The sequence below is a fragment of the Alkalilimnicola ehrlichii MLHE-1 genome (assembly GCF_000014785.1).
Taxonomy (GTDB): domain Bacteria; phylum Pseudomonadota; class Gammaproteobacteria; order Nitrococcales; family Halorhodospiraceae; genus Alkalilimnicola; species Alkalilimnicola ehrlichii.
Genome location: NC_008340.1, coordinates 679,982 through 795,324, shown reverse-complemented (window position 1 = coordinate 795,324; position 115,343 = coordinate 679,982). Strand labels below are relative to the sequence as shown.

Sequence of the window (115,343 nt, the reverse complement as noted above, 5' to 3'; positions counted from 1 at the left end):
GGCACCACCCGGGCGTTGGGCATCATGCCGTGCAGCTCGCCGGTGGGCATCAGGTAGAGCTTGTCGCCGGCAAAGCCGACCACCTCGGCCTCCACATCCCGGTCCTGCTGGGTGCGCAGGGTGCAGCGGCTGCCCAGTGGCGCCTGGCAGCCCTCGGCCTCGAGGGTCAGGCCGACCATACGGCGCAACACGCCTTCCACCACCAACCGCGGGGCACGCACCCGCTGCCGGCGCCGACGCAGATGCTCGGCCCAGCGATTGCTGCGGGGCGGGGCCTTGGCCTCACTCATGGCGACCAGCCTCTGCGTTACGATCCGTGCCATCGCCGTCCTCGCCCTGAGCGTCACGGCCGTTGCCCAGCACCTGTTGCGCCAACTGGGCCAGACGATGCTCCAGGGTGGCGTCGATATGCGAGGTCTCCGTGCTGACCCGGCAGCCGCCACGGTTGATGGCCGGGTCCTCCACCAGCCGCCACGCCTGTTCGCCCCCGCCATCGGCGCTCAGGGCCTCGCGGATAAAGCGGGCGTCTTCCGGGTGCAGGTGCACCTCCACGTTGCGGGCGCCCACCGGCAGCAATCCCACGGCCTCGCGGATCAGGCGCACGATCTCACCGGGTTGGATGCGCAGCTCGCGGTAGATCACCTGCCGGGCCAGGTGCATGGCCAGCTCCGCCAGCGCCTGCTCCACCTCCTCGTCCATCTGCTCCAATGGCCGGTCCAGTTGGCGCACCAGCCCGTCCATCCGCTCCACCAGCCGGTGCGCGGCCTGCTCGCCGGCCTGGTAGCCCGCGGCGTGGCCCTCGCGCTGCCCGGCCTCCAGCCCCTCCCGGTGGCCCTCGGCGTAACCGGCCTCGCGGCCGGCCCGCTCGCCGGCCCGGTAGCCCTCGTCCCAGGCCTGCTGCTGCAGCGCCTCAATATCCGCCGCGGTGGGCATGCGCGCGGCCTCGCGGCGCTGCGGCTTGCGGAAGCCGGCGTAGTCCCGCTGCCCACCACTTGCACGCTGGCTTGCCTCCGGCCGTTCCGGGGCCTGGCCTCGCTCCGGCTTCGGCGCCGCCGCCCAGCGGGCGAAGGTCTCGCCGGCCGCCTCGGCGGGGATGATCCGTACCCGGCCGCGGCCGGCCTCAGCGCCCTCGCCCGCCGCGCCGGTCTTGTGCCGGGTCTTGTCGTTCATGCCGCCTGCTCCCGCCGTTCAGCCATCAGAGCATCTCCTCGCCGCCGCCACCGAGCACGATCTGGCCCTCGTCGGCCAGTCGCTTGGCCACCGCCAGGATCTCCTTCTGGGCGTTCTCCACATCGCTGATACGCGCCGGTCCCATGGTCTCCAGGTCGTCGGCCAGCATCTCCGCGGCGCGGCGCGAGAGGTTGCTCATGATCTTGTCCTTGAGCTGCTCGTCGGCGCCCTTGAGCGCCAACACCAGCTGCTCGGTGCTGATCTCGCGCAGGATGGTCTGGATCGCCCGGTCGTCCACCTCGAGCAGGTCCTCGAAGACAAACATGAGCTCCTGGATCTTTTCCGCCAGCTCGACATCGAAGTCGCGGATGTGATCGAGGATGGTGTTCTCGGTACTGGTGTCCAGGTTATTGAGAATGCTGGCGGCGGCGTGCAGCCCGCCGATACTGGAGGACTTCACCCGCTGTTGACCGGAGAACTGCCGCTCCATGATCTCGTCCAGCTCCTTCAGCGCCGCCGGTTGGATGCCGTCCAGGGTGGCCACGCGCATGAGCACATCGTGGCGCACCCGCTCGGACAGCGAATCGAGCACCTCCGCGGCCTGGTCCGACTCCAGGTAGGCCAGCACGATGGCGATGATCTGCGGATGCTCCAGGCGGATCATCTCGGCGATGGTGCGCGGATCCAGCCACTTGAGCTGATCCAGCCCCTGGGTGGAACCGCCCATCAGGATCCGGTCGATAATGCCGCCGGCCTTCTCTTCGCCCAGGGCCTTGTTCAGCACCGAGCGCACATAGTCGTTGGTGCCGATGCCCAGGGCGGTCTGCTCCTGGACCTTACCGACAAAGGAGGTCAGCACGGCGTCCACGTCGTCTCGGGAGACCTGCTCGAGGCCGCTCATACTCTGACCCAGACGCTGGACCTCGCGCGGGCCCAGATGCTTCATGATGTTGGCGGCCTCATCCTCCCCCAGGCTCATCATGAAGACCGCCGCGCGGTCGGTGCCCTTGAGCTTGCTATCGTTTGCCATCGTCTTCCGCCAGCCAGGACTTGATCACGTTCGCCGCCAGCTCCGGCTCGTCATTCACCAGCTTCTTGGCGGCCTCCAGTTTGGCCTCGTAGGGCTTGTGCTGAACGCCCGCCAGCAGTGCCTGTTCGTTGGCGTCCGGCCCGGCGAGCTGCGCCGCGCCCCCGCCACCGCCCTGCTGGGCCAGGCGTGCCTGCTCCTCCGAGGCAGGCGCGCGCAGCGCCTGGTCGCGCTGACGCTGCATGCCCTTGATCATCGGCCGCACCACGAACAGCAGCAGGGCGATGAAGGCCAATGCGGCAATGGCAAAGCGGATCAGCTCGCGGACCCACTCGCGCTCCAGCAGCGGCACCGGCGGCATCGCCTCCACCGGCTCCTCTTCCAAGAAGGCGGCGTTGACCACATTGACGCTGTCACCGCGCGCGGCATCGAAGCCCACGGCTTCCTGCACCAGGGCGTTGATACGGTCCATCTCCTCGTCCGACAACGGTTCGCGCACTGTGTTGCCCTCCTCGTCGGTGGTGATGCGCTCGTCCACCACCACCGCCACCGACACCCGCTGGATGCTGCCGATGGGGTCGCGGACCTGGCGCAGGGTGCGGCTGATCTCGTAGTTGCGGGTCTCGGAGGAGCTGATGTCCACCGGCGGCGGGTTCTCCGGCGCCTCCTCGCCGTCCAACTGCCCGGCCCCCGGGGGCTGGTTGGTGAGCGCGCCGGGCACGCCCATGGCCGCGTCGGCCCCCTGCTGGGTGCGGCGGCCCTGCAGGGCCTCGCTGCGGATCACCCGGCTGTCCGGGTCGTAGAGCTCCTCGGTGCGCTGCTGCTCGGAGAAGTCCAGGCTGGCGTTGACCTGGGCCCGGACCCGGTTGCGGCCAACGAGGGGCGCCAGCAGGTCCTCGATACGACGGACGTAGGTCTCTTCCACCTGGGTCTTGTACTGGAACTGACCGGCGGTGCTGGCCAGCCCGCGGCCCTCGTCGCGGGTGAGCAGGCGGCCGCGCTCATCCACCACGCTCACGTTCTCGTGGGCCAAATCCGGCACGCTGCTGGCCACCATGTGGACGATGGCGTCCACCTGCTCATCGTTCAGCCGCCGGCCCTGAGCCAGGTTGACCACCACCGAGGCCCTCGGCTGCCGGCGGTCGCGGACGAAGACCGACTCGCGGGGCAGGGCCAGGTGGACGCGGGCGGCGTCCACCTGGCGCAGGGTGCCGATGGAACGGGCCAGTTCGGTCTCCAGGGCGCGGTCGAACCGGGCCCCTTCCATGAACTCACTGGTGCCGAAGGCGGAGTCCTCCTGCAGCATCTCGAAACCAAAGCCGGTGCCCCGGGGCAGCCCCTCGGCGGCCAACTGCAGCCGGGCCGGGTGGACCTGATCCGAGGGCACCCGCACGGCTCCCGTACGCTCATCCAGGCGGTAGGGGATGCCCTGCTCCTCCAACTGCTCGATGACGGCGGCGGCGTCCTGATCGTCCAGCTCGCTGAACAGGGTGCGGTAGCTGGGCTCCTGCGCCCAGAGGTACAGCAACACCCCGGCGGCCACGGTGAACAGTAGCACCACCGCCAGCCCCAGGCGCATCACGTTCTGCCGGCCGCCGAAGAGGCCCTCCAATTGGTCCATGCCCGGAATGCGACCGGCGGTGCCCGCACCGGTGCGCCCCGCACTACCGCGCTCGGCGATGGCGCGGCCGCCGCCCTCACTCTCCGTCAATGCCTGGCTTGCCTCAGCCATTGCCTTCCCCGTTCCGTCAAAACGCCGTCAAGATCCCGCTACCGCGGTGCCTAGACCTGCATGTTGGAGACCTCCTGATAGGCCTCCAGCAGGCGGTTGCGGGTCTCCTTGAGGGCCTCGAAGGCCACCCGCGATTTCTGCGTCGCGACCATCACCTCGGTGAGGTTCACCTCCTCGCCCCGGGCGACCGCGTCGGTCATGGCGCTGGAGGTCTGCTGCAGTCCGTTCACGTTCTCCAGTGCCTCGCGCATCAGGCGGGTAAAGTCGGCACCGGGCGCCTCGCCGCGACCCGATACCGGTTCGTTCCCGGCCTGGGCCGCTACCTCGCGCAGTTGCTGCAGGGCCTGGTTGATCTGAAAGCTGTTGTCGACCTTCATGGTGTCGGCCTCCTGAGTGCCTGGCGGAAGCGCGGCTCACGCCTGGCCGTACGCATATTCCGCGCCCGCCTTCGAGGGCACGTGAAAGCCCTCCTTGCGCAACCGGGCCACCCGGTAACGCAGGGTGCGATCGGAGATGCCCAGCTGCTCCGCGGCCTGCTTACGGTTGCCACGGCAGGCCCGGAGGGTGTCCATGATCAGGCGGAACTCCCGCTCGCGCAGGTTATCGCCCAGGGTGGGGGAGGCCCCATCCTTCGGCCGGCCATCGCCGTTCCCCCTGTCCGCGGGTGCCGCCGGCTCATTGGCGCCCCCCTGCACCGGGGCGGCCTGGCGGGCGGGGGCGGCCGGCACCGGTTCGATCACCAGGTCGTCGGCGCTGATCCGGGCCTCGTCCGCCAGGATCATGGCGCGCTGGATGACGTTCTCCAGCTCGCGCACATTGCCGGGCCAGTCGTGACCCAGCAGGCGGCTGCGGGCGGCGTCGTCCAGCCGGGCACCCTCGGGGCCCAATCCGGCGTGTTTGGCGATGAAGGCCTCCGCCAGCGGCAACACATCGTCCAGGCGCTCACGCAGTGGCGGCAGGTGCAGCGGGAAGACGTGAAGCCGGTAGTAGAGGTCCTCGCGGAAGCGGCCGGCGGCCACCTGTTCACGCAGGTCGCGGTTGCTGCTGGCCAGCACCCGGACGTCCAGCGGGATGCTCTCGCTGCCGCAGAGGCGCTCGATCTCCCGCTCCTGCAGCACCCGCAGGAGCTTGGCCTGCAGCCCGGTATCAATCTCCGAGACCTCGTCCAACAGCAGCGTGCCCCCCTGGGCCTGCTCGAATTTACCGGCGTGGCTGCGGTGGGCGCCGGTGAAGGCCCCCTTCTCGAATCCGAACAGCACCGCCTCGATCATCTGTTCGGGGATGGCCGCGCAATTGACCGCCACAAAGGGCCCATCGGCGCGCCCGGAGTGCTCATGGATGTGCCGGGCCAGCATCTCCTTGCCGGTGCCCGACTCGCCGGTAATCAGCACGCTCACGTCCTTCTGGGCCACCCGTCGGGCCATGCGGTAGACCTCGCGGGAACGGGGGTCGCGGGCCACCAGGTCCTGCTCGCGCCCGACCAGCCGGCGCACCGTGTTGACCAGCTCCAGGGAGGAGCAGCCCTCGGCCAGGTACTCGGCGGCACCGGCACGCAGCGCCTGCTTGGCCTCCTCCACCGAAGGCCGGGGGGCCAGCAGCACCAGCGGCGGCGCCGAGGGCAACTGGGCGAGCTGCCGCCACTGGCAGGCCCCGGCACCCCCCTGCACGATCACCAGCGCCAGGCTGCGCCGCTCCAGCAGCCGCTGGGCGTGGGTGTAGTCGGAAACGCCGATGGGCTGGAACCCGGCCTCGCGCAGGAGCAGGCAGCGGCGCCGGCTGAACTCCTGGTCCGTGGTCACGATGAGCACACTGGGTTGCGACATGGTGTTACCTCGTTTTCCTTGCCCGGGTCGGGCCACCGATGACTGTGAGCGGCAAGGAAGCACGGGGCGTGCCAGGGTATGCAGCCTGCTGATTTAACTAGTTCTTTCTGGTAAGCGGAAATGACCTGTCAGACGGCAACATTGTGGCTCGACGAAAAACCGACGGCTTGCCGGCGGGACCGGCGGCCCGCCGTCGCTCAGCGGGCGATGTCGTACTTGCGCAGCTTCTCCACCAGGGTGGTGCGGCGCAGGCTGAGTAGCTTCGCGGCCCGGGCCACGACGCCGTCGGCGTGCTCCAGGGCGTCCTCGATCAGTCGCTGCTCCAACCGCGACAGGGCCGCCTTGAGGTCGACCCCGCCCTTATCCCAATCGACCCCGGTTACGGTATAGCCGGGCTCGGTGACAGGGGCCGTACCGAGCGCTGCTTCGTCGCCCGCCGGCCCGCCGTTGGCCGCTTCGGCGCTGAGGCCCGCCGGTGGTTCCGCCGCCTCGGCCGCACGCAGGAAGGCGGGGATGGCGGCCAAGTCGGGCGGGTCTTCCGTCGCTGGCCCGGCCGCCGGCGCCGCCTCCGCAACCAGCGATGCCTCCGCCGCGCAGGCAGCGGCCACCGCGGCCCCCGCCCCGTCGCGGCCGGCGGTCCCGTGGGCGGCGCTGGCCGCCGGTGTCGGTTTCCCGCCACCTGGGAGGTAAGCCGTTGCCGGGTCCACCGGCACCCCTGCCGCTTCCCGGATACGCACCGGCAAGTCGTCCACCTGCACTGCGTCGTAGGCGCAGAGAATGGCCAGGCGCTCCACCACGTTGGCCAGCTCACGCACGTTGCCGGGCCAGGCGTACTGGCTCAAGCAGGACAGGGCGGAGGCACTGAAGCGCACCGAACCCCGGCCCTCCTCCTCGATCCGGCGCACCAGTTCCTCGATCAGCACCGGGATATCCGAGGGGCGCGCCCGCAGCGGCGGCACCTCGATGGGAAAGACGTTCAGCCGGTAGAAGAGATCCTCGCGGAACTCGTTGTTGCGGATGCTCTCTTCGAGGTCGCGGTGGGTGGCGGCGATCACCCGCACGTCCGCCTCCTGGGTGCGGTTGCTGCCCACCCGCTCGAAGGTGCGCTCCTGGAGCACGCGCAGCAGTTTCACCTGCATGGGCATGCTCATGTCGCCGATCTCATCCAGAAAGATGGTGCCGCCCTTGGCCAGTTCGAAACGGCCCTGGCGGGCGCTGATGGCGCCGGTGAAGGCGCCCTTCTCATGGCCGAACAGCTCGGATTCCAGCAGATCGCCGGGGATGGCCCCGCAGTTGATGGGCACGAAGGGCTTGTCGGCGCGGCCGGAGCGGTAGTGAATATTCTGCGCCACCACCTCCTTGCCGGTGCCCGATTCACCCAGGATCAGCACGCTGGCCTCAGTGTCGGCCACCTGCTCGATCATGCGGCTGACCTGCTGCATGGGCCGGCTCTGGCCCACCAGGCGGGGGGCCCGGCCGCCGGGGCGATCGCGCCGCTCACGGCTGCGCGCGTTCTGGGCCAGGGCCTGCTTAAGCGCGGCGCTGAACTGGGCCTGGCGCAGGGGCAGTTGCAGGGTGCCGAGGACATTGGCCCCGGCGTCCAGGCCGCGCGCCTGACCCTGTTCGGAGATCAGGAAGACGGGCAGCTCCGGCAATTGCTGCCAGAGCACCTCCAGGGCCGCTTGACGGCGTTCGCGCTCACCCTCCGAGGGGATCAGCGCCAGGGCGTAGTGGCGGTTGGGCTCCAGCACCTCCGCCAATTCCCCGTCGGCAGGCCCCCGCACCACCTCATGTTCCAGAAACCGCACCGCCGCCTCCACGGCGTTCGCGCGTCGGCCGTCATCGTCCAGGATCAGCACCTGCACTACGCATCCCCCCAAGGAAAATCCCAGGCAACTAATGCGGGCAGTCTAGTGCTTTCGTATTATCGCCGTCAAAAATACGGCGGACGGTTTAACACTCGCGACAGGTCAGTCACCACGGAAGCGTTGGTAGGCGCGGTTGCCAGCCGCGCCCTTGCGGGCGTCGAGGAGGGTACGGCCCAGCTCCTCCAGCCGCCCTTCCAAAAGGGGGCGCAGTTGGTCGTCCATGTCGGTGATCCGACGCAGCCGGGTCACCAGGGCCTGTTGCAGATCGGGGGCGTGGACAGAGGAAGGATCGATGGCGCGGGCCAACTCACCGCGTCGGGTCTCGCTGGCGACGAGCTCATCCCACCGCTCCGAGCGGGCCAGCTCGAGGCGGCGCCGGGCCAGGTGCTCCAGCTCGATGGCCGCCTCCAGCATCGCCTCGTCGCGGGGCAGGGGCATGATCAGCGCCCGGAGCGTGCGGCGCGCTCCGCCGCCTCCTTGTCACGCAGCTCGGCGGGGATCGCCTGCCAGGCATCGCGGATCTCGTTGAGCAGCTTGGAGACCTCGTCGAGTATGGCCTCGTCGTTGCGGGCGTTGGCCGAGACCAGCCGTCGCTGCATGTAATCATACAGCTCGTCAAGGTTCTGCGCCAGCTCGCCGCCGGCCTTGCGGTCCAGCCCGCCGCGCAGCCCGTCGATAATGGCGATGGCCTTGCCGATAAGCTGGCTCTTGAGGGCGCGATCGCCCTGGTGCAGTGCTCCCTTGGCCTGGGCGAGCCGGTCGATGCCACCATCGAGCAGCATTTCGATGAGCCGGTGCGGATCGGCGTAAGCCGCCCCGCTGTAGGCCCCCACCTGCTGATACTGATCGATTCCGCTGTTCATGGCTGCGTAGCTCATTCCCGCTGCCCTCTGCTGATTGGGTGATTGTCACCCATTGTTAGCGACCATTCATCCCCGGACTTGATAGTGGTGTTTCGGCACCAGTGCCCCGCTCCCCCGGGACAGGGCCACATGCCCTCCCCAGTCACTGCGAGCACGCCCCCACACCCCACCGTCACTGCGAGGAGGCGAAGCCGACGCGGCAGTCTGCCGCCCTGGATCGCCACGGGCCTCCGGCCCTCGCGATGACGGGGGGTGCGCCCCCTGTCACTGCGAGGAGCGAAGCGACGTGGCAGTCTACCCCTCCGGATCGCCACGGGCCTCCGGCCCTCGCGATGACGGGGGGTGCGCCCCCTGTCACTGCGAGGAGCGAAGCGACGCGGCAGTCTACCCCTCCGGATCGCCACGGGCCTCCGGCCCTCGCGATGACGGGGGGTGCGCCCCCTGTCACTGCGAGGAGCGAAGCGACGTGGCAGTCTACCCCTCTGGATCGCCACGGGCCTTCGGCCCTCGCGATGACGGGGGGTGCGCCCCCTGTCACTGCGAGGAGCGAAGCGACGCGGCAGTCTACCGCCCTGGATCGCCACGGGCCTCCGGCCCTCGCGATGACGGGAAAAAAGCCTTCGGCCCTCGCGATCACGGGGATGGCTCCTGTGCCCGACGCGACTATTGCTGATTCAACAGGTTAAGCTGGTTATCCAGGAACTCGCTGGTCTGGTTCATCTGCGCGATCATCGAGTCCATGGCGGAAAACTGGCGGATCAGCCTCGCCTCCAGCTGATCCATCCGCCGGTCCAGGCGCTCCTGCTGTGGCGCCAGGGCGGCGAGCCGGTCCTGCAGTGACTCGGTGCGGCTGTTGATCACGCTGTCCCGGCCGGTGAACTCATCCACGGCGCCTTGCAGGCGCGCGGCCAGCCCGTTCTCCTCGTCCGTGAACAGACGGATGACATCCAGCCGGTTCTCGCTCAGCGCATCATCCAGCCGGGCGTCGTTGATCTCCAGGGTACCGTCCCGGCGGGTGGTGATGCCCAGGTCCGCGAGGGTCTGCACCGGCCCGCCCGCCCCCGGCAGCGGCTCGCTGATCATTTGGCGCAGGCGGGCCTGCACCGAGCGGAGGGTGGAGTCGCCCTTGAGCTCACCCGCCTCGCCGGACTCCGGGTCGAAGGCGTTCAACTCACCCAGGGTCCGCTGCAGGCTGTTGTAGGCCCCGACAAAGTCGCTCACCGCGGAGGCGGCCGACCCGGGCTCCTCCGCCACGTTGATCCGGGCGCTGTCCACCGCGCTGAGCGTGAGGGTGACGCCATCGATCACGCCGCTGATCTCATTGCCGGGCCGGGTGATTCGCAGTCCGTCCACGAACAGTTCGGCGTCCTGCGCAGCGCGCAACTGGGAAAAGTTGTCGCCGGCGCGCACACCATCCTCGTCCGGCTCGGCCAGGTTCTCAGCATCGAATGCCAGCCGCTCCAGCAGCGGGTCGCTGTCCGGGTCGTCGGGATCGACGGTGATCGCCGAGACGGCGTTCTGGTCGCCGGTCTCCCGGCTGGTGATCACCAGCCGCGGGCCCTCGCCGTCGTCCACCACCGAGGCACGCACGTTCTCGCTCTGGTTGTTGATGGCGGCGCGCACGTCCTGCAGGGTGTCAGCCCCTTCCTCCAGTTGAAAGGTCTCGGCGCTGCCGTCCTGGTACTCGATAGTGAAGCTGCCGGTGCCCAGCGAGGTGGTGCCCGCCGAGAAGTCCTCCACGTCCTCGAACAGGTCCGAATTGGTGGCGAGCCGCTGGGCCTGGGCCAGTTGAGTGACGTTGACGTCGTAGCTGCCGGGTGGGGCGTCGCGGCCGGCGGAGACGCTGACCGCCGACTCGTTGTTGCTGGTGGCCACCACGCTGCGGAAGTCGCTCTCAGCGGAGACGTTGCCTAGGGCACCGCCGAAGTCGGTGATGGCCTGCTGCAGCCGGCCCAGCCCGGAGATCTGGGCCTCCAGCCGCGACTCCTGGCGGTCCAGCCGGTTCTGACCGGGCTGGCGCTCGGCCGCCACCAGCTGGTCGACCAGATCGCGGATATCCAGACCCGACCCCACACCCAGGGAACTGATACTTGCCATTGGACCCACCTGCCCTGCTCGGTTGACCGTGCCGGCAGCCTGCGCTGCCCGACCCCGGGCGCAACATACAAAAACCGCGCCAGGCGCCTACGCCTGCTCGCGGACCAACAGCCCCTTGAGCTCTTCTAAATGCTCGGCGATGGCCAGGATCTCCTCCGGCGGGAACTGCCGGACGAGCTCCTCGCTCTGCGAGTCGAACACCTTGACCACCGTCCGACCCGTATCCTCGTCGATGCTGAACTCCAGATCGCGCTGGACCAGTTGCACGAACTCGTTGATGCGATCCACCGCCTCGCCCACCTCCTCGGCGGTCGGGTCGGTGCCCCGCCGCGGGTCCTCCGCCCGCGCCGGGTCGCGGGCCGGCTCGGAGGCCGGCGCCGACTCGGAGGCCGGTCGCGGCGCCGCAGCGCCATCGGTCGCCGGGCGCGCCCCGGCACCCGACACCGCCTCCCGGCCACGGGCGACCGCTGCGCGGATCCCGTCGAGGTTCGGCGTTGTCACAGTGCTGTTGCCATCCATCTCCTGCCTCCTGCCACCGCCGCGGGGCGCGGCAACACCATTGTCAGACCGATCAGTGACCCGACGTCGCGAGGACCCGGGCCCCACCGTCATTGCGGGGACCACCGCGCCAGACCGTCATCGCGAGCGCCGAACGATCTCCCCTGTCATTGCGAGGGCCGCCGACCTTCTCTCCGTCATCGCCTGGGCCGAAGGCCCGTGGCGATCCAGAGGGGTAGACTGCCGCGTCGCTTCGCTCCTCGCAGTGACAGGGGGCGCACCCCCCGTCATCGCGAGGGCCAAAGGCCCGTGGCGATCCAGAGCGGTAGACTGCCACGTCGGCTCCGCCTCCTCGCAGTGACTGGGGCGGCCCATCCCACCGTCATCGCGAGGAGCGAAGCGACGCGGCGATCCATAGGCCTTGGACTGCCACGTCGCTTCGCTCCTCGCAGTGACGGTGGGGGGCGTCGCAGTCCGCCTGACCGTTATAACGGCCCCTTTCCGGATAACTTTAGCCCCCGACGCCAGAAAACCGAACCGACACACACAATAAAGGCCCGAAGCGGCTTCACCGCCCCGGGCCGGAGATGCATGGGTTGATGGGCCCTGGTGCGTGTGCGGACTCAGGCCTGATCGCTGACCAGCAGCCCCCGGACCCGATCCAACTGCTCCGCCAGGGCCAGGATCTCGTCGGCGGGGAACTGGCGCACCAACTCCTCGCTGTTGGTGTCAAACACCCGCACCACGGTGCGACCGGTGTCGTCGTGCACGCTGAACTCCAGATCGCGCTGGACGACCTGCACGAAGTCGTTGATCCGATCCACCGCCTGGCCCACCTGCTCGGCGGCCTTTTCCGCCTGGCGGGCCGTTTCGGCCGCACCGTCGCCCATGCGGGCGGCGGAAACGGCCTCGGCCCCCGCGGGCGCGAGCGAGACCTTCCCCTGGCTCTCGCTGCCCCCCGAGGGCCGAAGCGGCTGCACATTCAGCGTAGACACCTTCATGCTGGCATCCATCTGATCCTCCTCCCCCGATGGCGGGGTCAGAGGCGACCGGGGGCCTTCCCGCCCCGGGTCGCCTCGTCACTCAGATCCCGAAGGGCCGGCTTACTGGAGCAGGGCCAGCACGTTGTTCGGGAGCTGGTTGGCCTGCGCCAGGACCGAGGTGCCAGCCTGCTGCAGGATCTGGCTGCGGGTCAGGGCCGCGGTCTCAGCGGCGAAGTCCGCGTCCAGGATCCGGCTGCGGGAGGCCTCCAGGTTCTCCGAGGTCACCGACAGGTTGGCGACCGTGGACTCGAAGCGGTTCTGGACCGCACCGAGGTCGGCCCGAAGGCTGTTTACCTGGGCGAGGACAAAGTCCATGGACCGGATGGCGTCGGAGGCATTATCACGGGTGGAGATATCTACGCTGGCCAGTGTTTTCTCCTCCCCGTCACCCAGGTTATCCAGACCCAGGTTTCCGACATCCGTACCCTGTACGTCGACCGACTCACCCAGCTGCCCAGTCAACTCAATGGCCCGGGCAAACCCTGCGATATCATCTTCGTTTGCACCGAGATCGGCCCCGTCGACAAAGGTGATCCCCTGCGAATCCGCGCCTTGGGTGAATTGGAGATCAGCCCCGTCCCCACTGAGAACCACTTGGGTGTCATCATCCGGATCGATCTGAGCACTGACCCCACTCACTCCGGCCTCATTGATTGCATCGGCCAGCCTGGTAGCGGCCTCGGTCTGGCTCGCCGTGCCGTCCACGGTGATATCAACCCCATTGAGCGAGAAGGCCAGCCCGGTATTACTGGCAGTGTGCCCACTGGCATCAATGGTGGCTTCGACCTCCAGCGCCCTATCGGCCTCGACGCCGGTATCACCAGAGACGGCGTTGATCGCAGCAACGATGTCATCCACATCCGCGAAACCGTCCTCGGCCTCGATGCCGGACAGATCCACCGCTTCACCGTTGATGGTCAGATCATCGGTGATGTTAAAGCTCGCGGTGGTGGCATTCGCGTTATCCACCAGTTCCGTGAAGTCAATGTCATCACCGGCAAAGAGCTGGGCACCCAGTTGGTCACTGCGGGCATCCACGCCATCCACCGAAATGGTTTGACCACGATTGGCACCCACTTGGAACAGGATCTCCTCCAGGCTGCCGTCCAACACGTTCTGATCGTTGAACTGGGTCGCCTGGGCGATACGCCCGGCCTCCGCAATCAGCTGCTGGACCTCGTTGTTCAACGCCTGGCGGTCCGACGCGGAGTTGGTGTCATTGGCTGCCTGGACGGCCAGCTCACGAATGCGCTGCCCGATGTTCCCGATCTCTTCCAAGGCCCCTTCGGCGGTCTGAGAGAGGGAGATGCCATCGTTGGCGTTCCGGACCGCTTGGTTGTTGCCGTTGATCTGAGCGGTGAATCGCTCGGAGATGGCGAGACCCGCGGCATCATCCTTGGCGCTGTTGATCCTCAGCCCGGACGAGAGCCGCTCCAGCGACACATTCAGTTGGTTCTGCGATGCGTTCAGATTCCGCTGCGCATTAAGAGAAGCGATGTTGGTGTTGATTACCTGTGCCATGGCTCACATCCTCGTTTCCGATGGGGCCATTGATGCCCCGACTGGGTTGCTGACCTGGGGGCGACGCTGGCCGCTATCCTCCCCGTTCGCCCTTTGTAGCGGCAAGCCACCGGAAACCTTTAGCCTTTGGGCGGAAAGAATCTTCCGCTCTCATAGGTTGTTGCTTTCCCAGAAAAAACACACACCAACAAGGAAGCCTGCGAGGCGCAGGAGGCAACGGCCGGACCACGCAGGTAAGACACCTCGGCTTCCCACCGGCAACTCCCTTCCGGCCATGCATCGCCGCCATGGCCGGATATGCAATCCAGCGCCACTTTCCTTTACAGTGCCCGAATACACACCAAGGGATTACTACAGGCTCAACCGGCATGCCCAAACATTCAGCTCCCATCCAGACGTACCGCGCCATCGCCCAAGCACTCAATGCCGGAGATATCCACGGGGCACGGATCCTCTGCGATAAGGCCCTTGAGCGCAACAGCAGCGACGGCTGCGTGCTCACCCTGCACGCCCGCCTCCTCTGGCAAGAGGGACGGCCCGAAGAGGCGCTCTCAGCGTCAAGGGAGGCATTGGATCAAGGGGGGGAAGGCGCAGCCGATGCGGCCGCGATTCACGCACAATTCCTCCTGGAACTCAACCACACCGACGACGCCCTCGGGTTCCTCCGCCGGGCGGCGGAGAAGGCCCCTGAGCACCGTCGCTTGCAAGCCCTCCTCGCGCAGGCCCTGGTCAAGGCCAACCGCCGCGAACAGGCGCGCGACATCCTTGTGGAGCTGATCAAGACGCAACCCGACGCCGATACCTTAAACAGCCTGGGGCACGTCCTGTTCGACCTTGGTGACGGTGAGGCCGGGTTTCAGCAGTTGCAGTTGGCCGGGGTGCTTGAGCCAGGAAATCATGTCCTCTGGTCTAACATACTGATGATGGCCCACTACCTGCCATCTCAAAGTGCCAGGGACCTACGCAAACTGCATGCGCGCTGGTACGCAAACTGCGCCGCCCATCTAGAGACAGAACGCCATTTCGAGCGGGATCGCGACCCGGAGCGCCCACTGCGCATCGGTTTCATTTCCAATGGGTTCCACTCGCATCCCGCCGGCTGGCTCAGCTTCGGTGCGATCAATACCCTTGCCCGGTATTTTGATCACACGCTGCATCTCTACTCCACTGCACCACCCCGACCCAAGGACTTCCTATCACACCGCTTCCAGAACATGACCGGCCACTGGTGCCAAATGGTCCATTGGTCGCAAGAGGCCATCCATGCGCAACTGTTGAAGGACCGACTCGACATCCTGGTGGACATGACCGGACACAGTGGGTATTCGGCACTGTCCGCCATAGCGAGAAGGGCCGCCCCGGTTCAAGTCAAATGGGTCGGCGGGCTCTTCAACACCTCAGCAGTGCCAACCATCGATTACCTGCTCACCGATTGGATGGAGACCCCGGAAGGGGTCGAAGAGTTTTATACCGAAAAGCTGATCCGGCTGCCAACGGGGTATGTCACCTATGCCCCACCCCCTTACCTGCCGGACATCGCCCCATTACCCGCAAAGGAGAATGGGTACATCACATTCGCGTGCATGAACAACCTGCATAAGGTCAACCGGGAAATCGCCGGCGTCTGGGCAGGGATCCTGAAAGCAGTTCCGGACAGCCGCCTGCTTATCAAGGACAAGAAGCTATCCGACCCCGGCGCCCGGAAGCAGCTTTGGCACATGCTGGTGGAGGCGGGGGTTCCGGACACAAGGCTGATCCTGGAGGAGGGAGCGCCCCACCGGTACCTGCTAGAGACCTATCATCGGGTGGACATCGCCCTTGACCCCTGGCCTTATTCCGGCGGGTTGACGACTATTGAGGGGTTATACATGGGGGTGCCGGTGATCACGTGCCCCGGACCAACTTTTGCGGGCCGTCATGCCGCCAGTCACCTTCACAACTCAGGCCTGGACCAGTTCATCGCCGCCGATTTCCACGACTACAAGCAGATCGCCGTTGAGACGGCGGGTGACATCGAAAAGCTGGAAGCACTGCGCGCGGGACTGCGGAAACAGTGCCAGAACTCTCCGCTGGGGAATCACGCCCAATTTGCCACCAACCTGGACCGGGCCTTCCGGACCATCTGGCGGCGGTGGTGCGCCGACGCCCAACCGGCACACCTGCATTTCTCCAAGCCGGCGCGCATCCCGTCCCATATCACGGCCCGAATGAAGGCCGAGTTGCAGGACCGGGATTCGCAACGAGCCGGGAACAGCAGAACGGCACCTCGCTTCAGGCTGGCTGGCTTGGAGGCTGCGGCAATACAGCAGCCCAATGACCGGGATGAAACAAACGGCGATGTCGCACCCACCTTGCCATCGGAAGCAGTCAAAGCCACGGTCACTGGTCCCGACAATCAGTCCCGTTCTTTATTGATCCCCAAGGGGGAAACCTTCCGCCTGAAAAACATCTTCGAAGAGGAGGAGTACGCGCTGCCAGCGGGTTTCCACATATCGCCTGAGATGGTGGTAGTGGATGTCGGTGCGAACATCGGCGCGTTCGCCTTGTACGCGGACCTTTGGTCACCACACTGCATCGTCCATTGTTTCGAGCCCAACCCCCAGGTCCTGCCGCTGCTCGAGCGCAATAAACAGGAAGCGCGGGGCACCATCCAGATCCATCCGTTCGCACTGTCCGACGAAGATGGCGAGCTGACCCTTTGGCAGCACCCCAGGAACACGGGGGAGACCTCACTGGCGAGACGCTCGGATGGCGCGACCCAAGTCCAAGTGCCCGTCCGAAACGCGCTGGATGCGCTGACCGCGGCGGGAGTGGATCATATCGATGTCCTGAAGATCGATACCGAAGGTTCAGAGGTCCCCGTTGTGCAGACACTCGTACCGTTTCTGCCGAAAGTATCGATCGTCATGCTCGAATACCACAGCGAGGCCGACCGACGAGCACTGGACCGTCTGCTCTCCGATTTTCAGCTTTATGACTGCACCGTAATGGGTGCCAGCGGCGTGGGAACCGTCAAATATTTCAACAACGCCCTGAAGCAGAGTAAAGTGTAACCACCGGCAACATCAGAAAAGGCCCGGGGAGGCGTATGCCACCCGGGCCAAGTACTGCCGCTTGAGGTTCGGTCTGGCGTTGGTTTACTGCAGCAGGTTGAGGACGTTGTTGGGTAGCTGGTTGGCCTGCGCCAGCACCGAGGTACCGGCCTGCTGCAGGATCTGGCCGCGGGTCAGTGCGGCGGTCTCGGCGGCGAAGTCGGCATCCATGATGCGGCTGCGCGAGGCGCTGAGGTTCTCCGAGGTGATGGTCAGGTTGGCGGTGGTGGCCTCGAAGCGGTTCTGTACCGCACCCAGGTCGGCGCGGATGCCGTTGATCTCCTGCAGGGCGATGTCCACCGTGCGGATGGCGTCCTGCGCCTCGCCGCGGGTGGCGACACTGACGGTGTCCGCGCTGAAGGTCTCGAAGCGATCGGCGCCACCGACCAGACCCAGGCGCTGAAGGAGATCCCCATCGCTGTCATCGGCAATCACCGGAGGGTCGGCCTCCAGGGGCACCCGTAGGTCGAAGCCACGCTCGAAGGTCAACTCGGTCCGGAGGTCGTCATTCTCATCGAAAAAGACGGTTTCCTCACCGAAATCCGTGGTGGTTGCCTCAAACAGGTCGGCATTGACATCCGTAACCCGGATCGACTCCTGATCCGCCTGGCTCTCAAGGACGAGTTCCCCGTCCACGTCCACCGCCGACACGCCGGTCAACGGCGTATAGGCATTGATCCGCTCCGCCAACGCCTGCGGATTGTCGATGCCCGCCCCGGCCTCCGAGAAGACATTGACCCCATTGATGGTCATCAGCTGCACCGGGTCGGGATCCGCGGTAAACGAGATCTCATCCTCACTTAGCCCCGTTTCCGCAACGATGGACCCACCGGAGGTCTGGAAGGCCTGCACCCCCGTCTCGGAGAAGTTGTCGTTGATTCGGCTGATCACATCGCTGATGTTCTCGGCACCATCCATATCGATGGTCACCCCGGCAATGGAGAGCTCTCCACCCTCGGACAAGGTGTTGGTGGCCACCGCACCGGAGTCTGCCACCTGCGCCCCCAGCGACTGGGCCCGGGCATCCACCCCGTCCACCGAGATGATCTGCCCCCGGTTGGCGCCCACCTGGAAGATCAGGTCGCTGAGCGAGCCGTCCAGGATGTTCTGGTTGTTGAACTGGGTGGAGGCGGCAATGCGGCTGATCTCGCGGATGGCCTGCTGCACCTCCTGGTCCAGGGCATCGCGATCGGAGGCGGAGTTGGTGTCATTGGACGCCTGCACCGCCAGCTCGCGGATCCGCTGCAGCAGGTTGGTGCTCTCGTCCAGTGCCCCCTCCGCGGTCTGGGCAAAGGAGATGCCGTCGTTGGCATTCCGCACGGCCTGGTCCAGGCCGTTGATCTGCGATGTAAAGCGGCTGCTGATGGCCAGCCCCGCCGCGTCGTCCTTGGCGCTGTTGATCCGCAGTCCCGAGCTCAGCCGCTCCAGGGCCACGCCCAACTGGCCCTGACTGGCGTTGAGATTGCGCTGGGCGTTCAGGGAAGCGATGTTGGTGTTGATGACCTGTGCCATGACGTTCACCCCTCAAGCATCGATTGCGGCTGTGCCGCTTGTTGTCAGTGACGGGCCCATGCCAGCCGGCCCGACCTCCGTGCACTCAGGCTAACGACCGGGCGCGGGAGTGCTTGATTGGGGGTGGTTTTTCGGCAGAAAGCGGCAAGCACGAACCGACCCGGCCGAAAAAACGGCAAGGCCCTGCCGCTCGAACGCGCCCAGCAGCGGTTCTTTGCGCCAGATCAGCGTCGTCACCCTGACACCTCTGGCATAATGAAACGTGAATTCTTATAACGCGTAAGCGGAGACGCTCACCCGATGAAAACACACTCCCTCTCCCTGGCACTCACCGGCAGCGGCGGTACGGGGGTCATGACCGCCGGGCAGATCCTGCTGGACGCGGCGGCGCAGGCCGGCTGGTACGGGTTGATGACCCGCTCCTTCGGCCCGCAGATCCGCGGCGGCGAGGCGGCGGCAATCCTGCGCCTGGCCCACCAGCCGGTGGGATGCCAGGACGACCAACTGGATCTCTTACTCGCCTTCGACTGGGGCAACATCGAGCGCTTTATCGCCGAACTGCCCCTGGGCGGCGACAGCGTGGTCATCGCCGACCCCTCCCAGGGCGACGTCCCGGAGGTGGTGGTGCGCACCGGCGCCAGCCAGTCCATGATCCCCATCAAGGAGGTCACCAAAGGCGTCAAGGGCGGCCGGGCGAACATGGTGGGCCTGGGCCTGGTGGCCGAACTGATCGGGCTACCCGAGGAGGCCCTGCTCCGCACCCTGCAGAAGGTGTTGGGCCGCAAGGGCGAGGAAGCGCTGGCAACGGCACAGGCTTGCCTGAGCGCCGGCCGGGCGCAGGCGGACACGGTGGGTGTGGACCTGCGCCTGGCGTCGAACGGCACAGCGCAGGGAGAGCGGTGGGCGCTGTCCGGCAACGAGGCCGCCGGCATGGGGGCGGTGCGCGGCGGGGTGCGCTTCAGCGCGGCCTACCCCATCACCCCCTCCACCGACGTCGTCGAGTGGCTGGCCCCGACCCTGCCCCGGGTGGGCGGCTGCCTGGTGCAGGCGGAGGACGAACTCTCCGCCATCAATATGTGTATCGGGGCCAGTTTCGGCGGCACTCCCGCGCTCACCGCCACCTCGGGCCCGGGGCTGTCGCTGATGGTGGAATCGCTGGGTCTCGCGGTGGCCTCGGAGACGCCGGTGGTGGTGGTCAACGTGATGCGGGGCGGCCCCTCCACCGGCATCCCGACCAAGTCCGAGCAGGCCGACCTGAACATCGCCCTCTACGGCCTGCATGGCGACGCCCCGCACCTGGTGGTCGCCGCCAACGGCATCGCCGACTGCCTGGCCGCCACCCAGTGGGCCGTACACCTGGCCGAGGCCCTGCAGAGCCCGGCCATCGTGCTCAGCGACCAGGCCCTGGGCCAGGCGCGCGCAGTCATCGACCGTCCGCAGCGGGTGGATTATCGGGCCCAGCGCAAGACGGCCGACCGGCCGGGCGAGGGCTACCTTCGCTACGCCATCACCGAGGATGGGGTCTCACCCATGGCCATTCCAGGCACCCCCTGCGGCGAGTACACCGCCGACGGGCTGGAGCACGCCGAGCGCGGCACCCCCTCCACCCAGGCCTCCCACCACCAGGCGCAGTTGGACAAGCGGCTGCGCAAGCTCACCGGCCACGACTACGGTGCCTATTGGGCCGACATCGAGGGCGACGGCGAGCTGGCGGTGATCACCTGGGGCTCCAGCACCAGCCCCGTCCGCGAGGCGCTGGAGCGGGCACAGGCCGAGGGCATTACGGCCCGGATGGTCTCCGTCCGGCTACTCTCACCGGCGCAGCCCGAGGCCCTGGCCGCGGCCCTGGACGGCGTCAGCCGGCTGCTGGTGGTGGAGCAGAGCCACGACGGCCAGTTCCACCGCTACCTGCGCGCCCACTACGACCTGCCCGGCACCGTCCGGGCCTTTCACCACCCCGGGCCGCTGCCCATCCGGCCGGGTGAGGTTCTGGAACAGCTGCGCCAACTGGCGCAACAGGAGGCGGCATGAGCACCTGTGCAGACCACGCGAGACCCTCGGTCCTCAAGGCCAAGGACTATAAATCGGACATCAAACCGGTCTGGTGCCCGGGCTGCGGCGACTTCGGCGTGCTTAACGCCATCACCAAGGCGCTGGCGGCCCTCGCCCTGCCCCGCGAGCAGGTGGCCTTCGTCTCCGGGATCGGCTGCTCATCGCGCATACCGGCCTACTCCAGCGTCTACGGCTTTCACGGCGTGCACGGCCGCGCGCTGCCGGTGGCCACGGGGCTGGCAGTCAGTCGCCCGGACCTGACGGTGCTGGCCGCCGGCGGTGACGGCGACGGCTTCTCTATCGGCGGCAACCACTTCCTGCACGCCTGCCGGCGCAACGTCAATATGACCTACCTGGTCATGGACAACGCCGTCTATGGCATGACCAAGGGGCAGGCCTCGCCCACCACCGAGCCCGACTGGACCGGCAGCCAGCTCACTCCGGAGGGCCCCGGGCTGGCCCAGTTCCAACCGCTGGAGATCGCCCTGTCGGCGGGTGCCCCCTATATCGCCCGCTGTTTCTCCGGCAATCCCAACGGCCTGGCGAAACTGATCAGCGAGGCGCTCCAGTTCCCCGGCTTCGCCTTCATCCAGGTGTTGAGCCCCTGCGTGACCTACCGGCCGGAGCAGAAGGATTACAAGAAGATTGTTCACCCCGACTTCGAAGCGACCGGCGACCGCCGCGAGGCCTTCCTGCAGCTGATGGACGATGACGGCTTCACCACCGGGGTACTCTACCGGGCCGACAGGCCGGCATTCCGGCCGGAACAGGCGAAGGCCGCCGACCTGGACACCATCGAACAGCAATTCAGGGTGGCATGATGGATACGGTACGCACCTTTCTGGCCCACGCCGTGGTACTGGAGAATGACGCAGCGGAACGCTACGACGAGCTGGCTGACGCCATGGAGACCCACAACAACCCGGAGGTGTGCGAGCTGTTCCGGCGCATGGCGGGCTACTCTCGGCTGCACCTGCAGGAGGCCACCGAGCACGCTGAGAAACACGCCGGCGGCCTGCCCGACCTCAAACCGTGGGAGTTCCAGTGGCCGGGCGAGGAAAGCCCCGAGTCGGGGGAGCTGGACCAGAGCCACTACCTGATGACCGTGCACCACGCCCTCAAGCTGGCGCTGGCCGCCGAGACCGGGGCCCGCGACTTCTACGGCCAAGTGGCCCGCAGCACCCGAAACGACGAGGTGCGGGCCCTGGCCGAGGAGTTCACGGCCGAGGAGGCGGAGCACGCCGAGCTCATCGAGGAGTGGCTCAAACGCTATCCGGCCCCGGAGGAGGGCTGGGATGAGGACCCGGACCCACCGGCACCGGCCGACTGAGCCCCGGCGGTCTGCCCCGCCAGCGGGGGCTCCGGGCCGTCATCCGGCCGGGCCGCGCCACGCTTGGGCGGCCCGGGGATGAAGGCGTTGGTGCGCGCCATGTAGTCGCGATAGCCCTCACGGGTGGCCTGCAGCCGCTCCTCCAGCAGGGGCACCCCGGAAAAGCGCAGCAGGAGCCAGGTCATGAGTACCGGCGAGACCACCGTCCACCAACCGCCGGCGGCCAGCGCCACCAGGAAGAGGCCCCACCAGACCAGGCATTCGCCAAAGTAGTTGGGGTGGCGGCTATAACGCCACAGGCCCTGGTCACACACCCCCACCCCGCCGGACTCGCTGCGGAACCGCGCCAGCTGCCAGTCCGCCACGGTCTCGTAGACCAGCCCCACCAGCCAGACCAGTACACCGAGCCAGAGCAGCACGCTGGTCAGCGGTGCCGGGTCGCGCAGGGCGACCACCAGCGGCAGCGCCACCACCCAGAGGATCGCCCCCTGCAGCAGAAAGACGTTGCGCAGGCTGAGCCAGCGGAAGGCCTCGCCATGGTAGTTCCGCATGGCGGCGTAACGGGGGTCCTCTCCGGTGCCCCAGTTGCGCCAGGTGACGTAGACCGTGTAGCGCACCGCCCACAGGACCGCCATCAGCAGCGGCAGCCAGGCGCCCGCCGGGGCCGCCGCCTCCAGGTACCAGAACAGCCCCAACAGCACAAAGCCCGCGCCCCAGAAGCGGTCCACCAGGCTGACATCGTCATGGGTAAGGGTGTCCAGCCAGATGGCGACCATCATCACCAGCACAAGGGGCAGGCCCGCCAGGGCAGCGCCCAGCGTGGTTTCAAACATGGCTAATCCTCGCTTGACTCGACAGACTGGAGCATCCCGCCCTGGGGCGCACTGTCTCCAGGTTATAACTTATGCCCTAGTGCTTCACAAACCGCCATCGCGAGGGCCGAAGCCATTCCCACCGTCATCGCGAGGGCCGAAGGCCCGTGGCGATCCAGAGCGGTAGACTGCCACGTCGCTACGCTCCTCGCAGTGACATTGGGGGCGCCACCCCCGTCATTGCGAGGAGCGCAGCGACGTGGCAATCCACACGCCGCCTGGACTGCCGCGTCCCCTTCGGGGACTCGCAGTGACGGTGGGGGCCCACCCCCGTCATTGCGAGGAGCGCAGCGACGTGGCAATCCATACGCCGCCCTGGACTGCCGCGCCCCTGCGGGGCTCCCAGTGACACGTAGCTCGCCACCCGATGGCGAATGACGCTTTGTCCAGCAGTACCCTAATTGAAGCCCAAGAGTTCCGTCGGCACCAGTATCCGGGCTAACATCCCCCCATGGTTACCACCGCATCCCAGGCCCCGCGCACGGTCTACACCGTCAGCCAGCTCAACCAGGAGGTCCGCAGCCTGCTGGAGACGACCCTGCCGCCGCTCTGGGTGGAGGGCGAGATCAGCAACCTGGCGCGGCCGCGCTCGGGCCATCTCTATTTCACCCTCAAAGACAGCGCCGCCCAGGTGCGCTGCGCCATGTTCCGCAACCGCAACCTGCTGCTGCGCTTCCAGCCCGGCGACGGTCAGCGGGTGCTGGTGAGGGCCCGCGCCGGGCTCTACCCCGCCCGCGGCGAGTTCCAGCTGGTGGTGGACCACATGGAGGAGGCCGGCGAGGGGGCCCTGCGGCGGGCCTTCGAGGCCCTGAAGGCCCGGCTGGAGCAGGAGGGGCTGTTCGATCCGGCCCACAAGCGGCCGCTTCCCGCCTTCCCCCGCCGGTTGGGGGTAATCACCTCGCCCACCGGGGCCGCCATCCGCGACGTGCTGACGGTGCTCCGGCGCCGCTTTCCGGCCCTGCCGGTGCTGATCTACCCGGTGCCGGTGCAGGGAGAGGGGGCCGGCGGACAGATCGCCGCCGCCATTGAAGAGGCCGACCGCCGTCGCGACGTGGACGTAGTGCTGGTCACCCGGGGCGGTGGCTCGCTGGAGGATCTATGGGCCTTCAACGAGGAGGTGGTGGCGCGGGCCATCCACGCCTGCGGCCTGCCGGTGGTCAGTGCCGTGGGGCACGAGGTGGATGTCACCATCTCCGACCTGGTGGCCGACCAGCGCGCACCCACGCCGTCGGCCGCCGCCGAACTCATCTCGCCGGACGGCCCGGCGCTGCTGCACCAAGTCCGGGGTCTGCGGGACCGACTGCTGCAGCTGACCACCCAGCACCACCGGCGGGCCAGTGATCGGCTGAACGGCCTCGCCCGCCGGCTGCAGGCCCGGCACCCGGGCCAGCTTCTGCGCGACCGCAGTCAGCGCCTGGACGAGCTGGACCAACGCCTGCGCCATGCTATGGCGCAGCGCCTTGCCCGGCACACGCAGGCCCTGGACCATTTGCGCGCCCGGTTACGCCAGGGTGATCCGCGGCTCACCATCCGCCGGCGCGAGGAACAGCGCCTGGCGTTGGAGCGACGGCTGCATGCGGCCGTACGCCAGCAGCTACAGGCCCGGGAGCAGCGGCTGTCCGGGCTCGGTCGTGCGTTGCATGCGGTCAGTCCGCTGGCCACCCTCTCCCGCGGCTACGCCATCGCCCGCCAGGGCGCTGACGGGCCGGTGCTGCGCGACAGCACCCAAGTGGCACCCGGTGATGCCGTCCGAGTCCGGTTACACCGGGGGCAGCTGGACTGCCGGGTGGAGCGGGTCCACGGCGAACCGGAGGGTGGCAAACAGTGACGGTGGCACCACGCCCGTCATAAGCTCCAGCCCCACCATCGATCGGATCCATCGGAACAATTCATTTAATCCCGCGCCAGAGATTCGCTAGTTTCGTTGTCCAAACCGTGTACAGGGCTGTAACCCCCGACGCTTCGGACATTGGAGGGCACCCATGGGCAACGAGCTGAACTACCACGAACTGATCGACCGGCTCAGCGACAACGACGGGCAGGACCTGGACGAGGTGGATGTCGGAGGGGCCGCGCCGCCCACCGATGCCCGGCGCGTTATCGAACGCATGTGGGAGGAGCAGCGCCTGCAACGCGAACTCCGGGCGCTCGATCTCGACGTCGATGACCTCGACGACGACTGAGCCGCCCGCGACCCGGCGGACGCCACTCAGCCCCGGGCCTACTACAGGGCCTTGGCGGCCTGCGCCCGGTTGCGGCCATTCGCCTTTGCTGCATAGAGCGCCTGGTCCACGCGCTTGAAGAGCGCGTCAGCGCCCTCGTCCGCGCCCGCCTGGGCGTACCCGAGGCTGATGGTGACCGGGTCCGGTATCGGGAAGCGGGCCTCGGCGACGTAGGCCCGCAGCACCTCCGCCAACTGGCCCGCCCCGGTCTCGTCAGTCCCGGGCAGCACCAGCAAGAACTCCTCCCCCCCCCAACGGCCGACGATATCCGTATCCCGCACCCGCTCAGTGACCAGGCCGGCCAGCTGCCTCAGCACCTGGTCGCCCGCATTATGGCCGTGGGTGTCGTTGACGCGCTTGAAGTGGTCCAGATCGAACAGCACCACGGACACGGGGTGGCCGGTGCGGGCTGCCAGGCGCAGTTCCCGCTCCAAAGCCCGCTGGGTGTGGCGGCGATTATACAGGCCCGTGAGGCCATCGTGGCTGGCCCGGTAGCGCAGCGCCTGCTCCCGGCGCTTGCGTTCGGTGATATCCTCCGCCACGGTGGAGTACCGCTCCACCCGACCGGTCTCATCGCGGTGGGCCACAATCAGTTGCTGGAGTGGGGTCTCGCCGCCATCGGCCCGGCGGAACGCCGTCTCCCCCATCCAATGGCCCTCACGCGCCGCGGTCGGCAGGCCCTCTTCAAGGATCCGCCGTACCGCCCAGGGCGGGTGCGCCAGACGCAAAACCTCGGCAAAGTTCACCGTCAGGTCCTTGCTTTCCGGTGACACCCCGGGCAGCCACTCCCGGAACAACGCGCGCCCGGCCCGGTTCAGATAGACCAGTCTGCCTTCAGCCTCTGCCATGGCGATAAACTGCGGCGAGGCCTCCAGAATCTCCACCAGCTGCCGGCGGTTACGTGCCAGCTCCCGCCGTTCGGTGATGTCATGGATGATGGAGTGAAGATACTCCCGTCCGCCCACATCGACCGCGCCGGAGTGCACCTCCACCTCGCGGATCTCGCCGCTGGCCAGGCGGTGGGGAAAGTAGAGCACCTTCTGTTCGCCGCGCTGCACCCGGGCCATGGCCTCGCGCACCGCCTCGGGCGACAGTTGGTTGATCTTCGAGACGGGCATCCCGCGCATTTCCGTCCGATGGAAGCCGTAGAACCGGGCGGCCGCCTCGTTGACATCCACCAGCACGCCCTCGCGGGGGTCCACCAGCCACTGGATGGCGTCGTGACGCTCGAAGATCTGCTGGTACAGCCCCAGGCGCTCATCCTCCACATCGAGCAGGTGGTCCAGAGTGCGCCCCAGCCGGGCCAGCTCATCCCACCCCTGCAGCGCGGTGCGGGCGCTCCGGTCGCCGCCCTCGCGGGCCTTGAGCGTACGCTCCAGTGACCAGACCGGCTGCAGCACGTACCGCTTCACCACCCAAGTTGAGACCAGGCCGTAGAGCAGCACTACGACCACCGCCCACCAGACCGGATACAGTGTATCGGTACTGAACAGCCCCGGTTCCCAGTCCCGCCGCATGCTGAGCAGCACCCAGGCCTCGCCCGAGGGTCGGTCCACCAGTCGGATGACCCCGGCGGGGATCTCGCGCAGCGCCAACAGCGGCCCGTCCCCCTGCAACAGCATGGGGCCGCCTTCGCGGCGCAGGCGCTGGTACTCCTCAGCGGAGAACCGTGTCTCGATCACATCGCTCCAGTCCTGGCCGAGCAGCCCGGGGTCGTGCGCGGCCAGCAGCCGGCCCTCCCCCGGCCGGCCGATCAGCACCTCCAGCACTTCCGGGTTCGCCCCCAGCGCCTCCACCACACGCTGCAACTGGTGGCTGGAGCTACTGTTGGCCAGCGCGATCCCCGCGGCGCGGAGCAAATGTGTCGCCATACTCTCCGATTTGCCACGCATCATTTCCTGGCTCTGCCAATAGGAGAGGGAACCGGCCAGAATGGCCAGCAGGAAGGCAACCAGCAGGATCGGCAGCAGGACGCGGCGGGCGAGTCGGGTTCTTAAAGCAGGCTTCACGTGGGTACCACCAGCCGTGGCGCGGCGGGCTGACGAGGACTGATCCGGAGTCACTATATGCTTAATTTGCGATGATTCTAAAGAGAAAAACCCTGACGTCAACCCTGGGTTTTACCCATCGACCCGATGGACATCCACCGACATCCCGGCGTTGCGCGGCCTCAAGGCCCGCACCGGGGGGCGCTGTCCGGCGAAAACTTGATTATTTTCATGGTCTACTAAACTGACCATCATGACTGTCCCCGCCAATGAATTCCTGCACCGAAGCAGCTTGGCTGAACTGCCCGCGTTCCCGGCCGTGGTGCTGTCGTTGCTGGAGGCCACCGCCCGGGGCGACGCCGGACCACGGGAGATCGAGACCATCATCGCCCGCGATAGCACCCTCGTCGCCCGGCTTCTCGGCGCCGCCAATGCCGCCGCCTATACCCGCAGCACGCCCACCGACAGCCTGCGCGAGGCCATCGCGCGGCTGGGGCTGAGCCGGATCAACACCCTGGCGGTCGCCACCGCCGTGCGCGGCTTTTTCCAGGCCCTGGACAGGGGCCAGCCGGTCTGGGTGGAGGCCCTGTGGCGCCACGGGCTGCTTTGCGCTCAGCTCGCCCGCGAACTGGCCCGGGCCCGGGCCAACAGTTGTCCGGAAACCGCCTACCTGGCCGGCCTGCTGCACGATGTGGGCAAACCAGTCATGGGTCTGGCCCGCCCGGAGGAATACCAACGACTGCTGGCGGACGCCGAGGCCTCCGACCGTGGCCTACAGGGGTTGGAACAGGCGCGCTGGGGCTGCGACCACAGCCAGGTGGGGGCGGAACTGCTCGCCGACTGGGGCTTCCCGGCCCTGCTCATTGATGCCGTGCGCTACCACCATCAGCCGGTACCGGCGCTGGAACACGCCCACCCGCTGGTCCGCTGCGTGGCGCTCGCGAACCTGCTCTGTCACCACCCGGAAGTGGACGTGACCGGTCGCCAGGCCGCCGCCCGGTTGCTGGACCTGGGCCGGGAGGACACCCAGACCCTGGTGACCGCGGCGCAGCACGAGCTGGCCAAGACCTGCACGGCGCTCGGCGAGGACGACGCGGCATCGGACCTGAAGGGGGCCCATGAGCGGGTGGTGCAACGGCTGGGGGACCAGGTCCGCACCGCGGCGCTGACCGGGGGGCTCGGGGCCGCGCTGGCCGAGGGCGACACCCTGGAGAGCCTCGCCATCTGTGTGGCCCTGCTGTTCGGGGTACGACACCTGCTGGTGCTGGAGGTGGACGAGACCGGCGAGCGGCTGAGCGCTACCGCCATGCCCGCCAACGACCCGGCCATCAGCGAACTCTCCCTGCCGCTGGAAACCGCGGCCAGCCCCATTGCCGCGTTACTGCTCGAGGACCGCATCGCCCCACTCAAGACCCCCGACCCCGGCGCCATCGACCAGCCGGTGGCGGACCGCCAGGTACTCGACCGGCTCCCTGGCGAAGCTGCCCTGGGGCTGCCCCTTTACAGTGAGGGCCGGCCGGTGGCGGCACTCATCCTGGGGCTGAGCCACGGGCAACTCCAGGCCCTGCAAGCGGAGGCCCCCCTGCTCCGCACCTTCGCCGCCCAGGCCGGCGCCCTGCTCGCCCGCCGCCAGCGGGAGGACCAGGCCGTACGGCAGGCGCGGGAGGAGGCCTCTGCGCAACAGCGGCGCCGCGAAGCGGAATTGGTCAAGGCAACCGCAAACCCGATTACCGTGATGCAGAATTACCTGAGCGTATTACAACAGCAGCTTGAGGCGGACCACCCCGGACAGAGCGGGGTCAGCGCCCTTCGCGACGAGGTCGAACGGATCCGCGAGCTGATCAGCGAACTGGAACCGACGGTCGACGGAAATCCGGCAAACCCCTGAACCCATCATGCCCGCCCGAACGGGTCGCGCCTGTCAGGACAGCTTACCGTGAAAGCCATGCCACCGACGCCACCCGAAGAGATGGACACCCTGCCATCGGCCTACGAACGCAGCGAGCGGATCCTGGCCGTGGACCGGCACCCGCGCCTGCTGGAGAGCCTGGACATGCTGGCCAACGCCCGCGGCATACCCCTGGACACGGCGGAGACCCCGGCGGAGGCCCGGACCCTGGTCCGGCAGCGGGAGTACGGGGTGGTATTGGTGGACATGCAGGCCGAGGACACCGCCAGCCTGGACCTGATGGAGTGGCTGCACAACCATCGCGCGGGCATGGACGTGATCGCCCTCACCGCCGACCCCACCTGCCGGGCCCCCATTGAGGCGTTGCGCCGGGGCGCCAGCGAGTTCATCCGCAAGCCCTTCGCCCCCGAGGCCATGCTGGCGACCCTGGAGAACACCCTGGAACGGCGCCGCCTGTCCCGCCAGAACGAGCAGATCCGCCACCGGCTCAAGCGCTCCGAGCGGCTCTACCGCTTCATTGTCGACAACTCCCCCGATTTCATCTACGTGCTGGACGCCGAGGGCCGGTTCACCTTCATCAACCGCAGCGCCGAGCGGTTGCTGGGGATGACCCCCGATACCCTGCTCGGCGAGCATTTTCAGTGCCTCATCGCCGACGAGGACCGCGCGGTGGCCGAGCGCCGCTTCAACGAGCGGCGCACCGGCCAACGCGCCACCCACAACCTGGAGCTGCAGCTCGCCCCGCCCGGCGCCGCCGGACAACCCACCCGCACGGTGGACCTCACCGCCATGGGCATCTACGCCGACGGTGATGCACCCCACCCCGGTCAGTTCCTGGGCACCTACGGTATCGCCCGCGACGTCACTGATCGGAAACACGCGGAGTCCATCGTCCACTACCAGGCCCACCACGACCTGCTCACCGGCCTGCCCAACCGCGCCCTGCTCAAGGACCGCCTGGCTCAGGCCCTGGCCCGGGCCCGCCGCGGGAACGAGGAAGTGGCGGTGCTCTTCCTGGATCTGGACCGGTTCAAGGTGGTGAACGACAGCCTGGGCCACTCGGTGGGTGACCAACTCCTGCAGCAGGTGGCCCAGCGCCTGCGTGCCTGTCTGCGCGAGGGCGATACCCTGGCACGGCTCGGTGGCGATGAGTTCACCCTGTTACTGCCTGCCATCCCGGACCGACCGGCCGTCGAGCGGGTGGCGCAGAAGTGTATCGATGCCCTGGAACAGCCCTTCATGGTGCACAACCACCGACTCTTCTTGGGGGTGAGTATCGGCATCGCCCTGTTCCCCGAGCATGGCGAGACCCTGGAGACCCTGATCAAGCACGCCGATGTGGCCATGTACCACGTGAAGGAGCACGGCAAGGGCCATTACACCTTCTTCGACCAGGCCATGGGCAGCCGCATCGACCACCATCTGAACATGGAGACCGGCCTGCGCCGGGCCCTGGAGCAGCACGAGTTCCGTGTGGCCTACCAGCCGCAGGTAGACGTGGTCAGCGGCCGGGTCACGGGGATGGAGGCGCTGATCCGCTGGCAACACCCTGAGACCGGCGAAGTGAGCCCGCGGGAATTCATCCCGGTGGCAGAACAGACCGGCCTGATCCTTCCGATCGGTGAGTGGCTGTTGCGCAGCGCCTGCGAGGAGCTGCTGCGTTGGCCGGATGGCAACGAGGGCCTGCGCCTGGCGGTCAATCTCTCGCCGTTACAGGTCCACCAACGGGACTTTGTCGACCGCGTACGGGCCATCTGCGACGAAACCGGATTCCCGCTCCGACGGCTCGACTTGGAGATCACCGAGAATCTGCTCATGCGGGACGTGGAGTCGGTGGTGGAAAAGCTGCGCACCCTGAGCCGGCTCGGCGTCACCATCACCATCGACGACTTCGGCACCGGCTACTCTTCCCTGGGCTACCTGCAGCGGCTGCCCATCCACGCCCTAAAGATCGACCAGTCCTTCGTCCACGCCATCCGCGAGAATGAAGAGAAAGGCACCCTGGTGGAGACCATCATCGCCATGGCCCATGGACTGGGGCTGAACGTGGTGGCCGAGGGCGTGGAGACAAAACGCCAGCTCGACTACCTGCGCCGCCTGCAGTGTGGTCGCATGCAGGGCTTTTACTTCAGCTATCCGCTGAGCGGCCACGAGGCGGTCGACCTGCTGGAAGGCTGGGCGCGCGAACACCTGGCCAGCCGCCACTGACCCGCCCGCACCGCCCTGAACCGAACCCTGAACCGAACGGGGCCCTGCCGCATCGCCACGGCAGGGCCCCGTCTCACGGCCAACCCCGGTATCGGGGCGGGCGGGCGATCACATGCGCTCGAAGATGGCCGTGATGCCCTGACCGCCACCGATGCACATGGTGACCAGGGCGTACTTGCCCTGGATGCGGTGCAGCTCGTGGATTGCCTTGACCGCCAGGATGGACCCGGTGGCCCCCACCGGGTGGCCCAGGGCGATGGCGCCGCCGTTGACGTTGGTCTTGGCCGGGTCCAGCCCCAGGCCCTTCATGACCGTCAGCGCCTGGGCCGCGAAGGCCTCGTTGGACTCCACCACGTCCATGTCCTCGATACTCAGTCCGGCCTTGTCCAGCGCCACCTTGGACGACGGGATCGGCCCCTCCCCCATGATGTCGTTGGGCACCCCGGCAATACCGTAGGCCACCATCCGCGCCACGGGCTTGTGACCGGCCTTCTCGGCCGCGGCACGGTCGGCCAGCACCAGGGCGGCAGCGGCATCGTTGATACCGGAGGCGTTGCCGGCGGTCACGGTGCCGCCCTCCTTCTTGAAGGCCGGGCGCATCTTGGCCAGATCCTCAACGGTGACACCAAAGCGCGGGTGCTCGTCGGTGTCAAAGACCTTCTCGCCCTTCCGGCTCTTGATGGTCACCGGCACGATCTGGTCCTTAAAGTAGCCGCCTTCGATGGCCGCCTGGGCACGGCGCTGGGACTCCGCGGCGAACTGGTCCTGCTCCTCGCGGGAGATGTTCCACTTCTCGGCCAGGTTCTCGGCGGTGATGCCCATGTGGCCGACGCCGAAGGGGTCGGTCAGGGTGGCCACCATCATGTCGACCATCTTGGCATCCCCCATGCGGGCGCCGAAACGGGCCGAGGGGGTGAGGTAACCGCCCTTGGACATCACCTCGGTGCCGGCACCGACACCGAAGTCGGCATCGCCCAGCAGGATGGACTGGGCGGTGGAGACGATGGCCTGCATGCCGGAGCCGCACAGCCGGTTGACGGTGACCGCCGTGGAGTTGTGCGGCAGCCCACCCTGCACCGCCGCCACCCGGGCCACATAGGGCGAGCGGCTCTCGGTGGGGATGCAGTTGCCCACGGTGGTGTAGTTGATCTGATTGGGGTCGACACCGGAGCGCGCCACCGCCTCTTTGATGATCAGGCCACCCAGGTCAGCGGGCTCGAACCCGGCCAAGGTGCCGCCAAAGGTACCGATGGCGGAACGTGCCGCACTAAGGACAACCACTTCTCTGTCAGACATACAACTCCTCCTGCTTGATTTGGCAGTCTTGCCAGTACCGCCCCCCGGACAGTGCCGGCGGCGCCAGTTCGAATACGTTATTCTCGGCCTCGGTTGCGAGCCTAACGCACCACAGTATAACCAAGCATCCCTGATTTACCCGGTCAGAAAAACCCCTGAAGACCTCAGGATGCTGCATTGCACAGTCGCGGGTGGTGCCATACCGGGGTGAGATCAGCCGGCAGGCGCGGCAACCGGCCCAGATCCACCCAGGGGTTGTCCGGGTGGTGGAAGTCGGAACCCTGCGAGGCCAGCAGGGCATAACGGCGGGCCCATTCCGCCAGACGGGCCACGTCGACCGGCCGCGGGCGGGTCCCACAGGCCACCTCCATGGCCTCACCCCCGGCATCGCGGAAGGCGGTGAGCACCCGGCGCATCCAGGCGCCGGTGAGCCCGTAGGCCAGCGGATGGGCTAGCACCGCCACCCCGCCCGCCTCGCGGATACAGGCCACCGCCCGCTCCATGCCGGGCCAGCGCACGCTCACCCCGGCTGGCCGGCCCTTGCGCAGCCATTTGTGGAAGGCCTCGTTGGGGGTATTCACATGGCCCTCGGCCACCAGCCAGCCGGCGTAGTGGCTGCGGGTGATGGTGGCCGCCCCGGCCCGTGCCGAGGCCCCTTCCCAGGCCCCGGGCATCCCGTGCCGGGCCAGCTTCCGACCGATGGTGAGGGCCCGTTCCCGGCGGATTGCGTCGATCTCCGCCAGCAGCGTCTGCAGCCCCGGGTGCTGGGCCGCCACGCCCAGGCCAACGATGTGGAAGTCGCGCCGGGCCCAGGTGGTGGAGATCTCCACCCCCGGAATCAGCCGAAGGCCCTGCTCTTCGGCTGCGGCCTGCGCCTCGGCCACACCGGCCGTGGTGTCGTGGTCGGTGAGCGCCAGGGTCGCCACCCCTTTGGCCCGGGCCCGGGTCACCAGTTCCGTCGGGGTCAGGCGGCCGTCGGAGGCGGTGGAGTGGCTGTGCAGGTCGATACAGGCGCTCATGTCCGGGGTCTCGTTTCGGTGCCGGGCAGCGTATCATGGAGGCCCCCATCAGCCGCAGCGGAACCCATGGAAACCGCCCTTGTCACCCTGCTGATCGTCGTTGCCGTCGGCCTCTACTGGTCAGACGCCCTGCGCGCCCGGGACCAGGCGGTGCGGGCCGCCCGCCGGGCGTGCCGTGGTCTGGACGTGCAATTGCTGGATGTCACCGTGTCGCTCGCCCGCATTCGTCCGGCCCGCGGCCCGTCGGGGCGGCTGACCTGGCGCCGGGAGTACCGCTTCGAATTCAGCGTCGACGGCGCTGACCGCCGCCCCGGCTATGTGCAACTACTGGGGCGACAGTGCCGGGGAGTGCAACTGGATATGCCGGAAGGCCGGACGGTGATGGGGCCGGACCAGCGGCCGCGCGCACCGGCGCAGCCCTCCGACGGCTGACCGCGGCTCAGGCCCGCTCGTCGGGGAACGCCCACACCGCGTCGATGCACTCCGCCCCCAGCGCCACCATCACCAACCGGTCCACCCCCAGGGCCACGCCGGCGCAGGGCGGCAGGCCCGCCTCCAGGGCGGCCAACAGCCGTTGATCCACCGGCAAGCGCTCGCCCCTGGCGTCGCGGGCCTGCTGCTCGGCGCGGAAGCGCCGGCGCTGCTCCGCCGGGTCGGCAAGCTCGTGGTAGCCGTTGGCGATCTCCATGCCCTCCATAAAGAGCTCGAAGCGCTCCGCCACCGGCGGGTCGCCCGGCCGCAGCCGGGCAAGCGCCGCCTGGCTGGCTGGGAAATCGGTGAGAAAACTCAAGCGCCCACGGCCCAGCCGGGGCGCCACCTCGCGCGAGAGGATGAGGTCCAGCCAGGCATCCCGGTCCTCCCCCAGGGCGGCGGTCAGCCCCTTATCGCCGCCCCGGGCCCGGAGCACGTCGAGGGGGGCCTGGAAGGGGTCCAGCCCGGCGAAGTGCTGGAAGGCGTCGCGGTAGGTCCAGTGCTCCACCGGCCGCTCCCCGGCCAGCTCGGCAGCCAGCTCGGCCACCTCCTGCATCAGGGCGTGGTGGTCCCAGCCCACGCGGTACCACTCCAGAAGGGTGAACTCCGGGTTGTGCAGGCGCCCCCGCTCGCTGCCGCGGAAGGCCCGGGTAAGCTGCCAGATATCGCCGCTGCCGGCGGCCAGGAGCCGCTTCATGGCATACTCCGGCGAGGTCTGCAGCCAGGCCGGGCAGCCGTCGGGCCGGCTCACCGCCAGGCTGTCCAGGTTGGGATCCATGGCCGGGGCGGTGGCCATCAGCGGGGTCTCCACCTCCAGCAGGCCACGCCGGTCGAAGAAGACGCGGATACGGCGGATCAAGGCCGCACGCCGGCGCAGCGCCGCCAGCCCCGCCGTGGGGCGCCAGTCAGTCACCGCTGCGGACGCCCTAACCCTTGACGCGGCCGACGTACTCGCCGCTGCGGGTGTCCACCTTAAGCAGCTCCCCCTCCTCAATGAACAGCGGCACACGCACCACCGCACCGGTCTCCAGGGTGGCCGGCTTGCCACCACCGCCGGAGGTATCACCGCGCACGCCCGGGTCGGTCTCCACCACCCGCAGCTCGACGAAGTTCGGCGGCTCCACCGTCAGGGGCTCGTCATTCCACAGGATCACGGTGCACATGGCCTGCTCCTTCAGCCACTTGGCCGCGTCACCCACGGCCGAGGCCGGTGCCGCCTTCTGCTCGAAGGTCTCCGGATCCATCATGTGGAAGAACTCGCCGTCGGAGTAGAGGAACTGCATCTCCGTCTCCAGGACATCCGCCGCCTCCACCGACTCACCGGACTTGAACGTGCGGTCGATGACCTTACCAGTTTTAAGGTTGCGCACCTTCACCCGGTTGAAGGCCTGGCCCTTGCCCGGCTTGACGAACTCATTCTCCACGATGGTGTAGGGATCACCATCGAGCATAATCTTGAGGCCACCCTTGAACTCGTTGGTACTGTACTGAGCCATTCGACACCTGCTGTCCGCTTGCGGTTACCGGGCGGGAAGGCAGCGGCTGGGCCCTCCCCGAGCCCCGATTCATGTAAAGTGACGCCGAATCCTAACGGAAATCCGCCTTGTTTAGAACACGGGCTGCCATGCCGAGACCTTCAGCGCAACCCTCGCCCCCTCCGGACTGGCGGCGCCAGTTGGCCCGAGCCGTGCGCGACCCCCGCGAGCTGTTGCAGCGACTGGACCTGCCGATGACCCTGCTGCCGGCGGCGGAATCCGCGGCCCGGCTGTTCCCGCTGCGGGTGCCGGAGCCGTGGCTGGCCCGCATCCGCCCCGGCGACCCGGACGACCCGCTGCTGCGCCAGGTCCTGCCGCTGGCGGCCGAGCACGAGACCCCGGCCGGTTTCACCGCGGACCCGGTGGGTGACGCCGCCGCCGAGGCCAACCCCGGCCTGCTGCACAAGTACCACGGGCGGGTGCTGCTGATCACCACCGGCGCCTGCGCCATCCATTGCCGGTACTGCTTCCGCCGGCACTTCCCCTACACCGAGTCGCAAGCCGGGCGCGACGACTGGCGCGCGACCCTGGCCTGGCTGGACGCCCATCCGGAGGTGGACGAGGTCATCCTCAGCGGTGGCGACCCGCTGACCCTCAGTGATCGGCGCCTGGCCACGCTCACCGAGGCCCTGGCGCAGCGGCCGCAGGTCCGGCGGCTACGGCTGCACACCCGTCTGCCCGTGGTGCTGCCGGACCGCATCACCCCGGGATTGATGGCGCTGCTGAAGGGGCCCTGGGAGGTGGTCTGGGTGATCCACAGCAACCACGCCCAGGAGCTGGACAGCACGGTCGCCGGCGCCCTGGCCCGGCTGCGGGAGGCCGGTCACTGGCTCCTCAACCAGACGGTGCTGCTGCGCCGGATCAACGACGACGCCGACACCCTGGCGGCGCTGAGCCGCCAGCTCTTCCAGCTCGGGGTGCTGCCCTACTACCTGCACCTGCTGGACCGGGTGCAGGGGGCGGCCCATTTCGAGGTGACGGAACTCCGGGCCCGCGCCCTGGCGGCCGAACTCGCCGCCCGTCTGCCCGGCTACCTGGTGCCCCGACTGGTGCGGGAGGAGGCCGGGGAACCCGCCAAGACCCCGGTCACCCCGCTGGCCGGGTCATCGTGTAACATCAACGACTCACGCCCATAAGGACGCCCCGGCATGAGACAGAACCCGCTGGTCCGGCTGTTGATCACCGAGGAATCGCCCAACGACGCCGAAATCTACGTCAGCGTGCTGCGCAACAGCGGCTACGCCGTGCGTGCCCGGCGCATCGACGGCATCGACAACCTGCGCGAGACCCTCCAGGAGAAACCGGCCGACCTGATGCTCTGCTCCCTGGCCCTGCGCCAGGTCCCCGTGGACACCGCGCGCCAGCTCATCCAACAGTTCGGTAAGGACATCCCCGTCATCGCCACCTGCGACGAACCGAGCCAGGAGCAGCGCCGCTACGCCATGCAGATGGGTGCCCAAGACCTGGTCAGCAAGAGCGACCTGGAGCACCTCAAGCTGGTCATCGAACGGGAGCTGCACCACCTGCAGGAACGCCGCCGCCTGCGCCGGCTGGAGTCCTCGGTGCGGGAGACGGAGCGCCGCTGCCGCGCCCTGCTGGACAGCTCGCGCGACCCGATTGCCTACGTCCATGAAGGCATGCACATCTACGCCAACCCGGCCTACCTGGAAAAGTTCGGCCACGACGACTTGGCGGACATTGAGGGCACGCCCATCCTCGACATGGTGGTGGAGGCCGACCAGGGCAAGTGCAAGGAGGCGCTGCGCCGCTTCAGCCGCGGCGACCTCACCCGCCACGAGGTCACCATCGGTCTTCTCACCGCCGATGGCCCGGAGGAGGTCACCATGGCGCTCACCCCCGCCATGGTAGAGGACGAGCCCTGCACCCAGGTGCTGCTGCAGGTCAGCGAGCTGGAGGCCGACCTGGAACAGCTCAACCGCCAGGACACCACCACCGGCCTCTACAACCGCAGTTACTTCCTGGACCACCTGGACAGCCTCATCGCCCGCAACCTCGACGCCGGCGGCCGCAACAGTCACGCCCTGCTTTACCTGCAGCTGGAAAAGCTCAGCCACATCCGCGAGCGCATGGGGCTGGCCGCGGTGGACCGGGTCCTGGCGCACGTGGCCCAACGAATCAGCGCACAGGTCGGCGAAGAGGACATCCCCTGCCGGCTGAGTGACGAGGAATTCGCCATCCTGCTGGAGCGGAGCAAGATCGACCACGCCATGGACTTGGCCGAGACCCTGCGCCAGGACATCGAGGAACAGGTGATCGAGGTGGACGGCAGCACCCTCGCCGTGACCTGTGCCATCGGCGTCGCCATGGTCGGTACCAACGCCGACAATGCCCAGGCCGCCATCGACATGGCCTATGCCGCCTCCGAGACCGCCCTGCGCGCCGGTGGCAACCAAGTCCAGCTTCACGCCTCCAGCCAGGAGGTGATGGAGACCCAGCAGCGCGAGGCACGGCTGCGGGAGCGGGTCCGGCACTGCCTGGAGCAGGACGAGTTCTACCTGGTCTTCCAACCGGTCATCGCCCTGACCGAGAGCCACCAATGGGATGAACTCTACGAGCTGCGCATCCGCATGCCGGATGAGCAGGGCCGGGAGATCGAGCCGCTGGAGTTCCTGCCCCACGCCGAACAGGCCGGGCTGCTCGGGGAAATCGACCGCTGGGTCACCCGGCGGGCCGTGGCCCTGGCGGCCGAGCGCCGGCGCCTGGGCAAGCGCGTCTGCCTGTTCGTCAAGCTCGACGGCGCCACACTCACCGACCCGGGCTTCCTCGACCTGCTGAGCGAAGAACTCGAACACCACCAGGCCGACCCGGCGACCCTGGTCTTCCAGCTCAACGAACCGGTGGTGGTCACCCAGCTCAATCAGGCCAAGGCCCTACAGCAGGGGCTCGACCGCCTGGGCTGCAAGCTCTCCCTGGACCACTTCGGCAGCGCCCTGAACCCCTTCCAACTGCTCAAGCACCTGCACTCCGACCTGGTGAAGCTGGACGACTCACTCACCGCCGACATCGAACAGACGGAGGAGAACCAGCGCCTGGTCCGTCAAATCATCGAAACCGCCCACCAGATGGGCCAACAGGTGGTGGCCGGCTACCTGGGCAGCCCGGCCGCACTGGCGCTGATGTGGGAATACGGCGCCGACTACGTGCAGGGCGACTTCCTGCAGGAACCGACCCGCGAGATGAGCTACGACTTCTCGGAGATGGTGTTCTGAAAAAGGGGCAGGACCATGCCACCTCGCCGAAAAGGTGGCACCGCCGCCCGTGCCGGGTGCAGGGGCACCGATTCAGGGGTGAGCCGCACTGCGGCGAACGACCGACCATGGATGGTCGGGCTGGACTTGCAAGCGAAGCAGGAAGCGCAGCTTGCAAGGGTTTACGGCGTCCCCTGAATCGCAGGGCCGACGCCCAGCTCAAGGGCCCCCAGATCGAAGCCATAGCCAGCCCCCTTTGCTGCCGAAAGGCAAGTCACTCTGGTAATCAGCGACCATGCTCCTGCAGCAGCGCCTGCAAGGCCTGCTCGTCCAACACCTCCACCCCCAGCGACTCCGCCTTGGCCAGCTTGCTCCCCGCCTTCTCCCCGGCCACCAGATAGTCCGTCTTCTTCGAGACACTGCCACTCACCCGCGCCCCCAACGCCTCCAGGGCCGCCTTCGCCTCATCCCGGGTCATCCCCGAGAGCGTCCCGGTCAGGACAAAGGTCCTGCCGGCCAGCGGCTGCTCGCCGCGCTCCGCCGGATCCACCTCCTCCCAGGTGACACCGGCCGCACGCAACGCCTGCACCACCTCACGGTTATGCGGCTCGGCAAAGAAATGGGCAATCGCCTGCGCCACCACCGGGCCCACGTCCGGGGTCTCCGCCAGCGCCGACTCATCGGCATTCATGATCGCCTCCAGCGACCCGAAGTGCTCCGCCAGCCGCCGCGCGGTCACCTCCCCCACGTGCTGGATCCCCAGCGCATACAGAAACCGCGGCAGCGTTGTCCGCCGCGCCTTATCCAGCGCCGCGACCAGGTTGTCGGCTGACTTGTCCCCCATCCGCTCCAGGCCGGCGAGCTGGCAGTGCTCCAGAGTGAACAGATCCGCCGGCGAGCGCACCATGCCCCGCTCCACCAACTGACTGACGACCTTCTCGCCCAGGCCGTCGATATCCAGGGCCTTGCGCGAGGCAAAATGCAGCAGGGCGCCCTCGCGCTGCGCCGGGCAATAGAGACCGCCCATGCAGCGGTGCACCGCCTCGTCATCCAGGCGCAACACCTCCGAGCCACAGACCGGGCACTCCGCCGGCATCGCCCAGGGCTCCGCCCCTTCGGGCCGCTTCTCGGTCACCACCGCCGTAATCTCCGGGATCACGTCGCCGGCCCGGCGCACCATCACCGTATCGCCCTTACGCACATCCTTACGCCGCACCTCATCCAGGTTGTGTAGCGTGGCGCGGCTCACCGTGACCCCGCCCACCCCCACCGGCTCCAGCTCCGCCACCGGGGTGATCGCCCCGGTGCGCCCCACCGACGGCAGGATCCGGCGCACCACCGTGGTCGCCTCCTGCGCCGGCAGTTTCCAGGCGATGGCCCAGCGCGGGGCGCGGGCGGTGAAGCCCAGCTCCTCGCGGGCATCCAGGTCATCCACCTTGTAGACCACCCCATCGATCTCGAAGGAGAGTTCGTCGCGATCCGCCAGCAGTCGCTGGTAATACTCGCGGCAGCCGTCAAGGCCGCGCACCCGCTCCACCCGCTCATTGACCCGAAAGCCCCACCCGGCCAGCTTGTCCAGCACCTCATGGTGGCTGGCGGCCAGGCGCCCGGCGGCGGCGACCCCGAAGGTGAAGAAGGTGAGTCGGCGGCGGGCGGTGATCCGCGGATCCAACTGACGCAGGCTGCCCGCGGCGGCATTACGCGGATTGGCGAAGGGGCGCTCGCCGTCCGCCAGGCGCTGTTCGTTCAGGCGTTCGAAATCGGCGCGGCGGATCACCACCTCGCCGCGCACCTCCATCACCGGTGGCCAGCCCTCGCCGCGCAGACGCAGGGGCACACTGCGGATGGTGCGGACGTTCTCGGTGATCGCCTCCCCCACCCGGCCGTCGCCGCGGGTACCGGCCCGCACCAACCGGCCGTCCTCATAGCGGATGCTCACCGACAGCCCGTCCAGCTTGGGCTCGGCCACATAGACCACGGGGTCGAGGCCCAGGGCCTGGCGTACCCGGCGGTCGAACTCCGCCAGGTCCGCCTCCTCGAAGGCGTTGTCCAGCGAGAGCATAGGCTCGGCATGCGTCACCTCGCCGAACCCCTCGGCGGGGCGCCCGGCCACCCGCTGGGAGGGGGAGTCCGGGGTGATCAGCTCGGGGTGCTCCGCCTCCAGGGCCTGGAGCTCGGCCATCAGGGCGTCATACTCGGCATCCGCGATCACCGGCGCATCCAGCACGTAATAGCGGTGGTCGTGCTCGCGGATCTCCCGGCGCAGGGCCTCGATGCGGGCCTGCGGGTCGGTTCCCGTTTGCGCCATCCCGCTCACCCCTGCTGCTTGCGGGCCGCCAGGTGCAGCCGGCGACGATACTCGCGCAGCTCCTCGCGGATGTGCTCCATGGCCTGACGGGAGAGGTCACACCGCCGGCCGTCGAGCAGCCGACCGCCGAGCTCATCAGCCACCCGACGGGCCACCCCCAGCATGTCGTCGAAGGCCGCCATGCCGTCCACCGGGCCCGGCAGTTGCAGGAAGAAGGCCGCCCCCGGGGTCTCATCCTCGGCGGCCCGGTCCAGATCGAACCAGCCCGGCTTGATCATGTTGGCGACACTGAAGACCCGCGCCGGGCCCCGTTCCGTGCGCACGTGGCGGTGGAAGATGCCGTGCTCACCGTACTCCAGACCCGCCCGCTGCAGCGCATCCACCAGCGCGTCGGCGACGAAGACATGGCCCTCGGGCGCCGCCACGTGGATGGCGACGATCTTGTCCTCCAGGTCCGCTGCCTCGATATCGACCTGCGGGCCGGCGGGCAATTCGACGACGGGCTCGTCCCGGCCGGCGGTACCGGGGCCGTTGGTGCCGAGGGCGGCCAGGTCGGGGCGGTCGCGCACCGGCGGCTCGGCGGGACGGGCCGGTTCCCGCCGAGCGCCGGTCTTGCCCCCGGTCGGCGGGGTGGCGGCAGCACCGCCCCGGTCGCGGCGGGGTTCAGACGGTTGTTCAGGCGCCGGCTCCGCACTCGGCTGCGGCCGGGCGCTGCCGGGCCCCTGCCCCGTTGGCTCCAGGTCCGGTTCGCCCGACTCATCGAGCTCGTCATCCAGACCCAGCTTGGGCTCCGGCTCGTCGTCCGGCCAGTCCAGGTCCGCGTCCAGGCCCGTCGGTTCGCGGCGCCGGGGACGGCCGGGGAAATCCGCGTCGTCCCCGTCCGAAGGGGCGTCGGCACCCGGGTGCCGACGCGGCTTCTTGACGATGACCTCGAAGTCGTCGGGACCGCCCACGGCGCTGTCCATAGCGTCGAAGGCCGAGTCGTAATCCTCATGCCGCCCGGTGCCCCGGGCACGCTTCTTGTCCTGCCAGCGTCCCCAGGCGTAGATGCCGGCGATGAGCAGCAGGCCGAGAATGATCAGTAGCCAGCGGAATGGGTCCATGGATGCATCCGAGCAATTGGTGGGCTTGGGATTCAGCGCCTTGCAGAGCGTTATTCGCTCACCACTTTATACGCTGCACCGCCGACTTTGAACCGGCAGCGGGTCCGGGATTATGCCATTTTCCCGGGCCGGACGGGGCGACAGCGGCTCAGGCCTCGGCCAGTTCCACCGCCTCGGCCACGTCCACCGCCACCAGGCGCGAGACGCCCGGTTCGTGCATGGTCACCCCCACCAGGTGGGAGACCGCCTCCATGGTGGTCTTGTTGTGGGTGATGACAATGAACTGCACCTGCTCGGACATCTCCCGCACCATCTCGCAGAAGCGGCCGACATTGGCCTCGTCCAACGGTGCGTCCACCTCATCGAGCATGCAGAAGGGCGCGGGATTGAGATTGAAGATGGCGAAGACCAGGGCCACGGCGGTGAGCGCCTTCTCGCCACCGGAGAGCAGGTGGATATTGGTGACCCGTTTTCCGGGCGGCTGGGCCATGACCGCCACGCCGGTGGCCAACAGGTCGTCGTCGGTGAGTTCCAGGTAGGCCCGGCCGCCACCAAACAGGCGGGGAAACAGCCGCTGCACCCCCTGATTGACCTGCTCGAAGGTATCGCGGAAGCGGGCCCGGGTCTCCCGGTCGATGCGGCGGATGGCGTTCTCCAGGGTCTCCAGCGCCTCAAACAGGTCGTCGTACTGGGCATCCAGGTACTGCTGGCGCTCCTCCAGGGCGGCGCATTCATCAATGGCGGCCAGGTTGACTGTACCCAGCCGGGCGATGCGCCGACCCAGTTGCTCCAGGCGCTTCTCCCAGTCGGTCACCTCGGCCCCTTCGGGCAGGCGGGAGGCCACCACCTCCAAGTGCTCGCCCAATTGCTCCAGTTCCGCCGCCTCGCGGCGTTGCAGCACCCGGTACTCCTGGGCGGTGATGCGCAGCCCCTCCAGCTCCTCGCGCAGGGTCTCCGTCTCCTGCACGGCGGTCTGGCGCCGCTCGCCCCAGTCACGCAGCTTCTGCTCCAGGTTGGCCACGTGGTTGCGGGCCTCGGCCAGCCCCTGCTCCAGCTGGTGGCGGCGCTGCAAGAGCTCGTCCCGCTCCGCTTCCAGGTCCTCGCCGGGGTCGGCGAGCCCCTCCAGGCCCTCGGCCAGCTCCTCCCGCCGGTCCAGCAGACGCCGGTGCTGGGCCTGCAGCCGGTCCAGGCCCTCGCGCAGGGCCTGGCGCGCGGTGCTGGCGCTCTCGAGCTTGAGGGAGATCTCGTGGCGGGCCTCACGGCACTGGCGCAGTTGCTCCCGGGCGTCGTCGACGGCACGCTCCAGGGCGTGGCGCTCATCCTCCAGGGCCGCACCGCGCTCGGCCTGGGCCTCGGCCCGGGCGGCGGCCTCGGCGAGTCGGGCCTGGGCGCCGTCCAGTTCCTCGACGACCGTTTCACGCTCCTCGCGAAGCTCGATCTGCTGTTCGTGCAGGGCCTCACGGCGCTCCCGGGCCGCCTCTAAGGCGTCGCGGCGGTGCTCGATGCGGGCCTGCAGGTCGGCCTGGCGGCGCTGCATCGGGGCACTGCGCTGCTGCAGCGCCTCGCGCTCCTCCTCCAGGCTGCGGACGGCCTGCCGCAAGCGGTCCTGCGCCTCCTCCCGTTCCACCAGCCGCGCCTCGCCCTCGGCCACCCGGTCGCGGAGCTGGTGGATCTCCCGCTCACGGGCGATCACCCCCCGCTCGGCGTCGTCGCCGGCTCGCAGGCGGAGCCAGTTGGCGCCCAGCCAGACACCGTCCGGGGTAATGAAGGATTCACCCGCGGCCAGTTCGCCACGGCGTGCCAGGGCGGTGGGCAGGTCATCGGCACAGCGGATCCCGGCCAACAGCGCGGCGGTGCGGCCGTCGTCCCGCACCTGGTCGGCGAGCCAGTCGCCGCCGCCAGCACCGCCTGAAGCGACCGCGCCGGCACTGACCAGGGTGAGATCGCCCTGCTCCGGCAACTCCCGGGCGGCGCCCTCCAGCTCCTCGGGGCGCACGCACACCGCCTGCAGCCCCTCGGCCAACACGGTCTCCACCGCGCGCTCCCAGCCGGGGGTGACAACCAGCTGCTGGGCCAGGCGCGGGCGCTGCTGCCATTCCCGGGCACTCAGCCAGTCCTCCAGCGGCCCCCCGTCCTCACCCAGCGCCGACTGCTGCAGGGTCTCCAGCGAGGCGAGGCGGGCGCGCTGCTGATGCAGCTCGCCGCGCAGCGCCTCCAGCTTGTCCGCCAGCTCGGTCGCCTGGGCCCGGTCGCTCTCCAGTCGCTCGGCCACATCGGCCTGGGCCTCGTCCATCCCGGCCAGTTCTTCGGCCAGCTCAGTCTCCTCCGCCTCCAGGTCGCCGATGGCCTGTTCCAGGGCATACAGGTCCTCGGCCTCGTACTCGACCTCCAACCGCTCCAGGCGACGCGCCAGTTCGTCGGCGCGGCGCTCCAGCCCCTCCACCCGCACCTTCTCCACCTGCTCGGCACGCTCGGCCTCGGCCCGCTCGCGCTGAAAGCCCTCGCGGGCCTCGCGCCAGGCCTCCAGCCGGTCGCGGGCGTCATCCAGCGCCTCCTGGGCGAAGGCCTCCGACTGGGCCTGCTCCTCCTGCTCCGGCTGCAGGGCCTCCAGGCGCTCCTCCAGCAGCGCCAGCTTCTCCCGGTCCTCCTCCAGACCGCGCTCCAGCGCCTGCACCTCCCCCTCGCTGTCACGCAGCTCCCGCAACTGCTTGTCGCGCAGTTCGCGGCGGTGGCTGATCTGCTGCTCGATGCGGGCGATCTCGCTGCCCACGCCGTAATAGTCGGCCTGAATGGCGTTCAGCCGGTCGCCGGCCTCGCCCTGGGTGGCGCGGATGGCCTCGATCTCCCGCTCGGCCTGACGCTGGGTGGCCAGGGCGAACTCGCGGGCATTGACCTTGGCGGCGATCACCGCCTCCTGTTCCTCGAGCTGCGCCTTGAGGCTGGCCTGGCGCAGGGTGATCAATTCGGCCCGGGTATCCCGCTCCGCCTGTTTCAGCTCCCGGTAGCGGCGGGCCACCTCGGCCTGGCGGCGCAGCTTCTCCAACTGGCGGCGCACCTCCTCGCGCACGTCCTCCAGCCGTTCCAGATTCTCGCGGGTATCGCGGATACGCCGCTCGGTCTCCCGCCGGCGCTCCTTGTAGATGGAGATGCCGGCGGCCTCCTCCAGATAGACGCGCAGCTCCTCGGGCCGGGCCTCGATCACCCGCGAGATCATGCCCTGCTCGATGATGGTGTAGCCGCGCGGCCCCAGCCCAGTGCCCAGAAAGACGTCGGTGATGTCCTTACGCCGGCAGCGGGTGCCGTTGAGGAAATACTGCGATTGCCCCTCGCGGTTGACCTGGCGGCGCACGGCGATCTCGCCGTACTGGGCGTACTGCCCGCCCAGGCGGCCATCGCTGTTGTCGAACACCAGCTCCACCGAGGCGTGGCTGACCGGTTTGCGGGCGGTCGATCCGTTGAAGATGACGTCGGCCATGGACTGGCCGCGCAGGTGGCGGGCGGAGCTCTCACCCATCACCCAGCGCACCGCGTCGATGATATTGGATTTGCCGCAGCCGTTAGGTCCCACCACCGCCACCAGGTCGCCGGGCATGGCCACCTGGGTCGGGTCGACGAAGGACTTGAAGCCGGAGAGCTTGATCTTCTTCAGTCGCATTTGGCGCTTTGGCCCATCGGGATCCGGGGCGTGTCGGGTGCCTGAGAGATGCAGCAGAGCCGGCGTCGGGCGGGCCGGGCCTGTACAAATCGGGTCATCCGGGGCGGCCTCACGGCCGCGGAGCCGGTACAATAGCGGCCCATTATAGTCCGCGATTGCCGTCTGAACAGGAGGCCCTTGCCCCCATGAGCACTCAGCCCAGCAAAGACCTGGAGACCTTTCCCAACCCCCGTCCGGAGCGGGATTTCGTGCTGCACATGCGTATCCCGGAGTTTACCTGCCTTTGTCCCAAGACCGGGCAACCGGACTTCGCCACTATCCACCTGGATTATGTGCCGGACGAGCGCTGCGTGGAGCTGAAGTCGCTCAAGCTTTACATGTGGTCGTTCCGCGACCAGGGCGCCTTCCACGAGGCCATCACCAACGAGATCCTCGATGACCTGGTGCGGGCCACCGAGCCCCGGTACATGAAGGTCACCGCCGAGTTTTACGTGCGGGGGGGGATCTATACCACGGTGGTGGCGGAGCACCGCAAACCGGGCTGGGCACCGGCGCCGAAGGTGGAGCTGGCCTAAGGCCCCCGCTGCCCCGCCCCGGGGGCCTCAGAGCATCTCGTCCACGGTGTGAGTGATGACCTCCACGGATTCCCGGGCGAGGTTCTTGTCCACCGCGTGGACGACCTTCCCCCGGGTCTCAGCATCCAGGGCCTTACGCAGCAATCCGAGGAACTTCGGGTCCGCCACAATAATCAATTCCTGAAACTTCCCCTGGTTACGCCCGACCTCCAGGGTCTCGGCCACCTGCCGGGCAAACGCCTGCGCCTCGCGCACCTTGGGATCGGTGGGCTCCTCCGCCTCGCTACGGCTGGAGGCGTAGGACTCGAACAGCCGGCCCGGCTTGTCACTGGCCAAGTCCTGGCGGTGCAGCCGCGACTCGGGGTGGGCCAGGGTCTCCACCTCCACCAGTGGGCTGAATTTCTTATCCCGGGCGAAGATCCGGGCATAGCTGGCGTCCGCCGCGACGACCCAATAACGGGACATAGTGTAACCTCCTGCTTGGCGGCCCCTTGGCCACAAGGCACCTGAGAATGTTCTTGGCCCTTTAACAGTAGACTTGGGGCCCGACGGCGCCCCTTTCAAGGTCCGTCCCCGTTGCAGTTTATGTCGGGCCTGGAAATCCGCTAGGGTAGCGCTGGCAACCCCGTAACCCCTGGCCGATGGACGCCGACGTGACCCAAGCCCCGGAACGCCTCTGCCGAACCCGCTTCGCGCCCAGCCCCACCGGGCCGCTGCACTTCGGCTCGCTGGTGGCGGCGCTGGGCAGCTATGTGCATGCCCACCGCAAGGGCGGCGAGTGGCATCTGCGTATCGACGACCTGGACCCACCGCGGGAACAGCCGGGTGCCGCCGATGCGATTCGCCGCAGCCTCGAGGCCCACGCCCTCTGTTGGGACGGGCCGGTGGTCTTCCAGTCCCGCCGCAGCAGCGCCTACGAGGCCGCGCTGGCCCGCTTGCGCGCCGCCGGCCAGGCCTACCCCTGCGGCTGCACGCGGCGCGAGATCATGGCCGTGGCCCGGCGCGGCCCCAATGGCCCCATCTACCCCGGCACCTGCGCCCGGGGGCTGCCGGCGGGCCGCACGCCGCGCGCCTGGCGGCTGCGCTGCGGGCACGCCCCGCTGCGCTTCGAGGACGCCTTGCAGGGCCCGATCCAGTGCGATCCGGCCGCGACCGTGGGCGATTTCATCATCCGCCGGGCCGACGGCCTCTGGGCCTACCACCTGGCCTGCGCCGTGGACGACGGTGAGTTTGGGTTCACCGACATCGTCCGCGGCGCCGACCTGCTCTGGTGCACCCCGCCGCAGATCCTGATCCAGCGGGCACTGGACCTGCCCACTCCGCGCTACCGACACCTGCCCATCGTGGTGAATGCCCAGGGCCAGAAACTCAGCAAACAGACCCACGCCCCGGCCCTGAACGATGCCGATGCCACCGGCAACCTGCTGCGGGCGGCGCGCTTTCTCGGCCAATCCCCTCCGGCGGCACTGCGCCACGCCCCCCCGCAGACAGTCCTGGACTGGGCGCTGGCGCACTGGGACGACACCCGCGTGCCCCAGGTCGGGTCCCCGACCCCGGCCAGCCCCCTCCCGTAGGGCCTCTCAAGGGCCGTATGGGCAAAAGCCACAGGGCCATGCTACCTTAGGTAACAAATGATCAGACGGGGTGGCCCAACCCCGCGGGAGGGAGGAGTCCATGCCAGGCACGTTTGACCCAGGGGCCCGGGGTAACAGCGTGATCCTCGGCCTGTTGGCCGTGTTTCTGTTGTGCACGCCCTTCGCCACCTGGTGGTTGAGTCAGGCCCCTCCCTGGTATCTCCCCTTCCTGGGCTGGGCGGCCATGCTGGTGCTCTGCTGGTTGGTGGTCAGAAGGCTGAGGCCACATGGACTTTAACCTCAGCACCCTCTTCTTCAGTGCCGCGGCCTACCTGCTGCTGCTGTTCGTCATCGCCCACGGCACCGAACGCCGTTGGCTGCCACGGGCGGTGGCCCAGCATCCGCTGTTCTACGTCCTGGCCCTGGGCGTCTACGCCACCACCTGGAGCTTCTACGGCAGTGTCGGGTTTGCCGAGCGTTACGGTATCGCCTACCTGCCCATCTACCTGGGCGCGACCATTGCCTTTCTGCTCACGCCGGTCCTGCTCATGCCGCTGCTGCGATTGACCCGCGACCAGCAGCTCACCTCGCTCTCGGACGTCTTTGCCTTCCGCTTCCACAGCCAGGCCGCCGGGGTGCTGGTGACGCTATTGATGCTCACCGGCATCCTGCCCTACATCGCCCTGCAGATCCGCGCCGTGGCCGAGTCCACCCAGTGGCTGGTGGGTGGCGAGACCTCGCCGCACGTGCTCGCCGTGGTGTTTTGCATGACCGTGGCGGTGTTCGCCATCATCTTCGGCGCCCGCCACGTCACCCCGCGGGAGAAACACACCGGTCTGGTGGTGGCCATTGCCTTCGAATCGGTGGTCAAGCTGGCCGCGCTGATGGTGATCGCCTGGGTGGCCATGAGCCTGGCCTTCGACGGACCCATCGGCCTGAACCGCTGGTTGGCGGACAATCCGGAGCGCCTGCAGGCCTTTTACCAGCCGGCCCTGGACGGCCCCTGGATCAGCCTGCTCTTTCTGGCCTTCTCGGCGGCGTTCCTATTGCCCCGCCAGTTCCACATGATCTTCACCGAGAACCTCAAACCACGCAGCCTGCTCAAGGCCAGCTGGGGCTTCCCCGCCTACCTGCTGGCCCTGGCCATCTGCATTCCCCCGATCCTCTGGGCCGGACAGGTGCTGCAACCGGGCACGGGGCCGGAATACTACGTGCTGGGGATGGCGGTGCTCAGCGAATCCCCCGTGCTGGTGATCGTGACCTACCTGGGGGGGATCTCGGCCGCCAGCGCGATGATCATCATCTCCACCCTCGCCCTGTCCTCGATGACCCTCAATCACTTGGTGCTGCCCCTGACCCGGGCCCGCCCACGCCAGGACCTGGACCTGTACGCCACCCTGCGCTGGACCCGGCGCGCACTGATCCTGTTGATGATCGCCGCCGGCTATTACTTCTTCCTGATGCTGGACCCGGGCGAGGGGCTGGTGGACTGGGGCCTGATCTCCTTCCTGGCCATGGCCCAGTTCATCCCCGGCATCGTCGGCGTGCTCTGGTGGACCCGGGCCAACGTCTGGGGCTTCATCGCCGGGCTTTTGGGTGGGGCGCTGGTCTGGCTCGACGCGCTCTTCCTGCCCGCGCTGGTGGGCACCGAGCCCTTTTTCCTGTTGGGCTTCCCCACCGCACCGGAGTCGGCCTCCGCCATTTACGGCCTGGCCACCTTCTGGTCGATCGCCTTCAATTCGCTGCTGTTCGCCGCGGTGTCTGTCCTGACCCCGCAAACCGGGCCGGAGCGCCAGGCCGCCGAGGCCTGTCGCGACCTGGGCCACCCCATGACCTTCGGCACCCTGGTGGCCGACTCACCGGCCCAATTCGTGGTGCAACTGGCGCCGGTGACCGGCGACGAGGCGGCGCGCGCCGAGGTGGGGAAGGCCCTGGAGGACCTGGGACTGGACTGGACGGAGAACCGGCCGGACCGGCTCAAGCACCTGCGCGACCAGATCGAGCGCAATCTCTCGGGCATGATGGGCCCGGTCCTGGCCCGTATGATCGTGGACGAGCGCCTGGAACTGGACCACTCCGCCCATCAGGCCCATACCCAGAGCATCCGCCAGATCGAGGAACGGCTGGAGTCCTCCAGCAGCCGCTTCCGCGGGCTGACCGCCGAGCTGGACCGCCTGCGCCGCTACCACCGCCAGATCCTTGAGGACCTGCCGCTGGGCGTGATCACGGTCACGGCAAACCAGCGGATCGTGCGCTGGAACAGTGCCATGCAGCAGCTCACCGGTATTTGTGCCCGGGATGCCCTGGGCAACCGGCTGGAGGATCTGGCCCACCCCTGGGGCCGGCTACTGGGACGGTTCATGGCGCTGGGCCAGGCCCACGCCCACGACCAGGCCCAGGTTCCCGGCGACGGCACCCGCTGGCTGAGCCTGCACCGCACCAGTATCGGGGAGCCGGACAAGGGCCGCACCAACGACAGTCTGCTGCTGGTGGAGGACGTCACCGAGTTGCGGGTGTTGGAGCGGGAGCTGGCTCACAGCGAGCGGCTGGCCTCCATCGGCCGGCTCGCCGCCGGCGTCGCCCACGAGATTGGCAACCCGGTCACCGGCGTGGCCTGCCTGGCGCAGAACCTGCGCGACGAGGATGACCCGGAGCTGATCCGCGAGAGCATGGAACAGATCCTGGAACAGACCCACCGGATCAGTAACATCGTGCACACCCTGGTCAGCTACGCCCATGCCGGCAGCACCGAGGAGTCGCCGCCGGAGCCGGTGCGGCTGCACGACGCGGCGGAGGAGGCCCGCCAGGTGATGGTCCTGAGCCGCCGGGGCAAGGAGATGGAGTTCGACAACCGGATCCCGCCGCACCTGGAGGTGGCCGGCGACAGCCAGCGGTTGGTCCAAGTGTTCGTCAATCTCTTCTCCAACGCCGCCGACGCCTGCGCCCAGCAGGGCCGGCTGGTGCTCACCGCCCGGGAGCGGGGCGACCGGATCATCGTGCGGGTGGCGGACAACGGGCCGGGCATCCCCGCGTCGGCCCTGAAGAAGGTGCTGGACCCGTTCTACACCACCAAACCGGCGGGACAGGGCACAGGGCTGGGCCTGCCGCTGGTGTACAACATCATCACCGATCACGGGGGCACCCTGGACATTGAATCGGACGTGGGCGGCACTACAGTGACGCTGGAACTGCCCGCCCTGGAGGGAGTGGCATAAACCATGGCACATCTGCTGATCATTGAGGATGAAGCGGTCATCCGCTCGGCCTTGCGACGCCTGCTCACGCGCAATGGCTACCGCGTGGCCGAGGCCGAGTCCCTGGAAGAGGCGCGCGAAGGCCACCGCTTTGCCGATTACGACCTGATCATCGCCGACCTGCGCCTGCCCGGCGAACCCGGCACCGGCGTCATCCCCCTGGCCAGTGAGGTGCCGGTGATCATCATGACCAGCTACGCCAGCGTCCGTTCAGCGGTGGAGGCCATGCGCGAGGGGGCGGTGGACTACATCGCCAAACCCTTCGACCACGATGAGCTGCTGCTCACCGTCGACAAGGTGCTCAAGGACCACCGGCTTCAGCGCCAGAATGCGGCCCTGAAGGCCGATATCCAGCGCGACTACCCGGTGAGCGGCATCATTGGCGAGTGCCAGGCGATGCAGGCCGTCTTCCAGCGCATCCACAAGGTGGCGCCCACCGACACCTCCGTGCTGATCCTGGGTGAATCGGGGACCGGTAAGGAACTGGTGGCCCGGGCCGTTCACGAGCACAGCCAGCGTAAGGATGGGCCGCTGATCGCGGTCAACTGCGCCGCCATCCCCGAGACCCTGATCGAGGCAGAGCTTTTCGGCCACGAGAAGGGGGCCTTTACCGGGGCGGTGGGCGCCCGCGCCGGTCTGGTGGAGTCGGCCGACGGCGGCACCCTGTTCCTGGATGAGATCGGCGAGCTGCCCCTTCAGGCCCAGGGCCGTCTGCTCCGGGTGCTGCAGGAGGGCGAGATCCGCCGGGTGGGGGCATCCCGCGAACGGCAGGTGGACGTGCGCCTGCTGGCCGCAACCCACCGTGACCTCCAGGCGCTGGTGGATGAGGGGAGTTTCCGCGAGGACCTCTACTTCCGCATCCATGTCATGGAGATCCGCCTGCCGCCGCTGCGCGAACGGGAGGGCGACATCCCCATCCTGGCCCGGGTGCTGCTGGAAAAGACCTGCCAGCGCCTCAACCGGCCGCAGCTGCAACTCGCTGAGGAGGCGATAGAGGCCATCAGCAACTACCATTGGCCGGGGAACGTCCGGGAGATGGAGAACACCATCGAGCGCGCCGTGATCCTGTGCGAGGGTGACACCATCACCGCCGACCAACTCACCCTGCCCCGCACCCGCCCACGGGACAGTGCGCCGACGGCCCGGCCGGGCAACGGAGGGGGCGGCGCACGCCCGGATCTGTCGCTGGAAGACTACTTCCGGGAGTATGTTCTGGCCAACCAGGACCATATGACGGAGACCGCCCTGGCCAAGGGGCTGGGTATCAGCCGCAAGGCGCTGTGGGAGAAGCGCCAGCGGCTGGGGATCCCACGGCCGAGAAAATAATGTTTTACAATGGTAGGGTTGGCGGACGGTTCACTAATGGCGATTTCGAAAGATGGCGTGGAAAGCGTTACCATAACGCTGCGTGCGGGCCGCAGCGCCCGCTTTAATCGACAGGGAGAGCCAAGCCCACGAGGGGCTGCGCGCTGCTCGACCCCCCGGAATAGCCCGGTTGGTCCATTGGCCCGGGGGCCCGGAAAATGGGTCAAACCCAAACAAGAAGGGGATATCCCCGGGGTTGCGCAGCGCGTGTTCAGAATCACCAAATCAGGCTGTATGCCGGTGTTTTTCGGCCCGCACCCGGGTCATAGGCGATAATTCAAAACTGGGAGGAGATCCAGTATGTCCGACACGAAGGTCTACCCCGTACCCGACTATATCCGCGAGAAGGCGCACATCACCAAGGACACCTATGAGGAGATGTATCGCCGGTCCCTGGATGACCCGGAGGGGTTTTGGGGCGAACAGGCTGAGAAATTCCTCGACTGGTTCAGCAAGTGGGACAAGGTCTACCACTCCGACCTGAAGAACGGCGAGATCCGCTTCTTCGAGGGCGGTAAGCTCAACGTCGCCCACAACTGCCTGGACCGCCACCTGGAGCAGCGGGGCGATCAGACCGCCATCATCTGGGAAGGTGACGACCCCAACAACTCCGAGCACATCACCTACAAGGACCTGCACGAGCGCGTCTGCCGCCTGGCTAACGCCATGAAGGCCCGCGGCGTCAAGAAGGGTGACCGCGTCTGCATCTATCTGCCGATGATCCCCGAGGCGGCCGTGGCCATGCTGGCCTGCGCCCGCATCGGCGCCATCCACTCCATCGTCTTCGGCGGCTTCTCCCCGGACGCCCTGAAGGACCGCATCCAGAACGCCGACTGCGAGACCGTCATCACCGCCGACGAGGGCGTCCGTGGTGGCCGCAACGTGGCCCTGAAGTCCAACGCCGACAAGGCCCTTGAGAGCTGCCCCGACGTCAAGAACGTCTTCGTGGTCAAGCGCACCGGGGGCGACATCGACTGGAAGGAAGGGCGTGACATCTGGTACCACGAGGCCGTGGCCGATGTCTCTGCCGACTGCCCCGCTGAGGAACTGGACGCCGAGGACCCGCTGTTCATCCTCTACACCTCCGGCTCCACCGGCAAGCCCAAGGGCGTGCAGCACTGCTCCGCCGGCTACCTGCTGGGCGCAGCCATGACCCACAAGTACGTCTTCGACTACCAGGAGGGCGAGGTCTACTGGTGCACCGCCGACGTGGGCTGGGTTACCGGTCACAGCTACATCGTCTATGGTCCGCTGGCCAACGGCGCCACCACCCTGATGTTCGAGGGTGTGCCCACCTACCCCAGCGCCGCCCGCTGCTGGGAAGTGGTCGACAAGCACAACGTCTCCATCTTCTACACCGCCCCGACCGCCATCCGCGCCCTGATGGGCCAGGGCAACGAGCACGTCACCAAGACCAGCCGCAAGAGCCTGCGCATCCTGGGCACGGTGGGTGAGCCCATCAACCCGGAGGCCTGGGAGTGGTACTACAACGTGGTGGGCGACGGCCGCTGCCCGATCGTGGACACCTGGTGGCAGACTGAGACCGGCTCCATCCTGATCGCCCCGCTGCCGGGCGCGACCGACCTGAAGCCGGGTTCCGCCACCCTGCCCTTCTTCGGCGTGGAGCCGGCCCTGGTGGACCCCGAAGGCAAGGAGCTGGAAGGTGCCGCCAGCGGCAACCTGGTGATCAAGCGGGCCTGGCCGAGCATGATGCGTACGGTCTATGGCGACCACAAGCGCTTCATGGAGACCTACCTGGCGGCCTACCCGGGGATGTACTTCACCGGTGACGGGGCCCGTCGGGACGAGGACGGTTACTATTGGATCACCGGCCGCGTCGATGACGTGATCAACGTCTCCGGCCACCGTATGGGCACCGCCGAGGTGGAGAGTGCCCTGGTGCTGCACGATGCCGTCGCCGAAGCCGCGGTGGTGGGCTACCCGCACGACATCAAGGGCCAGGGCATCTACGCCTACGTCACTCTAATGGCCGGTGTGGAGCCCAGCGATGAGCTGAAGAAGGAGTTGGTGAAGCTGGTCTCCAACGAGATCGGGCCCATCGCCAAGCCCGATGTCATCCAGTGGGCCCCGGGCCTGCCCAAGACCCGCTCCGGCAAGATCATGCGCCGCATCCTGCGCAAGGTCGCCGCCAACGAGCTGGACAGCCTGGGCGACACCAGCACCCTGGCCGATCCGACGGTCGTGGACAATCTGATCGAGGATCGTCCCAACAAGTAAGACGCGTACCGCGAAGGCTTACCGGCCAGCCGGCCGTCCCCCCTGGGGGCGGCCGGTTTTTTTGTTCCTGGGAGGGACGGACGAGCCGGGCCGCCGCCGATGGGGGCGGCCTGCCTGGAGTGACTACTGGCGCCAGGGCCGCTGGGCCTCGTCCACCGCCGGGCGGCGAAGTTCCCGCTGCGCCTCCGGCAACTGGAGCTGCTGGCGCAGATAGGCGGCCCGATCGGCAATGGTGGGCGGGGGCTCGCTCTGCAAGCGAATAAAACGGGTTAACCAGCCGGGGCCGTCGGCCAGGCCGGGGTCCATGACCAGGGCCCGCTCGTAATCGTGCAGTGCCTCCAAGTGGCGGCCCATCCGATCGTGCAGAATGCCCCGGTTGGCGTAGTTGCCAGCGAAGTCGGGCTCACCGCGGATGACCTCATTCATCGCGGCCAATGCCTCGTCATAGCGGCCCTGCTCCATCAGCGCCAGCGCCAGTCCCCGGCGGGCGCGGCGGTGCTTCGGTGCCTGCGCCAGTGCCTCGCGGTAGCGGCGCTCAGCGCGTTCGGGGTGGCCGTCGGAGAAGGCCCGATCACCGGCCAGGGTCGCATTGTCGCCGGGCCCCCGCTGGCTGAGCACACCGTCGTACACCGTCCAGCCCACCCAGAGTAGCGCCAACGTGATCGCCGCCCACTTGATAAACCGGTATTGCCGTTCATCCATGGCCCGGGTCCAACCTACGACGGGCGGTGGATGTCGAGACGAATGTCCCCGGGCTCATCCTCGGCCAGCACCTCCACCTCTTTGCGTGGCACGGTGCTCAGTTCCATGCGGTAGGCCAGGAAGTAGAGCAGCAGACACCCGGCGGCCCAGAAAAGGAGCTGCCAAACCCAGATGGAAGGGAGCCCGAAGAGGAAGGACTGGGGGTAGCCGAACAGGGTGTTGCCGATGACCGTGCCCGGTCCCACAGCGAAGAAGAACCAGCCAATGGTGAGGATCCAGGCCACCGGGATCAGATGGCGCTTGGCCACCGGCAGACCAGCATGCTCCTGCAGGAAGTGGTGATAGACCATCCGGTGTTCCAATTCACCGCGATCCTGGGTGATGGCGGAGACCAGGATCGCGGTGGTGATATTGAACAGAATGCCCCATCCCGCCGAGTGCAGCGTCCAGGGCCACCGGCCCCACCACTCCAGGCCGAGGGCGGCCAGCAACTGCACACCGATGTTCTCTGTCAGCGTGACCACCACCAGCCCAACGATCAGGCCGGCGACCACCCCCTGGCGAGTAAGCCAGGGCCAAAAGCACAAGCCGATCAGCGCCGGCCACATCTGGAAGCCGTAGGCCACAGCCAAGCCGCCCAGCAACACCAGGGCATCGGTGGCGACGGTGGCGGTGACCAAGGCGGCGGCGACAATCAGCAGCACGAACACCCGCCCCCAGAGTTTCTGGGTGGCATGATCCGCCTCCGGTATCAGGTACCGGCGCAGAATATCGCGGGTGATCATGCCCCCCGAGGTAGACATATAAGCAGCGCCGGTGGACTGCATGGCGGCCAGGGCACAGACCGCCAGCAGGCCTACCAGCCAGGGGGCCCCCACCTCCAGCAGGCTGATCATCTGGGGCACCAGCGCCGGGTCGCCGCCGCCGTGGGCCTCCAGGTCCACCCACCCGTGGTCGCCCGCCAGGTCCACCGTCTCGTCCGGCCCCGCGGCGGCGAGCGCCGCCAATCCGGACTCGATCCGGGCCTCCACCTCGTCGCGGGAGAGCGCCGGCTCAGCGGTGGCGATCAGTCCGCGCTGCAACACCACCCGATCACGGCTGTCGAACAGGTCAGGGTTGTCGGCGGTGAAGCCCAGGTTGGCACCCAGCAGATGGCCACCCATGCCCTGGATGGCGGTGAAGGTGAACAGGATGAGGCCGATACCCACCGCCGAGGCCCAGACCTGCTGCGGGGCAAAGGGGCGCGGGTTGGCGTTGGAGAAGGCCCACATGCTGAAGGCCGGACTGGACTGAATGCCCATCAGGGCGAACATGTAGGTCAGGATCATCAGCCCGGTCCAGGCGCCGCCGGTGGCCGAGGGCCCGTCACTGACGAACTGGATCACACCCGGCACGGCGACATAGCCGCTCAGTCCGGCGGGGGTAACGTACTCGCCGCTGGCCACGGACTGCTCCGCCAGCCGCGCGATGCCCTCCACGAACACCCCCCAGCTGCCCATGAAGTAGACCGCGACCCCACCCACGATGACGATGCCGGCCGCCAGCAATATCGCCTGCAGCGCATCCACGTAGGCCACTGCCCGCAGCCCCCCGGAGGCCACATAGAAGACGATGATGGCGGACAGCAACCACATGCCCACCTCCACCCCCAGCATGCCGTCGGTGAGCACGTTGAACAGAAAGCCCGAGGCCCGCAACTGCACCCCGAGATAGGGCACGGCGAAGATCAGCGCCACCAGCACGATGAGGATGCGCAGGGTATCGGAGCGGTAGTAGGTGGCAAACATCTCCCCCGGGGTGACGAAGCCCCAGCGCTTGCCGATCATCCACTGGCGCTTCAGGAACAGCAGCCCGGTGAACGGAATGGTGATGGCGTAGAAGGAGGCGTAGGCGTACTGCAGGCCATCCTGGTAGATCAGCCCCGGGTGGCCAATAAAGGTCCAGCCGGAGAAGGAGGTGGCGGTGGCGGCCAGGATAAACACCCACATGGAGACACTGCGGCCGGCCACGAAGTAGTCGGTGGCGGTCCGCGCCTCCATGGCGCCCCGCACCCCCCAGAACACGCAGTAGCCCCAGTAGATGGCCACAAAGATGAACAGCCATACCGCCTTGGCTTCCATTTACGGGTGCGCCCCCCGTTGGCGCTTTGCGGCTCGCGTTGCCTGCATGCTCCGGTCATCTTTGGGCGTGGGCATCCCGGCACCCGCGTTCCCGGCGCGCCCACCGGATGCCCCGTCGAGTGGGTACGAGAGGGAAGCGAGAATCGTGCCACCCTCCAGGGCCGGACGTCGGCCCCAGGATCAGTCAGTTACCCCCGGTCACCGGCACCGGACACCGGCCGACCACCCCTTCGGCGTTACCTGGGGTAGCACCCTGTGTACCCCCGTAACGGCGCACCCGGTCGCCCCTTTGGACAAAAACCGTTGATGATGCGATATTTTCAGAACGGCTCAAGGCAGAGGCCCGACCACGACCCATACTTGGCATCACCGGGGAGAACAGCATGGCCGAAGACGCCGGCGGGCAGGCACCGCCCGATATCACCGAGTTGGCCAAGAGCCGCCCCCTGCACCACATGGACCCGGCGGCGCTGAGTACCCTCATCCAGGATGCCGAGATCCGCCACGCCGAACCCGGCGACACCCTGTTCCGGCTGGGCGAAGCCGACCCCGGCGCGCTGTTCGTGCTGCTCGAGGGGGCCGCCGACCTGGTCTACCCCAACGGCGAGACCGCGCTGCGCGAGGCCATCTGCCTGCTGGGCATCTCCAGTTACCTGGACAATCAACCCTACAGCGCAACCGCCGTGGTCACCCGGCCCGCGCAGCTCGCCGTGGTCCCCTTTCAGCGCGTGCGGGCGCTGGAGGAGGCGCACCCCGGCCTGCACGATGCCCTCGAGCAGGTCATCACCCAGCGCATCCGCGCCCGCAGCTACGCCAATCAGGCCCCCACCGGTGCGCTGGCACGCCCGGTGCGGACGGCGATGAACAGCCCCCTGGCCACCTGCCGCAGCACCGACACCCTGATGTCGGTACACGGCGAGATGCAGGCCCGCTGCATCGGCTCGATGGGGGTCATGGCCCCGGACGGCAACCTGCTCGGATTGGTCACGGCGCCGGACCTGGCGCACGCGGTGCTGGGCACCGGCTACCCGCCGTCCGCACCGATCAGCAGCATCACCCGGCCGACCATCCCCATCAGCCCGGACACCCCCCTGTGGAAGGCCGAGGCCCTGCAGTCGGAACTGCGCCAGAAATACCTGGTGGTGATGGACGAGGGCAAACCCGCCGGCATGCTGTCACAGACCAACATCCTCCGCGCCCTGCTGATGCAGGAGAGCACCGCCCTGGAGCTGGCCTACAACGCCGGCAACCTGAAACAGCTCCAGCGCCTCTACCGCAACACCGGCAAAGTGGTGCGCGACGCCTTCGAAAGCCATCGCGACGCCAGCCAGGCAGCCTGGGTGATCAGCGAGTTCCACCTCGCCCTGCAAAGGCGCTGCATTGACCTGACCCTGGAGGAGATCCAGCGCGAGGGCCACGGCACGGCGCCACGCCCCTATGCGCTCATCATCATGGGCTCCGGGGGGCGCCGGGAGATGCTGTTCGAGCCCGACCAGGACAACGGCATCATCATCGATGACGAGCCGGGGCCACTGTCGGCGGCGGAGAAACAGTGGTTCGAGACCTTCTGCGACCGGGTGAATGTCAACCTGGGCGAGGTGGGCTACGCCATCTGCCCGGGCGAGATCATGGCGCGTAACCCCGCTTACCAGAAGACCCTTGAGGAATGGCAGACCAGCTTTACCCGTGCCGCCCAGTACCCCGGGAGCAAGGCGGCCCGTTGGAGCAACATCGTGCTCGACTTCGAGCTGCTCTACGGCGAGGACCGGCTGGTGGACAGCCTCTGGCGCCACGTCCTCGACACCCTGCCAACCCACCCGAGGGCGCTGCGGGCCCTGGCCATGGACGATGCCGAGGGTCGACCGCCGCTGGGGCTGTTCAACCGCCTGGTGACCCCGGATCGAGGCGCCAACCGCGGCAAGATCGACATCAAACGCCAGGGCCTGCGCATCATCGCCAACTGCGCCCGGGTCCATGCGGTAGCAGCCGGGATTCAGGAGACCAACACGTGCGGGCGGGTACACGCGCTGGTGCGGCAGGGCGTGCTCAGCGCTGATGCGGCCGAGTCGATCATCGCCGCCCACGAGGACCTGCTCGACCTGCTGCTCTCCCACCAACTGGCCCAGTGCGAGGCCGGGGAGCCACTGGACAAACTGGTGGCGCCGGACGATCTCCATCCCCTGGCGCGCCAGAGCCTCACCCTGGCCATGCGGGTCATCAAACGCTTCCAGGAGAACATGCACGCCCGGTTCGGGGCCTGACCCCGCCGGGATCACGGGCGATACCGCATTTTCATAACGAAAAAGCCGGGTACAATTAAGGATACAGGCCCATTGCCAGGGCCCCGCCGCCCCCACACGCCGATGCGGCGGCGCCATCCCAAACGGGCCGTGACCGGAGGAGCTTCACACATGCCGAAACGCATACTCATCGTCGACGATGAGGCCAACATCGTCCTGTCGCTGGAATTCCTGATGAAACAGGCGGGCTACGAGGTAGAGACCGCGACCGACGGTGACGAGGCGCTGGAGGCAATCGAGCGGGCGAAGCCCGATCTGGTCCTGCTGGACGTCATGATGCCGCGCAAGAACGGCTACGAGGTCTGCGAGACCATCCGGGCCAGCGATGACTGGAAGGACATTCTGGTCGTGATGTTGACGGCCAAAGGGCGCGACGTGGAGCGCGAGAAGGGGCTTTCCCTGGGCGCCGACGACTACATCACCAAGCCTTTTTCCACCCAGGAGGTCATCGACAAGGTGCGAGAGCTCCTGGGCGCGGACTGACCACGGGCCCGCGCCAGCGCCGTGTCCGCACCACACCGCCCGCCGCGTGCACTGGAGCCCCGCACCCGGTTTTGGCTCCTGTTGCTGGTGCCCGTTGGGGTGCTGGTCCTTACGCTGCTGGCGCTGGGCCGCTACCTGGTGCCGCAACTGCCCGACGAGCTCCAGCAGGGCCGTGCCATCCTGGCATTGGGCGGCTTTGGGCTCGGCTTCGGCGGCCTGCTGGCCCTGCTCTGGCTGGTGCTGGACCAGCGCCTGGCCACCGCCGCGGCGGCGGTCAGCCGGGGCGCCGCCATCATGCGCCACGGCAACCCCAGCCACCGGATCGAGCTGCCCGGCCCGCACCTTCTGGGCGAACTCCCCGAGCGGGTCGAGACCCTGGGACGGGCACTTTACGAGTGCCGGCAGGAGGTGGCCAAGGCCATCACCGGCGACCCGCGCGGCCTGGAGGCCCAGAAGGCGCGGCTGGAGATCGTCCTGCGCGGGCTGCGCCAGGGGGTGGTGGTCTGCGACGAGCAGGGTCGCATCATGCTCTACAATCCGGCCGCCCGCGCCATCCTCGGCGACCACCCGGCGCTGGGCCTGTGCCGGTCGCTTTACGGTATTCTCGCCCGGGCGCCGCTGGAGCACAGCCTCGAGCTGCTGCGCCACCAGCGCGACGAGGGCGAAGGCAAGGCCGAGCCCGACGAGGCGGTCACCGAGGCCAGCACGGAGTTCGTCTGCGCCACCCAGGATCAGGGCAGCCTGCTCCACTGCCAACTCGCTCTTCTGCCCGCCTCCAGCCTGTTACAGTCCGCCTTTGTGCTCACCTTCGACGACATCACCCGCGAGCTCCGGGGCATGGCCGAACGGGAGCAACGACTACGCCAGACCATGGAGGCCTTGCGGGCACCGCTGGCCAGCCTTCGGGCCGCCACCGACAGCCTGGACCGGCGGGCGGACATGACCCCGGAACAGCGCCAGGCCTTCGAGGCCTTAGTGGCCCGGGAGACCAGCGCCCTCGGGACACGCTTCGAGCAACTGGCCGCCGAGGCGCAGCGCTTCGTCTCCACCCCCTGGGTGATGGCCGATCTCTACACCGCTGACCTGCTCGGCAGTGTATTGCGCCGCAGCCAGCGCGCCCTGCCCCGGGTGGACGAGGTCGGGCTGCCGCTGTGGGTCCACGCGGAGGGCCATGCGATTGGGCTGGTACTGGAGGATCTGCTCGCCCGCCTGGCCGGGGAGCACGGGGTGGACCGGGTGACCGTGGAGGCCCTGATGGGCGATCAACGCGTCTATCTCGACCTCACCTGGCGCGGCAGGCCGGTCGCCAGCGAGACCCTGGATCGATGGCTGGACGCCCCCCTCCCGGACCTGGGGGGCGAGCTCTCCGCGCGGACCCTCCTGGAGCGGCACCACACGGTCGCCTGGAGCCAGCACAGCGAACGCGACCCGGGGTGCGCCTTTCTGCGCATCCCCCTACCGGCCTCGGAGCGCCAATGGCAATCGCCCAGCCACGCACCCGCCGTGCAGCACGAGTTTTACGACTTTTCCGTGGCGCAGCAACCGCCGCAGTTGGGCGAGTGGGCCGAGCGAGCGCTGGATCAGCTCAGTTGCGTGGTCTTCGATACCGAGACCACCGGCCTGTCGCCGGCGCGCGGCGACGAGATCATCGCCATCGGTGCCGTGCGTCTGGTCAACGGACGGGTGCTGCAGGACGAGTATTTCGAGCAACTGGTGAAACCGTGCCGGGCGATACCGGACAGCGCCACCCGCTTCCACGGCATCAGCAACGAGGATGTGGCACGGGCGCCGGAGATCGGACCGGTTCTGCGGGCCTTCTCGCGCTTCATCGGCGAGGAGAGCGTACTGGTGGCCCACAATGCCGCCTTCGATATGGGGTTTCTGCGCCGGGCACAGGCCCGGGCCGGGCTGGCGTTCCCCCAGCCGGTGCTCGATACGCTACTATTGTCGGTGTATTTGCACGACCATTCCCCCGACCACACGCTGGAGGGCGTGGCAGAGAGGCTGGGGGTCGAAGTCCAGAAGCGCCACAGCGCACTGGCCGACGCGCGGGTCACCGCCGATGTCTTCGCCCGAATGATTCCCCTTCTGCGTGAACGGGGTGTGGTCACTTTGGGCCAGGCAATCCAGGCCTCAGAGCAGGTGGTCACGGTCCGCAGAGAGCAGGCCCGATTCCGTTAGCCCGGGAGCCCACATGCAACGTACCGAGCGCATCGTCGCCCTGGCCCTGCTTGCGGCGCTGTTGTTCAACTACCCCCTGCTATCCCTGTTCGCCCGCGACGGCTGGGTGTTCGGCCTGCCCGTCCTCTATGTCTACCTCTTCCTCAGCTGGCTGCTGATCATCCTGCTGACCGGGCTGGTCTTATACCGCCGCCCACGCGCCGGTTCACGCCAGGACGGCCAGGGTGGTGGCCATGTCTGAGTGGCTGCTCGTTTTCACCTCCTTCGGCTATGTGGGGCTATTGTTCGCCATCGCCTACTCGGCGGACAAGCTGGGCGATACCGGGCGCTCGCTGGTCAACAACCCTTATGTCTACACCCTGTCCATCGCGGTCTACTGCACCGCCTGGACGTTCTATGGCAGTGTCGGTCGGGCCACCGAGGCCGGGGTGTCGTTCCTGACGATCTACCTCGGCCCCACTCTGATGGCGGTCCTCTGGTGGCTGATCCTCCGCCGGATCATCCGGATTAGTAAGCTCTACCGCATCACCTCCATCGCCGACTTCATCGCCTCGCGCTACGGGAAATCCATGGCGCTGGGCGGACTGGCCACCTTCATCGCGGTGGTGGGCATCACCCCCTATATCGCCCTGCAGCTCAAGGCGGTCTCCGACAGCTTCGTGGTCATGCTGAGCTTCCCGGAACCGGAGGTGGCGGCCACGCCGTTGCGCTTCTGGGACGACAAGGCCTTCTGGGTGGCCGGGCTGCTGGCGATCTTCGCCATCCTGTTCGGGACCCGGCACATCGACGCCACCGAGCGGCTGGAGGGCATGGTGGTTGCGGTGGCCTTCGAGTCGGTGATCAAGCTGCTGGCCTTCCTGGCGGCGGGCTTCTTCGTCACCTTCATGCTCTTCGACGGGCCGCGGGCGCTGTTCGAGCAGGCCGCCGAGGTGGACCAGATCCGCGACCTGATGCTGCTCTCCAGCCTGCCGGGTGGCTACGTGAACTGGCTCAGCCTCACCCTGCTCTCCATGCTGGCCATCATCTTCCTGCCCCGGCAATGGCAGGTCACGGTGGTGGAGAACGTCAACGAGGACCACCTGCGCACCGCCGCCTGGTTGTTCCCACTCTACCTGCTGGTCATAAACCTGTTCGTACTGCCCATCGCCTTCGCGGGCATGCTCTATTTCTCCGAGGGCACCGTCAATCCGGACAGCTTCGTGCTGGCACTGCCGCTGGCCGAGGGGTATAACTGGCTGGCCCTGTTTATCTACATCGGCGGTTTCTCGGCGGCCACCGGCATGGTCATCGTGGCCACTATCGCCCTGTCGATCATGGTCAGCAACGACTTGGTGGTACCGGCGCTCCTGCGCATGCGGGGTTTTCGCCTGTCCGCCGACGCCGATCTCTCGCGCTTCATCGTCAACCTGCGCCGCGGGATCATCTGCCTGATCCTGTTATTGGGTTATTTCTATTACCTGCTCATTGCGGATACCTACGCCCTGGTCTCCATCGGCCTGATCTCCTTCGTGGCCGTGGCCCAGTTCGCCCCACCGATCCTGATCGGGATCTTCTGGAAGGGTGCCAGCCGCAAGGGTGCCATGGCCGGGCTGATCGCCGGCTTCGTCATCTGGGCCTATACCCTGTTGCTGCCCTCCTTCGTTGACTCCGGGCTCATCCCCAGGGCCCTGCTGGAGCAGGGCCCCGCCGGGATTGCCTGGCTCAACCCCTACGGCCTGTTCGGCCTCACCGACCTGGACCCGATCACGCATACGGTGTTCTGGAGCCTGCTGGCCAACATCGGGCTGCTGGTGGGGGTCTCGTTGTTCGCCCGCCAGTCGGATATCGAACGGATCCAGGGCGCGCTGTTCGTCGATGTCTTCCTGCGCTCCGAGCGCGACACCCGCTTCTGGGAAGGCACCGCGACCGTGGGCGATCTGCAGGACCTGCTGGGCCGTTTCATCGGGCAGGAGCGGTCACGGGCCGCCTTTACCAGTTATGCCGAGGAACACGGCCTCCAGCTTCACGAGCGCGACCATGCCCGTCCGGAACTGGTGGGCTACGCCGAGCGCCTGCTCTCCGGCAGTATCGGCTCCGCCTCGGCGCGGGTGATGGTCTCGTCCATCATCAAGGGCGAGGCGCTCTCCTTCGAGGGGGTGATGGAGATCCTCGACGCCACCTCACGAGCCATCGAATACTCCCGTCGCCTGGAGCAGAAATCCCGCGAGTTGGAAATGGCCACCGACGAACTGCGCCGGGCCAATGAGCGGTTGAAGGAACTCGACCACCTCAAGGACGAATTCGTCTCCATGGTCAGCCATGAGCTGCGCACCCCGCTGACCTCGATCCGCGCCTTCGGCGAGATCCTGCTCAGCAATCCGGAGCTGGACGCGGAGCAGCGCAAGGAGTTCCTGCAGGTGGTGGTCAAGGAGAGCGAGCGGCTCACCCGGTTGATCAACCAGGTACTGGATCTCTCCAAGATCGAGAGCGGCGCCGCGGAGTGGCACCTGGAGACCCTGGACCTGAACCAGGTGGTTCAAGAGGCCGCTGACGCCACCCGGCAGATCTTCCACGACACCCGGGTGGACCTCCAGGTCAAGGCCCCCGAGCAGCCCACGATCATCACCGGCGACCACGACCGGCTCATTCAGCTGGTGATCAACCTGCTCTCCAATGCCGCCAAGTTCACCGACCCGGACAACGGGCGGGTGGAGGTGTCCGTGGTCCCGGTCTCCGCGCGCAAGCTGGAACTGCGGGTACAGGACAATGGCCCCGGCATCAGCGAGGCGGAGCAGCGCAAGATCTTCGACAAATTCCATCAGGTGAGCAGCCAGCAGGCGGGCAAGCCCAAGGGCAGCGGCCTGGGGTTGGCCATCTGTAAGCTCATCATGGACGCGCACTCCGGCGATATCCGCGTCGAAAGCGAGCCCGGTGCCGGTGCCACCTTTATCTGCGAGTTCCCCGTCGGCGATCGCCGCGCCGCCACCGGCGAGGACGAATCCCCCTGAACGGACGCCCCATGCCAGCCTTGCGCAAACCGGGCCACGGCCCCGCCCTGACCATCTGCCTGGCCTACGCGGCGCTCGGGCTGCTGTGGATTTTCGGCTCAGACCGCCTGTTGCTGGTGCTCATAGAGGACACCGAGCTGGTGGCCCGGCTGCAAACCGCCAAGGGCTGGTTCTACGTGCTGGTGACCGCCGGGCTGCTCTACCTAGTGATCCGCTTTACCATCAACACCACCCGGCTGGAAGAGCAGGCCCGGCGCCCTCGCGCCCCTGATTCCGACCTGCTCCCCGTTGCCGGCGACTACTGGGTGCCCGTGGGCATCCTGACCGGGCTCGCCGGCGGATTGGCGGCGCTCGGTTACCTCTTCTACCACCAGGTCTCCAGTACCCCCACGCCCCCGCCGGAAGCGGATATCCGGCACCTGGCGCGCTGGAGCTTCACCACCGGTCTGCTGCTGGTGGTCGCAGCGGGCACGGGCATCATCCTCTGGTGGCGGGGCCATGTGCACGGTCTGGAGGCCCGACGGCTACGCACCGAGTTGATGGCGCAGGCCGACCTCGCCGCGCGAGAGCGGGCCTACGAGACCCTGGCGGAAAACTCACCCGACATCATCGTCCGACTCGACCGCGACCTCCGGCATCTCTACGTCAACCGTGCCCTGGAGGCGTTCACCGGCATCCCGCGGGAGCACTACCTGGGCCGAACACACGAGGAGGTCGGCTTCCGCGGCAAACTGCTCGCGACCTGGGAGCGGCACCTGAACCAGGCGCTGGAAAGCGGCGAACCCGGGACCATGACCTTTTCCCATCCGGACCGCGAGGGCCGGGTCCGCCACTTCGAGGCGCTGATCGTCCCGGAGACCGATGACACCGGCAATATCGCCCATGTGCTCTGTATCAGCCACGACGTGACCGGCCACGTCCAGGCCCGCGAGGAGATCAGCCGACTGCGCGATCTCTACGCTGCCCTCAGCCAGGCCAATCAGGTCATCATCCGTATCGACGACCCCAAGGAATTGTTCCAGCGGACCTGCGAGGTGGTGGTCCGGTATGGCCGACTCGACATGGCCTGGATCGGGTTGGTGGATCAGGCCAGTGGCCGCGTCACCCCGGTGAGCCGGGCCGGTCGCGACATGGGTTATCTGGACGAGATCCGTATCAGTACCGATCCTGCGCGCCCGGAGAGCCGGGGCCCGGTAGGACGCGCCATCCGCCAGCGGCGGGCCAGCGTGTTCGACCGGTTCCTGGATCACCCGGACGCCGGCCCCTGGCAGGCCGCCGCGGCCCGCCGCGGGTTTCGCTCGGTCGCCGCCTTCCCCCTGTTCCAGAGCGACGACTGCATCGGCGCATTGGCCGTCTACTCCAGCGAGGAGCGCTTTTTTAGCGCGGATATCATCCAGCTCATGGCGGAGATGACCGGGGACCTCTCGTTCGCGCTGGACAACATAGAGCGGGAACAGGCCCGCAAGGCGGCCGAAGAGCAGATGCGCCTGGCCGAGGAGGTGTTCGAGCACAGCACCGAGGCCATCATCATCACCGATGCCAGACAGCGGATAATGCGGGTGAACCGGGCCTTCACTGAACGCACCGGCTATGTCCCCGACGAGGTGCTCGGCCGGCGCCCGCACATGCTCCGCTCCCCCCACCACACGCAACAGTTCTACCGCCGTATACTCGCCCGGCTCCGCCGCCACGGCTTTTGGGAAGGCGAGATCTGGAACCGGCGCAAGGGGGGCGAAAACGCGCCCCTTTGGCTCACCCTATCGGTGGTCCGGGACGAGGCAGGGCGGATCACCCACTATATCGCGGTAGGCCTTGACCTTACCGAGACCAAGGATCGCGAGGCGCACATCCGCTACCTGGCCCAGCACGATCCGGTCACCGGGCTGCCCAATCGCGGGTTGCTCGCCGACCGATTGGGACAGGCGTTGCGCCGCGCCCAGGACCAGCACTACCGGCTGGCCCTGCTGTCGCTGGACCTCGACCGTTTCAAGATCATCAACGAAACCCTTGGTCATGTGGCCGGTGACGAGGTGCTGCAAACGGTGGCGCAGCGCCTGCAAGACCACGTGAACGGGGCGGGCACGGTCTCCCGGATCGGCAGCGATCAGTTTCTGATCCTGCTGCCGGAGATCCACAAGCCCACCGAGGCGGCCCAAGCCGCCGAACGCCTGATGGCCTGCGTCGCCGAGCCACTGGACCTGAGCGGACAGGAGCTGACCCCCTCCAGCGTCGTGGGCATCGCACTCTACCCCGAAGACGGGGATAACCTCGAGACCCTGCACAGTCACGCGGATGCGGCCATGTCGATGGCCAAACAGGCCAGTGGCCATGAGGGCTACCGCTTTTTCAGCAGCGACATGACCAGCCGCGCCCGCGAGCGCCTGTCGCTGGAGAGCCGGCTGCGCCGCGCACTGGACCGGGGTGAATTCCGCCTACATTACCAGCCGCAGGTAAGCCTGGCCGACGGCACCCTCACCGGAATGGAGGCCCTGCTGCGTTGGCACGCCGGGGACGAGGGCGACATCTCACCGGCGCGCTTCATCCCCATCGCCGAGGAGACGGGGCTGATCGTCCCACTGGGCCGCTGGGTGCTCGGCGAGGCCTGCCGCCAGAACCGCGCCTGGCGGCAGGCCGGGCTTCCCGCCCTACCGGTCTCGGTGAATCTATCGGTGGTCCAGCTCCGTCGCAGCGACGTGGTCGCAGACGTGCGCCGGGCACTGGAGACCAGCGGCCTGCCTGGTGACGGGCTCCACTTGGAGGTCACCGAAAGCCTCTTTTTGAGTGAGGACGACCCGGCGGTGGTCACCGGTTTCCAGACCCTTCGGGAAATGGGCATCAGTCTGGCCATTGACGATTTCGGGACCGGTTATTCCAACCTCGGCTATCTCAAGCGATTGCCCATCGCCAAGCTGAAGATTGACCAATCCTTCGTCCGCGGCATAGGCGACAGCGGCCACGACACAGCGATCAACCAGGCCATCATCAGCATCGCCCGCAGCCTTGGCCTTGGGGTCATCGCCGAAGGGGTGGAGACCGCGGCCGAGTTACGGGTATTACAGGCGCTGGGCTGCGACGAAATCCAAGGCTTTTACTACAGCCGCCCGCTGGATGCGGAGCGCGCCGGCCAACTGATGGCGGCTCCACCCCCACTGCATCATGGGGCCTGAACCCTCGGCGCAGAGGAGGCCCGTGACGCCTGCCCGCGCCCTCCACCGGCACGGACGAGGCTGCTGAAAAGGCCCACGGGGTGTAGAATAGAGAGGCTTAGCGGGTTCCACCCCCCCGTGGCGCAACGCCACACATGAAACCTGCTTATAAACATTACAACCCGACATGGAGGCACCCGAATGGCGAGCCGTAAGATCACCGTTCTGCCCGGCGACGGCATAGGGCCGAGCATTGTAGAGGCCACCCAACGCGTCCTGGACCGACTCAATTGCGGGCTGGAGTACGAATACGCCGACGTGGGGCTGACCGCGCTGGAACAGGGCCGGGAGCTCATCCCACAGGAGGCCCTGGATGCCATTGAACGCAACGGCATTGTCCTGAAGGGCCCCATCACCACCCCGGTGGGCGAGGGCTTCACCTCGGTCAACGTCACCCTCCGCAAAGAATTCCAGCTCTTCGCCAACGTCCGCCCCGTCATCACCATCCCCGGCACCCGCGCCCGCTACGAGAACATCGACATCATCACCGTGCGCGAGAACACCGAGGGTATGTACTCGGGCATCGGCCAGACGCTAAGCGAGGACGGCAACACCGCCGAGGCACGCTCGGTGATCACCCGGGATGAATCCCTGCGCCTGGTGCGCTTCGCCTTTGACATGGCCCGGCGGCTGGGGCGCCAACAGGTCACGGTGGTCCATAAGGCCAACATCCTGAAGACCACCTCGGGGCTGTTTTTGAATTGTGCCCGCGAGGTGGCCGAGGACTATCCCGACATCGAGATGAACGAGATGATCGTGGACGCCTGCTGCATGAAGCTGGTCATGAACCCAGAGCAGTTCGACGTCATCGTCACCACCAACCTGTTCGGTGACATCATCTCCGACCTCTGCGCCGGGCTGGTGGGCGGCCTGGGCATGGCACCGGGGGCCAACATTGGTGAGGACAAGGCGCTGTTCGAGGCCGTGCACGGTAGTGCTCCGGACATCGCCGGCAAGAACATCGCCAACCCCACGGCCATGATGCTTGCGGCCGCGTTGATGCTTGATCATATGCAGCTGCACGAGCCAGCGAGCCGAATGCGCACCGCCATCCGCAACGCCATCTTTGCCGGCGACCGGGTCACCCCCGACCTGGGCGGCCACGGTACCACTACCGGCTTCACCGACGCGGTGATCGAACGCATCTGACCTTAAAGCCCGCCGGCCAACGCGCCGCTGCGCCGTGCGAATCAGCTTCGCGTAACGCAGCGGCGCGCCCGCGACCACGGGGCTTTTGCGTGGCTCCGCTGCTTTCCATTAAGCTTCCCGCCAGACCCGCTTACGGAGCCGACGATGACCGACCAGCCCTTCATCCCCATCTACAACCCACGCCCGCAGTATGACCAGCTTCGCGAGCAGCTCGAGGCGACCGCCCTGCGCGTGCTGGCCTCAGGCGGCTACGTACTGGGTCCGGAAGTGCAGGGGCTGGAAGCGGAGGTGACCGAGTTCCTCGGCGTCGAGCACGCCATCGGCTGCAACAGCGGCACCGATGCGCTGATCATCGCCCTGGCGGCGCTGGGCATCGGGCCGGGCGACGAGGTGATCACCTCGCCCTTCACCTTCTTTGCCAGCAGCGAGTCGGTGGACCTGGTGGGGGCCAAACCGGTCTTTGCCGAGATCGACCCCACCACCTTCAATATCACCGCCGAGACCATCGCGGCGGCGATCACCGAGCGCACCCGGGCCATCATCCCCGTGCATCTGTACGGTCAGGGGCCGGACATGGCGGCCATCAACGCCCTGGCAGAAAAACACGGGCTGAAGGTACTGGAAGATGTGGCCCAGGCCTTCGGCGCGCGCCAGGGGGAGCGGCGCTTGGGCAGCCTGGGCGACATTGCCGCCCACAGTTTCTACCCCACCAAGAACCTGGGTGCCGCCGGCGATGCGGGCATGATCACCACCAACGACGCGGCGCTGGCCGAGCGCTGCCGGCTGCTGCGGGTGCACGGCTCCAGCCGCCGCGATCACCACACCGCCATCGGCTACAACTCCCGGCTGGACGCCCTGCAGGCGGCCCTGTTGCGGGTCAAGCTGCCCCACCTGGACGACTGGAACGCCGGCCGTCAGGCCGCGGCCGCCCGTTACGACGACCTGCTGGCGCCCCTTCCGGAGGTAACGCCGCCGGTGGTCGCGCCCCACGGTGACCACGTCTTTCACCAGTACACCCTGCGGGTGCCTTCGGACCGGCGCGACGCCATCCGCCAGTACATGAACGATCAGGGGGTCGGCGCCAACAGTTACTACTCCGCGCCGCTGCACACCCAACCGGTTTACCGGGAGAAGGGCTACACCGTGAGTCTGCCCGAGGCCGAGCGCGCCGCGCGCGAGGTGATCAGCCTGCCCATGTGGCCGGCCATCGACCGGGCCACCCAGGTGCGGGTGGTGGAGGCGCTGAAAGAGGCTTTGAGCAAGGCCTAGGTGAAGGCAAACGAACAGCTCGGGTCCGGGCATGGCCGGCCCCGCTGCGCGGGCCCGAATCAGGGAAGAACAGCGGGGCTGCCATGGCGAGGGCCGCGGGTTTTCGGTCGTCATCGCGAGGGGGGCGCCCCACCCGTCATCGCGAGGGCCGAAGGCCCGCGGCGATCCAGGGCGGTAGACTGCCACGTCGGCTTCGCCTCCTCGCAGTGACGGGGGAGGCCCCCCCACCGTCATCGCGAGGGCCGAAGGCCCGTGGCGATCCAGGGCGGTGGACTGCCGCGTCACTTCGCTCCTCGCAGTGACGGGGGAGGCACCCCCACCGTCATCGCGAGGGCCGAAGGCCCGTGGCGATCCAGGGCGGTGGACTGCCACGTCGGCTTCGCCTCCTCGCAGTGACGGGGGAGGCACCCCCACCGTCATCGCGAGGGCCGAAGGCCCGTGGCGATCCAGAGCGGTAGACTGCCACGTCGGCTTCGCCTCCTCGCAGTGACGGGGGAGGCCCCCCCACCGTCATCGCGAGGGCCGAAGGCCCGTGGCGATCCAGGGCGGTGGACTGCCGCGTCACTTCGCTCCTCGCAGTGACGGGGGAGGCACCCCCACCGTCATCGCGAGGGCCGAAGGCCCGTGGCGATCCAGGGCGGTGGACTGCCACGTCGCTTCGCTCCTCGCAGTGACGGGGGAGGCACCCCCACCGTCATCGCGAGGGCCGAAGGCCCGTGGCGATCCAGGGCGGTGGACTGCCACGTCGGCTTCGCCTCCTCGCAGTGACGGTGGGGGTGGGGCCCCGCTCGCAGTAACGGGGGGTGGCCCTTGCCACGTGACAGTCGGAGTCGGGCCGGCTCAGGCAGGCTTGCGGGCCACCAGGCAGGCGACGTCGCGGAGGCCTTGGGTGGTATCGCCCTGGTCCCCCTCCTCGCGGTACAGCAGCGGCCGCAGGCCCGCGAAGAGGGTCAGCAGCTCCCCCTCGGCCAGGCGGAATGCCGGGTTGGACGGGCCGGCGTCGGAGACCCGCGCCCGGCTCCAAGTCTGGTAGAACAGCACCCCACCCGGGCGCAGGGCCCGGAACAAATCGGGCGCGGTGGGCCGGTGGAGGAAGTGGGCCACCACGATCACGTCAAAGGACACCGCCGGCGGCGGGTGCTGCTCCACGTCGCGCTCGCGGGGGGTGATAGCCAGCCCCTGGCGCCTGGCGCGCTCCATCAGCCGTTCCAGCGCCACCGGCGAGTAATCCCAGGCCTCGGTCTCCAGCCCGGCGCCAGCCAGCAGCATGGCGTTGCTGCCTAACCCGCAGGCCAGATCCAGCGCCCGCCCCCGGGGCGGCAGCAGGTGCAGGTTGTCCGCCAGCACGGCCGCGGCAGAGCCGGGCTCGGCCTGCCGGTAGCGCTGGTCCCAGCCCTGGCGGCGCCAAGAATCGCCCCCAGCCGGCGCTCTGTCGCTGACCATACACACACTCTCCTCGCGTGAGATCGCTGCCTACTGCTCGGCAATCTCCAGGATGGGGCGCACGATGTCGTTGCGGGTGATAATGCCCCGCAGTTCGTTGTCCTTAAGCACCACCACCCGCCGGAACTGCTGGCGCACCATAAGCTGGGCCACGTGCTTGCACTCCAGCTCGCCACTCACCGAGATCACCGGCTTGGTGCAGACGTCGTAGACGTTGATCAGGTCGATATCGCCCTCTTCCGCCACGATGGTGCGCAGGATCGTGGTGTAGGTGATAATGCCGTAGGCATCGTGCGGCCCCTGCTTCTCCACCACCAGGGATTTCACCCCGTGGTCCTTCATCCGCTTCATGGCCTCACGGATGGTGGCCAGCGGGGAGATAGTGACCACATCCTCTCTCATGATGTCTTTAACCAGCATGTCGGCTCCTGACGCTCTTGGCGGGTTTTAAAGCTCGTCCTTGATCTGCGATTCGAACTTCTGGACCTGCGCCGTATCGATGCCGGCGATATGCTCCAGCGGTATGGTAAACACCACCCCCTTGCTGTGCGAGTTCAGGTCCAAATCCTTGGTCAGTTGCTTGAGCACCTTCACCGACAGCTTCTTCTCCAGCACGAAGACCAGCACCGACTGACTGCCCTCATAGGTCAGCCCGAAGAAGGTCTTCTTCTCCTTGGTGCCGATACCCCGCCCGTCCAGGATGGTGACGCCACCCGCCCCGGCCTGCTTGGCCGAGTCGATGGCCTGCTCTTCCAGGTCCTCGGCCAGGATGGCCACTAGCACTGCGAACTTCATGTCTGCACTCCTCTCGCCTTGGCGATGCGCTCCACGGCGATGGCGTAGAGCATTACCGTGATGATGGGGAAGATCGACGCGAATGCAATCAGCCCGAAGCCGTCGATGATGACACTGCGCCCCTCGATGTGGGTGGCCAGCCCGATACCCAGGGCGGTGACCAGCGGCACGGTGACCTCGGAGGTGGTCACCCCGCCCAGATCGAAGGCCAGCGCCACGATGTACTTGGGCGACAACCAGGTGAGCAGAATCACCAGGGTATAACCGGCCATGATGTAGTAGTGGATGGAGTCGCCGGTGATGATCCGGTGCACCCCGATAGTGATACCAATGGCCACCCCGGCCGCCACCAGCAGCCGGATCACGTTGCCCTTGAGCTTGCCCTTGGCCGCCTCCTCCGCCTTGTCGCCGATGGCGATCAGCGCCGGCTCGGCCATGGTGGTGGCAAACCCGATGGTGAAGGCGAAGAGGTAGAGCCAGAAGAAGCCCTCCAGGGCGATGAGCTGCTCGGCCATGCGCTCGCCGATGGGGAACAGCCCCAGTTTCAGCCCCACCACGAAGGCGTACAGCCCGACGATGACCAGCACGAAGCCGGCGACGACCTTGTGCAGGTGGGCGATGCGCTTGCGGATGACCAGGTACTGGAAGATCAGGATGACCCCGATGATAGGCAACACGTCCCGCACCATCAGCCCCAGATCCGTGAGCATGCCCAGCAGCACGCTGCCGGCCACCGGATCGGCCACCCCCTCGGTCTCGGCCTCCATCTGCAGCCCATTGGCGGCCACATCGCCCGTCTCGCCGAAGGTGTAGACCATGATGCCGTAGAGCTGCACGGTGATCATGGGCACCATCACCGCCAGCGCCACCAGGCCAAAGCCGTGGGTGAGGGCGTTGCGCCCGCGCAGGGAGACCGCCAGCCCGATACCGAGGGCGGCGATCAGCGGCACCGTGACGATGTTGGTGGTCACCCCGCCGGAGTCGTAGGCCAGGCCCACGATCTCCTCGGGCGAGAAGAAGGTGACGGCAACCACGATGATATAGCCGATGATCATGTACCAGTGCAGGCTGTGCCCCAGGATGATGCGCACCACGCCCAGGGCCACCACCGCGCCCACGGAACCGGCCACCAGCAACCGCAGGGTGAAGGCATTCACCCGCCCCTCGCTGATCACCTCCGCCTGATCCGCCACCGCGATCAGGGCCGGTTCGGCGATCACCGCCGCGAACCCCAGGCAGAAGCCGAAGACCATCAGCAGGGGCAGCGAGCCCCGTTTGGCGAACTCGTTGGAGATGTTCTTGCCGATGGGAAAGATGCCCAGTTCCAGCCCCTGCAGGAACAGCGCCACACCCAGCACCACGATGCCCAGGCCCAGCACCATGGACATCATGCCCTCGGGCACTTCCTGCATCACCACGAACTGGAAGAAGGCCACCACCGCAATGATCGGCAGCAGGTTGCGGAAGGCGTGCTTGAGTATCCCGTAAAATTCCTTGAGCTGATTCACTGATTCGTTGTCTTCTTAGCTCGCGTGGGATGAGCGGAAAGGTCGACGGTCAATCGTCGGCCCGGGTGCCGGCAATGATCTCCCGGCGGATGGCCTCCACGTCGATCCCCCCGGTCTCGCTCACCGGCAGGACGAAGGCCAGGCCCTGGTCGGGCTTGATCAGGTCGAGTTCGCGGTTGAGGCGCTCGGAGATGAGTTCCGCGGCCGCGTCGGGCAGCACCCAAAGGAGGATCTTGGTAAGGCCCCGGTAGGTGAGGCCGAAGAAGGTGATGCGTTCGGGAAAACCGATACCGCGACCGGAGAGTATCGTGACCCCGCGGGCCCCCTCTTCCCTCGCGATCCGCACAGCCCGCTCTTCCAGTTCATCGGCGATGACCGCCACCAGGAGTTTCGCCGTCACAGCCCTCTCCTTCCGTCGTAATACCGGGGAGCATACCATGGAATTTCACTGGCCCGATCGAGCTTCGGGCCATGCCCCAAGACCCACGCTGAGGTCCACCAGCGAGGGCTTTCCAAGTAGGCTAGCAGCATGGACTGGATCTATCCGCTCATCCTGATCGGGGCCGGCCTGATCGCCCTCTCGGTGTTCACCTCGGTGATCGCCTTTCGCTTCGGCGCGCCCCTGCTGCTGGTTTTCCTCTGCATCGGCCTGATCGCCGGAGAGGACGGGCTGGGGTTCGTCTTCAACGATGCCGATCTGGCCTACCTCGTCGGCAGCCTGGCGCTGGCCGTCATCCTGTTCGATTCCGGCTTTGGCACACCGGTCCAGACCCTGCGCCGGGCCGCAGGGCCGGCGATTATCCTGGCCACCGTGGGCGTCCTGCTCACCACGTTGCTGGTGGGTGTGGCGGCTCACTTCCTGTTTGACCTGCCCTGGCCCTATGCCTTCCTGATGGGCGCCATCGTCAGTTCCACCGACGCGGCCGCCGTTTTCTTCCTGCTGCGCGCCGGCGGGGTGAAGATCTACAAGCGGGTCCGCTCGGTGCTGGAGGTGGAATCCGGCTCCAACGACCCCATGGCCATCTTCCTGACCCTGTTCTTCATCGAGTTAATCCTGGCCGGTGGCACCGAGATGCCGTGGGGCCTGCAGTTTCTGCTCGGCTTCGGCCAGCAGATGGGGCTGGGGCTGGTCATGGGCCTGGTGGCGGGCTTTCTGATCGTGGAGCTGGTCAACCGTATCCAGCTGGAGGAGGCGCTCTACCCCATCGCCGTGATGGCCATGGCGCTCTGCCTCTTTGCTGCCACCGGCTACCTGGGGGGCAGCGGCTTCCTGGCGGTTTACGTGGCCGGGATCGTCGCCGGCAATCGGGCCATCCGGGGTGCGGCCAAGCTGCGTCAGTACCAGGCCGGTATGACCTGGTTGGCGCAGATCATCATGTTCCTGGTGCTGGGGCTGATCGCGACCCCCTCGGAATTCATCCCGGTGGCCATGCCGGCCATCGCCCTGGGCCTGTTCCTGATGCTGATTGCCCGTCCGCTGGCCGTCTGGCTGTGCGTACTGCCCTTTCGGCTGGAACGGGAGGCCACCACCTTTCTCTCCTGGGTGGGGCTGCGCGGGGCCGTCTCCATCCTGCTCGGGATACTGCCCATCGTGGCGGGGGTGGAGAATGGCCAACTGTTCCTCAACGTGGCCTTCATCATGGTGCTCACCTCGCTGCTGATCCAGGGCTGGACCATCCGCCCCGCCGCCCGGCGCCTGAACCTGATCGTGCCCGAACAGCTCGGCCCGGTGGAACGGGTGGAACTGGCCCTGCCCGGCGCGCCGCGCCACGAGTTGGCGGTTTACCGGGTTACCGAGGACAGCCCGGTGGGGAAAGGCGAGCCGCTACCACGTTGGGCGCGGCCGTCACTGGTGGTGCGCAATGAGCAGACCATCCGCTACCAGGATGCCAGCCATCTGCAGCCCGGCGATTACGTCTACATCTTCATCCCACCCGATTACCTCGGCTTGCTGGACCGGGTGTTCGCCCGCCCGGTCCCGCCGAGCAAGGACGACCAGGCCTTCTTCGGCGAGTTGCGGATCAACCCGGACCAGCCCCTCTCCGCGTTGCAGGCGGCCTACGGCGTCGATTTGGGGGACCTACCGCCGGACGAATCCATTGCCGAGCACATGCGCCGGGCGTTACAGGGTCGTCCGGTAGTGGGTGACCGGGTACCGCTCGGACCGGTGGAACTCATCGTGAGGGCGGTGCGGGACAAGCGCGAAGTCACGGACGTGGGCCTGGCCCTCGGGCACCAGGCCGACCCTGAGCAGCCCGGACACAACCTGCCCCGCCTGCTACTGGACCTGCTGCGCCCGGGGCGCCGATCCTCCCGCCCCTGAGCACCGCGCCCGCTTGCCCGCGGCCGGCACCTCACCCAAGCCCGGGCGGTCAGCGCACCGGGGCCGCCTGCCGCTGGCCTTCACCGGTATCCACCCAGGGCAGCCGCCGCAGCACGGCCTTTTCCAGCTCCACGATCACGAAGACCGCCAGGCCAAAGGCGAGGATGCGGCCCCAGTCCGCCATCCCGATGGGCTCCAGCCCGAAGAGGGTGTTCATGACGGGCAGGTAGGTGAAGCTGAGCTGCAGCACCACCAACACGCCGATGGCCATCCACATGGCGCGGGACTTGAAGATCTCCCCGCCCACCAGCACCGGCTGGTAGATCAGCCGCAGGTTGAACAGGTAGAAGGCCTGCCCGGCCACCAGGGTGTTGATGGCCACGGTGCGGGCCAGCTCGTCGGAGACCCCCACCACCTCTTCCATGTAGACGAAATGGCCGAAGGTGCCGATCCAGAGCAGCACCGCTACAAAGGGGATGCGCCAGAGCAGGAAGCCGGAGAGCAGCGGCGTATCCGGCGCGCGCGGCGGCCGGCGCATCACCCCCGGCTCGCTGGGCTCGAAGGCCAGGGCCATGGCCAGGGTGACCGAGGTGACCATGTTCACCCAGAGCACCTGCACCGGCGTGAGTGGCAGGGCCAGCCCCATGAGGATGGCCATCATGATGGTCAGCGACTGCCCCGCGTTGGTGGGCAGCATGTGCAGAATGGCCTTGCGGATGTTGTCATAGACCGTGCGCCCCTCCTCCACCGCATGGGCAATGGAGGCGAAGTTATCGTCGGCCAGCACCATCTCCGAGGCCTCCTTGGCTGCCTCGGTGCCCTTGTGGCCCATGGCCACCCCCACATCGGCCCGCTTCAGCGCCGGGGCGTCGTTCACCCCATCGCCGGTCATGGCCACGATCCGCCCGCCGGCCTGCAGCGCCTCCACCAGCCGCAGCTTGTGCTCGGGGCTGGTGCGGGCGAAGACGTCGGTCACCGCCACCGCCCTGTGCAGCTCACGGTCGTCCATCGCGTCGATCTGGTGCCCGCTCAGCGCCCGACCGCCGCCCTGTCTGTTGATCCCCAGCATGTCGCCCACGGCGCGGGCGGTGATCAGATGGTCGCCGGTGATCATCTTCACCCGCACGCCGGCCCCGATGCACTCTTTCACCGCCCGGATGGCCTCGTCCCGGGGCGGGTCGATAATCCCCACCACGGCCATCAGGGTGAAATCGCCCTGCTCCACGTGCTCGTAATCCAGGGTGCGCTGCCCCGGCTTCCCGTCACGGGCGGCAATGGCCAGCAGCCGCTGGCCGCGGCCCGCCACCCCGTCCATGAGGCCCTTCCAACGGGACTCGTCCAGCGGTTCCGGGCCCTCCCTGCCCATTTGCCGCCGGCAGAGCGACAGCACCCGCTCCGGCGCCCCCTTGAGGTAGATCACCTCGTGCCCGTGGTGGTCGTGGTGCAGGGTCGCCATGTACTTGTGGTCGGACTCGAAGGGGATCACATCAATCCGCGGGTATCGCTCCTGCTGACGCTGCGGATCCATGCCCGCTTTGCGCGCCACGGTCAGCAACGCCCCCTCGGTGGGGTCGCCCTCCATCACCCAGTCGCCGTTCTTCTCGTAGAGCTGGGCGTCGTTGCAGAGCAGACCGGCGCGCAGGGTCTCCCAGAGGGCCGGGTTATCCTCCGGGTCGACGTCGCGATCATTAATGGAAAACCCACCGTGGGGGGCGTAACCCACCCCGTCCACCTCCACCTGCCGGTCGCAGAAGGCCAGCACCTGCACGGTCATCTCATTGCGGGTCAGGGTGCCGGTCTTGTCGGAACAGATCGCCGACACTGACCCCAGGGTCTCCACCGCCGGCAGCTTGCGGATGATGGCGTTGCGCCGGGCCATCTTCTGCACCCCGATGGCCAGGGCAATGGTCATGATCGCCGGCAGCCCTTCGGGGATGCTGGACACCGCCAGGCTGGCCGCGGCCAAGAACATCTCATCCAGCGGGTAGTCGCGCACCCAGTAGCCGAAGGCGAAGGTGGCCGCGGAGATGGCAATGATCACCGCCGCCAGCCAGCGGCCGAACTGCTCCACCTGCCGCACCAGCGGCGTCTGCAGGCTCTCCACCTCGCCCAGCATGGCGGAGATGCGGCCGATCTCGGTCCGCTCGCCGGTGGCCACCACCACCCCCACCCCGCGACCGAAGGTGACCAGGGTGCCGGAGTAGGCCATGCCGGCGCGGTCCCCGAGCGGGGCGTCCTTGGCCACCGGGTCCAGCCCCTTCTCCACCGGCACCGATTCACCGGTGAGCACTGCCTCCTCGATGCGTAGGTTCTTGGCCTCGAGCAGCCGCAGGTCCGCCGGCACCTTGTCGCCGGCCTGCAGGTGGATGATGTCACCGGGGACGATCTCGGCGGCCGGGACCTCCCGGCGCTTGCCGTCGCGCACCACCACCGCCATGGGCGAGAGCATCTGGCGGATGGCATCCAGGGCCTTCTCCGCCTTGCCCTCCTGGACGAAGCCGATCAGGGTGTTGATGAGCACCACGGCGGCGATCACGCCGGTGTCCACCCAGTGGCCCAGCAGGGCGGTGCCGATGGCGGCGGCAATCAGGATGTAGATGAGGATGTTGTGGAAATGGCGCAGGAAGCGCACCAGCGCACTGGCGCGTTCGGGCGGCTTGAGCTCGTTGCGACCGTACCGGTCGAGCCGGTCCCGGGCCTCGTCGGGACTCAGCCCCTCCCGGGTGACCGCCCAGTGCCGGCGCACCTGCTCGCACGAGAGTGCATGCCAGGCCTGGTCATTGCCGGCCCCCTCCGGCAATCCGGTACCTGCCTCGCCCTGCCGCTGATCGTCCGCCATCAAAGCCCTGCCCGTCTCGTGTGGATGAATTCACAGGGTAGCGGGTTGGCGGCGGCTCGTTAAGCTATCCCTGGCAAGGGCCGGCCTTCAGCGGACGTGGGCGACTTCCTGGCCCAGCATTTCGGCGGTGACCAGCACCACGTCCTTCGGCGTGACAAAAAAGCGGCGCCGATCCTCGGCCGGATCCTCACCGATCACCGTACCGGCGGGAATCCGGCAACCCTCGTCGATCACCGCCTTGCGGATCCGGCAACCCTCCCCCACCCGGACATCGGGCAGGATCACCGCCTCGTGCACCGTGGCCCCAGGCTGCACCACCACCTGGGAGAAGAGCAGCGAGTCGCGCACCTCGGCACCGTGGATGATATCGCCGCCGGAAACCATGGAGTTGATGGCCGTACCGTGCCGGCCGTCCCGCCCCTGGATGAACTTCGCCGGCGGCAGTTGCGCCTGGTAGGTCCAGATCGGCCACTCCTCATCGTAGAGGTTGAGCTCGGGGTCCTCGCCGATCAGCTCCATGTTGGCCTGGAAGAAGGCGTCCACCGTCCCCACGTCCCGCCAGTAGGCCTGCTGACCGGAGACCGGATCGCTGAACGGATAGGCCTGCACCTTGTGGTTGGCGATGGCGTTGGGGATGACGTCCTTGCCGAAATCGCGGGAGGAGTCGAAATTCTCGGCATCCTCGCGCAGTAGCTGGAAGAGGTAGTCGCGGTCGAAGACGTAGATCCCCATCGAGACGAGGGCTCGGTCCGGGTTTCCGGGCATGGGCGTGGGGTCCTTCGGCTTTTCGTTGAAGGCCAGCACCTGGCGCTCTTCGTTCACGCTCATCACCCCAAAGGCGGAGGCGCGCTTGCGCGGCACCTCCACGCAACCCACGGTCATGGCCGCCCCGGACTCGGCGTGGCGGGCGATCATGCCGCCGTAGTCCATTTTGTAGACGTGGTCGCCGGCCAGCACCAGCACGTAGCTGGGGTTGTGCGCCTTGATGATGTCGATGTTCTGGTAGACCGCATCCGCCGTGCCGGCATACCAGAGCGGCTTGTCCATGCGCTGCTGCGCCGGCACCAGCTCCACGAACTCGCCGAACTCGCCGCGCAGGAAGCCCCAACCGCGCTGGATGTGCTGGATGAGCGAGTGGGCCTTGTACTGGGTGAGCACCTCAATGCGGCGGATGCCGGAGTTGATGCAGTTGGACAGGGGGAAGTCGATGAGCCGGAACTTGCCGCCGAAGGGTACCGCCGGCTTGGTCCGCCAGTCGGTGAGGTTGGACAGCCGCCCCCCGCGCCCCCCGGCCATGATCAGCGCCAGCGTATCCCGGGTGAGGCGGCTGACGAAGCGGGGGTTGCATTCCAGGAACATGAGCGACCTCTTGCTGATAGGGGTTTCGCCCCGCCGGCCCAGGGCACCCGTAAGGATACCGGCCGCCGTCACCCCTGCCAACGCGCGCCCCCGTGTCACGTCGCCGTTGTGCTGGGGGCGGAGGGGGCGTGATTACGGTTCAGGGGACGCCGTGAACCCGTCCATGGGGGCTTTTAAGCGGCATCCCTGCCGCTTAAACCCCTGAACCGTAATCACGCCCCCTCCGCCCCCAGCACAACGACGGCCCCGGCACCGCGCCTTTCCCGGAAGCGCGTTCAGTTTCGCCAGAAGGCGAATGTGAACAGAATCAGCAGGGTGAAGACCTCCAGCCGCCCGAGCAGCATGGCGAAGCTGGCCATCCATTTGATCGGGTCGGGCTGGAGGGCGAAGGTGGTCGCCACCTCGCCAAGCCCCGGACCCAGTAGGTTGAGGGAGGCGATGGTGGCGCCGAAGGCGCTTTCCATATCCAGGCCCATGGCCATATTCAACCCGGTGAGCACCAGCGCCGCCAGGATATAGACCGTATAGAAGCCCCACACCGCCTGCACCACCTGCTCGGGCACCGCCCGGTCTCCCAGTTTCACCCGATAGACCCCATGCGGATGGATGGTGGCGTTCACCTCACGCGCGCCCTGCTTAAACAGCAGCATGATGCGAATCACCTTCATCCCCCCGGCGGTGGAGCCGGCACAACCGCCGATGAAGGACAGGCTGGCGAGCACCAGGGGGATATACAACGGCCATTCCGCGAACACCGCCGTGGAGAACCCGCTGGTGGTGAGCACTGAGGCCGTCTGGAACAGGGCATAGCGCACCGCGTCCCATACCGACTCGTAGGTGGACATGAAGACCAGCGCACTGGCGATCACCACCGTAGCCGCCAGAAACAGCCCCAGGAAGAAGCGCGCCTCAGGGGTGCGCAGATAGACCCGGGGATCGCGCGAGCGCCAGACCAGGAAGTGCAGCGCGAAGTTCATCCCGCCCAGCAGCATGAAAACCACCGCAATCAGTTCGATGGTCACGCTGTTGAAGTAGCCGATGCTGGCATCGTGGGTGGAATAGCCCGCCGTCGCCACCGTTGAGTACGCGTGCCCGATGGCATCGAAAGGCGTCATGCCCGCCAGCCAGTAGGCCAGCGCGCAGGCCACGGTGAGCGTCAGGTAGATGGCCCAGAGGGCGCGGGCGGTATGCATCAGCCGCGGGGTGAGCTTCTCGTCGGCGGTCACCCGCGAAACCTCGGCGCGGTAGAGCTGCATCCCCCCGATGCCGAGCATCGGCAGAATGGCCACGGCCAGCACCACCACACCCATCCCGCCCAGCCACTGGAGCTGTTGGCGGTAATAGAGGATGGAGCGCGGCAGGTCATCCAGACCGACGATGACCGTGGCCCCGGTGGTGGTGAACCCGGAGATGGACTCGAACACCGCATCGGTGGGCGTCATGCCCAGGCCGAACATGAAGGGCAGCGACCCCACCAGCCCCAGCACACTCCAGAAGAGGGCGACGACCAGGAAGCCATCACGGACCATCAGGTCCTTGCGGTCGGCGCGCACCGGCAACCAGAACAGCACCCCGAGCACGGCGACAATGAGCCAGCTCAACCCGAAGGTCCCCCACTGGCCATCGCCATAGAATAGCGACACCCCCAGTGGCGGGATAAAGTTGAAACTAAAGATGACCACCAGCAGGCTGGTGATTCGCAGGATGGTTCTCCAGTGCACGGGTCACTCCCTGGCCAACCCGGTGGCATTGCAGTGCGGCATTGTACCGGCTGCGCCAGGAAGTGCCAGTAACGCAGCCCCGGCCGGCGGGAACCCCGACCGCCTCCGGATGATCCAACGCAGCGGGATCCGGGCACGGCCCACGACTCGCCCCCCGTTACATTCCGACACAATCATGCAACAGTGACATTACCCGCCATTGCTCTAATGGTGGTGACACCCGAAGCCCCCGGGGGATCAAGACAAACCCATGAAATCCGCCCTGATAAAGGCCCTACGCTGGTGGCTGCCCGCGTTGCTTATCACCGCCCTCGGGCTCTACGCCCTGCACCTCACCGGCCCCGACGGCGCCGGCCCCGGTCTGACCGGCGAGCGTGCGGCGCAACCGGTGGCAGTCGAGACCGCCCCGCTGACCCGCGGCCCGCTGGAGGATGTGCGCCGTTTCACCGGCAGCCTGGAGGCGGCTAATCAGTTCGACCTGGCGGCGCGCACCGGCGGCCGGCTGCGCCAATTGCGAGTGGACATCGGCGATACGGTGGAGCACGGCGAACTCATCGCCCGTCTGGACAGCGAGGAGCAGGAACAGGCCGTGGCCGAGGCCCTGGCCGCCCGTGACGTGGCCCGGGCCCAGCTCGCCGAGACCCGCGCCGCGCTGGCCTCCGCGCGCAAGGAGCTGGACCGTACCCGCGCCCTGCGCGAGCGTCAGGTGGCCTCCCAGGCGGAGCTGGAGGCCGCCGAGGCGCGGGTGGCCGCCGAGCAGAGCCGCGAGCAACTGGCCCGGGCCCAGATTGCCCAGCGGGAGGCCGCCCTGGCCGCCGCCCGGGTACGCCTGTCCTGGACCGAGATCCGCGCCGACTGGGAGGGCGGCGGCGAGACCCGGGTGGTGGGCGAGCGCTATCGGGACGAGGGCGCCGCGCTGAACGCCGGCGACCCGGTGGTCTCGCTGATGGACACCCGCACCCTGCGCGCCGTGGGCTTCGTCACCGAACGGGACTACGCCCACCTGAACCCCGGCCAGGCCGCCCGTCTCCGGGTGGACACCCATCCCGGCGAGGACTTCCCCGCCACCGTCCACCGGCTGGCACCGCGCTTCAGTCCCGGCAGCCGCCAGGCCCGGCTGGAGCTGACCGTCCCCAACCCGGAGGGCCGGCTGCAGCCCGGACTCTTCGCCCGTCTCCACATCACCGTCGGCGAGACCCGGGACGCCCTCTGGGTGCCCCGCGACGCCTTGGTGCGACGTGGCGATGAGGTGGGTATCTTCCTGGTGGATGAGGATGTGGGCGACGACCAGCCGCCGCGGGCCCGTTACCACACCGTCACCACCGGGGTGCGGGACGGCGACCGGGTACAGATCCTCAGCCCGGCGTTGCAGGGCAATGTGGTCACCCTCGGCCAGCACCTGATCCGGGACGGCAGCCCGCTGCGGCCGGAACGGCTGACCGATGCGCTGGCCCGCCAGGACGAGGAGCAGGAAGGGTGAGGCTCGCCGCCTTCTGCGCCCAACGCCCCGTGTTCACGGTGATGGTCACCCTGATCGCCGTGGTCCTGGGCCTGACCTCTCTGACCCGGCTGCCGGTGGACCTGCTGCCGGACGTGGCCTATCCGACCCTCACCGTCTCCACCGGCTATGCCGACGCCTCCCCCCGGGAGGTGGAGCAGCAGATCACCCGCCGGGTGGAGGACGCCGTGGCCGCGGTGCCCGGGGTGGAGAGGATCAACTCCGTCTCCGGCGAGGGGCAGTCGGACGTCACCCTGAACTTCGCCTGGGGCACCCACCTGGAGCAGGCCGCCAACGACCTGCGCGACCGGCTCGACCGGGTGGTGCCCAGCCTGCCCGACGAGGCCGACCGCCCCCGGGTGCGCCAGGTGGACCTGGGCGATACCCCCATCATGATCATCGGGGTCTCCGGCCCCCTCGATCCCATTGAGCTGCGCCGCCTGGTGGATGACCAGATGGCCTACCGGCTGGAGCGCCTGCCCGGGGTCGGCGCCATCGACATCTGGGGCGGCCTCGAGCGCGAGATCGAGGTCGGCGTCGACCCGGGCCGGTTGCAATCCCTGGGCCTGACCCTGGACAGCGTGCGCGATGCCCTGGTGGAGGCCGACTTCGAGGTGGCCGCCGGGGGCCTGGAGGAGGGCCGCTACGACCGCGCCCTGCGCATCCCCGGCCGCTTCACCGACCTGGACGCCCTACAGGAAATCACCATCGCGCGGGCGGAGGGCGCCTTCGTCCGACTGGGCCAATTGGCGGAGATCCGCGACACCCACCAGCGCGAGACCCGGCGCATCCGGATCAACGGCGAGCCGGGCATCCGCCTGGCAGTGCGCAAGCAGTCCGAGGCCAACACCGTGGCCACGGCCCGGGAACTGCGCCGGGAGCTGGCCCGCATGGACCGGGACTTCCCCACCGTCCAGGTACAGCCGATCACCGATTCCGCCCGCTACATCGAGCGGGCCATGCGCAACCTGGGGCAATCCATCGTGCTGGGGGGTAGTCTGGCCATCCTGGTGCTGCTCTTCTTCCTGCGCGACGTGCGGGCCACCGCCGTGGCCGCCGTGGCCATCCCCATCTCCCTGGTCACCAGCTTCGCCCTGATCTATGGCGGCGGCTTCACCCTCAACCTCATGACCCTGGGCGGCCTGGCCCTGGGGGTGGGCCTGATGGTGGACAACGCCATCGTGGTGCTCGAGTCGGTGATGGCCCGGCGGGAACGGGGGGCGCCGCCGCTGGAGGCCGCCGTCCAGGGCACCGGCGAGGTGGCCCCGGCGGTCATCGCCAGCACCCTGACCACCCTGGCCATCTTCCTTCCTCTGGTCTTTCTGGAGGGGCTGGCCGGTGAGCTGTTCCAGCCCCTGGCCTGGGTGGTGGCCTTCAGCCTGTTCTGCTCACTGCTGGTGGCCCTGACCCTGGTGCCCATGCTCACCGCGCTGATGCCCCGGCGGGTGGGCCGGCACCTGGCCCGTACCCACGCCGGGGGAGCGCACCGGGAGACCGGCCTCGAGCGCCTGCTCACCGGCCTGGACCACGGCTATCGCCGGGTGCTGGCCGCCACCCTGCGTAACCGCTCCGCCGCCCTGGCCATCGGCGCAGCGGCCTTCGTGCTGGCCATCGCCCTGCTGCCCCGGCTGGGCACGGAACTGATGCCCGCCACCGACGAGGGCGATGTCCGGGTGACCATCACCTACGAACCGGGCACCGGGCTGGAATTCCTGGACGAGCGGGTGCGGGAGATCGAAGCCCGGGTGCTGGAATGGGTGCCAGAGACCGAGGCCTGGGTTTCCCGGGCGGGTAGCGGCGGCTACCACGCCGGCGGCGGTGCCCGGGGCAACCTGCAACTGGCCGTCGGCAGCGTCACCGAACGCGACCGTTCCAGCGAAGCCATCGCCCAGGCGCTGCGCCAGGCGCTGGCCGACATCCCCGGGGCCGACGTGCGCATCCGGGCCCGCGCCGGCATGCTGTTCCGCGGCGGCGGCTTCGGCGGCGAGGGCGAGCAACTGGCCATCGAGATCCGCGGCTTCGACCTGGACACCCTGGACCGGCTGGCCGAGGCCACCATCGCCCACCTGGAGGGGGTGGAAGGCATCACCGACCTGCGCCGTTCGCGGGACGACGGCATCCCCGAGAACCGGCTGATCATCGACCGCACCCGGGCCGCCGACCTGGACGTCTCCCCCAGCCAGGTGGCGCGCACCCTGGAGACCGCCGTGGCCGGCACCCGGGCCGGGCTCTTCCAGGACAATGGCGAGGAGGTGGACATCCGCGTACGCCTGGCCGATGCCCGCAGCCTGGACCTGGAGGACCTGCTCGATCTCACCGTCACCAACGGCAAGGGCGAGGCCATCGCCCTGCGCAGCCTGGTCAACCGGGAGGCCGGCACCAGCCCGCTGCGCATCGACCGCCGTGACCGCCAGCGCATCGCCCTGGTCTACGCCAACATCGCCGACCGCGATCTGGGCTCGGTGGTGGCGGACGTGCGCGAACGGCTGGCCCAGCAGCCCCTGCCCCGCGACTACAGTTACCACCTGGGGGGCGACTACGAGGAACAGGAAGAGGCCTTCAGCGCCCTCACCCTCACCCTGGTGCTGGCCGTGGTGCTGGTCTACATGGTCATGGCCTCGCTCTATGAGTCCCTGCGCGACCCGCTGGTGGTCATGTTCACCGTGCCCATGGCCGCCATCGGGGTCATCCTGGCCCTCTGGCTCAGCGGCACCACGTTGAACGCCCAGTCCTTCATCGGCACTATCCTGTTGGCGGGCATCGTGGTGAACAACGGCATTCTGATCGTGGACCGGGCCACCCGCTACCGGCGCGCCGGCCTGCCGCCCCGGGCCGCGGCCCTGCAGGCGGGCCGGCGCCGGTTGCGCCCGGTGCTGATGACCTCCGCCACCACCATGCTCGCCCTGCTGCCTTTGGCCCTGGGCTGGGGCGAGGGGGCCGAGGCCCAGGCGCCGATGGCCCGGGCGGTGCTCGGCGGCCTGACCAGCGCCACCCTGATCACCCTGCTGCTGATCCCGGTGGTCTACACCCTGTTCCACCCGGCAAGGAAACGCGCGACATGACCCAGGATCGCCACCCGGGCCACCCCGGCCCGCTCGTTGCACCGGCCCGCCCGGGCGCCCCCGTGAACCGGCCCCGGCGCCGGTGGGGGCCGTTGCGCACCGGCCTTCTGGCCGTCCTGGCGGCGCTGCTCGCCAGCGGCGTACAGGCCGAGCCCCTCACCCTGGAGGAGGCGGTCCTGCGCGCCCTGGAATCCAACCCCGCACTGCGCTCCGAGCGCCTGGAGCCGGAGATCGCCGCCACCTTCCAGGAGATCGAGCGGGCGGTCTTCGACCCGGAGCTCTTCGCCGAGCTGAGCGTGCGCCGCGACCGGGAGGACCGCCTGGATGACCGCCGCGGCGACCGCTTTGCCGTGGAGAGCGAGCGCGAAAACGTGCGCGCCGGCGTCCGCCAGCAGTTCGCCCCCGGCACCGAGGTGGAACTGGGCGTCACCCAGGACCGGCGGCTAAGCGAGAGCGACGCCCCAGATGCCCGGGACGGCACCGCCCTGCACCGCTCCCGGCTCAACCTCACCCTCAACCAGCCCCTGCTGCAGGGCCGCGGCCGCGACGTGAACCTCGTGCGCGTCCAGCAGGCCGAGCTCGACACCCTGCGCTCGGCGTACGAACTGCGTGGCTTTACCGAGGCCCTGATCGCCGACGTGGAGAGCACCTACTGGGACTTGGTGCAGGCGGAACGCGAGATCGGGTTGTTCGAAGCCTCGCTGGCGCTGGCCGGGGAACAGATCGAGCGCACACGGGAACGGATCCGGCTGGGGGACCTGTCGGAGACCGAACTGGCCCCGCTGGAGGCGGAGGCCGCGCTCCGCCGGCAGGAATTGATCGACGCCCGCAACCGGCGCGACCTGGCGCGACTGGAGCTACTGCAACTGACCGGGACCGACTACGCCCCGGGCGAGGCCCCGGAGCTGACCCCGGAGACCGCCCCCGCGCTGCCCGGGGACACCGAGCCGGAGCCGGTGGCCAACCACCTGCTGCTCGCCCTGGAGCACCGGGCCGAACTGCGCGAGGCCCGGCTGCTTCTGGAGCGCAATGAGCTGGAGCTGGTGCGCACCCGCAACGGCCTGCTGCCGCGGCTGGATCTTTTCGTCACCCTGGGCAAGAGCGGCTTTGCCGACTCCTTCGGTTCAGCGGTGCAGGAACTGGACGGCCGCAGCTATGACGCCGTGGCAGGCCTTCGGGTGGAACACCCCCTGGGCCGCCGGGCCGGTCAGGCCGAACACCGCCAGGCCGGGTTACAACGGGAACAGGCCCTGCTCGGCATCGACAACCTGACCCGCCTAGTGCAGATGGACGTGCAGGCCGCCTGGCTGGAGGTCGACCGCAGCCAGGCGCAGATCGCAGCCACCATGGCCACCGTTGCCGCCCAGGAGGAGCGCCTGCGGGCCGAGAGCGCCCGCTTTGAGGTGGGCCAGGCCACCGCTTTCGCCCTCTCGCAGGCGCAACGCGACCTGCTACAGGCCCAGGTGGACCGACAGGCCGCTGAAATCGGCTACCGCCAGGCCCTGGTCGAGCTTTACCGTCTGGACGGCTCCCTGCTGGAGCGGCGCGGCATTCAGGCCATGGGGCGCTGATCCGGTGGATCGCCGGGCCGTACACCGGCCCTCCGGGCAGCCAGGCACGCCGCCCATGCAGCGGAAACCACCCGGACGGTCGATGCCTTGACAAGCCAAAAGGCACCCTCCTAGGCTAATCGACTACGGATTCCCCATGCCAACGGACTGGCCATGCAAACGGACAACGGACTGTACCTCGCCCTCTCGCGCCCCGGCGTGGCGGAGGCCGACCTGCCCCGGGTCACCGGGTTCACCCTGGATGAGCACCTCTCCCGGCCCTTCACCCTGACCCTGGACCTGGTCCACCCCTCGCCCGATCTCGCCCCCGACGACTGGCTTGAGCAGGGCCTGGCACTGGCCATCCATCAGGCCGGCCGCGTCACCCGCCGGGTCCACGGCGTGGTCACCGAGTTCCAGCGCGGCCGCACCGGCGCCCGGCGCACCGCCTACCAACTGGTCGTCCGCCCCGCCCTCTGGCGCCTTGCCCTGCGCCGCAACGCCCGCATCTTCCAGCACGCCTGCCCGCTGGATGTCCTCCACACCCTGCTTTCGGAACATGGCATCACCGACGCCGCCTTCGCCGTCCGCCACCGCCCCGAGCCCCGCGAGTACCTGGTGCAGTACCGGGAGAGCGACCTGGCCTTTGTCCAGCGGCTTGCCGCCGAGTTGGGCATCGTCTACTTCCACGAGTTCGACGACACCCCCGAGGGCGGCCACCGCCCGGTGTTCACCGATACCCATCGGGGGTTGGGGCAGGCGGGCGAATGGGTCTACCGCCCCCGCGCCGGCGGCGTAGCCGAGGGCCGTCATGTGCACACCCTGCGCGAGGCCCACCGGGTGCGCGCGCAGCGCGCCACCCTGGAGGATCGCCATTTCCGCACCCCCCGGCGGCGGCTGATCCACGCGCAGGCGGTGGACGGGGCAGCCGGGCATGATGGCGCCGAGTCGGGGGCCACCCCCTACGAGCACTACGACCACCCCGGCCGGTTTAAGACCGAGACCAGCGGCCGGGCCTTCACCCGGGTCCGGCTCGGCCAGTTGCGCGCCGACGCCCACACCGCCGAGGCCGAGAGCGATATTGCCGAGCTGCGCCCCGGCGTGCGCTTCACCCTCGATGGCCACGACGCCGGCGAACGGCGCCGCGACTGGCAGGTGGTCGGCGCCCGCCACACCGCCCGCCAGCCCGCCGCGCTGGAAGAGGACGCCGTGCTGCTGGCCGCCGAGGGCAAGGGCGATGCAGCCGCAGGCGTGGCCCGGCTGAACAACCGGCTCACCCTTGTGCCCGCCGACACCGACTGGCGCCCGCCCCACGACCCGGACGCCGGCCCGCGGATGGAAGGCCCGCAGATCGCCCGGGTGGTGGGCCCCGAGGGGGAGGCGATCCACTGCGATGAGCACGGCCGGGTCAAGGTCCGTTTCCCCTGGGACCGCTACGCCGCCGACGACGAGCACGCCAGCGCCTGGCTGCGCGTCGCCCAGCCCTGGGCCGGGCCCGGCTACGGCGGGCTGTTCCTGCCCCGGGTGGGCCATGCGGTGATCGTCGACTTCCTGGCCGGCGACCCGGATCAGCCGGTGATCACCGGCCGGGTCTACGAGGGCCACAACACCCCGCCCTATCCGCTGCCCGAGCACAAGACCCGCAGCGTGCTGCGCAGTCGCAGCCACGGCGGCGAGGGCTACAACGAACTGCACTTCGAGGACGCCCGCGACGCCGAGCGCATCCACCTGCACGCCCAGCGCGATCTCGACCTGCACACCCGCAACGACCGCTCCGAGACCATCGGCCGGCACAGCCACCTGGGCGTCCACGGCGACCGGCTCGCGGAGATCCACGGCGACGAGCACCTCACCGTGCAGGGCGAGCGGCGCGAGCGCACTGCCGGTGATCAGCATCTCACCGTGGAGGGCACGCTGCATCAGCGCTTCGGCACCTCTCAACTCGTTGAAACGGGCCGCGAGGTCCATTACAGCGCGGGCAACAAGGTCGTTCTCGACGCCGGTGCCGAGATCACCCTCCAGGCGGGCGGCAGTTTCATCAAGCTCGACCCCTCCGGCATCACCCTCAGTGGCCCCGGCATCCGCATGAACTCCGGGGGCCGACCAGGCTCCGGGAGCGCCCAGCAGGCAGCGGTGCCGTTGTTGCCGGGCCACGCCGTCCCGGAGGTTCAATACGGCGAGGCCGGTGCTGGACCGGAGGCCTTGCTCGACGCACGAACGCTGGCACCCGACCAGCTGCGTCAGGCGGCCGGGCAAGATGCCGCCTTGGTGGTGCAATGCCACCGGGGCCCGAACGGCGACTGCCCGCTCGCCGATTGCCCGTGCCCGACGGGTCAGGACGACCCGGATCACGCCTGAATGAGCTCGCCGATATGGCTATCACCCGCACCCCGGAAAACGGTCTGATCCTGCTCGACGGTGCCACCACGGACGCTCCCAGGCTCGCCTACCAGCACGATGACGCCCCCGAACTCGAGCGACTCTTTGCTGGCACCCGGCACCAGGAGGCGATCACCGTGAGCCCTTGCCTGGTCAAACCCTCGCCCGGCAGCGCGCTCCTGGCCACCCCGGAAACCTGGCGGGATCACGGCATCCTGCTCGAATCCCCGGCCGATCCGGCCGTGGTGGCCGACCACCTGCGCAGCCTGATCAGCGTGCGACTGCCTTCCGGGCAGGGCGCCTACTGTCGCTTCTATTCGCCCGGGCAGCTCGTCCCATTGCTCTGCATGCTCGACTACGAAGAGCGCCGTGCCTTCAGTGGGCCGATCACCGCCTGGCACCTGCCCGGCACCGACATCACCATCCGCGCGCCATCCCAGGGCCAGGCACGCGGCCCGCGCGACGAAGGCTGGTTCCAGCTAAGCGAGGCCCACATGACTCACCTACGGGCCCAGGCCTGTTGGCTGTTCCGGGTGGCTGTGGCCCGGGCTTCGGGTCTGGCCGGCCAGCCGGGCGGCCAGCACCGCTGCGCGCGGCTGATCGAGCGCGCGCAGCGCTACCGCTTTCACGACGAGCCCGAGATAGCCCGTTTCGTCGCGCTCGTGGCGGCCCACGAAGCCCGGCTGGAAGAAAAGGACTGTCTCGCCGTACTCCTGGACGTCGGGCAACCGTCCGGGAAGCGAATCCGTACGCTCGAGCGACTGGTTCTGGGGGGCGCCCGATGAGTGCCATACACACCGTACGCGACGGCGACACCCTCTGGGGCATTGCCCGGCAGCATGGCGTGCCCCCGGCAACCCTGATGACCCTGAACCCCGACATCGAACACCCTGACTGCATTTACCCCGGGCAGCAGGTTCGGCTTCCGGAGAACCGCGAGCGCCTTTCGGACAGCCGGGCACCGGGCGACGTCTGCCACCCCGCACCGTGCGAGGTGGCGGTCGAGCAGATCACCCTGCTGCCCTTGCGCTACGCCCTGGTGGAACCCGAGGCGATCGCCGGCGCCCGGATCCGGGCGCCCTATCCGCCGCTTGGCACGCGGCCGATCGGCGTGCGCCTTGCGCGGGAGGGGTACCTCTACGTGATCGAGCAACCGCGCGCTCCCGGCGAGCAGCCACTCCGGCTGTACGAATTCCGGCTGCAGGCGATGACCCTGACCCGGCTGCTCGATGGGGTCGAGGGCGTGACCGAAGACCGGCGCGAAAAGGCGCAGGGCGCGCCCCATCTCACCTTCGGCTCCGCCGCTCGTCTCCAGGCCGCCTATGCCACGGCCCAGTGGAGCGCCGCCCGATGCAACCGCATGCTGGAGAACCCGGGCGAGCGCAACCGCCGCATGCAGTCCGTGGATCTGGCGCGGGCGGCTGCCGGCTTCGACGGAGACGACCCGACCAGCGTGGAGCCGCTGCTCGCCAGCGACCGGATCCGCCCGGCCGTGGCGGAGCTGCACGAGCCACCCGCGAGCGGCACGCCGGAGAGCCCCATGGAGGCGGAACGAAACCCCTACCCCTGGACGGCCCCGCCACCGCCGCCACCCGAGGCAAAGGCGGCCGAATCGGGCGGGGGAGGCGGTTCGGACACAGACGGGGCGGCCTTTCCCGCCGGGCCGCCCCCCGCACCCTTCGAACGCACCACGCTGGACGACCTGCTCGGGCACTGGGCGCCGGAGGGTGTCCCGGACGAGCGCCTGTACGGCCTGATACTGCGCGACGACCTGGGCCTGCTCCAGGAGCTCGCCGATTACCAGGACCACGTGGTCGGGTGGCTGGATAGCTGGGCGCGAGAGCACGAGACCCGGTACGTGGCCGGCGGGTTCATCGAATCCCTCTTCCTGCTCGACGAGGAGGGCTTTGTGGATGACCCCCGCTTCCGGGCGTTGCGCGAGGAGACCAGCGAAGCACAGCAGCGCGCCATCCTCGACTACCTCAACAGCCTGGAACACGAATCCGGCGGGTTCCTGGCATCGACCCGGCGGGCCTTCGGCAGCGGCGAGGGCTTGCTCGAAGCCATCAACCCGTTCGCCGAGCCCGCCCACCGCCGCGTGGCCCAGGCCCGCCAGCAGATGATGGACACCCTGGGCCCCGAGCTCCGGGAACGCCACCAGCACCTGATCGACGAGCAGCGCGACGCCCTCCGGGCGCGGCTGCAGGGTGCCGGGCTCGGCTCCAGGGGGCTGCTCGAGCTTGTCGAGCGGGACGCCATGGGCGACTTCCTCGACACCCACCGGGCGCACCTGCGGCGCTGGCACGCGCTGCTCGATCGCATCACCGAGGACCGGGTCCGCCTGGTCGAGACCAACCACTTCCACGAGGCGGCCTGGTACTTCGACCCCGCACTCGACGACCAGCTCCAGCAGGCCCTGTACACCGAGTATGCCTGCCTGCGGGACATCTGCCGCACCGACGAGGCCGCCGAGTCCATCGCCGACTGGCTCGACGCCCACCCCCAGTGGAACGAACCGCTGTTCCACACGCTCCACCCGGGCGACCAGCGCCGGGCCGCCCGGGAGCTGGAAGAACTCGCGCAGGTGACCTACGTAACCGCCGGCACCCTGCAGGCGCCCGAGACCGTCGAAAGCTTCCATCAACTGGCGCTCCGGCTTCAGGCCATCCGGGAGACCTACGCCCTGCCCGCCGCCCGGGAGCTCGGGCAGACGGCGATGGGGCTGGATGAGCTGCGCCGTGCCACCTTCCGGCCGGCCCGCGAACTGCGTTTCGCCCAGGCCCTGGACGAAACGCTGCAACGATTCCAGGCCGGCGGCAACCTCGACCTCGACGACATCTTGCGCCGCGTGCCCGGCGCCGCCTGGCTGGACATGGTGCGGGGGTTCGCCGAACACGGCGCCAGCGTCGAGCTGCCCACGGAACGCCACGTGCGGCGCTTCAACGCCGACGTGGACCAGGCCCTCGCCCTCCGCGAGGCGCTACGCGGCGCGAACCGCCGCCTGAAGGACGAAGGGGTACGCCGCCGCCGGGGCGTCATCGACGCCAGGGTCTACCGGGAAACCCGGCGGGATATGCAGCAATACCGCGAGCGCATTCGCGGTCAGTTGCTTTACGTGGAACGGCGCCTGGCCGGCGCCATCAACCCCCTGAAGGGGACGGACAACCGCGTGGGCCTGCAGTTGCGGGGGCTGGACGCCGACACCCACCGGGAGATCCGCCGCATGGCCGACGACGCCCGGGCCGGCCGCCCCCTGCAAACCCGCGCCGACGCCGGCCGCGTGCTCCGCAGCGACGGGCTTTCCGTGGTGATCGCGGTGCTGCAGTTGCGCAATCTGGGGAGTGCGTACGTCGAGTTTCGCGACAAAGAGCAAAGGGGCCTGCGCGACCTGTTGGCAGTACTTGGCGGTTTAGTCAATGCCGCGGCCCCCACCTTCGCCGCCGCCCAGGGCATCGGCATCAGCCTGCTCGCGGTGCAGCTACCCCGGGTGCGCAGCCAGATGGCCCGGGGCGCGGTGGCCGCCCGCCTCGGCTGGCTCACCGGGCACCTGGGCACCGGGGCGTACGGCCTGGGCTTTCTTGCTTCGCTCTCGGAGACCGGCCGCAGCCTCCACCGCTGGGGCGACGCCCTGCAACGGGGCGATGGCCAGGCCCTGGCCGCCGCCACCCTCACCCTGGCCGGGTCCGGCGGGCTGACCGCCACCCAGGGCTGGGGCTTCTGGCGGAATACCACGTTAGTGGTCTCCGCCTACCAGGAGGGCGGACTCAGCGCCGCCGCCTGGGCCACCCGCAGCGCCCGCTTCGTCGCCATCTTCGTGCGCGTCAACCTCCTCGGCCTGCTCTTCACCCCCGTCTATCTCGGCGGCCTCTGGTGGTACCGCCGCAACCAGCGCGACGCGCTGGCCACCTGGCTGGAGCAGAGCGCCTGGGGGGTGGCCGATGCGGGGCTGGATCTGGAGACCCACCGGCGCCGCTGGGTGAATGCCCTCGTCGAACCCCGGCTCACCCTGCGCCGGGTGGACGGGCAGGCGGAACTGGAACTGGTGATCCCGGACCTGGCCCCGGAGGATCTCGCCGCCGGTGCCGCGCGGCTGGCCGCCCTGCGCAAGGCCCCCGACCAGTGGTGGGCCCCCTGGAGCCAGTCGCTCGCCGAGCAGCTCGAAGCATCGCCCGACGCGCCCACGACCCTGCGCCTGCCGCTGTTTCCGGAAGAACTCAACGCCCAGACCGGCCTCTCCCTGCGCCTGACCTACCCCTCCGCGTTGGTCCCCGGCCTGGAGCGGGAGGTCCACTTCCACCTGGACACCCTCAACCCCGACCCGGTGCCCACCTTTTTCCAGGCCCTGTCCGGCGGACGAGAGGACGGCTCGGCCGAACGCCCCATCCAACCCTTGTCCGGGCGGGCGTGGACCACCGGCAGCCCACCGACCGTGCCCTTGCAACCCGGGAAGAAACCATGAGCAAGCCCGCCCCCACCAACGAAGCCCCCGACCTCTCCGGACACCCCCGGGCCGGGGACGTGCGCCGCTTCGCCACCGGCGAGGCGCTGGTCCTCGCGCCGCTGCCATTACCGCTCCCGGTGCGCCCCATGGACCCGAAGCAGTTCCTCGTCCACATCGACCAGACCTACCTGGATCTGGACTCCAGCCGCCACACCGCCCAAGCCCACCAGGTCATGATCGGCGTGCCCTTCTTCATCGGCGTGATCTTTATCGGGCTCGGTTTTCCGTTGCTTATTGGCACGACCGCGTTCGGGACCGACCACACCTTTTGGGCAAGCGCCCTGCATGCCGCCATTGTCTCCATCCCCTACGGCCTTTTCGGCGGCACCCTGTTGTTTCTCATTGCCCTCCACGGCTTTTTCCACCGCATGAAGCAGGCCCGGCGGCATCCGCCGGTGCGCTTCCATCGCCAGCGCCGGGAGGTCGCCTGCTTCGACCCCGACACCGGCCAGACCCTCGTCGCCCCGTTCGAGCGCGTCACCGCCTGGATGGCCACCAGCAGCGGCGCCACCCCCTACGGCGCCATGACCCACTACAACTTCGGCCTCACCGTCGAGGACGCGGAAACCGGACAGTCCTATACCGCCCTCTTCCCCGCCTCGCTCCCCGAGGAGGCCCTGGGCCTGTGGGAGGCCATCCGCCGCTACATGGATCACGGGCCGGGCACGCTCGAACGGCCCACGAAAACCTTCTCCGGCTTGCCCATCGACCCCAGGGAGCACCTCCCCTACGACGGCGTCCACACCCTCGAGATCGCCCGCAAGAAACTCCACGAAGACCTTCGTGATGGCTTCACCAGCCGGGTCTTCGTCTTCTTCTGGTACCTCTACCACCTGATCACCTTCTGGAAGCTGCCCTTCCGGCTGGCCACCTGGGAATACCACCGGAGCCGCGCGCCCATTCCCCCCGAGATCCAGGCCTGGTCCGAACCCATCCCGGAGCACGACTGGGCCACGCCCAGCCCCGAACTGGAGGCCGCCGCCCGGCGCATGGTGCAGGCCGGCGAGCAAGCCCCCGACATCAAACTCCCCGAGCTGCTCGCCGCCGGCATCGCCGACTGGCACCCGGACCACGACGGCGGCAACGGCAACGGCAACGGCAACAACGAGCGGACCCCACGGAAACCATGAGCAAGCCCGCCCCCACCAACGAAGCCCCCGACCTCTCCGGACATCCCCGGGCCGGGGACGTGCGCCGCTTCGCCACCGGCGAGGCGCTGGTCCTCGCGCCGCTGCCATTACCGCTCCCGGTGCGCCCCATGGACCCGAAGCAGTTCCTCGTCCACATCGACCAGACCTACCTGGATCTGGACTCCAGCCGCCACACCGCCCAAGCCCACCAGGTCATGATCGGCATGCCCTTCTTCATCGGCGTGATCTTTATCGGGCTCGGTGCACCGATGCTTATCGGCGCGGCCGGACTCGTGTATGGCGAACCATTCTGGGCAAATGCCCTCTATGCCGCCATAGTCTCCATCCCCTACGGCCTTTTCGGCGGCACCCTGTTGTTTCTGATCCTCCTCTACGGCTTCGTCGACCGCATGAAGCAGGCCCGGCGGCATCCCCCGGTGCGCTTCCATCGCCAGCGCCGGGAGGTCGCCTGCTTCGACCCCGAAACCGGCCAAACCCTCGTCGCCCCGTTCGAGCGCGTCACCGCCTGGATGGCCACCAGCAGCGGCGCCACCCCCTACGGCGCCATGACCCACTACAACTTCGGCCTCACCGTCGAGGACGCGGAAACCGGACAGTCCTATACCGCCCTCTTCCCCGCCTCGCTCCCCGAGGAGGCCCTGGGCCTGTGGGAGGCCATCCGCCGCTACATGGATCACGGGCCGGGCACGCTCGAACGGCCCACGAAAACCTTCTCCGGCTTGCCCATCGACCCCAGGGAGCACCTCCCCTACGACGGCGTCCACACCCTCGAGATCGCCCGCAAGAAACTCCACGAAGACCTTCGTGATGGCTTCACCAGCCGGGTCTTCGTCTTCTTCTGGTACCTCTACCACCTGATCACCTTCTGGAAGCTGCCCTTCCGGCTGGCCACCTGGGAATACCACCAGAGCCGCGCACCCATTCCCCCCGAGATCCAGGCCTGGTCCGAACCCATCCCGGAGCACGACTGGGCCACGCCCAGCCCCGAACTGGAGGCCGCCGCCCGGCGCATGGTGCAGGCCGGCGAGCAAGACCCCGACATCAAACTCCCCGAGCTGCTCGCCGCCGGCAGATCCTGCAAACTTCAAAAGGTGCGTATGCATCCATGATGCCCGCACCACAGTCCGAGGCTCACGAGGACGCCGAACACGACCGGCGCACGGGCCGCGCCCCGCGCTACTGGCGCGATTCGGCCGCACCCATATGGGCGCCCTTTTATCTTAACGCCAGCGGTGGTAGGATTTGCGCTGCACCGGGGCCGTAGCTCAGTTGGGAGAGCGCAGCAATCGCACTGCTGAGGTCAGGGGTTCGACTCCCCTCGGCTCCACCACCTACCTAGGAAAATCAGGCGCTTACAGACGGAAAAACGGGCATCACACCACCCGGCCATCCAACCTGAAAGCGCCTGATACTCCGCCTTCCCTGTTCATCCACTACGAATAGGAGCAAGGCCATGAACAATCCCACCGACTTCGTCCGCTGGTGCCAGCACTACGGATACAACCCGGATACCGAGCAAGCCCGCGCAGACTATCAGCGCTATCTCGACAACCTGGAGATGGTGGCCGCGTTGTTCTCAGGCCGCTTCGCATCCGACACATAGCGCGGATTGGTGCCGAAGTCTGCGGCGGCCTTGGCGCGGGATTCTTGCTCGTAGCGGGACGGCTTGGGCTGTTCCGTGGGCTCATCAGCTACCGCCGCACGTTCGCTGTTGGCCGTTGGTGCGGATTCAGGTTCCGGCAAGATTTCCGGAACCTGAACAACCGGGTTCCCTTCAGCATCCTTACCCGCAAACCTTCCGCTCTCCCGCTGCCTCTCCTTCGCCTCCGCCTCATACATGGCAAGCGCTTCGGTGGCGATGGCGGCCTTCTGGCTGGCGGACAGGTTTCGCCGGTGGATGTTCAGGCGGACCACCCAACACCTCCCGCCTCACCGCCACCACCGTGGCCTCGGGGTCATAGCCCGCCAGCTCCGCCAGGCGGCGCAGTATCACGGCATCGCCCTCCAGGTCCGCCAGCGCCTCGCCCTCGTCACCGTAGGCACTGGGAGCGCGTGCGTCCTGTACATACCGGGCCAGTGCGGCCACCCATAGACGTTCCTCGGCTGTCAGCATGGTTGCACCTCCATACAAAAAGATGCCCCCCGCAGCATCTCGCTCGGGGGGCGCGGGTCCGTTTCTTCGCAGCGGTGGAACCATACCGCCCGCCCTTGTTCTGAGACACGGCCAGGACGTTGCCGCGTCCACCCTCTCGGCCTGCGCCGCCCCGGTGGCTGGGGGGAACTCTCCCGATATTGCCGCCTCGGGAGCGGGCGGTGTTCATCAGCTCGGCTCAGCGCCGAACACCACGGCCTTCACGGCCTCGGGGTTGGTCAGCGCCCCACCGATCCGCTTGCGCACATACCAGCGGACCCATCCGGGCAGGGAGTAGGGATCACGCAGCACGCTTACTCCGATCCGGTCAACGATGGTGTAAGCCTGGCCGAAGTCACCGAACAGGATCGACTCGGAATCGGCAGCCGGGTCCGGCATATCCTCGGCAATCACCACCGGGAACCCAAGAAGCGTGTTGGGCCGACCTTCCGCCAGGCTCATCTGGAGCAGGGCACGGTCGTCACCATCCCGCAGCTTCCGAATTTTGTTCATCGTGGCGCGGCTCATCATGAACCGTGCATTGCCCAGGTAATCCGACTTGAGCGCGTCCACAACATCGTAGAGCACGTTATCGGGATTGTTGCTCGGGAAGTCACCCGATTCACCGGTATAGATCGCCCCGATGGTGTAATCGGCAGGATCAGCGCCCCACTCGAAATCACCATCCGGCACGGTGTCGTAATCCAGAATGCCGCGAGGCTTGCCGTTGCCGTCACCCTTGATAAAGGATTCGGCTTCCTGCCGACCGAAACGGGTTCCGATCTTGTCCTGCAACCACTGCTCCAGGTCGAGCCGGCTATCCTCCAGGAATTGCTGGGTTACGCTCGGATACGCATAATGTTCATGCACCGCAATCTTATGCCGAGACATGAAACTAGCGGCAGTCGGATCGCGGTCGCCCTTTTCAGCCACCCACGCTGAGTCCGGTTCACCACGGTCAACCAGAACCTCCAATTCGTTGGAATTGGTGGACAGGTTATTAGCCACCTGCCGGACCGGGCTGGATTCCCGAATGCGCTTGAAAATCTGATCCGCCCAATCGCTGCGCACGGTCACGCCTTGGCCGTCATCCTCGATGCTCAGGGCCTTGCGGTCGAAGTCGCCACCACGCAGCCACTCACGGACCGCCTTGGTCTCCGGCCCCATGCCTGCGCCGCTGTCCACGGTCATGCCCACCTTGCGGGCGGCCAGGGTCTCGGCACGCTTCACGCGCTCGCCCAGGTCGGACAGGGCTTGATCCTGGCGGGACTTAAACCCCTCGAAGTCTCGGGCCACGCCCTCGACCATTTCCTTCACTTGATGCGTCATAACTCGTTACCTCGGTTGAAGTGAAAACCCGCTTTCATCAATCAACCGAAACCGTCTGCATCTCGCAGAAAACTTCGGCGCGTACTCGCCAACCTCCCGCTGGCTTTCTGACCTTGCGCGATTCGATCCAGAACGCTGGAACCAGAATTGGAACCGGAACTGATCGAATCACCCATCCGCCGCACGCGGGGAACGGCTTTGGGTTTTGCTGCCTCAATTATACACCCGGCCACCGCGTTAACCACATCGTCGGTGCCATTTGGCGGGTGGTCTATTGAGTCTTTCCCGGCGCGGCTGGTGCGCCGCTCCAGGCTCGTCAATTCGTTTTGCAATCGGCCATTGTCCAGCAACTCCACGCGCCCAGAATTGAGCAACGGGAGCATGTCACGATACAGGTCAGACTTAGGCCGATCAGATAGCTTGTAGGCAATGCCCTGTTTTCGGAACAGCTCGCGCGGAAACTCACCGCCGTAACGGTCGCCCACCACCTTGCTGATCCGGTATTCCTTCAGCAGACCGGCGAACTCTTTAACCACCGCCTCCGGGCTGAACGGGGGCTTCTGAGCGCGGATAGCGTCGACCACGGCCACACCATCAGACTGGTGGGCGATCGCCAGCGTGAACGCATCCTTGGAGCCGCCAGACGGGTCCACAAACGCCGTGTACCGCTCGCCAGCCACCGGCGGTAGCTCGATCCGGGCCGGCACGGTACAGGCGTCTACGGCTTCGCGTGTTACAAAACCCTCAACATCCGCACGGAATTGCCCATGCCATTCGGCTTTGGCCGCCTCGGGGTCATCCTGCTCCGCCTCCGCGATAACGCGGGGATCAAGGGTGGGGTTGAAGTCCAGTGTTCCGCCCTGCACCACCAGCACATCACCGGGCTTGCCGTAGTGCTTGCGCCACTTGCTGTAGAGCAGCCCCCGGCGGGCGTAGGGGCTGGAAATGCCGACAAGCATGCCCCCGGTGGTCGCCAGAGAAGGCACCAGGGCGCGGTAAACCTCTACATCGGGGGTTGCGGTCGCCTCATCCTTGAAGAAGGCGCATTCGTCCAGAATGGCCGCCAGCAGAGTGCGCCCACGCACGGCCCGGTGACTGTTGGTGGCCACCTCAATAGATACGCCGTTGCGGAGCAAAACGCCCTCGGTGTTCTCCTTCTCCACCAGGCTGGACATGACCGGGCTATCAGCGAACAGGCCGCGAACGTACCCAAGCGCAACCTTGGCCTGTTGGCGATCCACCGCAAGCAACTGAACCACACCACGCTCGCCAGCGGTCAGGCGGGCCAGGGTGCCGTCCAGCTCCGCCCCGATGGTCGCCAGGTAGACCGCAATGCCGGCTGCGGTATGGGTCTTATCGCTGCGCCTGCCCGCAATGGCCCATAGCTCCCGCGCCTGCCGCTGAGGCGGCTCACGGTCGCCTGACAGCCGCTTAAACAGGGCAAGGCGGTCATCATCCATCGGCAGGGCGAACGCGCCTGACAGGACAGCACGCCAAGCCTCGCGGGTATCCTCGCCAAACGACTGGCCTAGCAACTGCGGGTCGGTGAAGGCTTCGACAATGTTGGTCATCGCATCGCCTCCCCGTCTCCCGACTCCACCACCGCCTTGGCTTTTCGGTAGGTCTCGCCAGACCATCCCACGGCGTCGGCTGCGATGTCGCGGGTCTTCCCTTGCGGAGATGACTTGTGCAACGTGTTGCCTAAGTCTGTCCGCTGACCCTGACGCCCCGCCAACGCCTCCTCAATCCGCTGGGCGATGTCTCGGGAGTTGCCCTTGGGGGCCTTCTGCCAATTCTGCAACGTGTTGCAGAATTGGGGATTGCCAACCCGGCCCGCCATAGCCTCCTCAATCCGCTGGGCAATGGCGACCTTCTCGGACGGGGTGAAGTCCTTGCGCACGTCGTTTTCGTCGCGCTCTATCTTGAGTGCGGCGGCGCTCATCGCCTCACCTCTTCCGCCAGACGGTGCGCATCCCGCAATACCCGCTGGTAACTGGCCGGGGTCAGGCGGCGGCGGGCGAACGTGGCGAGGGAGCGGGCTTGCAGCACCGCGAAGCTCAGACGGTGGCCGGTGAACTTGTCACACTTGCGCGGGTGGTGCGTGGCGTGGCGCTTGGCCTTCGGACACAGTTGGCCGTTGCCAGGGAAGTGCTTACAGGCGGCGCACATGACCATTAGCCCGCCTCCCCGGCCTTGGCCGCCAGGTATTGCGCCAGGTCTGGAACGTCACGTTGACGGCGCTCCAGACCAAGGCGGGAGTAGATACCCTGGAGACTGTTGGCGGCCTGCACCCACTTGCCCACGTCGAAGTCACCGCCCTTGGACAGCGCTTGCTCCTGTTGGGCCAGCCAGTACTCCAGCCACAGACCACGCTCCACCAAGGATCGCTGCATGTAGCTCAGACGATCCGCACCACCAAGGTCATTACAGACTTCATCGAAGCGGGCACGCAGCTCACGGGCAAGGCCATAACGACCGTCCAGCGATTCCAGCCAGCCCGGTCGGTATTGCTTCGGAATGTCGGTCTGTTTCGTGCCCATGCCCTGCCCATTTGGTGTGTGTTTTGGTGTGATATGGACAATGATACCGCTACAGGAACCGCATGGCAATGGGCTTTGTGGAGGGATTGTCAGTCGAACCGCATGATGACGAGGGTAGGCCGGGGTAATTGCCCCTGATTTTCGCGGGGTTATATTCGGGTCCGGTAGCTAGTGGGGGTTTGTGGGGTTTCTAGGGTTTGTTCCGCTCTATAGGTCTGAACTGTCACTGACAGTTTTGAACCCATCGTTGTGAGAAACCCCAGAAACCCCCGAAACCCCCACTAGCTCAGACTTGCACCACCCGCCATTGCCGGGTTTTGTACGCCTCCCCCGCGCCCTCAATGCGCAGGGCGCTGTCCGCTTGGTCGAGCGCGTCGTGAATCTCTTCCGCTACTTCCGCATCAATCATCGTCGTTACCTCGCTGATTGCGCCTGGTGATTGAAGGCCACCGGGCGGCGCTGGAGCCGGTGCCCAATAAGTTGAATTAGTTGTATGCGCGCACACGAGTAAGAAAAGTAAAAAAGGGGCTTGTATAAACTCTGTACTCGCGCACGCGCATACAAGTTTTTCAACTAATTCCCTGCCTCTCGGTGGCCGCCGTGTGGATCGCTTGGAACCGCTCGGCCCGCTCCTTTTTGATCCGCTGGCTGTGCTGCATAAACACCTCATGCACTCGCGGATTAACAGCGAACCGGCCATCACTGCGCCGCCCCCGCTTGCCTCTCTGCGCTTGGTCGGTAATATCCGCGAACCATCCGAACTCAATCAGCAGATCGGTAGCGGCTTCGGCATCGCCACTGTTAGCCCCTCGCCATCCGGTGGCATCCCTGGTCAAGTCGCCACGGGTTAGCACCATCCAACCCTTGGCCAGCACCGCCTCGGCAGCAGATACCGTCAAGCGGCGGGCTCCCTCGCTGGCCTCATCCAGTACCGTATAAACGGCCTCAGAATGGCGATAGAGCACGCGCATAATGGTTAGCGCCCGTTCCATCGTCTCCGCGCTTATAACGGTGTAGGGGCGCTCTTTGGCGGCCACGGCGTGGACAACGTGGAGCGTCAAGGCAACGCGGATCGCGAAGGCGGGAAACTTGCCCAAGTGCTCCGCAAAGCGTGCTCCCGGCGTGCGGGCCGCAAGCACCCGAATGGCTTGCATGTAGTCCTGTAGCAGCGCCACCGCCTCGCGGTCTAGCTGGTAGTGCTGCGGCCCTTCCTCGGCAAGATCGGCAACGGCTTGGAACACGTTGTGAGCACTGGCATCCGCCAGCATATCCGGCTCGGTCAGCAGGTCGCCATCGGCGGCGGGGCGCAGTTGGTAGAGCATGAAACGCTGCATCATGCCGTCACTGCTGCCATGCCCGCGTTTGAACTGCTGGGCCAACACTTCGGGTTGAATAGCGCCGATAACCCCAGCAGCCCAATGGGGAATAACCTTCACCTTCCCGGCTCGGTTAATAACGCGATCCTCCTTGCCGCTCCACGCTTCCAACCAAGCCGGTCTGTCTTTGCTGGCTGCGCCTCTCGCGCTCGTGAAGGCATCCATAGAGCCGAGCCACGCGGTCAGCTCATCAATGGCGAGGGTTACGCCTTCCGGGTTGCCCTCCAGGGCATCGCGCATCCCTTCAATGGTCCCATCGTCGGTATTGCGCTGCTTCCAGATCGGGCGGGGCGGTTCCTCGCCCTTCTTGGCGCTGTCCGCCGCTTTGTGCCATTCCATCAACTCGCGGGCACTCCGCTTGTTGATCTCGCTGTAAATGCTCATCGCAGGTTTCCCTGCTGCGCCCAGGATTGGCGTTTTACCTCCGCCGCTGGAATCCACAAGGGCAGCCCAATGGAGCGGCGGCTCTCGCCAGCTCGAATTAACGGCCACCCGCGTTCGGTGGTCCATCAGGCAGCCCGCGTGCGCCAGCATCACGAACAGGTAGCCACCAGGGTCAAACCCGGTTTGCGCACTGAGGCCAGCCGCGTGGCGCTGCCAGGCTTCCGGCATAACTTGGGCAGGGAAAGGCGGCACCGGGCGAGATGCAAACAGGTCCACCGGCTCCGGCCATCCGGCGGTCTCAGTGCTTCCCGTCTCGTCGTCGAACTCGTCCGGCTCGGCTTCAACATCACGGCGGGCAGGCGCGACGGCGTAACGCTGCACCCACTGCCTAGCGCCTTGAATGTCTCCGCCGCGCTCCTGAAGCGGCTTGTCGCTGATGCCGTGCTCAGGGTTCGCCAGGATGGCCACGGCCTCCCCTTCGGTGGCACCAGCACGTACAAGGTCTTTCGCGCACTGGAATATGCGATCCGACCGCGTGCCCTGCTCTACGCCATCGGTAATCCAGCCGCGCACATGGGGCGGCAGCTCGAACGCCTCCAGGCCACGGCCTCCGCCCGTTTCGGGTTCAGCCTCTCCGGCCTTGGTGTCGGAACTAGCCTTGTCGAAGTACTCCGCCCCCAACTCGGACAGGTCGCGTTCCTCGATAGCGTGCGGCGTGCCTTCGACGTGATAGCCGGTGATCGTGAGGAAACGGCCATCCTCGTAGAACTCCACGCCCTCCGCCCTATTGTTGCCGGTATGGCCGCCGAACGTACCACGGGCAATAAAGCGGTATCCCTCCAGGCCGGGGGAAACTTCGGTGTAAGTGTCGGCGGCTTCGATGATTCGGCGGGCCTGTTCCGTAGGCGCACCCGTACCTGAATTACAGCAACCGTCCAGGTCGCCACCGATCAGCCCGAAACCCGGCATCAGGATAATGCCGACGCCAGTAATATCTTTGGCCTGATTCGCGTAATAGATTGCCTTCTCTGCGGTGGTGCAGAACTCGGGCTTTGGGTTTTTCTTCCCGCCCCATGCCTTGGAACCCTGCAAGCCATCAGCGGCGCTTACCGGCACTTTGTCCGGCTTCGGCTTTCCAGGCTTTTGCACCAGCTTCCAAGCGCACCAGATCGGCATATCCACCAGATCAAGGGGCAACTCCCAGGCATCGGGAATATGCCGCTCATACGGCATGGCGTTGGAGGGAATGGTAGTGGTATAATCACCGGCAGAACAATCAGCTTTGCTCATCGCCCGCCCCGTGATCCCGCCGCCGCCAAGCTCTAGGGTCTCGGGGTTTCGTTTTTGTGCCTCCATCACGCACCCTCCCCCGCCTGCTCGGCTTCCCACTGCTCCAAGTCGGACAACTTCCAGCGGGTGCAGCCGGGGGACAACTTAACGGGCTTAGGGAATCGTCCAGCAGCCACCCAGCGCCAGGCGGTGGACTTGTGGACGTTGTAGCGCTCGGTGATCTGGCGTAGTGACAGGTAGGTGGTCTGTTGTGCTGTCGCGGTCATTGGTCAGAACCTCATGTTCGAGGCTCCGCCGTAGGGGGGCGGCAAGATACGGCCAGGTGTTGCGCACATGTTCAACTCTGGCTACACTGCCCATGAGGCTAACCGTTGGTAGCGGCGCCTCACTCCACCCCTACGGTGGAGCTATAAAGGTGAAATTGCTGTATCGGCCCGGTCACTGTTGGTAGCAGCGGCCGGGCTTTTTTATGCGCTACTCGTCGCGCACGGTTCCCATTAAACCGCACTGGAGGGGGGTCGCGCAAGTGCCGTTTATCACCATATATCAGGGGTGTAGCGCGACACCCCCACTAGATGTTGTGCCCGATAGGAGTAACGCTTGCCGTCTCCGGCATGCCGTCTCGGCAGTAACGCGCCCACTCCTGCATCAGCCGCTTGCGCTGTGGCAACAGCTCGTCACGCGCATAGGCGGCGCGGGTGGCGTCGCTGTTGACGTGAGCTAGGGCCAGCTCTGACACCTCGTCCTGATAGCTGGTGCAGGATCGCGCCCAATCCTTGAACGTGGAGCGGAACCCGTGGGCCGTGGCGTCTACCTCCATCCGCTTGAGGACAGCGCCCAACGTCATGTCGGACAACTGGCCACCACGCGGCGCGGTGAACACAAGGTTACTGCCCTCCATCCGTGGCACGCGCTCCAGCACCGCCACTGCATCATCGGACAGCGGTACGCGGTGGGGCTTACCGGCCTTGATCCTGTCGGCTGGCACCGTCCAGACGCGGGCGTCTAAGTCGATCTCGTCCCAGGTGGCACCGCGCACCTCACCGGAGCGGGCAGCGGTGAGGATGGCGAACTCCAAGGCGAGTGCGGCCATGCCTTGGCGCTGTCTCAACGCGGCCATGAACTCCGGCACTTCCTTCCACGGTAGAGCGCGGTGGTGCTTCACCTTCCTGATCTTGTTCGGAGCCGGCAGCGCAACCTCCAGGTTGCCAGCCCATCGGGCCGGGTTCTCGCCCTCCCGATAACCGGAGACAGTCGCCCAGGTGATAACCGACTCCACCCGCTGGCGTACCCGCGTGGCGGTCTCGGTCTTTTCCTTCCATATCGGTTCCAACACCTTGAGGACGTGGGCCAACTCAATGTCGGCCACCGGCAGATCACCCAGCACCGGGAAGGCATGACGCTCAAGACTGCTTATCCAGTCGCGCTTATGCTTGGCGTTGCGGAACTCGGCGGCCTTCGCCTGGTGGCATTGGGCGGCGGCCTGAGCGAACGTCAGGCGCTTGGCCTCAGCCGCCCGTTGCTCCGCTATACGCCCCCGACGCTCGGCAACGGGGTCATTGCCGCGCCACAGCTCGTCCAGCAGCTCACGCGCCCTTTCACGCGCCTGAGCGAGTGTCACTGTTGGGTATCCACCGAGACCATAGTCCCGTCGCTTCCCTCCGGCTCTGGTGCGCAGAACCCAGCATCGGGCACCGCTGGAGTAGACGCGCAGCAGCAGACCGGATACACCGCCGACAGCATGCACCCCCACCTTCGATAGTCGCTTAACTTGGATCGCTGACAACTCTTTGGCTTTCTTTGGCATCCGCTCACCTATCACACCAAAAACCTTGACATTGGATGCTACACGGTGCGACTATTTAAGACAAGGAAAAGCGGAGGCTAGGATTAAAATGGCGGTGGATCAGGGGCTTGCAATACGCTTTGCGACTTTACGCGACCGTGTTAGAGTAGACCTCGGCTCCACCAGACACCACCCGGCGGGCCACCGGCCCGCCCGCAGGGGCCGCCTCCACCGGGCGGCCTTTTTCGTTCCAGCCACCCGCCGGGGCCGACGGCCGCCGCTGGCCCCGAGGATCAGACGCCCGGCCCCACCATGGAAGTCGTCCTCGCCGTCGCCCTGCCCTTCTTCGCGCTGATCTTCACCGGCATGGCCGCCGGTCGCACGCGGCTGCTGGAGGGGACCAGCACCCGGCCGCTGAACACGTTCGTCTTCTATTTTGCCCTACCGGCGCTGTTGCTCAGCGGGACCGCGGAAATGGCGGCGGCGGACATCCTGCGCCCGGCGCTCTTCCTCTCCTGGCTGTTGCCCGCCTTGCTGCTGTTCTTCACCACCTGGCTGGGGCTGCGGTGGCTGTTCGGACGCAGCGCGGGAGAGGGGGCGATACAGGCGCTGGTCGCCACCTTCGGCAACGTCGGTTTCGTGGGCCTGCCCCTAGTGGTCACCGCCATGGGCACCCACGTGCTGCCGGCGGCGATGGTGGTGATCATTGTCGACAGCGCCATCATGATCGCCGTGGCCACGGCGATCATCGAGTGGGAAAGGGATGAGGGGAGCGGTTTCCGTCGCGCGCTGCGTACCGCAGGACTGGGGGTGGCACGCAATCCGCTGGTCATCGCCAGCGCGGTCGGCGTCACGCTGGCACTGCTGTCGCTCAGCCTGCCAGCCCCGCTCCTGCGTTACCTGGAATTGCTGGGTGCTGCGGCCGGGCCGACGGCCTTGTTCGCGCTGGGCATCACCCTCGCCCGGCAGCCGGTCCGCTCGGCGGGGCCGGAGGTCGCCATTCTGGTGGCCGCAAAGCTACTGATCCACGCACCGGTGGTCTGGCTGGCCACCTGGCTGCTGGGGCTGGACGGCCCGCTGCAGACCGCCCTGGTCATCCTGGCCACTCTGCCGGTGGCCGCCAACGTCCACGTGCTGGCACAACGGTACGGCCTCTACGCGGGCCCCACGTCGACGGCCATTCTGATCTCGACAGTACTCTCCATGGTCACCGTTTCGCTGGCTCTCTCACTGCTGCTGTGAGGCGACGCCTGCCGGCAGGCTTTCCCTGGCCTGCCGGCAGGCACTCACGGGCCATCAATCCCGCAGCTGCCCGCTGCGCTTGAGCTCTTCGTACCAGAGCGGATTGTGGTGCTTGATGAAGTCCACCTCCGCGTAGCCGCTCTTCATGGTCTCGAGCGACTCGCGCTCCTCCACCGTGGCGAAGTAAATGTGCGGCACCAGCCCGATGAGCACCAGGAAGACCGCCGCGGCGTGGATCACCAGGGCCCACCGGAAGAGGGCGCCATAGACCGGGTTGTCGGGGAAATGGAAGACCATCGGCCCGAAGTAGAGGTAAAGCCCGGTCACCGCGATGGCCAGGGAGGCGAAGACGATCATCGTCCCCAGCAGACGCTGGGCGCCATTGTAGCGCCCCTGCGGCGGTATCGGCGCGGCTTTCATCAGCCCGAACAGACGCGCCATGGTGATCACCATGGTGCGCAGGTCGTGCCAGAGCGCCCCCGGAGTGAGTACCAACACATTGCGCAGGAAGGGCAGCACCACGCTGCGCCAGCGCAACAGCATAAACAGCCCGATACCTACCATCCAGGCCACCCCCACCACCACATGGAAGAGGATGAGGTTCTGGTTGCCGCCGAACAGGTTCTGCAGGAACTGCGGCCACCAGGCCGGTGCCAGGCGCAGGCTGTCGCCGGTGATAATGCCCAGGCCGGAGGGCACGAGCAGCGCCCAGCAGAGGGCATTGAACCAGTGCAGCCGGATGGTCCATCGGTCCCGGACCCTGATTTTCTTCACTTCCGCCATCACCGTTCCTCCTGCTCGCTCGTCTCCGGGTGCTCGTCTCGACTCACCTGATTGCGGCGGTCGATGAGTTTCTTCACGCCGGCAGCGGCAAACGTGACGGCCATGGCCCCCAGACCGACCTTGGCCGCGGGGTTCACCACGTCACTGATTGCCTTCTCCTGGATGGTCTGCTGCACCGGGTGCGGCAGCACCGCCTGGGGCAGGGGCTTGCCCCCGGTGTAGTAGTAGTGCGCCGTGCTGCCGGGCACCTCGTCGGTGGTCAACTGCACCCACTCCTTTTCCGCCAGCAGTTTGCTGACCTCGGAGTCCGGGTCGTTGGCATCGCCAAAGTGCAGCGCCCCGCCCACGCAGGTCTCCACGCAGGCCGGTTGCAGGCCCTGGTCCACGCGGGGCTGGCAGAAGGTGCACTTGTTGATCTTGCCGGTCTCCGGGTCGAGCCAGCGGGCGTCGTAGGGGCACGCCGGCACACAGAGCTCACAACCGGAGCAGAGCGGATCGTCCACCAGCACGATGCCGTCGTCCCGCTTCCAGGCCGCCCCGGTAGGGCAGGCGCTGACACAGGGGGCGTCGTCACAGTGCTGGCAGCGCCCGGGGAAGAACTGCAGTTCCGGCATGCCATTCTGATCGCAGTCTTCCACCTCGGCGACCCAGTCGCGGGACTGCCCCAGCGGGGTCTCCCACTCGGCCCGACAGGCCACCACGCAGGCCTTGCAGTTGATGCAGCGGGTGACGTCCGCCAGCATTACGTAGCGTTTATTGCTCATGCCTCACCCCCTTCGAGCTTCTCCACCCGCACCAGGGCCCGGTCCAAGGCCGCGGAGCCGATGTAGGGGTCCTCGTCGTTGCTAATCAGGTTGGACGTTGCACCGCCACGGCCGTAGGCCTGCCGTCGCCGCGGGTCGAAGCCACCGAAGCCGTGCACCATGAACACCGTGTCCTTGCGAATGCGCCGGGTGACCTTGGCCGGCAGCGTCTCGCTGCGCCCCTTGCGGTCCGTCACCCGCAGCGTGTCCCCCTCCCGGATGCCCCGCGCGGCAGCCGCCTCGGGGTGAATCCACAGGCTGTTCTCCGCCATGAACTCGGTCAGCCATAGGTTGTTCTGGGTCCGGGTGTGGGTATGCACGCCGGTGCGGCCAAAGGCCAGGTGAAACTCCTCCGGCGCCCGTTCGACCTGCGGGCGGTAATCCAACGCATCCAGGTAACCCAGTTCCTTCAGACGGCTCGGCACCAGTTCCAGCTTCCCGCTCGGGGTAGGGAACTCGGAGCGCAGACCGTGCTCGCGCGGGAAGTTCTTCACCGGGTCTTCGGGGATCTTGGCCACCCCCGTGCGCTCCAGCTCTTCGCGGGACAGGCCCACCTTGCGCAGCCGTTCATCGACCAGGTCGGCCACCGAGTCGTGCGGGAAGTAGCGCCCCAGACCCAGCCGCTCGGCGATCTGCTTGCAGATGGTCCAGGCATCCCGGCTCTCGTGGAGCGGCTTCATCGCCGGCGCCCGCAGGGCCACGTACCCTTCACGCTGACCGCCGGTCTGCAGGTCGTCATAGCGCTCCAGGTAGCTGGCCTCGGGCAGCAGGATGTCGGCGTACATGTTCATTTCGTTGGGCATGACATCGCAGGCGACAAAGAAATCCAGGTTCTCCAGTGCCCGCCGGGTCAGGTCGTAGTCGGGCCCACTGAGAAACCCGTTGCCACCGGCGGCAATGAAGGCCTTGATGGGATAGGGCTTCTCCTCGGCCATCGTTCGCCAAAGGTGATTGGCCAGCCCGCGCGAGCCCCAGGCCAGGGGGTAACGGCCGGCCACGCCGGCACCGTCGGCACGCAGGGCCCGGCCCTCTTCGTCCAGACACTCCGGCGGCAGATTCGCCTTGGGGTACTCGAAGGGCGGCAGGTCCGGCTCCGGGATGTCGAAGGTCTGCGGGGTGTAGATGCCACCGTAGCGGTCCCAGACCCCGAACAGGGCGTTGAGCTGGGCGATGGCCACCCCCATACCCAACTGATTGTCGGTACGGGTAACCCGGCGGGCGGAATAGACCAGCACCCGGGGGGCCGCCTCAGCCATTTCCCGGGCGATGCGGCGGATGGTGGCAGCGGGGATCTCCGTCTCGCCCTCCGCCCATTCCGGCGTGTAACCCCGTACCCGCTGGCGCAGCTCCTCCAGCCCAATGGTGTACTCGTCGACGAAGGCCCGATCGTACAGCGCCTCTTCGATCACGACGTGGATCAGCGCCAACACCAGCGCATGGTCCGTCAACGGCCGGATGGGCAGCCACTCCTGTGACTTCGAGGCGGTCACGGTATAGCGCGGGTCCACATAGACCGACTTGGCGCCGTCCGCCATGGCGTCCATCCAACCGCGCACCTCGCCATTGTGCAGGGCCTCGGTGATGTTACGGCCCAGCATCAACGTGTAACGGCAGTTTTTCAGGTCCACGGTCTCATTGCCGGTCAGGTTCCGGCCGGCCACTAGGTCATTGGTGATCAGTCGCGGGCCGCAGCAAAGGCCAAAGGCCGGGCTGCAGGTATTGGGGGTACCAAAGGCCTCGCCCAGGCGCGTATAGGGCTTCATCCAGGTGCCGTGACCGATGACGGTCAACGCGTGCGCGCCGTAGCGCTCGCGCACCCGGCTCAGCCCCTCGGCCACCTCGTCCAGGGCCTCGTCCCAGCTGATCCGCTCCCACTTGCCCTCGCCGCGTTTGCCGACCCGGCGCATGGGATACTTGAGGCGGTCCGGGTCGTAGGCCCACATGGGCCCGGCATTGCCTTTGGCGCAGACGATGCCGTAATTGTGCGGATGCTCCGGGTTGCCGTCGATCTTGACGGCACGGCCATCCCGGGAGCGGACCTTGATGCCGCACCGCCAGAAGCACATGTCGCAGAAGCCGTAGGTTTCGGTGGTCGCCTTCAGTGACTCCACCTGATGCGGGACCTCGATGCGGCTCAGCGCGCGAGTGGGCACTCCGGCCACGCTCAGGCCCACCCCGGCGGCAGAGCCGCTCAGGAAGGCCCGGCGCCCGGGGTTGAACGCCTGTTTTCCACTCATGCCAGATACCTCGATCAGTTCAGAACAGTTTCGTGATAGGGGCGCTGTATGGCCCGGGCGGGAATGCGGTTCTCCACACCACAGGCCATCAGCGCGTCAAGGAGATCGACAGAGGCGGAATAGAACGGATGCAGTGAGGGGTCGGCCTGGCGCAGGGCGTCAACAAACTCGGGCACCCAGTGGCGCATATGACGGGTGATAAAGGATTGGGCCGCTTCACGGGACTCCGACGTATCCTGCTCCGCCAGCAGCGCCAGGAACTCCAGTTCGCTGACGATGTGGTCGGGGAGCAGCCCGCTGTCCGGCGTCACGGAGAAGCCGAAGGCCTGCATGCGACGGCCCACCTCTATGGTGACGTCACCCAGCAAACGGCCCTCCAGCCAGTAGGCTGCGTAGGGGTGGGCCACCACGGTCGGGTTGCCCAGAACGAACAGTCGGGTGTGCTCACAGGCCAGCGCCGGGGCCATATGCAGCTGCTGCTCCAGCCCGTCCACCGCTGCGCGGCAGGCCGGCGAAAGCGGCGTCTCCCGCAGGGCGATGATCAGTGAACGCGCGGCCTCGAAGCGGCGGGGCGAGGGCTCATCGAAGGCGATGGCCCCTAATAAATACAAGTAACTGCGCATCGTTCCATCCTCCAGTGCAGAGCAAAAAGACTCCACAAGCAGGAACGATACTAAGAAGGTAAAGAATTCCTCCGCATTGAAAATCGTCAATCCGGGCGGATGAAAATCATCAATCCGTGATCAGAGTCTCAAGCGCATGGCGGTCGCAGGTAAAGCCCTCGGCGCCTTCCTTCAACAGCCCCTCGCGCTTGAGCTCCGCCACTGCCCGGCTCGCCGACTCGGTGGTCACGCCCAGCATCGCCCCCATGTCCTTGCGATTGAACAGCGGTGCATGCCCCACCCCCCGGGCATCCGCCAGGCGCAGGATCAAACGGATGACGCGCTGTCGGGCGGAGCCGGTAGACAACTCCGTCAACCAGGCCTCGGCCTCGCTCAACGCCCCCTGCCAGCGACGCATCAGTTCCTGGTGCAGGCCTGGATTCTGGATATTGAGTTCGTTCAGCACCTCGACGGGAATACGGCAGGCCAGGCCCCGCTGCACCACGATGGCGTCGTGCTGGTAGGGTTGACGCAGCAACGCCTCCAGCCCGAGCACGTCGGTGCTGCGGGCGATGCGGACGATACGCTGATCGCCGTTGGGGAGATACTGCACCAGTTTCACCAGCCCCAGGCGCACGGTAAAGACGGCGTTGGCCGGCTCACCTCCCCGGTACAACCAGCGCCCGGGCACCAGCGGCACCTCCTCGATCGCGCCCTCGACCACAGCCAACTCCGCCTCCCGGAGGCCGGCGAACAGGGCGGAGTCACGGATGGTGCAGACGTAGCAGTCGCTGGTGGCACACCAGTGGGGTCTGTGGGGCATATAGGGGCTCATCATCGGGTGGCGGAAGCTTCCGTGCTATCATACCTGGCCAGCGCCCTGCCCCGGTAGCTCAGCAGGATAGAGCAGCCGCCTCCTAAGCGGCAGGTCGCAGGTTCGAATCCTGCCCGGGGCGCCACCCTCATTTCCATTCTGCCAACCACTGGGCAAAGTCATTGGCTGGCATTGGCCGGGCAATGTAATAGCCCTGCCCTAAGACCACGCCGGCCGCCCGCAGGTACGCCAGCTGGTCCTCGTTCTCGATACCCTCGGCCACGGTCTCGAGCGCGAATTCGCGTGCCAGATGGATGATCGCCCGTGTCACCGTGTCGCTGCCCGCCTCGCCCGGCACGCCATCGATGAATTGCTTGTCGATCTTGAGGGTATCGACCGGCAACTGGTGCAGGTAGCCGAGCGAGGAATAACCGGTGCCGAAGTCGTCGATGGCGATCCCGAACCCAACCTCCCGCAGCGCGCGCAGGCGCCCGATGGTATCGGCGCCCGTCTCGCAGAGCATGGTTTCGGTGAGCTCGAGTTCGATCGCCTGCGGCGGCAGGTCATGCTCCGCGCAGAGCGCCTGCAGCCGCGCCGCGAAATCCGAAGCGCTGACATCAGCGGGTGTGACGTTCACCGCCAGCACGAAATCGCGTGCTCCGTCCGCCCGCAAGCCCGCGACGGTGCGGCAGGCGGTGGCGAGGATCCAGGGCGTGATCCGGCGGATCAGGCCGCTGGATTCAGCAACCGGTATGAACTGGCCGGGCGGGACCAGCTCGCCGGATGGCAGGCGCCAACGGATAAGGGCCTCGGCGCCGGCAACCCGGTTGTCCGCAAGCCTGAGCTTGGGTTGCAGCCATAGTTCGAACTGCCCCTGCTCCAGGGCGTCATGGAGAGCCGCCTCAGTGCGCAGGTGATCCAGCACGGCCTCGCGCCAGCTTGGCGAAAAGAACGCCGGCTCGCCTTCGTTCGCCTGTGTCGCGGCGATGTTGGCGGCACTGATGACGGTCTCGGCGTCGCTGCCGTCGTCGGGGTAGCTGGCGACGCCGATACGGACCTGGGGGCGGATCG

86 protein-coding genes and 2 tRNA genes (2 of these 88 running past the window's edge) are annotated in these 115,343 nt (G+C 67.6%); 38 read left to right on the top strand and 50 right to left on the bottom strand.

The window, feature by feature from the left end:
• From fliI to MLG_RS03610, 13 genes are all read right to left on the bottom strand, one after another.
• Positions 1–290, bottom strand: the beginning of a protein-coding gene (gene fliI / locus MLG_RS03670) for a flagellar protein export ATPase FliI (protein ID WP_011628461.1). It extends 1,087 nt beyond the left edge of the window; the window shows 290 of its 1,377 coding nt (coding positions 1–290); its start codon is at positions 288–290; its stop codon lies beyond the left edge, outside the window.
• Entirely contained in the window at positions 283–1,170 is an 888-nt protein-coding gene (locus MLG_RS03665) for a flagellar assembly protein FliH (RefSeq protein WP_011628460.1), read from the bottom strand. The genes fliI and MLG_RS03665 overlap by 8 nt, the downstream gene beginning before the upstream one ends.
• 25 nt (positions 1,171–1,195) lie before the next feature.
• Positions 1,196–2,200, bottom strand: coding sequence for a flagellar motor switch protein FliG (fliG, locus tag MLG_RS03660; RefSeq protein WP_011628459.1), 1,005 nt, complete (start codon positions 2,198–2,200; stop codon positions 1,196–1,198).
• Entirely contained in the window at positions 2,187–3,929 is a 1,743-nt protein-coding gene (gene fliF / locus MLG_RS03655; RefSeq protein WP_011628458.1) for a flagellar basal-body MS-ring/collar protein FliF, read from the bottom strand. Before fliF ends, fliG begins: the two co-directional genes overlap by 14 nt.
• A gap of 50 nt (positions 3,930–3,979) precedes the next feature.
• On the bottom strand, positions 3,980–4,306 hold the full coding sequence (gene fliE, locus MLG_RS03650; RefSeq protein ID WP_011628457.1) for a flagellar hook-basal body complex protein FliE: 327 nt from the start codon (positions 4,304–4,306) through the stop codon (positions 3,980–3,982).
• Between the two features lie 36 nt (positions 4,307–4,342).
• The gene (locus MLG_RS03645; protein WP_011628456.1) at positions 4,343–5,752 is read right to left on the bottom strand and encodes a sigma-54-dependent transcriptional regulator; all 1,410 of its coding nucleotides are present in this window, start codon (positions 5,750–5,752) and stop codon (positions 4,343–4,345) included.
• 197 nt (positions 5,753–5,949) lie between these two features.
• Positions 5,950–7,617, bottom strand: coding sequence for a sigma-54 interaction domain-containing protein (locus MLG_RS03640; protein ID WP_232209281.1), 1,668 nt, complete (start codon positions 7,615–7,617; stop codon positions 5,950–5,952).
• Between the two features lie 105 nt (positions 7,618–7,722).
• Positions 7,723–8,058 (bottom strand): flagellar protein FliT, encoded by a 336-nt coding sequence (locus MLG_RS03635; protein ID WP_011628454.1) that lies wholly within the window; start codon positions 8,056–8,058, stop codon positions 7,723–7,725.
• 2 nt (positions 8,059–8,060) lie between these two features.
• Entirely contained in the window at positions 8,061–8,498 is a 438-nt protein-coding gene (gene fliS, locus MLG_RS03630; protein ID WP_011628453.1) for a flagellar export chaperone FliS, read from the bottom strand.
• Positions 8,499–9,146: 648 nt separating this feature from the next.
• The gene (gene fliD / locus MLG_RS03625) at positions 9,147–10,580 is read right to left on the bottom strand and encodes a flagellar filament capping protein FliD (RefSeq protein WP_011628452.1); all 1,434 of its coding nucleotides are present in this window, start codon (positions 10,578–10,580) and stop codon (positions 9,147–9,149) included.
• A gap of 87 nt (positions 10,581–10,667) precedes the next feature.
• Entirely contained in the window at positions 10,668–11,099 is a 432-nt protein-coding gene (locus MLG_RS14700) for a flagellar protein FlaG (protein ID WP_011628451.1), read from the bottom strand.
• A 602-nt stretch (positions 11,100–11,701) separates the two neighbouring features.
• Positions 11,702–12,091 carry a flagellar protein FlaG gene (locus MLG_RS03615; protein WP_011628450.1) on the bottom strand — a complete coding sequence of 130 codons (390 nt, stop codon included), beginning with the start codon at positions 12,089–12,091 and terminating at the stop codon, positions 11,702–11,704.
• 90 nt (positions 12,092–12,181) lie between these two features.
• Complete coding sequence (locus MLG_RS03610; protein WP_011628449.1) at positions 12,182–13,642, bottom strand: flagellin N-terminal helical domain-containing protein; 1,461 nt, start codon at positions 13,640–13,642, stop codon at positions 12,182–12,184.
• A 368-nt stretch (positions 13,643–14,010) separates the two neighbouring features.
• Between MLG_RS03610 and MLG_RS14695 the strand changes: the two genes are divergently transcribed.
• Positions 14,011–16,695 carry an FkbM family methyltransferase gene (locus MLG_RS14695; RefSeq protein ID WP_049753511.1) on the top strand — a complete coding sequence of 895 codons (2,685 nt, stop codon included), beginning with the start codon at positions 14,011–14,013 and terminating at the stop codon, positions 16,693–16,695.
• Positions 16,696–16,779: 84 nt separating this feature from the next.
• Here MLG_RS14695 and MLG_RS03600 read toward each other — a convergent pair whose 3' ends face one another.
• Positions 16,780–18,246 (bottom strand): flagellin, encoded by a 1,467-nt coding sequence (locus tag MLG_RS03600; protein ID WP_011628447.1) that lies wholly within the window; start codon positions 18,244–18,246, stop codon positions 16,780–16,782.
• A gap of 300 nt (positions 18,247–18,546) precedes the next feature.
• Here MLG_RS03600 and MLG_RS03595 point away from each other — a divergent pair, with 300 nt between their 5' ends.
• Genes MLG_RS03595 through MLG_RS03585 form a run of 3 tightly spaced genes read left to right on the top strand, consistent with a single transcriptional unit; the run spans position 18,547 to position 21,628 of the window.
• The gene (locus tag MLG_RS03595) at positions 18,547–20,277 is read left to right on the top strand and encodes a 2-oxoacid:acceptor oxidoreductase subunit alpha (protein WP_011628446.1); all 1,731 of its coding nucleotides are present in this window, start codon (positions 18,547–18,549) and stop codon (positions 20,275–20,277) included.
• Positions 20,274–21,119 carry a 2-oxoacid:ferredoxin oxidoreductase subunit beta gene (locus tag MLG_RS03590; RefSeq protein WP_011628445.1) on the top strand — a complete coding sequence of 282 codons (846 nt, stop codon included), beginning with the start codon at positions 20,274–20,276 and terminating at the stop codon, positions 21,117–21,119. The genes MLG_RS03595 and MLG_RS03590 overlap by 4 nt, the downstream gene beginning before the upstream one ends.
• The gene (locus MLG_RS03585) at positions 21,119–21,628 is read left to right on the top strand and encodes a ferritin-like domain-containing protein (RefSeq protein WP_041717891.1); all 510 of its coding nucleotides are present in this window, start codon (positions 21,119–21,121) and stop codon (positions 21,626–21,628) included. Before MLG_RS03590 ends, MLG_RS03585 begins: the two co-directional genes overlap by 1 nt.
• On the opposite strand, the gene MLG_RS03580 is transcribed toward MLG_RS03585, so the two are convergent.
• A complete protein-coding gene (locus tag MLG_RS03580) occupies positions 21,568–22,461 on the bottom strand; it encodes a DUF1295 domain-containing protein (RefSeq protein WP_011628443.1) in 894 nt (297 codons plus the stop codon). The two genes, MLG_RS03585 and MLG_RS03580, sit on opposite strands and share 61 nt — an antisense overlap.
• A 490-nt stretch (positions 22,462–22,951) precedes the next feature.
• On the opposite strand from MLG_RS03580, the gene xseA reads away from it, so the two are divergent.
• Complete coding sequence (xseA, locus tag MLG_RS03575; RefSeq protein ID WP_011628442.1) at positions 22,952–24,328, top strand: exodeoxyribonuclease VII large subunit; 1,377 nt, start codon at positions 22,952–22,954, stop codon at positions 24,326–24,328.
• Between the two features lie 154 nt (positions 24,329–24,482).
• Entirely contained in the window at positions 24,483–24,683 is a 201-nt protein-coding gene (locus MLG_RS03570) for a hypothetical protein (protein ID WP_011628441.1), read from the top strand.
• A gap of 41 nt (positions 24,684–24,724) precedes the next feature.
• Here the strand turns inward: MLG_RS03570 and MLG_RS14690 are convergent, their stop codons facing one another.
• A complete protein-coding gene (locus tag MLG_RS14690) occupies positions 24,725–26,731 on the bottom strand; it encodes a sensor domain-containing diguanylate cyclase (RefSeq protein WP_049753510.1) in 2,007 nt (668 codons plus the stop codon).
• A 271-nt stretch (positions 26,732–27,002) separates the two neighbouring features.
• On the opposite strand from MLG_RS14690, the gene MLG_RS03560 reads away from it, so the two are divergent.
• Both MLG_RS03560 and MLG_RS03555 read left to right on the top strand, forming a co-directional pair.
• Positions 27,003–28,598, top strand: a complete 1,596-nt coding sequence (locus tag MLG_RS03560; protein ID WP_198003238.1) for an HDOD domain-containing protein — start codon at positions 27,003–27,005, stop codon at positions 28,596–28,598.
• A gap of 57 nt (positions 28,599–28,655) precedes the next feature.
• Positions 28,656–30,827 (top strand): putative bifunctional diguanylate cyclase/phosphodiesterase, encoded by a 2,172-nt coding sequence (locus MLG_RS03555; RefSeq protein ID WP_011628438.1) that lies wholly within the window; start codon positions 28,656–28,658, stop codon positions 30,825–30,827.
• Positions 30,828–30,935: 108 nt separating this feature from the next.
• Here the strand turns inward: MLG_RS03555 and MLG_RS03550 are convergent, their stop codons facing one another.
• Together MLG_RS03550 and MLG_RS03545 are read right to left on the bottom strand one after the other, a co-directional pair.
• Complete coding sequence (locus tag MLG_RS03550) at positions 30,936–32,123, bottom strand: acetyl-CoA C-acyltransferase family protein (RefSeq protein WP_011628437.1); 1,188 nt, start codon at positions 32,121–32,123, stop codon at positions 30,936–30,938.
• A 164-nt stretch (positions 32,124–32,287) separates the two neighbouring features.
• Positions 32,288–33,142, bottom strand: a complete 855-nt coding sequence (locus MLG_RS03545; RefSeq protein ID WP_011628436.1) for a PHP domain-containing protein — start codon at positions 33,140–33,142, stop codon at positions 32,288–32,290.
• A 66-nt stretch (positions 33,143–33,208) separates the two neighbouring features.
• On the opposite strand from MLG_RS03545, the gene MLG_RS03540 reads away from it, so the two are divergent.
• Positions 33,209–33,574 carry a DUF3301 domain-containing protein gene (locus MLG_RS03540; protein ID WP_011628435.1) on the top strand — a complete coding sequence of 122 codons (366 nt, stop codon included), beginning with the start codon at positions 33,209–33,211 and terminating at the stop codon, positions 33,572–33,574.
• 7 nt (positions 33,575–33,581) lie between these two features.
• On the opposite strand, the gene epmA is transcribed toward MLG_RS03540, so the two are convergent.
• Together epmA and efp are read right to left on the bottom strand one after the other, a co-directional pair.
• Positions 33,582–34,607, bottom strand: a complete 1,026-nt coding sequence (gene epmA / locus MLG_RS03535; protein ID WP_408626107.1) for an EF-P lysine aminoacylase EpmA — start codon at positions 34,605–34,607, stop codon at positions 33,582–33,584.
• Positions 34,540–35,109: an elongation factor P gene (efp, locus tag MLG_RS03530; protein WP_011628433.1), complete on the bottom strand. Its 570-nt coding sequence runs from the start codon at positions 35,107–35,109 to the stop codon at positions 34,540–34,542. The genes epmA and efp overlap by 68 nt, the downstream gene beginning before the upstream one ends.
• A gap of 128 nt (positions 35,110–35,237) precedes the next feature.
• On the opposite strand from efp, the gene epmB reads away from it, so the two are divergent.
• Together epmB and MLG_RS03520 are read left to right on the top strand one after the other, a co-directional pair.
• Positions 35,238–36,284, top strand: a complete 1,047-nt coding sequence (epmB, locus tag MLG_RS03525) for an EF-P beta-lysylation protein EpmB (protein ID WP_011628432.1) — start codon at positions 35,238–35,240, stop codon at positions 36,282–36,284.
• A 12-nt stretch (positions 36,285–36,296) separates the two neighbouring features.
• The gene (locus MLG_RS03520; protein ID WP_011628431.1) at positions 36,297–38,378 is read left to right on the top strand and encodes an EAL domain-containing protein; all 2,082 of its coding nucleotides are present in this window, start codon (positions 36,297–36,299) and stop codon (positions 38,376–38,378) included.
• Positions 38,379–38,643: 265 nt separating this feature from the next.
• Here the strand turns inward: MLG_RS03520 and ligA are convergent, their stop codons facing one another.
• The 3 genes from ligA to smc form a co-directional block, all read right to left on the bottom strand.
• The gene (gene ligA, locus MLG_RS03515) at positions 38,644–40,665 is read right to left on the bottom strand and encodes an NAD-dependent DNA ligase LigA (RefSeq protein WP_011628430.1); all 2,022 of its coding nucleotides are present in this window, start codon (positions 40,663–40,665) and stop codon (positions 38,644–38,646) included.
• A 5-nt stretch (positions 40,666–40,670) separates the two neighbouring features.
• Positions 40,671–41,768, bottom strand: a complete 1,098-nt coding sequence (gene zipA / locus MLG_RS14685) for a cell division protein ZipA (RefSeq protein WP_011628429.1) — start codon at positions 41,766–41,768, stop codon at positions 40,671–40,673.
• 148 nt (positions 41,769–41,916) lie between these two features.
• Entirely contained in the window at positions 41,917–45,423 is a 3,507-nt protein-coding gene (gene smc / locus MLG_RS03505) for a chromosome segregation protein SMC (RefSeq protein WP_011628428.1), read from the bottom strand.
• 185 nt (positions 45,424–45,608) lie between these two features.
• Here smc and queF point away from each other — a divergent pair, with 185 nt between their 5' ends.
• Positions 45,609–45,998, top strand: coding sequence for a preQ(1) synthase (queF, locus tag MLG_RS03500; RefSeq protein ID WP_011628427.1), 390 nt, complete (start codon positions 45,609–45,611; stop codon positions 45,996–45,998).
• A 27-nt stretch (positions 45,999–46,025) separates the two neighbouring features.
• Here queF and MLG_RS03495 read toward each other — a convergent pair whose 3' ends face one another.
• Positions 46,026–46,463: a host attachment protein gene (locus tag MLG_RS03495; RefSeq protein ID WP_011628426.1), complete on the bottom strand. Its 438-nt coding sequence runs from the start codon at positions 46,461–46,463 to the stop codon at positions 46,026–46,028.
• 176 nt (positions 46,464–46,639) lie between these two features.
• On the opposite strand from MLG_RS03495, the gene gluQRS reads away from it, so the two are divergent.
• From gluQRS to acs, 5 genes are all read left to right on the top strand, one after another.
• A complete protein-coding gene (gene gluQRS / locus MLG_RS03490) occupies positions 46,640–47,572 on the top strand; it encodes a tRNA glutamyl-Q(34) synthetase GluQRS (protein WP_011628425.1) in 933 nt (310 codons plus the stop codon).
• 100 nt (positions 47,573–47,672) lie between these two features.
• The gene (locus MLG_RS03485; protein ID WP_041717889.1) at positions 47,673–47,870 is read left to right on the top strand and encodes a hypothetical protein; all 198 of its coding nucleotides are present in this window, start codon (positions 47,673–47,675) and stop codon (positions 47,868–47,870) included.
• Positions 47,860–50,787: a sensor histidine kinase gene (locus tag MLG_RS03480; RefSeq protein ID WP_011628424.1), complete on the top strand. Its 2,928-nt coding sequence runs from the start codon at positions 47,860–47,862 to the stop codon at positions 50,785–50,787. Before MLG_RS03485 ends, MLG_RS03480 begins: the two co-directional genes overlap by 11 nt.
• Positions 50,788–50,790: 3 nt before the next feature.
• Complete coding sequence (locus tag MLG_RS03475; RefSeq protein WP_011628423.1) at positions 50,791–52,152, top strand: sigma-54-dependent transcriptional regulator; 1,362 nt, start codon at positions 50,791–50,793, stop codon at positions 52,150–52,152.
• Between the two features lie 339 nt (positions 52,153–52,491).
• A complete protein-coding gene (gene acs / locus MLG_RS03470; RefSeq protein ID WP_011628422.1) occupies positions 52,492–54,429 on the top strand; it encodes an acetate--CoA ligase in 1,938 nt (645 codons plus the stop codon).
• A gap of 123 nt (positions 54,430–54,552) precedes the next feature.
• Here acs and MLG_RS03465 read toward each other — a convergent pair whose 3' ends face one another.
• Both MLG_RS03465 and MLG_RS03460 read right to left on the bottom strand, forming a co-directional pair.
• Positions 54,553–55,131, bottom strand: coding sequence for a tetratricopeptide repeat protein (locus MLG_RS03465; RefSeq protein WP_011628421.1), 579 nt, complete (start codon positions 55,129–55,131; stop codon positions 54,553–54,555).
• 14 nt (positions 55,132–55,145) lie between these two features.
• Positions 55,146–57,251: a sodium:solute symporter family protein gene (locus MLG_RS03460; RefSeq protein WP_011628420.1), complete on the bottom strand. Its 2,106-nt coding sequence runs from the start codon at positions 57,249–57,251 to the stop codon at positions 55,146–55,148.
• 383 nt (positions 57,252–57,634) lie between these two features.
• Here MLG_RS03460 and MLG_RS03455 point away from each other — a divergent pair, with 383 nt between their 5' ends.
• The 8 genes from MLG_RS03455 to MLG_RS03420 all read left to right on the top strand — a co-directional run bounded on the left by MLG_RS03455 (position 57,635) and on the right by MLG_RS03420 (position 70,826).
• The gene (locus MLG_RS03455) at positions 57,635–59,512 is read left to right on the top strand and encodes a putative nucleotidyltransferase substrate binding domain-containing protein (protein WP_011628419.1); all 1,878 of its coding nucleotides are present in this window, start codon (positions 57,635–57,637) and stop codon (positions 59,510–59,512) included.
• A gap of 150 nt (positions 59,513–59,662) precedes the next feature.
• Positions 59,663–60,034: a response regulator transcription factor gene (locus MLG_RS03450; protein ID WP_011628418.1), complete on the top strand. Its 372-nt coding sequence runs from the start codon at positions 59,663–59,665 to the stop codon at positions 60,032–60,034.
• An 87-nt stretch (positions 60,035–60,121) separates the two neighbouring features.
• On the top strand, positions 60,122–62,215 hold the full coding sequence (locus tag MLG_RS03445) for a 3'-5' exonuclease (protein ID WP_232209298.1): 2,094 nt from the start codon (positions 60,122–60,124) through the stop codon (positions 62,213–62,215).
• Positions 62,216–62,228: 13 nt separating this feature from the next.
• Entirely contained in the window at positions 62,229–62,456 is a 228-nt protein-coding gene (locus tag MLG_RS03440) for a hypothetical protein (RefSeq protein WP_011628416.1), read from the top strand.
• The gene (locus MLG_RS03435; RefSeq protein ID WP_011628415.1) at positions 62,449–65,202 is read left to right on the top strand and encodes a sensor histidine kinase; all 2,754 of its coding nucleotides are present in this window, start codon (positions 62,449–62,451) and stop codon (positions 65,200–65,202) included. The genes MLG_RS03440 and MLG_RS03435 overlap by 8 nt, the downstream gene beginning before the upstream one ends.
• 11 nt (positions 65,203–65,213) lie before the next feature.
• Complete coding sequence (locus MLG_RS14680) at positions 65,214–68,369, top strand: sensor domain-containing protein (RefSeq protein ID WP_011628414.1); 3,156 nt, start codon at positions 65,214–65,216, stop codon at positions 68,367–68,369.
• Positions 68,370–68,549: 180 nt separating this feature from the next.
• Positions 68,550–69,557, top strand: a complete 1,008-nt coding sequence (locus MLG_RS03425) for an isocitrate dehydrogenase (RefSeq protein ID WP_011628413.1) — start codon at positions 68,550–68,552, stop codon at positions 69,555–69,557.
• A gap of 144 nt (positions 69,558–69,701) precedes the next feature.
• Entirely contained in the window at positions 69,702–70,826 is a 1,125-nt protein-coding gene (locus MLG_RS03420; RefSeq protein WP_011628412.1) for a DegT/DnrJ/EryC1/StrS family aminotransferase, read from the top strand.
• 840 nt (positions 70,827–71,666) lie between these two features.
• On the opposite strand, the gene MLG_RS03415 is transcribed toward MLG_RS03420, so the two are convergent.
• From MLG_RS03415 to MLG_RS03395, 5 genes are read right to left on the bottom strand one after another with little or no spacing between them, the layout of a single operon-like run.
• Positions 71,667–72,269: a class I SAM-dependent methyltransferase gene (locus MLG_RS03415; RefSeq protein WP_011628411.1), complete on the bottom strand. Its 603-nt coding sequence runs from the start codon at positions 72,267–72,269 to the stop codon at positions 71,667–71,669.
• A gap of 30 nt (positions 72,270–72,299) precedes the next feature.
• Positions 72,300–72,689 carry a CBS domain-containing protein gene (locus MLG_RS03410; protein WP_011628410.1) on the bottom strand — a complete coding sequence of 130 codons (390 nt, stop codon included), beginning with the start codon at positions 72,687–72,689 and terminating at the stop codon, positions 72,300–72,302.
• 27 nt (positions 72,690–72,716) lie between these two features.
• A complete protein-coding gene (locus MLG_RS03405; protein ID WP_011628409.1) occupies positions 72,717–73,064 on the bottom strand; it encodes a P-II family nitrogen regulator in 348 nt (115 codons plus the stop codon).
• On the bottom strand, positions 73,061–74,572 hold the full coding sequence (locus MLG_RS03400) for a DUF1538 domain-containing protein (RefSeq protein ID WP_011628408.1): 1,512 nt from the start codon (positions 74,570–74,572) through the stop codon (positions 73,061–73,063). Before MLG_RS03400 ends, MLG_RS03405 begins: the two co-directional genes overlap by 4 nt.
• Positions 74,573–74,621: 49 nt before the next feature.
• Positions 74,622–75,011: a P-II family nitrogen regulator gene (locus MLG_RS03395; protein ID WP_011628407.1), complete on the bottom strand. Its 390-nt coding sequence runs from the start codon at positions 75,009–75,011 to the stop codon at positions 74,622–74,624.
• 90 nt (positions 75,012–75,101) lie between these two features.
• Between MLG_RS03395 and MLG_RS03390 the strand changes: the two genes are divergently transcribed.
• The gene (locus tag MLG_RS03390) at positions 75,102–76,895 is read left to right on the top strand and encodes a potassium/proton antiporter (protein ID WP_011628406.1); all 1,794 of its coding nucleotides are present in this window, start codon (positions 75,102–75,104) and stop codon (positions 76,893–76,895) included.
• Between the two features lie 49 nt (positions 76,896–76,944).
• Here the strand turns inward: MLG_RS03390 and MLG_RS03385 are convergent, their stop codons facing one another.
• The 3 genes from MLG_RS03385 to MLG_RS03375 form a co-directional block, all read right to left on the bottom strand.
• A complete protein-coding gene (locus MLG_RS03385) occupies positions 76,945–79,734 on the bottom strand; it encodes a cation-transporting P-type ATPase (protein WP_011628405.1) in 2,790 nt (929 codons plus the stop codon).
• 87 nt (positions 79,735–79,821) lie between these two features.
• Positions 79,822–81,093 carry a glucose-1-phosphate adenylyltransferase gene (glgC, locus tag MLG_RS03380; protein WP_011628404.1) on the bottom strand — a complete coding sequence of 424 codons (1,272 nt, stop codon included), beginning with the start codon at positions 81,091–81,093 and terminating at the stop codon, positions 79,822–79,824.
• 275 nt (positions 81,094–81,368) lie between these two features.
• Entirely contained in the window at positions 81,369–82,814 is a 1,446-nt protein-coding gene (locus MLG_RS03375) for a TrkH family potassium uptake protein (RefSeq protein WP_011628403.1), read from the bottom strand.
• Between the two features lie 250 nt (positions 82,815–83,064).
• Between MLG_RS03375 and MLG_RS03370 the strand changes: the two genes are divergently transcribed.
• The 10 genes from MLG_RS03370 (at position 83,065) to MLG_RS15355 (ending at position 98,558) form a co-directional block, all read left to right on the top strand.
• Positions 83,065–84,294 (top strand): efflux RND transporter periplasmic adaptor subunit, encoded by a 1,230-nt coding sequence (locus MLG_RS03370; RefSeq protein ID WP_011628402.1) that lies wholly within the window; start codon positions 83,065–83,067, stop codon positions 84,292–84,294.
• On the top strand, positions 84,291–87,374 hold the full coding sequence (locus tag MLG_RS03365; protein WP_011628401.1) for an efflux RND transporter permease subunit: 3,084 nt from the start codon (positions 84,291–84,293) through the stop codon (positions 87,372–87,374). Before MLG_RS03370 ends, MLG_RS03365 begins: the two co-directional genes overlap by 4 nt.
• Positions 87,371–88,945 carry a TolC family protein gene (locus tag MLG_RS03360; protein ID WP_011628400.1) on the top strand — a complete coding sequence of 525 codons (1,575 nt, stop codon included), beginning with the start codon at positions 87,371–87,373 and terminating at the stop codon, positions 88,943–88,945. The genes MLG_RS03365 and MLG_RS03360 overlap by 4 nt, the downstream gene beginning before the upstream one ends.
• A 153-nt stretch (positions 88,946–89,098) precedes the next feature.
• Positions 89,099–91,282, top strand: coding sequence for a type VI secretion system Vgr family protein (locus tag MLG_RS03355; protein WP_011628399.1), 2,184 nt, complete (start codon positions 89,099–89,101; stop codon positions 91,280–91,282).
• A 14-nt stretch (positions 91,283–91,296) separates the two neighbouring features.
• Positions 91,297–92,088 carry a DUF4123 domain-containing protein gene (locus tag MLG_RS03350; protein ID WP_011628398.1) on the top strand — a complete coding sequence of 264 codons (792 nt, stop codon included), beginning with the start codon at positions 91,297–91,299 and terminating at the stop codon, positions 92,086–92,088.
• Entirely contained in the window at positions 92,085–95,762 is a 3,678-nt protein-coding gene (locus tag MLG_RS03345) for a toxin VasX (protein ID WP_011628397.1), read from the top strand. Before MLG_RS03350 ends, MLG_RS03345 begins: the two co-directional genes overlap by 4 nt.
• Positions 95,759–96,934 carry a hypothetical protein gene (locus MLG_RS03340; RefSeq protein WP_011628396.1) on the top strand — a complete coding sequence of 392 codons (1,176 nt, stop codon included), beginning with the start codon at positions 95,759–95,761 and terminating at the stop codon, positions 96,932–96,934. Before MLG_RS03345 ends, MLG_RS03340 begins: the two co-directional genes overlap by 4 nt.
• On the top strand, positions 96,931–98,064 hold the full coding sequence (locus tag MLG_RS03335) for a hypothetical protein (protein ID WP_011628395.1): 1,134 nt from the start codon (positions 96,931–96,933) through the stop codon (positions 98,062–98,064). Before MLG_RS03340 ends, MLG_RS03335 begins: the two co-directional genes overlap by 4 nt.
• Positions 98,065–98,209: 145 nt before the next feature.
• Positions 98,210–98,285, top strand: a tRNA-Ala gene (locus MLG_RS03330).
• A 123-nt stretch (positions 98,286–98,408) separates the two neighbouring features.
• A complete protein-coding gene (locus MLG_RS15355) occupies positions 98,409–98,558 on the top strand; it encodes a hypothetical protein (protein ID WP_156774628.1) in 150 nt (49 codons plus the stop codon).
• A 228-nt stretch (positions 98,559–98,786) separates the two neighbouring features.
• On the opposite strand, the gene MLG_RS15350 is transcribed toward MLG_RS15355, so the two are convergent.
• From MLG_RS15350 to MLG_RS03285, 10 genes are all read right to left on the bottom strand, one after another.
• Complete coding sequence (locus MLG_RS15350) at positions 98,787–99,068, bottom strand: hypothetical protein (RefSeq protein WP_011628394.1); 282 nt, start codon at positions 99,066–99,068, stop codon at positions 98,787–98,789.
• Between the two features lie 207 nt (positions 99,069–99,275).
• Positions 99,276–100,415: a phage major capsid protein gene (locus MLG_RS03320; RefSeq protein WP_011628393.1), complete on the bottom strand. Its 1,140-nt coding sequence runs from the start codon at positions 100,413–100,415 to the stop codon at positions 99,276–99,278.
• Positions 100,416–100,456: 41 nt separating this feature from the next.
• Positions 100,457–101,986 (bottom strand): hypothetical protein, encoded by a 1,530-nt coding sequence (locus tag MLG_RS03315; protein WP_011628392.1) that lies wholly within the window; start codon positions 101,984–101,986, stop codon positions 100,457–100,459.
• Positions 101,983–102,357 carry a hypothetical protein gene (locus tag MLG_RS03310; RefSeq protein ID WP_011628391.1) on the bottom strand — a complete coding sequence of 125 codons (375 nt, stop codon included), beginning with the start codon at positions 102,355–102,357 and terminating at the stop codon, positions 101,983–101,985. The genes MLG_RS03315 and MLG_RS03310 overlap by 4 nt, the downstream gene beginning before the upstream one ends.
• Positions 102,354–102,590, bottom strand: coding sequence for a hypothetical protein (locus tag MLG_RS03305; RefSeq protein WP_011628390.1), 237 nt, complete (start codon positions 102,588–102,590; stop codon positions 102,354–102,356). Before MLG_RS03305 ends, MLG_RS03310 begins: the two co-directional genes overlap by 4 nt.
• Complete coding sequence (locus tag MLG_RS03300; protein WP_011628389.1) at positions 102,590–102,955, bottom strand: hypothetical protein; 366 nt, start codon at positions 102,953–102,955, stop codon at positions 102,590–102,592. The genes MLG_RS03305 and MLG_RS03300 overlap by 1 nt, the downstream gene beginning before the upstream one ends.
• Before the next feature lie 286 nt (positions 102,956–103,241).
• Positions 103,242–103,364 carry a hypothetical protein gene (locus tag MLG_RS15820; RefSeq protein WP_269490050.1) on the bottom strand — a complete coding sequence of 41 codons (123 nt, stop codon included), beginning with the start codon at positions 103,362–103,364 and terminating at the stop codon, positions 103,242–103,244.
• Between the two features lie 160 nt (positions 103,365–103,524).
• Positions 103,525–106,071: a DUF3987 domain-containing protein gene (locus MLG_RS14675; RefSeq protein ID WP_011628388.1), complete on the bottom strand. Its 2,547-nt coding sequence runs from the start codon at positions 106,069–106,071 to the stop codon at positions 103,525–103,527.
• Positions 106,071–106,271: a helix-turn-helix transcriptional regulator gene (locus MLG_RS03290; RefSeq protein WP_011628387.1), complete on the bottom strand. Its 201-nt coding sequence runs from the start codon at positions 106,269–106,271 to the stop codon at positions 106,071–106,073. The genes MLG_RS14675 and MLG_RS03290 overlap by 1 nt, the downstream gene beginning before the upstream one ends.
• A gap of 305 nt (positions 106,272–106,576) precedes the next feature.
• Positions 106,577–107,812 (bottom strand): tyrosine-type recombinase/integrase, encoded by a 1,236-nt coding sequence (locus MLG_RS03285; RefSeq protein ID WP_011628386.1) that lies wholly within the window; start codon positions 107,810–107,812, stop codon positions 106,577–106,579.
• A gap of 291 nt (positions 107,813–108,103) precedes the next feature.
• On the opposite strand from MLG_RS03285, the gene MLG_RS03280 reads away from it, so the two are divergent.
• Positions 108,104–109,033 carry an AEC family transporter gene (locus tag MLG_RS03280; protein WP_011628385.1) on the top strand — a complete coding sequence of 310 codons (930 nt, stop codon included), beginning with the start codon at positions 108,104–108,106 and terminating at the stop codon, positions 109,031–109,033.
• A 54-nt stretch (positions 109,034–109,087) separates the two neighbouring features.
• On the opposite strand, the gene MLG_RS03275 is transcribed toward MLG_RS03280, so the two are convergent.
• The 5 genes from MLG_RS03275 to MLG_RS03255 form a co-directional block, all read right to left on the bottom strand.
• On the bottom strand, positions 109,088–109,816 hold the full coding sequence (locus MLG_RS03275) for a formate dehydrogenase subunit gamma (RefSeq protein WP_011628384.1): 729 nt from the start codon (positions 109,814–109,816) through the stop codon (positions 109,088–109,090).
• On the bottom strand, positions 109,816–110,580 hold the full coding sequence (locus tag MLG_RS03270) for a 4Fe-4S dicluster domain-containing protein (RefSeq protein WP_011628383.1): 765 nt from the start codon (positions 110,578–110,580) through the stop codon (positions 109,816–109,818). Before MLG_RS03270 ends, MLG_RS03275 begins: the two co-directional genes overlap by 1 nt.
• A complete protein-coding gene (locus tag MLG_RS03265) occupies positions 110,577–112,856 on the bottom strand; it encodes a molybdopterin-containing oxidoreductase family protein (protein ID WP_011628382.1) in 2,280 nt (759 codons plus the stop codon). The genes MLG_RS03270 and MLG_RS03265 overlap by 4 nt, the downstream gene beginning before the upstream one ends.
• 14 nt (positions 112,857–112,870) lie before the next feature.
• Complete coding sequence (locus MLG_RS14670) at positions 112,871–113,479, bottom strand: TorD/DmsD family molecular chaperone (RefSeq protein WP_011628381.1); 609 nt, start codon at positions 113,477–113,479, stop codon at positions 112,871–112,873.
• Between the two features lie 109 nt (positions 113,480–113,588).
• Positions 113,589–114,281, bottom strand: coding sequence for a Crp/Fnr family transcriptional regulator (locus MLG_RS03255; protein WP_232209279.1), 693 nt, complete (start codon positions 114,279–114,281; stop codon positions 113,589–113,591).
• Between the two features lie 59 nt (positions 114,282–114,340).
• Here MLG_RS03255 and MLG_RS03250 point away from each other — a divergent pair.
• Positions 114,341–114,417: transfer RNA gene (locus MLG_RS03250), tRNA-Arg, on the top strand.
• A 3-nt stretch (positions 114,418–114,420) separates the two neighbouring features.
• On the opposite strand, the gene MLG_RS03245 is transcribed toward MLG_RS03250, so the two are convergent.
• Positions 114,421–115,343 carry the 3' portion of a putative bifunctional diguanylate cyclase/phosphodiesterase gene (locus MLG_RS03245; protein WP_011628379.1) on the bottom strand. 835 nt of this gene lie beyond the right edge of the window, so 923 of the gene's 1,758 nt are visible here — the last part of the coding sequence; its start codon lies beyond the right edge, outside the window; the stop codon is at positions 114,421–114,423.

Bases quoted from the DNA above. Each gene is read 5' to 3' on its own strand.
- fliE (WP_011628457.1), bottom strand. From the start codon at position 4,306: ATGAAGGTCGACAACAGCTTTCAGATCAACCAGGCCCTGCAGCAACTG.
- MLG_RS03270 (WP_011628383.1), bottom strand. From the start codon at position 110,580: ATGAGCAATAAACGCTACGTAATGCTGGCGGACGTCACCCGCTGCATC.
- efp (WP_011628433.1), bottom strand. From the start codon at position 35,109: ATGGCTCAGTACAGTACCAACGAGTTCAAGGGTGGCCTCAAGATTATG.
- MLG_RS03425 (WP_011628413.1), top strand. From the start codon at position 68,550: ATGGCGAGCCGTAAGATCACCGTTCTGCCCGGCGACGGCATAGGGCCG.
- MLG_RS03345 (WP_011628397.1), top strand. From the start codon at position 92,085: ATGAGTGCCATACACACCGTACGCGACGGCGACACCCTCTGGGGCATT.
- MLG_RS03495 (WP_011628426.1), bottom strand. From the start codon at position 46,463: ATGTCCCGTTATTGGGTCGTCGCGGCGGACGCCAGCTATGCCCGGATC.
- MLG_RS03485 (WP_041717889.1), top strand. From the start codon at position 47,673: ATGCCAGGCACGTTTGACCCAGGGGCCCGGGGTAACAGCGTGATCCTC.
- MLG_RS03285 (WP_011628386.1), bottom strand. From the start codon at position 107,812: ATGCCAAAGAAAGCCAAAGAGTTGTCAGCGATCCAAGTTAAGCGACTA.
- MLG_RS03370 (WP_011628402.1), top strand. From the start codon at position 83,065: ATGAAATCCGCCCTGATAAAGGCCCTACGCTGGTGGCTGCCCGCGTTG.
- fliG (WP_011628459.1), bottom strand. From the start codon at position 2,200: ATGGCAAACGATAGCAAGCTCAAGGGCACCGACCGCGCGGCGGTCTTC.
- MLG_RS15820 (WP_269490050.1), bottom strand. From the start codon at position 103,364: ATGATTGATGCGGAAGTAGCGGAAGAGATTCACGACGCGCTCGACCAA.
- MLG_RS03355 (WP_011628399.1), top strand. From the start codon at position 89,099: ATGCAAACGGACAACGGACTGTACCTCGCCCTCTCGCGCCCCGGCGTG.
- acs (WP_011628422.1), top strand. From the start codon at position 52,492: ATGTCCGACACGAAGGTCTACCCCGTACCCGACTATATCCGCGAGAAG.
- xseA (WP_011628442.1), top strand. From the start codon at position 22,952: ATGGTTACCACCGCATCCCAGGCCCCGCGCACGGTCTACACCGTCAGC.
- MLG_RS15355 (WP_156774628.1), top strand. From the start codon at position 98,409: ATGAACAATCCCACCGACTTCGTCCGCTGGTGCCAGCACTACGGATAC.
- MLG_RS03580 (WP_011628443.1), bottom strand. From the start codon at position 22,461: ATGTTTGAAACCACGCTGGGCGCTGCCCTGGCGGGCCTGCCCCTTGTG.
- MLG_RS03320 (WP_011628393.1), bottom strand. From the start codon at position 100,415: ATGACGCATCAAGTGAAGGAAATGGTCGAGGGCGTGGCCCGAGACTTC.
- MLG_RS03340 (WP_011628396.1), top strand. From the start codon at position 95,759: ATGAGCAAGCCCGCCCCCACCAACGAAGCCCCCGACCTCTCCGGACAC.
- MLG_RS03305 (WP_011628390.1), bottom strand. From the start codon at position 102,590: ATGGTCATGTGCGCCGCCTGTAAGCACTTCCCTGGCAACGGCCAACTG.
- MLG_RS03300 (WP_011628389.1), bottom strand. From the start codon at position 102,955: ATGGGCACGAAACAGACCGACATTCCGAAGCAATACCGACCGGGCTGG.
- MLG_RS03335 (WP_011628395.1), top strand. From the start codon at position 96,931: ATGAGCAAGCCCGCCCCCACCAACGAAGCCCCCGACCTCTCCGGACAT.
- gluQRS (WP_011628425.1), top strand. From the start codon at position 46,640: ATGGACGCCGACGTGACCCAAGCCCCGGAACGCCTCTGCCGAACCCGC.
- MLG_RS03275 (WP_011628384.1), bottom strand. From the start codon at position 109,816: ATGGCGGAAGTGAAGAAAATCAGGGTCCGGGACCGATGGACCATCCGG.
- MLG_RS14680 (WP_011628414.1), top strand. From the start codon at position 65,214: ATGCCAGCCTTGCGCAAACCGGGCCACGGCCCCGCCCTGACCATCTGC.
- MLG_RS14670 (WP_011628381.1), bottom strand. From the start codon at position 113,479: ATGCGCAGTTACTTGTATTTATTAGGGGCCATCGCCTTCGATGAGCCC.
- MLG_RS03265 (WP_011628382.1), bottom strand. From the start codon at position 112,856: ATGAGTGGAAAACAGGCGTTCAACCCCGGGCGCCGGGCCTTCCTGAGC.
- MLG_RS03585 (WP_041717891.1), top strand. From the start codon at position 21,119: ATGGATACGGTACGCACCTTTCTGGCCCACGCCGTGGTACTGGAGAAT.
- MLG_RS03440 (WP_011628416.1), top strand. From the start codon at position 62,229: ATGCAACGTACCGAGCGCATCGTCGCCCTGGCCCTGCTTGCGGCGCTG.
- glgC (WP_011628404.1), bottom strand. From the start codon at position 81,093: ATGTTCCTGGAATGCAACCCCCGCTTCGTCAGCCGCCTCACCCGGGAT.
- MLG_RS03590 (WP_011628445.1), top strand. From the start codon at position 20,274: ATGAGCACCTGTGCAGACCACGCGAGACCCTCGGTCCTCAAGGCCAAG.
- MLG_RS03460 (WP_011628420.1), bottom strand. From the start codon at position 57,251: ATGGAAGCCAAGGCGGTATGGCTGTTCATCTTTGTGGCCATCTACTGG.
- MLG_RS03405 (WP_011628409.1), bottom strand. From the start codon at position 73,064: ATGAAGTTCGCAGTGCTAGTGGCCATCCTGGCCGAGGACCTGGAAGAG.
- MLG_RS03540 (WP_011628435.1), top strand. From the start codon at position 33,209: ATGGAAACCGCCCTTGTCACCCTGCTGATCGTCGTTGCCGTCGGCCTC.
- MLG_RS03455 (WP_011628419.1), top strand. From the start codon at position 57,635: ATGGCCGAAGACGCCGGCGGGCAGGCACCGCCCGATATCACCGAGTTG.
- fliF (WP_011628458.1), bottom strand. From the start codon at position 3,929: ATGGCTGAGGCAAGCCAGGCATTGACGGAGAGTGAGGGCGGCGGCCGC.
- epmB (WP_011628432.1), top strand. From the start codon at position 35,238: ATGCCGAGACCTTCAGCGCAACCCTCGCCCCCTCCGGACTGGCGGCGC.
- MLG_RS03350 (WP_011628398.1), top strand. From the start codon at position 91,297: ATGGCTATCACCCGCACCCCGGAAAACGGTCTGATCCTGCTCGACGGT.
- MLG_RS03395 (WP_011628407.1), bottom strand. From the start codon at position 75,011: ATGGTATGCTCCCCGGTATTACGACGGAAGGAGAGGGCTGTGACGGCG.
- MLG_RS03310 (WP_011628391.1), bottom strand. From the start codon at position 102,357: ATGAGCGCCGCCGCACTCAAGATAGAGCGCGACGAAAACGACGTGCGC.
- MLG_RS03570 (WP_011628441.1), top strand. From the start codon at position 24,483: ATGGGCAACGAGCTGAACTACCACGAACTGATCGACCGGCTCAGCGAC.
- MLG_RS03315 (WP_011628392.1), bottom strand. From the start codon at position 101,986: ATGACCAACATTGTCGAAGCCTTCACCGACCCGCAGTTGCTAGGCCAG.
- MLG_RS03475 (WP_011628423.1), top strand. From the start codon at position 50,791: ATGGCACATCTGCTGATCATTGAGGATGAAGCGGTCATCCGCTCGGCC.
- MLG_RS03360 (WP_011628400.1), top strand. From the start codon at position 87,371: ATGACCCAGGATCGCCACCCGGGCCACCCCGGCCCGCTCGTTGCACCG.
- MLG_RS03645 (WP_011628456.1), bottom strand. From the start codon at position 5,752: ATGTCGCAACCCAGTGTGCTCATCGTGACCACGGACCAGGAGTTCAGC.
- zipA (WP_011628429.1), bottom strand. From the start codon at position 41,768: ATGGACCCATTCCGCTGGCTACTGATCATTCTCGGCCTGCTGCTCATC.
- MLG_RS03610 (WP_011628449.1), bottom strand. From the start codon at position 13,642: ATGGCACAGGTAATCAACACCAACATCGCTTCTCTTAATGCGCAGCGG.
- smc (WP_011628428.1), bottom strand. From the start codon at position 45,423: ATGCGACTGAAGAAGATCAAGCTCTCCGGCTTCAAGTCCTTCGTCGAC.
- MLG_RS03600 (WP_011628447.1), bottom strand. From the start codon at position 18,246: ATGGCACAGGTCATCAACACCAACATCGCTTCCCTGAACGCCCAGCGC.
- MLG_RS14700 (WP_011628451.1), bottom strand. From the start codon at position 11,099: ATGGATGGCAACAGCACTGTGACAACGCCGAACCTCGACGGGATCCGC.
- queF (WP_011628427.1), top strand. From the start codon at position 45,609: ATGAGCACTCAGCCCAGCAAAGACCTGGAGACCTTTCCCAACCCCCGT.
- MLG_RS03555 (WP_011628438.1), top strand. From the start codon at position 28,656: ATGCCACCGACGCCACCCGAAGAGATGGACACCCTGCCATCGGCCTAC.
- MLG_RS03390 (WP_011628406.1), top strand. From the start codon at position 75,102: ATGGACTGGATCTATCCGCTCATCCTGATCGGGGCCGGCCTGATCGCC.
- MLG_RS03545 (WP_011628436.1), bottom strand. From the start codon at position 33,142: ATGAGCGCCTGTATCGACCTGCACAGCCACTCCACCGCCTCCGACGGC.
- MLG_RS14695 (WP_049753511.1), top strand. From the start codon at position 14,011: ATGCCCAAACATTCAGCTCCCATCCAGACGTACCGCGCCATCGCCCAA.
- MLG_RS03595 (WP_011628446.1), top strand. From the start codon at position 18,547: ATGAAAACACACTCCCTCTCCCTGGCACTCACCGGCAGCGGCGGTACG.
- MLG_RS15350 (WP_011628394.1), bottom strand. From the start codon at position 99,068: ATGCTGACAGCCGAGGAACGTCTATGGGTGGCCGCACTGGCCCGGTAT.
- MLG_RS03410 (WP_011628410.1), bottom strand. From the start codon at position 72,689: ATGCTGGTTAAAGACATCATGAGAGAGGATGTGGTCACTATCTCCCCG.
- MLG_RS14675 (WP_011628388.1), bottom strand. From the start codon at position 106,071: ATGGAGGCACAAAAACGAAACCCCGAGACCCTAGAGCTTGGCGGCGGC.
- MLG_RS03415 (WP_011628411.1), bottom strand. From the start codon at position 72,269: ATGGTCAGCGACAGAGCGCCGGCTGGGGGCGATTCTTGGCGCCGCCAG.
- ligA (WP_011628430.1), bottom strand. From the start codon at position 40,665: ATGGCGCAAACGGGAACCGACCCGCAGGCCCGCATCGAGGCCCTGCGC.
- MLG_RS03480 (WP_011628424.1), top strand. From the start codon at position 47,860: ATGGACTTTAACCTCAGCACCCTCTTCTTCAGTGCCGCGGCCTACCTG.
- MLG_RS03420 (WP_011628412.1), top strand. From the start codon at position 69,702: ATGACCGACCAGCCCTTCATCCCCATCTACAACCCACGCCCGCAGTAT.
- fliD (WP_011628452.1), bottom strand. From the start codon at position 10,580: ATGGCAAGTATCAGTTCCCTGGGTGTGGGGTCGGGTCTGGATATCCGC.
- MLG_RS03465 (WP_011628421.1), bottom strand. From the start codon at position 55,131: ATGGATGAACGGCAATACCGGTTTATCAAGTGGGCGGCGATCACGTTG.
- MLG_RS03385 (WP_011628405.1), bottom strand. From the start codon at position 79,734: ATGGCGGACGATCAGCGGCAGGGCGAGGCAGGTACCGGATTGCCGGAG.
- MLG_RS03615 (WP_011628450.1), bottom strand. From the start codon at position 12,091: ATGGATGCCAGCATGAAGGTGTCTACGCTGAATGTGCAGCCGCTTCGG.
- MLG_RS03280 (WP_011628385.1), top strand. From the start codon at position 108,104: ATGGAAGTCGTCCTCGCCGTCGCCCTGCCCTTCTTCGCGCTGATCTTC.
- MLG_RS03635 (WP_011628454.1), bottom strand. From the start codon at position 8,058: ATGCCCCTGCCCCGCGACGAGGCGATGCTGGAGGCGGCCATCGAGCTG.
- MLG_RS03435 (WP_011628415.1), top strand. From the start codon at position 62,449: ATGTCTGAGTGGCTGCTCGTTTTCACCTCCTTCGGCTATGTGGGGCTA.
- MLG_RS03255 (WP_232209279.1), bottom strand. From the start codon at position 114,281: ATGCCCCACAGACCCCACTGGTGTGCCACCAGCGACTGCTACGTCTGC.
- MLG_RS03290 (WP_011628387.1), bottom strand. From the start codon at position 106,271: ATGACCGCGACAGCACAACAGACCACCTACCTGTCACTACGCCAGATC.
- MLG_RS03450 (WP_011628418.1), top strand. From the start codon at position 59,663: ATGCCGAAACGCATACTCATCGTCGACGATGAGGCCAACATCGTCCTG.
- MLG_RS03665 (WP_011628460.1), bottom strand. From the start codon at position 1,170: ATGAACGACAAGACCCGGCACAAGACCGGCGCGGCGGGCGAGGGCGCT.
- MLG_RS03550 (WP_011628437.1), bottom strand. From the start codon at position 32,123: ATGTCTGACAGAGAAGTGGTTGTCCTTAGTGCGGCACGTTCCGCCATC.
- MLG_RS03520 (WP_011628431.1), top strand. From the start codon at position 36,297: ATGAGACAGAACCCGCTGGTCCGGCTGTTGATCACCGAGGAATCGCCC.
- fliS (WP_011628453.1), bottom strand. From the start codon at position 8,498: ATGAGCTACGCAGCCATGAACAGCGGAATCGATCAGTATCAGCAGGTG.